The sequence below is a fragment of the Paenibacillus sp. NPDC055715 genome, assembly GCF_053617595.1.
Genome location: NZ_JBSHGA010000004.1, coordinates 57,672 through 173,014 on the forward strand (window position 1 = coordinate 57,672; position 115,343 = coordinate 173,014).

The following is a 115,343-nucleotide window of genomic DNA, read 5'->3' on the forward strand; positions in this document are numbered from 1 at the left end:
CCATAGCCAAATGGGTATCCATTTCGGCTTCCAGCATCTCCTGAATCGTCTCTGCAAACAGGTCTTTTAACGCATTCTTTGCATCCTGTGCAGTGACTAAATTGTTCTCTTGAATGAATTCCCGAAGTTGCTGTTTTGACCAGAGTCCCATAGTGTTCTCCCCAACCTTTCTCTTACTTCCATTTTAATGGGTTTGAGAGTTTACACAATATATTTTACAGACTCCTTAAAACTGCCAATAACAAATGTGTTGAACATTTCTATAGGTACCTGTTTGTTATCCATTTCATCCTCCTGCTGCAAGCTGGCAATAAGGTTAATAACCCGAAGCTTCTTGTCACGGGTTTTGACCAACGCTTCTTCCTGTTTCAAAATCTTATCCAGCTTGGAAGTAGTGACAGTCGTAATTTCCGTGACCTTCATACCTTCGGTTTCAACAGACAGATTGATTTGCTTGCCTGTCTTTGGGCTAGTATAAGGAACCTTGTCCTTGCGTTGGTGTAACTCCTGCTTGATCTTCTTTTCCTCATCCGTCAGACCAGCTTCAAGCTGCTTAACCCGGCGCATGTGCCGCCGCTCTTGAATGGACAGCATAATAAGCTGCTCGTTGAGCTGAACCAACGGGGAGGTGTCAATCTGATTGAATAGCTCCTGCTCGTCTTTCTCCAGGGCATCCAGAAATATGGTTTCATACATCCCTGTCTTGAGGGCCTTCTTGTTGCGGTATGGACCGCCCGGCCCTCCGCTATTTCCCACCGCGTTCTTATTCCTGGGCGGAGCGCCGCCCTGATTGCCAACAGCGTTTTTGTTCCCTTTCGGTGCTCCGCGTTTAGTAACGTTACTTTTCGCCTCAATGGTAACGTTACTATTCAGATCGTCGGCCCACTTGTCCTGTGACTTCCACTTGCGGACCTGTGTTTCCCCAATAGAAAGAGCGGCGGCGATGTCTTTTAAACGCATCGTCCCACCGCTCTCCAGCCACATCAGTCTGGCTTTGTCCCGTTCAGGGCTTCTCTCTCTAGGCATTCTACATTTCACCACCCCCATAGTTCAAGTCTCTGAATAATTAGACAAACTGATCGGATAAAAGACATAAACCTTAAACCTTTTACTGAATAAATTACTACTAAGCAACAATACTAAGGTGTCAGCTTTAATATTGTCATAGTTGTATTAATATTATTGTGCAACTGAGCAGGAGTTGCGTTAGCATTTACCAGCTGTATTGTAGTCGGAACTGTTGTAACGGTTATAATAACCTCAGCTGCGATAGGCCCTCCACCATTACCTGAGAAAGGTAATGGTGTTATAGGGGTTCCGTTAACAGTCAGATTGAAGTCCGCATTACCTTGGTTGTGAATAGAAAATGAGATGAAGTAGCTCCCCGTCTCGTTAATTGTTACCGTTGGAGATGGAGGAGTGAAAGTAAATGCACCACCAACATTCGCTAAAACCCCAGTAAAGGTAATTGGTGAGTTACCCGGAACTGTGTCAGTCCCCGTACCAGGATCTGCTCGGAAAACACTTAAGAAGTCTGATATCCCGAAGCCAGCAGGCCCTGCTGGCCCCGTTGCTCCTGCGGGCCCTACTGCTCCTGCCGGTCCCGTTGCTCCTACTGGCCCTGCGGGTCCGGGAATTCCTTGAAAACCTTGTAGCCCTTGCTGACCTTGAGCACCTGGAACTCCCTGTGGACCTGGCAGTCCCTGCGGTCCTTGAGGTCCTTGAGGTCCTTGGATTCCTTTAACAATAACCTTCGGCAAAACTTTGATTTTTTTAACTATACATCTTCTAAATTTTCTCCGATGCATTTTCTTTTGCCAACAATAATGTCGAAACATAGTTAATGATCACCTCCAAAGTCTAGTCAAAGTAGCTTATTGTGCAATTAACCAAAAAGATTGGGCTGTTGACTTCATCTAGGGAAAATAGGCATAGGCCTGACCCTATCGTGTTAGAATTATTACAGCTCATCCTTCTGAAGCTTAATATCCAACTCAATCAGCCGATCCAGATCCTGAACCGTCTGCATTTTTATATTTCCAGCTTACAGGTCTTTGACCCACTGGGCGATTCCTGCTTTGACAATCTTCCGGTATTGCGCCTTGGATTCGAGGATACCCTCGATGATTTCTATTTCTCGCTGTAGTAGTGCGTCTTGGTGTTCGTTGTCTGTTCCCATTGTCGTATCCCTCGGCTTTCCTATATACTGGAATGCGAGATAGCGGATGTCTGCAAAATGCCACGCGTGGCGGGCCGCTATCTCAACCGGGGGATACCCTGGATTGATAGAGGGACGTTAGCGCGTCCCTCTTTTAATTTGCATCAAACCATTGGGAATTGATCTGCTCTGCGATCCGCTGTATCATCACAGGCGGAACGCTCATACCGCATACATATTGAACATTAGCATCCATAAAATCGTAGTCGCTAGGAAAAGTCTGCATCCGTATAGCGTCTGTGTCAGTGATATGCTGCGGCACAGCATCCAGATCAGACAGCTTCCAATTCCATGTTGGGCGGCTCATGACTCACTGGCTCCTTTCTCTGTGCGGTCAAACACAAAGCCACAGCGCGAGCATTTACACTCAAAATTCTCTTCGTCGAAGTCAGACGCGTCCAGTTCCTTGTTAGTGAAGTCTCCAAGCTGATCTTCTGGAGGTTCGGCAAAGTCTTTCATTAGTTCCTCGATCTCGTCTAAATCGAAACCGGATAGAGATATATCTACTCCGCTTTCCACCAGGTCATCAAGCAATCGATAAAGGGCTTGATCGTCCCAGCTCCCACTGACCTTATTAAGCGCCAGATTGAGAAGCTTTTCCTGCTGGTCGTCCAGATCGACAACGGAAACGGCCAACTCCCTATGCCCTAGCTCATTGGTCATGATCTTGTATCGCTGGTGACCGCCCACCATGTTCCCGGTGCGTTCGTTCCAGATGATCGGATCGATGTAGCCGAATGTTTCAATGGACTGCTTTAGCTTTTCGTATTCAGCATCGCACGGTTGCAGATCGATGCGAGGGTTGTATGCTGCTGCGTTGATTTGCTCTATCGGTAATACTCTGATTTCCACTTGTATGATCTCCTTATTTTCTAGTGTTCTTTAACTTGGTACTCCCATCAGATTACCTTTAAGCGTCAGTCCCTTGAAACAAGAAAAAACGAGCTAGTAGTAGCTCGTCATTGTTACTATTGATTTTAAATTGTTCGACCAATTACATTGTACTCATAAGAGTCGAATCCTCAGTAACCTGTGGCTGAGCCCTTTAAGCATTACAACCCCCAAGTACGGCTAACAATCACAAACAGTATAAATAGTACGAGAAATAACCCCGACACTGGTAAACATACCGCCATAACCAACTCCATCAGTCCCACTATTTGTATGGGGACGAGTTTTTCAAATTGATTAATATCGGTACTCTTTCTCATCTCCAGTATTTCCACTGTACCTATGGGCGTGAGGAATCCTACCGTTTACTGTTGTATACCCTTCAAAATGATGGTAATGCCCACCACCTGTCAAGTGAATGGCTGGTCCTGTAGTTCCTCTAATTAAATGCGTATGTTGATCGTTAAATGATGTTTCTGCATAATAATTATGAACATGCGGAACACCACTTGGAGCTGGTTCTGTTACTCCAACGTAATGGTGGTAGTGTCCCACATCAAGTGATGTATTCCCTTTAAAAGGATGTACGTGAACATTAACTGGTCTACCGTCCCACGAACTAATAAAAAGCTTATGCGAATGGTTAGAGTCGGAATCACGGGAATGAACAACAAAACCTGTTATTGGTATTTCCATCAGTAGCCACCTCTCTTTATCAACTGCCATATACTATGAAAGAGGTAGTGTAAATGTTCAAAAGGCTATTTGAGTTGAGTTGGTTTCCACTATTCGGGTAGCAGGGTAACAGGCTGTCAGAGCGTGTGTATGCCCTCTCTCTGCTCTCTGCTGCACTCCTTCCGACATTCGTCTGTATAAAAGAAAGAACGCTCAGAATAGCTCACATATTGTCATATGAGGACAAAAGAAAAAGCACCACAATGGGTGCTTTAACGTTACACAATTCCGAATGCAGATACTAAATTATCCTTAATGAATCTATGCTCGATATTGCTTGAATTCTTAAATTGATATTCAGCAATTCTAAGAATAAGCGTTAAGTCAAAAGCTTCAAATACTCGTACATTTTGTTGTGCCACTCTCATTACTTCACCAAGATCATGATAGGTAGCTACACCATCTCTTAGTTTAGTGTACACTTCAAGAATTACCTCTTTATCGCCCTCTAAAAGCATATCAAGTTTATTCAAATTCGACATTTATCTCTCCCCTTCCTATTTTTATTTAACTACATGGATGATTTTACCTCTCTTGTACAGTGTGGTCTACAGCAAAACTGTTTGACCCCGTCGTATCTCTCCCAAACACAACCTTTGCATTTTTTTGGCTGTTTTGGTGGGCCTTTCAATGGGAGCAAAATTCCTTTCTTCTGCTTCTTCTTCAAGACTAAAATCCTTTCAAAAGGCAATAAAAAAAGCCACCCAAATGAGTGACTTGTGTCTGCCTATGTATTTATAGCACCAAAGCAACACAGGCGCTTATTTAAAACCCGAAAAACGAAACAGTGATAAGACCTATTCCCGCAAGCGGGATGCAAAATGCTGCGCTGTTGCATAAAAGCATTTGTACTTAGTAACTAAAGAAGAAGAACAAGACCATTTTACTGATTACCGAAAATGGCCGTCAAAGAACAAAAACCGGACAATACGGGAAAATGAGCGATTAAGCCACAAGAAACTGGCTTTTGCTCACTTTCTCAATATTTCATGATTAGAGAGAAGTAACAAAAAAACACAAGCAAATATGCCTGTGCTTTTTTGTATCTTATCCTATTACTCTTGAATTTTTTTTGCAATTTCCATCAATTCGTCAAGAGTGGAATTGAAAGAAGAAACAGTATAGAAGTGGTCTTTCCCAATCAAATGAACAACCCTTCTTTCTTGCCCGTCAACATAAGCTACAGTATGATTGTTGATTTTAGTCAACTCAACTTTTTCCATATTATATGTTTTTTTCACATAATCAATAGTAGCCTGTTCATCCATTTGGGATTCTGCTTGAGTAACCATAATTTCAGTGCCGTCACTGCCACGATATGACTGTCTGATTACCAAACCATCCTCGCCTTTCAAAGCTGTTGTGTTCAATGGTTTCAAACTGTGTTTGTCAGCCGCTGCCGTTTTAAGCGAGGCTCCCTGCGCTAGATTAGGAATATGAATATCTTCTGCCGGTACATCAGATATATTTATGAGACCTTTGATATCAACTCCTGTCTCTTCTGGTGTTTCAGTCGGCGCTTGCACTGTTGAAGCATCAATCGCTTCTGCTTTCGTTTCAACCGGAATCTGTGCAGGCGTTTCTGATTCGGCAGCATATGAATTATATGCATATGCACCACCACCTATTACGAGTGCACCACCTAATGCTACAGCAACTAATTGTTTCTTCAATTTAAACCCCTCCTATTAATCGTAAAATACTGTGCCTTCAGTAATGGCCTTATTATTGGATTTGTACAAAACAGAGTATCTCAGACCTCTATTATTATCGTTTTTCCCATAAAACACGTAATACCTCGAACTGTCAGACGAAGATAAGGTGAAAGATCTTCCCGGAACTTCAATAGAAACATTATAGGTCATTCTATTCCAAGTCCCCGAACCAGCTGTTCCGTCTGCCGGCAGCCCTTTATTTCTTTGGAAATTTTGGAGCCCTGTTTTCACACCGCTTCCAAAGCTCCCATCAATCCTTCCCACGTCTCCCTTTTGTCCATAGGCCCATAAATTTGCTTGCAGCGCTCTCACATATCCCCCACTGTCACCTTGGCGCAATGTAGGGAAACCATTAAAACCATCGTAAGCATAACTGGCACTTGCTATGCTTGCAAGCCCGAGACTACCTACTAACGCCACAGATGCAACAGCTAGAGACATTACAGATTTCAGGTTTCTTTTCAACGCAATTACCTCCATTTTAAGAATTCTACGATTTTTAGCTTGGCTCATTTAACTCCTTGTTCTGATTAAGTAGATCGATCCCCTTCTTTCCAAGACAAGAGTGAACTTTATTAATCAGGCTGATTACGTAAGACTACTATGTATGTACTTTTGACTAATAAAGAATGTTCAAAAAACAGCTATTATAAATTAAATAGCTATTTTTTTACATTTGTCTGTATTCTCTTACATTATAAGTTTTCTATTGTAATTTTTAAACAAAAATTTTGGGCAATCCTACCAATATATCATGAGGCACGCTGCGGAATTGAACCGCGCAAGGGTTCTGACCAGACTGTTCATGTTTCCGCTGGTTAACTGGTACCTTGCCGCCTGCACGTGCCATGTAAAATGTGGGCGGGGGCCACTCTCCCCCGCATGAAATGACTTACCGTTTAACCGCAACCTACTTACTGTGCCGATCTACCGCCGTGTGTTACAGGTGCCCGTTAAGTGATTGCAAGGCTTCACCTTGTTTGCGGCCATATCTCTGGCCTTCCCTTGCGCGCACTGGTCAATGCCCTTGAGCAGTATGTCCTCTATCTGGAATTATTGAGCTATCAGCCTTCAGTATGCAGGCGTCACCCTACGTTGTAGCGTCTCTCTTCCGCCACCACATTCAAAACTACAGAAAAGTCAAAAAGGCCGACACATTGGCCGACCTGATCACCGTGGCTAGAAAGCTGCGGTGTGTTCCTTATTTGATTTTCCATGATACAAATTTACCACATAAAAAGTCTAACGAACGGCCATCATTCGCTCATAAATCATTCAATAAACAGTCACTATTATTTAAACGCTATAAATAGCTATTCTTACAAGGAAAAACAATCCACTATATCCCTCTATTTTACAAAACTATATAATACATGTTAGTATATTGATGAAAATACTAAATAAATGAAGAGATGATTGATTTTATGAAAAAATTCAAGCAATTGGGTATCGTATCATTATCAACTCTTTTGTTGTCATCGTTTGCACTTCCTGCTTTCGCCAATGCTCAAGCTACCAACAACGCAGAATCTTCTATAGCTTCGGAGACTAAGATAGACATGGAGAATGGAATTGTTGATGAAAGAATAGAACAAGAATTGAGACAAGTTGATTATGACGACCTTTTCAAAACTGTAGGTACTAATCTTGGTCTAGTCGATATTCAGAAGTCATCTGGAGAAGTAAGCACACAAGGTTGGAGAACAAAGGCCGCAAAAGAAGTTGCACTGAAATTAATCTCCAAGCTCAAGAATATTGGATCACGTGCTTATAATGAACAGATAAAAATTTATGTAGATAAGATACCATTTTTGACCGACGGCGCAAAAGAAACTTTGAAATATTATGTTGGCTATCAAATGTTAATGCAAGCTTTGGATATCATGGTAAATTTCTCAGGCACAGCAGAGGATGGTATTGCTTATGGCTTAAAATATGTTGGATTGCCTTAGTGGTTAGCCGAACCCGCATCCAGAGCTGTTGTCTTCTTCCTGTTGTAAAACCGAACAAAAGGGGGCCTAAACGTGTATATACTCGCATTGATTATACTTGTTACTACAGGTTTGGTATCCATAGCTGATATTCTGTTTGATATAAAAGATTCAGGTGAAGGAATCAGGCTGATGGTTAAAACTTCACAGGCTTTATTTTTCTTATCATCGTTGTTTTTTGTAATGAAAAGCGGTACCAAGAAAAAAGACTGAAATCATCAAACATAGAACAAGGGTGGAGTCATATATTTTACAGACTCTTGGCTGAGTTTCGCTCCCCGACTTTTCCTATGGAAACGAAGAAAAACAAATGATTAAACAATTTATATTTTGTCTTTTTGTGGCTTTGTAAAATAGATTGATCATTTATAACAAAGTTTGATAATTAATAATAAAGATTGATGAAATTGTTAATTTAAATAAGACTTGTATTTGAATAAGGGAGCTATTTTTAATTATTCGTAATCTAAAATAATCAAATTTTATTTACAGTAACAATAAAACAAAATTATTGACCGGGCGGTACAAAAAATAGTATTCTATTAATGTTATCTTTAAAATAAGAGGAGGATACGATTGAATAAACGCGGCAGACCCCGAGAGTTTGATTATTCCTCAATTGTAGACGTTGCAATGAAAACATTTTGGTTAAGAGGATATGAGGGGTGTTCTACACAAGATTTATGCAGTGATACAGGACTTGGAAAAGGAAGTTTATACAATACTTTCGGTAGTAAACATGAACTGTATAAACAAGTATTAGAACGCTACCATAAAATTGGGATTAGGGAACAAAAGAAATTGTTAGATACTCCAATTCCAGTTAAAGAACGATTAAGTAATTTTTTTGAATGGGCATTGAAAGAAGACTTTGAGAATATTGATCAAAAAGGATGTTTATTGATTAATGCCAGTGTAGAACGTGCTAAAAACGATTTAATGGTACAAGAAATTTTCTCGAAGCATGTTGAACTTCTTAAACAAGCTATTGAAACAGTGATGGAGGAAGGATTGCAAACAGGCGAAATTTCAAAGAAGCAATCAGCTGAGGAATTAGCTAGTCTGCTTTTAAGCAGTTATTACGGATTCCGTGTTCTTAATGTATCGATGCAAAATCGGATGTTAGCTGAACAAGTTATCAAAGGAACAATGGAGTCTATTTTTGGCGCTTAATGCGCTCTTTTTGCGCACTATTTTTGTACCGATTATTACAATAATGAATTAGGAGTGTTTTTATGCCATCGATTATTTATTTATTAGCTTTAGCAATCTTTTGTATGACTACATCAGAATTTATGGTTGCAGGTATGATGAATGAACTTGCTCTTGCATTCCAGGTTTCTGTATCATCTATTGGGTATTTAATTTCAGCTTATGCAGGAGCAATGGTAATAGGAGGCCCCATTTTAACTGCAATCCTCTTACGAATGCGCAGCAAACAAGCATTATTGTTTTTAATGTTCGTATTTTTAATTGGTCAATCGCTCGGAGCTATTGCTTGGAACTATGATATTATGATGATTTCACGTATTATAACTGGTATTGCTTCTGCTTCAGCTTTTGGAGTTGCGATTTCCTTTTCTGCGACATTGGTTCACTCTGATTCAAGGGGAAAAGCTGCATCAATTGTACTTGCAGGTTTAATGTTCGCAACTGTATTAGGTTTACCTATAACAACCGTTATTTCGCAATATTTGGGCTGGCGTATTAGTTTTGGGGCTGTTTCTGTTCTTGTGCTAGTATCAGGGATTATGATTCAACGGTTGTTACCATCATCTTCAAATAAAGAGCAATTAAATTGGAAAGACGAACTTCTGCGATTTAAGAATATTCATCTTTGGGCAGCGTACGTAACAAGTATGTTCATTATTGGTGGTACGTTTGCAGCATTTAGTTATTTCACTCCTATCTTTACAAATGTCACAGGCTTTTTAAGTGCAAGTATTCCATATTTACTTGCTCTCTATGGTAGTGCGACGGTAATTGGGAATATAATAATTGGCAAGTTCGCTGATAAATTTACAATGAAAATACTTATGGGTGGATTAATTATATTAATCATAGCGTTGTCTTTATTTGCTTTAAGTGCAGAGAATAAATACATTGCAGTTATTTCTACGATTTTTATTGGTTTAACTGGTGTAGCATTGAATCCAGCTATGGTTGCGAGGGTGATGAAAACAGCTAGTAATGGAATAATGATAAATACCGTTCATAGTTCTTTTATTACGCTAGGTATTGTTATTGGTTCGTCACTAGGTGGTCTTGGGATCAGTAAAGGATATGGTTTTGTATCTCCGCTATGGATTGGAGCTTGTTTAGCTATCCTTGGGGTAATTTCATTATTCCCATATTTACATAAAGGAAAGGCAGATTAATGGGTCACCATATATGCCCATCAACTTAAGAAATTGGTAGTTCCCCAAAACGAAGAAATTTTCGTTCTGGGGTATTATACTATCTTAACTTGATGGGCATGTGGCGAGACCCCCGTAAAAAAAACAAATCATGTAACCGATTTTTGGCCGAGATCAGTATGTTATTTATCCTTTACGTCATTGGAAAAAACTTTATTATCGTTCCTAGAGCCGAGGGATTTTAAGCTATAAAACAGGACTCAAGGGTGAGCTGAATCTCACGGATTGGTTAAACGTAATATATGTTCATATCGCTTTTGCCTGCATGGCTATGGCGGCGGGCTGATTAATTTTTCAAATCGGGTCTTTCTTAAAAGTCGCAAGCTCCATCATATCAACGGATATATTTATGTTGTGTCCGTGCTTGCCGTTGTGCTCACTACCGTGGCGATGATCCACATCAGAAAGAAACGGATTACCCGGCACCGAAACTGGATAATCCGTAACTGGATGATCCGAAACCACATTTCCAGAATACCTCTACTTGTTCCAACTTGTAAACAAGGACATTGAAGATCCTCCAACATACACTATTTTCGATCATACGATCCTAACTGTTGTTTAGAAAAAGGATAGGGAGAATCGCTGTTTTTCAACCATATATTCCCTTTTACGATGAAGATATATACAGCAAAAGCAAAGTAGATTGTCCCCTCGATCCAGTCTGTTTGGGTCGGTGTATTGTACTTGACAATATCGTGAATGTACCAAATTCCGATTGGAACATGCAGGAATACTGCCGTAAACAAGCCAGGATTATATAAGGTTTTTGCTTTTATATTCACAACAATACCGTGCCAGACTACCTGGAAGAAGCCCATAAAAACAGGTGCGAGTCCAAGCCATATCACGCGTGGAAACCATACGGGGAGTAAATAAAACACATAGGCAATCACTACATTAATAATCATGGCTGATTGGGTGTTTAAGGGGTAACGATCCGGGGTTTCACTTTTAAACATGACGTTGTTAAATAGACCGGCAAAATATCCAGGCCAGCGATACTCTTCAAATTGATGAAAAAGTATGGCTGCAAAGCTCAACCATAAAATTCCCGTTATATCCGAAAAGATGGCTCTGTTCAAGAGTAAACCAATACATACGATCACGCCGATGATAGCCCCTGCGTCATGCCAGTATTTTCTTAGAAGATTCATAGTATTCACTCCAGTCATTTATTATTTATCAAAATACCTTTCAAACAACAGGTTTAATTGTTCCTCGATTGAAGGCATTTCCACAACCGCTCCGGATTCAAGAATCGGGCTCATCAATGCGGGAAGAAAAATAGCCCCAAATATTTGCAGCATCATTGCTAACAATCGCTCTGGCCGTTGCTCACCTGTCAGCTCCTTGATCGTACTTTGCACTTTGGGGAATCCCATGATGTTTAAAAACCTTCCGTATTCCTGTTGGGATGTGAAGGGCGTGCTGCCCATAACAATGACTCGTGAGAGAAGCTCCGGATATTGCCGAATGACTTGTAAATAATCAAACAGAAATTGTTTCAGTCGATCTTGGGGCGGGATCGCTGTATTGTCCAAAATAGAAAAAGTGTGCTGAAAGCCACTTAATATTACTTCAATGGCTTCACTGAGCAGATTTTCCTTAGAGCCAAAATAATAATTAACTAGAGAAATATTGGTGGTCGACAGGTCGGCAATTTTCCTGATTGTAACCGCCTCAAAACCTTCCTTTTTAATGAATTCAAGCGCAGTGTGCAATATTTTTTCTTTGGTTAGCTGTTTTTTGTCTACGTGCTTCATACTTCTCCTCCTCTTACCTGGTCCAATCAGAGCGGATTGAATAGACCAGAATTATATAAGTTGAACATTATTTAAAACGTTGTTTAAATTTATGTTTGAACTCAGTTTAGCACTTTATATTTCGCAATACAAGCGCAGTTTGATATTTAGCATATACAAAAACCCGCAAACGAATGAGATCGCTTGCGGGTTGCTATAAATTGAGATTGAGAAAAGGATTAAATCGCCCAATTTCCTTTGCGGAACACAGCCTCTGTACTTCCGTCCTGCAGCTCGCCGTCAATATCCAGCTCAGCAGAGCCAATCATAAAGTCAACATGGGTCAGGCTGACATTGGCACCGTTCCGGAGCAGCTCTTCCCGGTCCATTTGTGTTCCTTTTTCGAGGTTAAACGGATATGCACTGCCGAGCGCCAAGTGACAGGAGGCATTTTCATCAATCCCTGTGTTGTAAAAGATGCGATTGAGATTGGAAATCGGTGAATCGTGCGGCACCAGCGCGACTTCACCCAAATAACTGGCTCCTTCATCCGTAGCCAGCAAATGAGTCAGATGTTGCTCGCCGGATTCCGCTGTATATTTGGTAACTTTGCCATCCTTAAAGGTAAATGTGATGCGATCCACCAGCTGTCCGTTCAAATTTAACGGCATCGTGCTGGTGACATAACCATTTACACCTGTACGTTTAGGCATTGTGAATACTTCTTCTGTCGGCATATTCGCCACAAAGTAGTCTCCACGCTCGTTTTCACCACCACCGCTGCGCCAAATATGTCCGTCGGCCAGTTCAATTTTCAAATCTGTTCCGGGCGCGCGGTAATGGAGGCTTTTATACTTTTTACGATTCAGCTTGTCTTGCAGCTGTTCGAGGTTTTCCAGATGCTTCTGCCAATTCTGGACGGGATCAGAGCCATCTACACGGTTCATCTGGAAAATCGTTTCCCACATGACACGAATGCGATCCTCTTCCGCCACATCGGCAAACACTTTATCGGCCCAAGCCTTCGTCGGTGCTTTGATCAGACACCAGCTGATTTTATGATTTCGGGTATACTGGGAAAAGCCTTCTCTTGATGTTACCGCCGCCTTCGTTGCACGCGATACCTTTTGCGGATCAATGTCTTGATACAGATCGGGGTTCGGCACCTTAATGGTTAGCGTGGCTCCACCCTCCTCGGCGAGTTTTTCCAGCATTTCTGCCTTCCAGGCAGGATAGTAATCAAAGCTGGCTTCGTCACCATGCTCAAAACGGCTGCGCGTAATCTGATCGTCTTCGAACTCCACCTGCACATATTTAGCTCCTGCTTCATAGGCTTTATTGACAATCAGGCGCGTAAATTCGACGGTTTCCAGTGGTGCAGTGACCCAAAATACCTGTCCGGGCTGGATGTTGACACCTACTCTTACGACCAGTTCTGCATATTGCTCCAGCAATGCTTCAAATGAACTCATTTTTTTCCCACGCTCCTGTTCCGCATTTCATAATATTTACGTTCTACAGTTACAGTACAGACTGCTTCTCCAGTTCACGCAGCTCCAGTTCACGCAGTTCCACTCTTCGTATTTTACCCGAGCTGGTTTTGGGAAGCTCCTGAATAAACTCTATTTTTCGTGGATACTTGTAAGGTGCTGTCCATGCTTTCACATGACGTTGCAGTTCCTTCACCAACTCAGGTGATCCTTCTACTCCGGCTTTGAGTACAACATAGGCTTTTACAATATGTCCCCGGATTTCGTCAGGACTGGCTACGGCAGCACACTCCTGTACAGAGTCATGCTTCATGAGAGCTTCTTCCACTTCGAAGGGACCGATGGTATAACCGGAGCTGATAATGATATCGTCACCGCGCCCTTCAAACCAGAAATATCCATCCTCGTCCTTGCGCGCCCGGTCTCCTGTAACAAAATAGTCTCCATGGACACTGACTGCTTTACGTTCTGGATCAAGATAATACGTATGGAATAATGCCGGCAGATCAGCACGTACTGCAATATCGCCCACTTGACCCGGAACCAGCGGAACACCGTCCTCGTCTACGATCTCAACCAGTCCCGGCGCAATGGATTTTCCCATTGAACCTGTACGCAAAGGCGCGTCCTTCAAATTACCGATAATCAAAGTGCTTTCCGTCTGGCCGTAACCGTCACGAATCGTAATATTGAACTGCTCCTGAAACTTGTTAATGACCTCCTGATTAAGAGGCTCTCCCGCAGAAACTGCGCTGCGCAATTGGGACAGATCATATTGATCCAGACCATCCGATTTCGCCATAATCCGGTATTCCGTTGGGGTGCAGCATAACACTTGAATTCCGTATTGCTGTAAGAATTGCAAATAGCGACCCGGACGAAAAGAACCATTATATACGAATCCGGTCGCTCCATTTCCCAATACGGATAGAAACGGACTCCAAATCCATTTTTGCCATCCTGGCGCGGCTGTAGCCCATACCGTATCTGAGGCTTGGATATCCAGCCAAGGAGATGTAATCCGCAGATGGGCATATCCCCAGCCGTGGCTATGTACGACGCCTTTGGGATTTCCCGTGGTACCGGAGGTATAGGCTAGAATTGCCATGTCATCCCGGTGCGTTTTCACAGCTTCAAAGATATCTTCCTGCCCTTCCATCAGCTCATGCAGCGCCAGCCAGCCGGGTTCAGCTACCGTGTCGTCGCCGGAAACCGCGATACGGTAATCCAGGGCAGGTAGATCCCCGTTTACTTTATCCACTTCACCTGTTACCCCGGTCCAGGCAATCACTCCGCGCGCTTCCGAATGGCGAAGCCGATACGCAATATCCTTGGCCCGAAGCATTTCGGAAGAAGGAATGACGGCAAGTCCCAGCTTCAAGCATGCCAGGTAAATCAGATACGAAATAATGCGACGTGGTACTACGACCAGAACCCTGTCTCCTTTGTTAAATCCCAATCCTGCGAGTCCTCCAGCCAGTCGATTAGCTTTTTTCAGCAGCTCTCCGTAGGTGATTTCCTCGTAGTCTCCTGTTTCGCTCAACCACTTGAGTGCTGTTTTGCTAGCGTCATGGTGCTCCATTTCCGAAGTCATATTGTAATATTCAGGCGCAAGCCATTGCTGATGATCTGTCAAATTGTACATCCCCTTTATACATAAGATGAGAGTCACGATCTAATCTTATTATAGCACGTCTTAGTACCAGGTTCTAATACCAGAATCATTTTTTTGGAAAAAATAAAGTCCGTAGAACGAACGACAAAAAGAAAGAGTCTAATTTCAGACTCTTTCTTTCTGCTGCTATAGGGGTACCGCCACATGCCCATCAAGCTAACAAAGTAAATTACTAGATACAAAATGATCCTTGTTTCAAAACTAATAAGTGATAGAAAAGTAGGCATGCTAAAGAAGCCTATTAAAACGCGATTTTTTCGCTAGGCAGCTTGTCTATGCTTCACCGTCGTTTTATACACAATCCCTAGAATATCAAAGACGGTCATCTTCTTATATCTATGACATTTACGACCGTTCTTTTTAAGCAGCTGATAAAGGCGATGCAGAATTTTCAAAAGTTCCTCTGTTCCAACGGCTATCGCTTGAAACAGTAATGGAAAATAGTCTTTAATCATATAAATCGCTTTGTATTCACTCAGCTCCTGCTTTTTCTTTTCAAGCAGAAGCTGTCGCATTTGAAACATCGTAGAAGAACAGAGGAGAATGCCGATGAGTTGTCCATATAAATGGCACTCTAGGCGTTCTCTTTTTATATTTTGACATTCATCAATTTCAAAGAATGACTTCCACGTTTTAAACAAAATCTCAATCTGCCAACGAAGTGAATACAATGAATGCACGTAGTTCGTCGGTACTTCTTCTAGCGACGTGTTCGTGATATATACATTCATGCCCATTAAACGTTTACTTTTATCCTTCATGACAATGCCTTTTTTCTTTTCACGTATCGCCTGGTTTTTCAGGCGTGTTTGCGTTTGATCATCGGTTAAACGATGGATAATGACACGTGCTGACAGCTTATGATTTTGGCCAATGTATGCCTCGGGGATTTCCATCGTTTCACCAGGGATTAGACTAGACATCATTTGTGTCATATCAAGCTGGATGTATTCTGTCTGCTTTTTTAGCGTACCATTGTTGAAGTATTCTGGTTCAGGGTTTTTGGTATAAATGCGTGTATTCAGCTTCAACCGAGAGATATAGTAAGCCTCTTTATCATGAATGGTTTGTAAGTCTCCTAAATCGAAGTAACCAAGATCACGTAAACACAAATCGCCTGCTTCTACGGTTTCAAGGCAAATGGTACCGTATGTTTTATCATTATTTTTTCCTGGTCCAAGCTGCACGTTAAGAAATTGACCACTAAGTAAATCATATTCCAATTGGATTTTCACGCCTGCCGTATTACTACTCCCACCTGAACCTTGATAGTCAGTGGCGAAATGATCAGGCAGTTGAAACACCGTCGCATGCGATGTGGTGGGACCCCATATAAAGTTTCTGGGACTGTTCACTTATGTGAGTTAGAAGTATGCCCAGAATTGGCGGTAAGTCTACTTGACCTTTATTTTATTGTCCAGTTAAGTGAGCCGATTCATTATAAGGATTTTTTTCTTAGGCTAGCAAAAAACCGTTTAAAATACTCTTCTAATGCCACTTCACCCAACTTAGGCTTAAAATTCAAATCCTGTCTTGATGTAGTAAGGTCATAGTGTCTATTTATTCCACCATAATATAATTCTACTTGACTTCTAAGTAGTGATGGCTGAGTATTCTTTTCCTTTGCTTCAAATTCAAGTTTATCAGCTAAATTTAACAACTGTTCTTTAGTATATTTTTGTGGTATCTCAAGATTAGGAATAAATTTTTTTGCAATTTTAATGATATCATCTGAAGTTACAGGCTCTTCATTAGCCAAGATATATCTTGTACCCCTTACACCTTTTTCCGCTGCAGCAATCATACCTTTCACAACATCAGTTACATCTATTGGCGTCATTTCACTTATATAGTTAACTTTCATCTTTCCTAAAAGAATACTATCGAAGGCCAGTATGGTTGGAGTTTTCTTTAAAAACTCTCCACCAATCATTGCACCAGGAAGAACGCTAACCATATCCAAATCATATTTTTCTGCCAGCTCCCAAGCTGTTCTTTCAGCTCGTGCTTTTGAATCAAAGTATGCATTTCCATGACTGTTTTCAAGCCATGTAGTTTCATCAATTTTACCCTTTAAATTTGTCTTGTCCAATGACAATGCTGCTACGGAGCTTACATATACTATTTTTTTTACATTTGCTTCTTTAGCAGCCTCCATTATATTTTGAGTTGCCTCAACATTTGGAATAATTATCTCTTTTTCAGGATCTTGTGCCCAATGTTTAAATACAGCAGCTACTTGATATAAGGTATTCACTCCATCAAGTGCTTTATGAAGTGAGTCTTTATCCCTCAAATCGGCGTAGACGATCTCACAATCAAGGCCTATAAATGGTTCTTTGTCATTTAAATCTCGTACACTTGCTCTAACAGTTTCTCCTCTTTTTAATAATTCCCTTACCAAGTTGTTACCCAAATGACCATTTGCACCTGTTACCAAGGAAATTTTCTTCATAAATAAATCCTCCTAAATCAGTGATTACACCAGTTATCATAATGCGATAATAGCCTGTTGTAATTGACATATGTAAATTGCAATAAAAAAACACCAAATACTTTTATTTGATGTTTCCTAAAAACGTTTATTCTATTTTCATACTTCTCTTAATTCTACTAAGTGAGCTTGCTCTAATTCCAATATAAGAAGCAATATATGATTGATTTATTCTACTTTCTAAAGAAGAATACTCTCTTTTAAACTCCATGTACCTTTCCAGTGCATCTTTCATAAGTAACGCCTGTTCTCGATTTAGCATACCAACAAGAATCTTCTGAATATAATTAGTGAATATAACCTTCATTTGATTAGTTTTCTTCATACCTTGGTCTATGGAATTATACGGAATAACTACGCAAATGCTGTCTTGCAGGCTTTCTACACTAAATCTAGCTTCTTCAACTCTTAATAAACCCTCTGCACAGGCAAATTCCGTTTCAGCTGCAAAACATTTTGTCACATCATTCCCTGCAGCATCTATATAATATCCTCTCATAATTCCTTTATGAATATAATACAGTGAAGAAACTCTTTGCCCCTGCCTTAAAACAATTGTACCCTTTGGTACCATCTTTATATCAGCTGTTGAATTAAATAAGTATTTTAAATCTTCTTCCAACTCCAGCTTCAAACCAGCTTCAATATAATCACTCGGCTTATTAAGCATAATTCATCACCTCTCTAAACATATAAGGCATATCCTTTATCCACAATTTACTATTATAGCATTTAACCATATCAAGCAACATAATAGATTTACTTAAAATTCAATACAATCAACGATTAGCACTTATTGGGGTAGCAACACACATCCATCAACTTAAGAAATTGGCTGTTACCCAAAACGAAAAAATGAATTTAATTTTCATAAATAACTATCAAGAGATAAAAATTTCGTTTTGGGGGTACTTCAAAATATTAGCTTGATGGGCATGGGGTACCGCCAGCATTTCGAAAAAAAAACACGCTAAGCAAATTTCGACATAAAAAGCTGAAACTATGACAAAGATGCACCAGCACGTAAGTGCTGATGCATCTTTGTCAACAACTTGGGAACTCATCCTTTAAACTAGTAATTCCGCCTACATTTAAAGATATGCACTCCCTTGTTTATTTACATTCACATCAAATTTAAAGAATAATTTAGGAAAGAAGTATCCTTTTGATAGCCATTCTTTTCATACAATTTTTACGCATTCGTATTATCGGGAGCGGTTTGAAGTTCTAATGATTTGGCATTAGATTGAATAGCATGCAATTTTGCTTTATCTAGAAGGGCTTGAGCTATTCCTTGTTTTCTTGCTTCCTCTTGCACATATAAATCATTTAAAATCCATGTTCTCTTCATAGAAACGGAAGAAAATGAGGGATATAACTGAGTAAAACCTAAACACCTTTCAGATCCTTTATTGTTGCTTGATATATATTCATAATTACCCCTCCTTAATTTATAACAATACCATTTCTTTACACTTATTCGTAATTACGTTGTTTCCTCATGTTGCTTTCTCTGAAAATCTTTTTTAGTCTAAATGACTGTTTCTTCTCTTTTATCTTAACTGTGTCAGGTTGAATGGTGGTTAACATGACACCCACCAAAATTATAATGCCTCCTATAATCGTCATTAGGGTGGGAGTTTCTCCTAACCATACCCAAGCGATAACGAAAGATAAAAGGGGAGTGAGGTAAAGAGAACTTGTAGATTCTGAAGCTCCTCTATGTGTGATAAGAAACCCTAATAGTATATAAGGCAAGACTGTAGGGAAGATGCCTAAGTATACAGCACTCCATGTTGCTTCCTGTGGAGCTTTTGCAACAGAATGCCATAGTCCAGGGAGGAAAATTAACATTAAGAGGGTACCTCCCCAAGTGGTATAGCAAGCAAGAGGCAGAAAACCATATTTCTTTAGATATGGCTTCTGTAGTACAAAGTACAGGCTTTCAGCAATGGAGGCCACCAAGATAAAGAGTGCGCTCTTCTGAAATGAAAAATCCCCTGAATTCCCCAAAGAGAGAAGGGTTACTCCTGAAAATGCGACTATTCCTCCAAACCATCTCCACAAATTTATGCGTTCTCGAAAGATGATCCAAGCTAAGATTGTTGTAAAAATAGGAGTTAACGAAACAAGCAAACTTGCAGTCCCAGCATTTACAAACTTCTCTCCATAGTTTAATGCCATATAGTATGCTGTAAACCCTAGCCCACCAAGTAATATAATAAATGGCATGTCCTTTACTGTCGGTAGTCTCATACGAGTGGCAATTGCAAAAAGTGCTAACACGAAGGATCCTATTAATAAGCGTAACAAAGAAAGGTCTTCTGGGCTATATCCTTGAAGAGCAATACGAATGCCAGGAAAAGCTGAAGCCCATAGCAATATGATGGATAAGTGAGAAATCAAGATAGCCATATTGGATATTTTCATTACTCTCCCCCCCTCCTTATAAAAAACCCAACCACTTTTATGTTTGCTGTTTACACTTTTCATCATAGTCTTTGCTTGATACAATGTCTTCAACCAGTGACAAGATAAAAACCCAACCACTTTAAAAAGGAGATATAGCTGAGATGGACCAATGTAATAAGGATAGAGAGGATAAGACACTCAAATACATACAAATCATGGAATACATAAAATCAAAGATTGCGACAGGTGAGTGGACAATTGGAAGTAAAATCTATAGTCAACGCAAATTGGCTACCGTTTTTAAGGTCAACCGCAGTACAGTTGTGACTGCACTTGAGGAACTTCAGGCAGAGGGACTTATTGAGGGGAAAATGGGCATGGGCAATATTGTGACAAATAACACCTGGTCATTGCTAACAAATGAACCGAAAAATTGGAATGACCAGGTTAATGTTGGAGTTCATAAACCTAGCCGAATAGTTGTGCAACAGATTAATGAGGCTGAGTCTAACTCTAATCTTATACAACTTAGTAAAGGAGAGTTATCATCTGATCTGTTTCCTCTAGTTCAGATGAAACAGAGTATAAAGGATTTGGCGAATGAAATAGGAACATTTGGTTATGAAGAACCAAAAGGATTCTTACCTTTACGCCAATCAGTCAGTGAGTACCTAAAATCTCAGGGGATCCAGGTGTCGCCTGACTCTATTCTCATCGTTTCAGGTGCTTTACAAGCTCTACACCTAATTTCTATAGGACTACTAAAGCCGAGATCTACTGTTTTACTTGAAAAGCCATCTTATCTTTACTCTTTACATGTATTTCAATCTGCAGGGATGTCTCTTGCTGGAGTACCTATAGATAATGAAGGCATGCTCACACAATCTATTCCAATTCAAAAGAAAAAGCATAAAAGAAGCATAATATACACTATTCCATCTTTTCATAATCCAACTGGATGTGTTATGTCGGATACTCGACGAAATGAGCTTTTAAGAATTAGTAAAGAAGAACGGATTCCTATCATTGAAGATGATATTTATAGAGAGTTATGGATTGATAAAGAACCTCCTTTAGCTTTAAAAGCAAAAGATTTACACGGTCAAGTTCTTTATCTAGGAAGCCTATCCAAGACGCTTACTCCAGGGTTGCGAATTGGCTGGCTTGTGGGTCCACAATCTGTTATTAATCACTTAGCTGACATTAAAATGCAATCTGATTACGGATCAAGCTCTTTGTCTCAGCGGATTGCTACTAACTGGCTTAGTAATGGTTTTTATCAAGAACATGTAATTTCAGTGCGAAAGCAGTTGAAAACTCGCAGGGATGTATTGATAAGATGGCTTGAACAATATTTACTGCATTTAGCTACGTGGGAAGTCCCTCAAGGGGGACTCTTTATTTGGATTCGTATAAAAGGAGTAGTGTCTATGCGAACTCTGTATAGCCTTGCTTTAGCAAAAGGAGTCCTCTTAAATCCAGGACATATCTATGGACAAGATGAAGGGCAATACATACGTTTATCATACGCTTACGCTTCACTTAATGATTTAGAAAAGGGGGTGTATGAACTAAGTAAAATTATTCAGTCCCTCATCAAATAGGAATGAGTAAAGCTAACCAAACAGAACAACCAATGTCAGTATTAGAAAAGCATCTCTTACTTGTGTGATAGGCAGACTTTAAATTGGATGAACCTAAGGTTTTAACGCAACACAATTTATAGAAGGAGGTGAGATTATGAATGTAGTGGAACGATTTTCATTTTATCTGGAACAAGAAAGGAAGAGTCCAAATACCATCTGGCACTTGTCCGTTATCCTGGCTGGGCTTTATCTGAGTATGGGGATATTCCAAAACCAGTAATTCATTACATAGCGAAACAGTTACAACTGCCGCCTGAGTCTTTTGTGGACTATGCCCAACGTGAAAATACATTATGGGAGCATTTAGGAGAAATTCGAGAGGAGTATGGATATAGCAATTTCTCACCCCAACATCAGGATTACCTTCTACACCATTTAACAAAACATGCAATGGAAAATGGGAACACTCTTCATTTAATTGAAATAGCATTATCCTCTCTAAGACAATTCAAAGTTATATTACCTGCTATGTATGTAATTGAAAATGTAGTTTGGGAAGCTCGACAACAAGCGGATCAACAAGTTTATCGTATTTTACACGACACTCTAACACAGGAACAAAAACATAAAATAGAGTCCTTACTTATACCGACTGAAAATGGAATATCGCCTTTAGCGTGGCTAAAGGAGTTTCCGGGTCAGTCTTCTCCCGAAGCCTTTCTAAAAATTGTAGAACGACTAGAACGCATACGTGACATTAACTTGAGCATAGATACAACAGAAATTCATCCTAACCGTCTACGGCAGTTAGCCAAGGTTGGGGCGAGTTATGAACCTTATGCGTTTAGGAGATTTGATGAAGTAAGGAGATATAGCATCCTTGTTGCTTTTCTTTTGGAAATTACACAAGATCTAATTGATCAAGCAATTGAAGTCCATGATCGTCAGATGAAGGAATGGATGCTTTCACAGCATTAGATAGCGTAATGCCTTGGAATAAGATTGTAGAATCAGTTGAAGAAGCTAAGCAGTTATCTAGACCTGCTAACTATGATTATCTAGACCTATTGGAAACTCGTTACTCTTATTTAAGAAAATACACTCCCACACTATTGCGAGCACTTAAATTTGGGGCAACTAAGTCTGCTGAGCCTGTTTTACAAGCATTAGAAACCATCCATGAGTTAAATGAAGCTGGAAAGAGAAAAGTACCAACAAGCGCTACTCTGAGCTTTGTTTCAAATCGTTGGCAAAAGCATGTATATGACGAAGATGGTAATATTAATCGGCATTATTATGAACTTGCAGCACTAACGGAGCGAAGAAACCACATTCGATCAGGAGATATATTTGTTGGTGGAAGCAGGCAACATAAAGCATTTGATGATTACCTTCTACCTCAAGATGATTGGAAAAACACAACTGGTGTTCAAGATTACCTTGCGGTCCCACTTAAAGTTGAGGAGTATTTAATGGAACGTATAAACTCACTTAATAAGCGATTGGACTGGTTAACTCGAAACAGCCATGACTTAGAGGGAGTTGATATAACAAAAGGTAAATTCTACGTTCACCGGCTTGATAAAGATACACCTGAGGAAGCAAAAACCTATAGTTCTCGTCTGTATAGTCTGTTACCTAGAGTAAAGCTGACAGACTTATTACTGGAAGTGGCAAGTTGGACAGGGTTTCATGAACAATTTATTCATGCCTCTAGTAACAAATCTCCTGATGAGGAAGAGAAAAACATCTTATTAGCAACCATTATGGCAATGGGAACAAATATAGGTCTAACTAAGATGGCCGAAGCTACTCCGGGTGTAGGCGTTTCCTCTCTGCATGCCGATGCAAATCCTCATTACGGTACAGGAAAAGGCGCTACAATTTATCGATTTGTTAGTGATCAATTCTCATCTTTTTACACCAAAGTGATTAACACCAATGCTCGTGATGCTGTTCATGTTATTGATGGTTTGCTACATCATGAAACAGATCTTAACATTGAAGAGCATTATACAGATACTGCTGGATATACTGATCAAGTATTCGGTTTAACTCATATACTAGGGTTTCGTTTTGCTCCTCGCCTTCGTGACTTGGCTGATACTAAATTGTTTACTGTTAATGGAATACATGAGTATCCAGATGTACAAGCACTTCTTAGAGGGAAAATAGATATAAAGGTTATTCAAGAGAACTATGATGATGTATTACGCTTAGCGTATTCTGTACGGATTGGTAAAGTTTCTGGGGCTTTAATTATGGGGAAATTAGGCTCTTATGCAAGACAAAATAAGCTTGCAAAAGCACTTCGAGAAATGGGGAGAATAGAAAAAACGATATTTACTCTAGATTACATTTCCAGTAAGACGTTGAGAAGGCGTATACAAAGGGGATTGAATAAAGGCGAAGCTGTAAATGCACTTGCCAGAGCTATCTTCTTTGGAAAACACGGTGAGTTCAGGGAACGTGCTCTCCAAGATCAATTGCAAAGAGCAAGTGCACTCAACATCATAATTAATGCTATTAGTGTCTGGAATACAGTTTATTTAGAGGAAGCTATAAAGGAGCTCAAGAAAAGAGGAGATTTCAGAGAAGATTTAATGCCCCACGTGTCTCCATTAGGTTGGGAGCATATGAATTTTCTAGGAGAATACCATTTTGATGTGGCTTATGCTTCAAGTTTGCGTAACTTACGTCCATTAAATAAAAAAGATCCGGTTTATCCTTAGCAGGGTAAAGTCCGGGTCTTTTTTGTCGAAATTTGCTTAGCGTGGTTTTTTTCCAAAATGCTGGCGGTACCCCCTATAGAGCTTTTACAACTGGAGCTCCACTACTGTAGATGCGGCTTCTTGTCCGTTCACAAGCAGTATAATACGGTGTGCACCCGGATAATGGCGGCGGGTCGTCAGGTCTGCAAAACGGTGTGTCCGCGTACCTGAAAGACGGGTTCCTCCGGGAACGGTTTTGTCGGAAAGCAGAAATAGTTTACGTGAGGCTTGTCCTCTCGCCTTCACAAAGTCGATGCCGTATTCGATGCGGACTCGCACCGGGTCACCTTCCCGAAGTTGCAGCCCATAGCTCAGCTCACAGCTATCCCCGAGCTTTAACACAGACGGATCGGCGGTAAAAGACGCTTCCGTGACTAACGGTGATCCGTTCGTTTCTTCGGCATAGCCGAACAGTGCCATCACCTCGGGGCTGGACTTGCGAATCAGGGTCCGGCAGCCGTGACGTACAATCCAGTCGGTGTCGGGATGCGTGCCTTTCCATCGCCTAGCTGTTGCAATGACCGCTTCGGGATGGTCCTTAGCGATGTCGTTCAGGTTGTTGGCTACACTTTTACGTACATACAGTGAGGGATCGGCTTTCAACAGTTCCAGCACGGCCAATACTGGAGCGGGATCGCGCTTAAATATGGGCAACGCCTGCCCCCACGGCAGTCGTGGACGACAGCCTTCACTGGCAAGACGGCGGACGTGCTCGCTCGGATGAACCGCCCAGACCGCCATCTGGCGCATCATCCGTTCCGGTTCACGCAGTAGGAAGGGTCTCACGGCAAACTCCGCAGATGACTTCCGGGTGAAGCGTTCCAGTGCCTCCATGGAAAGCGTCCAATGCTCCTCCCCCTGTCCATACACCTCCACAAAGTCCGGGAAAAATAAGTACGGAAAACCGCTGCAATGCTCGTCTATGGCAAAAAGGACAGCCAAGGCTTCTTCATAACGACTTGGCAAGAACGTCCCCAATGTTAGTGAAATCCGCCGCATCCGGGCTTTTAGCTCCAGCTCATTCCATGTCTCGTCCATGACTTGATGGATAAATCCTTGGGTATCAAACGAGCTATGAGCAGTTTGTACTCTTTCACCGAAAAGGCGAAGAAAATCCTCTGTGTATATATTTTTTAAAGGTTCAGCCATCTTGTATCTCCTTTTGTATCCGAATGTAAATGACAGATTCATACCTTCGTCTATGATAACCATAAACGGCACTCCAACACCAGCACCAAAATGATCTGCCTCAACATCTCAACATGGCGAAGCCAGACATACTAAAAATGCCAGGCCCTGTGATGAGGACCTGACATTTTGCATGCTCTGGCTTATGAATTGTGGGAAGGGGCTACTCTTCCAATCTCCTCTGAAGGAATCTCAAACTGGCGAATATCCTTAACCAGAAACATAATCAATCCGCACGGGGTAATAATTTGAATCAAGGACGTTTGCAGTACATTGATGATGCCTGTAAAAATGCCTAATAACAGGGCTTCCAGCAGCTTCATCCCATCTCCGGCACAATGGAAAACACGTAGATTGCCAGCCCCATGGATACCCAGGAAACCGCGATGGTGATGCCGTTCTTTTTCAATACACTGACCAGAAAGGAAGCGACAAAAATACCGATAAAACAGGCCACATACAGCAGGACGATAGAATAAATGCTGTCCGCAATATTGGCAAAAGTACGAGAAGCAAAGAAACGGATAAAACGACTATCCTTAAACAATGGATTCACATCTTCATCTCTCATTACTGCGAAATGGTCAAAGCGTTAAGAGCCTGTCACTAGCAGCTTGGAAGATTTGATGGATATACTGTTCGTTCTCTTCATACGGAATGGTAAGTGAGATTTTCAGAATACCCCCTACATGCTCTGACTCAAAGAAAATAACCTTGTTGACATTAGCCTGTGTGCCTTCGGTATGCAGATTGTCGAGCAATTCTGCATCCTCTCGACACTCACCCAAATAGTTGAATACGATAGGCAGCTGTTCAAGTCCCTTTTTCAAAATGTTACTGGATACCGGGTAAGCTTTTTCCATTTCAGCATTGAAGATCAGATTGAAAAAGTTCAAATGATAGCGTGCAGCAAAGTCCAGGTGGGTGTGGATACTCTTTTCATAGGATTCAGTGTCATCTTCCTGCAGTACAACGGGTATATGATCAATACACTCGCCTACGGTACCAAAATAGTTTTGGTCGCCATATTGCCTTCCATAATTAGTAAACCAAAGCGGAACATCAGAGAGTTGGAAATAGCTGCTGAAAAAACGTACAGCCATTTGAAGTGAAATATCCCATATATTAATAGCTCCGTGCTGCTCTGAAATATCGCTTACATTCAGCTCCCAACGATATCTAGTAGTGTCCGCATAGTTGCGTTCTTCGGTCAGCGCATGAATACGATCATTGTTCTCACCAAACGTCTGGAGTTTGAATTGCTCGCTGATTTCCTGATCCCTAATTCCTTGAGGGCCTTGACGGATATGTTTTACATAATCCCGGTATTGCACCTCTTCTGTCGCATGTTCCTGCTGCGGACGATGATATTCATCAAGGAGTTGTCTGCGCAGGATGTCACTGCTCGTAGCATCAAAGATGATGTGCGAGCATGGAAATAACAGCAGATGCTCCCGCAAATTTAAGCGAACCAGGACGATCCGGTACTGCAACGACTGTGTAAGTTCATACGGTTCTAAAAATAGGTTAGAAGCGATGGATGAAAGCAGCCTGCGTTGTGCTTGCACCGGACAACCCGAAAGATCAACAGCCGGTAAAGAAAGATGCTCTGGCGCTGGACGCAGCTCCCATTCCCATGTTCCGGACGACTGAACAAGTACGCTTCTCAGCAATTCATGGCGTTGAAGAAGCCGCTGAACCGCTACAGTTAAGCGTCCGGTGTCCAAGTAGCTATCTAACTGCACAGCCATACCCGAACCTGCAAAATGCCGCAAATGGTACTGCTGAGCTGGTGCAAGCGGATAGCGCCCAATAGCATTCAGATTTAGTATATTGGTATTCCAGTCTGCATTTAACTCAGCGATGCTGGCAAGCCATACACCGGCCTGTTGTTTAAGTAAGGTTTCTTGTTCTTCGTTTGTCGGTATAGCTCCGAGAACTCTATCTGGTTCGTTGGTTCCCCAGCGGACGATATAATGCGGGTGCAGGTCTGGATGGATATGAGATTGGATAAATTCTGAGATTTCCTGAACTTGTTCTGCGTGAAAAGGCTCCACTTGCAGGAACAAATAGTTTTGCTTATCGGTGGGTACGGACTGAAGCAAGACCTGTACACCAAACGCTTCGGCAATAACCCGCTCAACCTCCTGAGCTTTCGCAATGAGCGTATCCGTGTTCACTCCACCCTCTTCACCACGTTGTAAAAGATCGGACAAGCTTCTTATCGTCTGATATTGAAGCAATTGATGTATATCTAGCGGAATGTTCGATTCCTGTACTTTGGATACCAGTTGAATGGCCTTTAATGAATGACCTCCAAGCTCGAAAAAGCCGTCGTCAATGCCGACCTTTTCAACGCCAAGCACTGTTTGCCAAAGGTTCGCCAACTGTTGTTCCACTTCATTTCTTGGAGCAACATATTCCATATCGGAACCACTGGTCATTTCTGGCTCAGGCAATGCTTGGCGGTCGATTTTACCGTTCGTCGTCAAAGGAAACGCCGGCAGAAACACATATTGGACAGGGATCATATAATCCGGCAACTGACCAGTCAAATGGGTCTTCATATCACTCATAGATAGCGGTACGTCGGTTGAGATATAAGCACAGAGCGTTTTTTGACCATCCTTCGTGCTTTTTACCGCTACATGTGCCTGCTGAACTGCATCATGTCTCATGAGCTGGGTTTCAATTTCCCCGGTTTCAATACGATATCCGCGGATTTTAACCTGCTGGTCTATCCGTCCGAGATACTCCAGATTGCCATCCGGTAGCCATCTGCCCAAATCACCTGTCCGATACATTCTTTCGCCCGGAATGAATGGATTAGGGACAAAATTTAGCTGGGTCAGATCATCCCTGTTCAGATAGCCACGCGCCAGACCATCGCCGCCAACACATATTTCTCCTTGAGCACCAATAGGCAGCAGCCTGCTCGAAGAGTCCATAATATAAACAGTTGAATTGCTAATTGGACGGCCAATAGGAATCCTGTTATATTCCTTATCTATCAGGAAATAAGTGGAAAATGTTGTGTTTTCCGTGGGCCCATAGCCGTTGATAACGTTCAGTCCCGGAGAATGTGCTCTAACCGTGTTAATGATCGCAGGTAAAAGCACATCCCCGCCCACCAGCAGGTGCTTTAGCGAAGCAAAGAGATCTGGTTTATGCTGAGCAAGTTGGTTAAACAAGGGCGATGTCAGCCACATCGTTGTAATACGATATCGGTCCAGCGCTTCACCAAGCTGAACAGCATCCAAGATTACGGATTCCGGTACAATGTACAAGCGCAATCCGTTCAGCAAAGCTCCCCAAATTTCAAAGGTACAGGCATCGAACACGAGAGCCCCGGTCAGTAAAATGCGTTCGTTCTCGGCAAATGGCATGTAATTGGTGTTCTTCACCAGCCGTATGACATTACGATGTTCAATCATGACACCCTTGGGGCGTCCGGTCGAACCGGATGTATACATGACATAGGCCAGATCGTCTGCCGTTGTCGATTGGGAAAAAATGAAGTCGTCGGATTCGTAGGAGCTGATGTCGGCTAGATCCAGAACAGTACCGGAAAAATCGAAAGTGTTCATCTGTTTTTCCTTGTCGGATAGGGTCAACAGAATTTCGCTACCGCTATCCTGAAGCATAAACATAATCCGTTCCTGCGGATAAGAAGGCTCCAGTGGCAAATAAGCTCCACCCGCCTTCAAGATACCAAGAATACCGATAATCATTTCTGGTGAACGTTCAGTCAATATGCCTACGATGGTATCCGGCGTAACACCCAGTTCCCGCAGCTTCGAGGCCAGTTGATTCGCTTTTATATTTAACTCGCGGTAGGTCAGCTCACGATTTTCAAATACAATGGCTACTGCATCCGGTGTTTTATCTGCCTGTTCTTCAAAGCTGTGATGTATGGTGTGGTCCGATGGATACGGTCTCCGTGTATCGTTAAAATCAAACAAGATCTGCTGTTTTTCCTCCGCTGTCAAAAGATCAATCTCCGAAACCCGGATATTTGGGTTCTGAATCACTTGCTCCATCATTTGGATGAGGTGAGCAGCCAATTGTTTAATCGCATTTTTGTTATACGTGAGCGCGTTATAGCTAAATTTGATTTCCAGCTCCCGGCCAGGCATGACGATTACATTCAAATCATAGTTGGTCTGTTCAATATCCTCTACTTCACCAACACGGAGGGCTTTAGGGTCTTTTTCCAAGCCCGTAAGCTCTTCCGAAACGGGAAAGTTTTCAAAAGCGACAATATGCCGGATCAGGTTTTGTTTTAGTACACTATGAGCTTGAATATCAGCCAAGGAAAAATAGGAATACCGATTGGACTCCATCAAGGAATCCTGTACGGACGCAAGCAAGTGGGAAAACCGCTGTTCAGCGGAGCTTTTAATACGTACGGGTATGGTATTAATGAATAATCCGACCATATTTTCAATACCGGGGATTTCATCAGGTCTGCCCGATACAACGGACCCGAAAATAACGTCCTTATTATTGTTGTACGTTTGTAGTACTAAGCCCCAAACGGTTTGAAATAAGGTACTGACGGTGACACGGTTTTGCTTGGCGATTTGTTCCATGCCTTGGGTCAGCTGCCTTCCCCATGTGCATATGAGTTGTTCTGCCTGAAACGAAGGATCGACGGATCGAGTATATCCGGGCACGACGGTTTCATTTTCAAAATCAGTCACATATTGTTTCCAGTAAGCTGCTGCTTCCTCTTTGTTTTGTCTTTCCAACCACTGAATAAAGCTGCTGAATGGATAGACAGGCTCTAATTTTAAAGGAGTATCGTCCCGAAGTGATGTGTAAATATCGAAAAAATCTCTGGCTACCGTCCGCATGCACCAGCCGTCCATAATAATATGATGAGAGATCCAGATGAGCTTGGAGGTATCCTCATCCCACTGTACAAGCGCTAATCGAATGAGAACCTCCTTCTCCAGATCAAAACCTCTCTGCCGCTCTTCCTGTAAAATGACTTGAAGTCGTCTGTGCTTTTCCGCATCCGGTAGACTACGCACATCTTCGGTATGGACAGGTGTAGCTGACCGTTCCTCTAGTACAATCTGAAGCGGGCGCTCCGTCTCCTTATACATGAACACCGTACGGAAAATATCATAGCGGTCCACTAGCTTTTGTAAGCTTCGGCTGATTAGGTTGGTATCCATAGCTTCATGAATGGTAATGATCGTTTGTTCGAAATAAGCCTCTGACTTTTCATCAAGTATGGAATGAAATAGCATTCCCTCCTGCATCGGGGATAACGGATAGAGGTCTTTAATTTTCACTTGGCTCAAAAAAATTCACCTCATTTCAATTGGTTTAACAGCTTATCTGTCAAGCGATTTGCAATATTTTCAAACTGGCCCTGAGACAATTGCCCATATGTAAAATCCGTCGGGCTTTGTTCTGCTGTATCCTTGGCGCAGCAATGGCGAATAAGTTCGATCAGATGATTCTTAAAGCTGGCTGTAAGTCGCTCCACCGTCGATGCTTCATATTCATGTGCGTTGTATTCGAATACAATGCGGAGTCTTTCGTCAGCCACCGCACCATGAATATCAAAGCTGGGCGCTTTTTCAGTCAGAGGGCTAATTTCAGTACCAGCAAACGTGGATAGTGTTGAGGTGCGCCATGTCGTACCTTCTCTGGCTTCTCCGTCAAAGCTAAAGCTGATCTCAGGTGGCTTGGCAGAAAAAAGAGTTGCTCTATCCTGCTGCTCCCTGTCAGTCAAGTATCGTAAAATGCCATATCCGACACCCTTGTTGGGTACACGTCGCAAATTGTCTTTAACCAGCTTAATCTGGTAGGCCAAATCTTCGGGCTTGCTCACGTCTACTACATACGGATACACGGACGTAAACCTGCCTACTGTGCGGGAAACGTCTACGTCTTTAATCACTTCCGTTCTGCTATGACTTTCCACCTGAACTGCAATTTCTGCATGTCCACCCCATTCACGGAAAGCCAACCCTAGCGCCGTCAGTAAAATATCATTTGTTTCTGTATTGTAGGCATGGTGCGCGTGTTTCAGCAGGTTCTCGGTTTCTTCTCGGCTGAATGTTACTTCCGATTGGCGACCCTCACGGTTCAGGCTAACTAGCACCTCATGATCTTTTGGCAGCGAAAGTATTTCACGAGCTTCTACCGCATTCCAATAGCTGATTTCCTGACGCGCCAGTGCATTTTGTGCATACTTGGACAGGCGTGCTGCCCATTCCTTATAGGAATCGGTCTTAGCGGGAAGCTGTAGCTTTTCACCGTTAGCTAACTGTTGGTAGGTTGTTTCCAAGTCTTCCAGCAGGATTCTCCACGACATCCCGTCTACGACAAGATGATGAATGACGATTAACAAATGATCGGCTTCCTGTAGCCGGAATAAAGCCAAACGCACAAGCGGGCCGTTGCGCAAATCAAAGTGGCTATGTAACGCGTCAGCGAGCTGCGCGATTTCTTCCTCAGGCTGGTCAGCATGTGATAAATCGTAGCTTTCCAATGTGAAGCGTTCACCTTCAGCTGTGCCTCTGTTATAGGCGACAGGTTCTTTTTCACGCTCATCAAAGGTGATGCGCAAGGCATCATGATGCGTGGTCAGCTTGTCCACGGCGCTTCGCAGCCAGGTTTCGTTCCATCTTTCGGCGTTCTGGAGCATGACTGCCTGATTGTAATGATGACGTTCTGTTCGATGATGCTCAAAAAATTCCCATTGGCTCGGTGTCAGTTCCACTGCACCTTGTACTGCCCCCTGCGGGATGGTTCGGGTTACTTCTTTAATATAAGGAACGATCAGAGCAATCTGCGGATAACGGAACAAATCTTTTATGTCCATTTTGAGGCCCCTCGCATTCAATCGGGCCGCAATTTGTAGTGCTTTGATCGAATCCCCGCCAAGCTCGAAAAAGTTGCTTCGCAAACCAATCGGCTTAACGCCAATGACTTCCTCCCAGATGGAAGCGAGTATTTGCTCCAGTTCGCTCTGCGGCGCTTCATACTCGACGTCGGTCAACACAAAATCTTCGGGTTCTGGAAGCGCGCGTCGATCAATTTTACCGTTATGGGTCAAAGGCAATTGATCCAGCACGATCATATGTGCAGGTACCATATAGCCAGGCAACTGTTTCGCAAGCTCTGTCTGCAGGAAGGATTTGTCATTTGTGCCTGCCACGTAGGCGCACAAATACTTTTGTCCGGTCTTGTCCGTTTTATCCGTGACCACCGCTTGGCGTACCTCATCCAATTGGAGTAGGGCCGACTCGATTTCACCCGGCTCGATCCGGTAACCGCGAATTTTTACCTGAAAGTCAACCCGGCCGATGAAATCAATGTTGCCATCCGGCAGCCAGCGCGCCAGATCTCCGGTGCGGTACAGACGCTCTCCACTCACAAAAGGATTGGGTACAAATTTTTCCGCTGTCAGGTCAGGGCGGTTCAGATAACCTCGAGCTACGGAAGCGCCGCCAATACACAATTCCCCGGCTACGCCAATGGGGAGCGGGCGCAAAGCCTCATCCACGATATATACTCTATGGTTCGGCAACGCCTTTCCAATCGGAACAATACCGGATGGAGACAGGCGTTCCGCCGTTTCTTCATAAAAGCTGGAATCAATAGTCGCTTCGGTCACACCGTAGCAATTCATAATGCGAATACGGTCACCGAAGCGTGTAAGCAGTGTGCGGTAGTTGTCTACACTACAACTGTCTGAGCCCGTCGTAACCAGCTTCATCGCACTGATATCTATGCCTTGTTCATACACATACTCCATGAGTAGCGTCATTAGCGCTGGCGGGGCATCAAATATGGTGATTTGATGTTCTTCGAGAGTCTTCGCCAGAGCTACAGGATCGCTGCGTACATGCTGAGGACAAATAACCATAGTGCCCCCGTTGATAAATGTCCGAGCCAGATCTCCAGCAAATACATCAAACGACAGGCTGGCGATTTGTAACAGTTTGACCTTAAATTCATCCATCCGATAGGCATCTCTATACCCCATCGTTGTATTGACATAGTGACGATGCTCAATCATGACTCCTTTGGCATTGCCCGTCGTTCCTGATGTATAGATAACGTAGGCCAAAGCCTCAGGGTCATGTATAGATTTGAATAGGAGCTCTGATTCGTCAGGGTTGATCGGAAATTCTGTCAGCAGTATAGGCAAGTCCAGCACTTCACCCGCAAAATCCACACCTTCCAGTAGTTCAGTCAGGGAAGACTGCGTGAGCATAATAGTAGCCCCGCTGTCCTGAAGCATGAAAGCAATTCTCTCCTTCGGGTAGGTCGGGTCGACAGGTACGTAGGCAGCTCCCGCCTTCATAATTCCTAACACAGCGATAATCATGTCTGCTGAACGCTCAAGCATCACGGCGACGAGATGTTCGCGTTGGACCCCACGGCTTTGTAGAGCTTGAGCAAGCAGATTGGCCTTCTCATTCAGCTCATGATAGGTCAGTGCGGTATCTTCGTAGATGACAGCGGTCTGTTCCGGGATACGTTCTGCCTGCGCCTCGAATATTCCATGAAACGTTCCGGCAGGATAATCGGTAACCGGCCCGCTCCATACATGGGTGAGCTCCGCCTCTTCTGTAGCGGTCAGCAGACGAATGTCCCGCAGCTGGATTTCTGGTGTGCGTGCAATCTGAACGAGTGTATGCTCCAAATGTCCGGCTAACCGTGTCATCACTTCATCGTTGTAAACATAGTTGTTGTAGGACAGCATGAAGCTCAGCGCTGTTCCATCCTCCACTTCGATGTTGAAGTGGTAAGGTGTTTCTTCGGACAGCTGGGCGTCCTCTACGACGAATCCAAGCCGTTCCTTCAGATTAGGCCGGCCAACCATATCCTCCAGCGGGTAGTTTTCAAATACAACAAAATGATCCATGAGTTGCTGCTTGAGCGCTGACTGGGACTGTATTTCAGCGAGTGAAAAATAGTCATATGCCCGTGATTGAACCGCGCTGCGCTGCACTTCACGAAGCAGACCTGAGAATGGCTGATCTGCATCCCATTTGATTCGTACCGGTATGGTGTTAATGAAAAGTCCCAACATCTGTTCAACACCTTCAAGCTCCGGCGGTCGACCGGAAACAACGGTGCCGAAGACGACGTCTTCACTTTGGTTGTATCCTCCAAGCACGACTCCCCATGCAGCCAGAAACAGACTGCTAAGGGTCGTTCCGTTGCGTTCAGCCACCGTCCGCAATTGACGGGTTGTTTCATCCGTGAGTGTTATTTTATGCTCATGCAGCAAGTACCCGGTTTCTGTCTGGAGCGGATGGGCTACAGGCAGGGTTGGCAGCACGGCTGGCTGATCATAGCCGTTCAGGACGGACCGCCAGTATTCCTTCGCTGCCTCCTTATCCTGCTTATCCAGCCAGCGAGCATAGCCAGTATAGGGCTGCGGTGTTGGCAGTTGTACGGTCTTACCCGCTTTCAGTGCTTCATAAGCCGCGAACAGCTCGTCTATAACGATGCCAAGGCACCAGCCGTCCATAATAATATGATGAAAGCTTAAAAGTAGCGTATATGCATTCGTTTGGGTTTGAAGCACAGCCAGACGAATGAGCAAATCCTTGCTCAGATCGTAACGATGGTTCCGGTCTGCGTCTGCGTAGCTGCGAATGGCTTCAGCTTGCTCTGCCTCGGGAATATTCGTCAGATTCTCGTAACGAAGCGTTGGATTTCGCTCCTTAAACACGATGAGCCGCGAGCGGGAGGCACTTTTATGATAAATATTCGAACGAAGCGTTTCGTGACGCTGTACCAGGGTCTGGAAGCTCTTTTGCAGAGCCTCCAGGTTCAGTTCACCCCGGATGGTCATTCGTACTTGCTCATAGTACGCCTGTGATTCTGGCTCCATCACCGTATGAAAGAGCATCCCCTCCTGCAAAGGCGTTAAATTAGCCACTTTTTCGATTTCAAGGCTTTTACTCATCGTATTTCCCCCTCGGGCGAATAATTAAAGGTTTTCATAAAAATGCTTCATGTCTTCGAACTCTTCCAGATCCAGATCATCTGCCCCTACGTCTGTTGGTGTCAGTTCCTGACCGGACTGATCCAGACAATGACGGATGGCATTCAACAGGTGAGTTTCGAAGCGAGAGAGAAGGTGTTTGATCGTGCGCTCTTCATATGCATTCCTGTCATAGGATATACGGATACTTAATTTTCCGTCTTCCAAGCGGCTATCCATATAAAAAGCATAAGATGAACCACTATCCGCATCCTTGATACTTGGTGCAATTTCAGCTTCCAGCGGAGATGTTGAAAAATAAACCGATTCCGGGTGTAGGGAATCTATATAACGGAAACCGATTTCCGGATGACGAGAGCATTTAGAATCCGTTGGATTGCTGCCTTCGGTCAGATATCTCAATACACCGTAGCCCAATCCCTGATTTGGAACCTGTCGAACCGTTTCCTTCACACGCTTGAGCAACAGCGATAGTTCATCCGCAGAATTGATGTCCAGTACAACTGGATACACGGACGTAAACTGCCCTACCGTTCTGGAGATATCCAGCGAATTTGTTTCACCAGGCTCTCGGCCAGGGTTCTCCAAGTAGAGTGCAATCCGTTCATGTCCTGACCATTCGGATACGGTCTGACCCAGCACGGACAGCAGCACTTCATCCGGCACGGTATTGTAGGCATGATTGACCTGTGTCATCAGATCCTGAGTTTCGTCTGCTGATAATTGCAGATGGAGCTGATTCGTTTGCCGTTCCGTTCCCGAGTCCGTAAGGGCTTCATGGTCTTTGGGAAGCATTCCCCATTCGGACAACTCTATCTTTTTCCAATAGTCCTGCTCCTTGAGCAGCTCTTTGCTATTCGCATAATTCTCAAGATGTTCGGCCCATGTTTGGTAAGCGTTGGTTTTGTGCGGTAAGACAATCGTTTCCCCGTTCAGAGCTTGTCCGTAGCCTGTTGCCAGATCTTCGAGCATAATACTCCATGAAATGGCGTCAGCCACCATCAAGTCTACAGCAAGGAAAAGATGATCTCCGCTATCCAGACGGAAAAGTCCTGCCCGAACTCGTGGTCCTTCAAACAGCCGCAGGCTGCTTTGAATACGTTGGCATTCAGTTTCCAATTGGCTCCGTGCTTCGCTTTCTGTTCCCGTAAGCGACAGTACCTCCAGCGTGATTAACTCCTCATTCAGTCCTTTGTGAGCTTGCGTAACCGACCCGTCAGCCTGTTGCAATAAGCCAAGGCGTAGAGCATCGTGGTGCTCCACGATTTTCTTCAATGCGGCTCGCAATGGCTGCTCATCAAAGCCCGACTTTGCTAACAACAGTACCGATGTTGCGGCAGGAAGTGCCTCGGATGGGTTCCGTTCGATCCAATCGATTAGATGTCGTTGTATCGGGGTCAGTGGCGCCTCTCCATCTACCGGGCCTTGCTCAATCGGACGGGACAGTGTTTCCGCATAGCCGCTCAGGATTTCAATGGACGGATGCTCCAGTACGTGTCGGATATCCAGTGAATACCCGTAAAGACGCATGCGCGCGATGACCTGAACTGCTTTGATGGAATCGCCTCCGAGCAGGAAAAAGTTATCCTGAATGCCCACCTGATCGCGTCCCAAAACGTCTTGCCATACGGCGGCCAAAGCTTCTTCGACATCATTTCGTGGCGCTACATAGGCAATATCCGGTCGTAATAGCTTGTCAGGCTCCGGCAACGCGTTTCGGTCGGTTTTTCCATTTGGAGTCAACGGTATACGATCCAGAAACACAAAGTGAGACGGAACCGAGTAATAAGGAAGCAACTTGGCGGCATGCTCATGAATTGTGGCTAAGTTTGGCGTTTCTTCTGTATGCAGTACAATGTAGGCACACAGTACGGATTCATGATCTTTGCTTTGATTTACAGTGACCACAGCCTCTTGAATTGCAGAATGGCTAATCAAAGCATTTTCAACCTCACCCAGCTCGATCCGGAATCCACGTACTTTCACCTGATGGTCGATTCGGCCGATAAACTCCAAATTTCCATCCGCTTTCCAGCGGGCGAGATCGCCTGTTCTGTACATTTGTGTTCCTGTTGAAAATGGATTATCTACAAATTTGTCCGCCGTCAGTTCCGTGCGATTCCAATAGCCGCGGGCCAATCCTTCCCCTGCAATGCATAGCTCGCCTGGTACACCAATAGGTTGTAATCTGCCCTGCGCATCCATGACATAAATTTGCGTATTCGCGATGGGGCGTCCAATGTCAATCTGTTTGGCATTTGTAAGTTCCTGCACTGCCGACCAAACCGTCGTTTCCGTAGGTCCGTACATGTTATAAATACGGGGACCATTCAATTTCTGCAATGCCTCCAGCAGCTTGGGCGGAAGCGCTTCTCCCCCAACCATAATTTCCTGTACACCTTGCAGCGCACGGGAACCTTCCTCATGACCCAGCAGCATTTGCAGCCGGGATGGCGTCATTTGCAGCATGTCAATGTGATGTGCAGTAATCAGCTCGCCAAGTGTCTGAGGATCGACCTGATGATGGCGGTCGCCTAGCACGACGGTCATTCCGCCCAGCAGCGGAAGAATCGTTTCCAATACGAAAATATCGAACGAAATGGTGGTTAGCGATAAAATCGTTTTGTCCGCTGCAAAGTCGATCACTTCACGCATTCCTGTAATAAAATTCAGCACCGAGCGATGCTGGAGCATCACTCCTTTCGGATTTCCCGTTGAGCCAGAAGTATAGATGACATAAGCCAGATGCTCTGGCTGAGCATTGGCTTCCAGATTGGTCTTTTCTCCTTGATATACTTCCTCATCTTCAATAAACAGGGTGTTGGCGCTGTAATGGTGTTCTCCTACCAAATCACGACTGGTCAGGAGTACGGCGGCCTCACTGTCACTCAGCATATATTCAATACGGGCTGACGGATATTCAGGGTCGATCGGCACATAAGCGCCACCCGCTTTTAGCACGGCCAGCAAACCAATGATCATTTCCGCCGAACGCTGCACCATCAGACCGACTAGCTTATCGGGTCCTACACCTTGTTCTTGAAGTATCCGTGCCAGTGAGTTAGCGCGTTCGTTCAACTCCCGGTAGGTCAGACGCTGATTTCCGAACACCAATGCTATATGATTCGGCGTCTGTACGACCTGCTTTTCAAACTGTCCGTGGAGTGTCTCATTGTACGGGAAAGGTACGACGGTATCGTTAAATCCGGTTAGCAGCAATTGCTTCTCTTCATCAGATACGATCGTAATATCGGCCAACCGCACCCTGACATCCTGTGTCACCATTTCCAAAATTCGTACAAAATGCTCTGCCAGCCGTCGGATGGTCTCTGGTTTAAACAGCTTCGTGCCATACTCCAAAGTGAAGGACAAACGTTCTTTTTCTTCGGTCACATGCAATGAAAAATCCACCTTGGATATGCCCACGTTGAATTCTTCCGGCTTAAAACGAATGCCTCCTGTTTCCAAAACATCTGTGCCGACATTTTGCAAACTGAACATCGTATCGAACACCGGGTTTCGACTTACGTCGCGTACCAGTTCCAGCTTGTCCACAAGCTCATCAAACGGGTATTCCTGATGCTCCAGTGCCAGCAACGAGTTTTGCTTAACCTCCTGCAAAAAGGATTGGAACGTTAAAGAAGATTGCGGCTGATTGCGAAGAACCAGCGTATTGACGAACATGCCAATCATTGCTTGCGTATCCACATGCCGTCTTCCGGCAACAGGTGTACCCACGATAATGTCCTCTTGGCCAGAATATTTGCCCAGCAGGACATTATAAGCTGCCAAAAGTATCATAAAGATCGTAGATTCGGTGTCTTGGGCCAATGTGTAGAGTGTGTTAGTAAGTTTGGATTCCAATGTGACGGTCAAGCTGTCACCTTCAAAGCTTTGTGCTTGCGGACGTGAAAAGTCCGTAGGCATATTCAGTACAGGAAGCTCGCCACTCAAGGTCTGGAGCCAATATGATTCATGCGCTTGCCATGCGTCGTCAGTGATCTGCTGCTTCTGCCAAGCAACAAAGTCTTTGTAATGAAGCTGAATGTTCGCAAGCTGTCTGCCCTGATACCGTTGAATGATTTCATCCAGCAGCACGGCCATGGAGAAACCATCGGACACGATGTGATGCATATCCACTAGCAGTATGAAGCCACCTTCGATAAATTCGTACAGTTCGGCGCGGAATAAAGGAGCTGTTCCCAGATGAAAAGGCTGGATAAACAAGGCCCGAGCCTGTTTTGCTTCTTCCTTGGAAATACGGGTATACGGGATGTCGAATGGAATCGTATCCCGAACTTTTTGTACCACTTCCCCATCTTCCAGATCGAAATACGTCCGAAAGGATTCATGCCGCAAAACAACTTCCTTAACGGCTTCAATAAAGCGGGGAACCTCCAGATCTCCCTCTATGAAAAGCTGACCGGGTACATGATAGGCCGTTCCGCCTCCCAGTTGATCCAGCACGTACATTCTCTTTTGGGAAGAAGATACCGGATAGAAGGCTTGCGATTTCACAGATACAATCGGTTCATAGGTCTGCTTTGTTCCACCCGCAATATATGTAGCCAGCTCAGCAATCGTTTGCAGCTCAAAAATGTGGCTGAGTGGAATGTGTACACCCAATTCCTTATTGACTCTCGACAGAATGACCGTCGCTTTTAGCGAATCACCGCCCAGTTGAAAAAAGTTATCGTCATAGCTGATATCCATTACATTCAAAACGTCCATCCAAATGTTCACGAGTTGATCTTCTATGCCGTGGTTCTCAGAAGCGGCGTCTGTTTTAGCGAATACGCTTGCTTGTCTCGGCTCTGGTAGAGCCTGTAGATCAGGCTGACCATCCGGCAGAATAGGAATATGATCCATATGAATCCAAAAACGGGGCTGCGTATAATCTGGAAGAATTTCGATTACAGCCTTTTTCAGTGCGTCTTCTTCCCAAGGCTTCGATGCGTTTGCGACCACATAGGCGGTTATATATATAACTTTTCCAGCTTCGCCCGTTTGTGGTGTAATGACGCAGGACTCCAATTGGAAAATGTGCAGCAGGTGTTTCTCCAGCTGCTCCAGATTAACCTGATGTCCGCGAATGTGGATGGTCCGATTCAAATTTCCAATATGCCGCAGCTTGCCACCATTTTCCACGTAAGCCCATTCCCGGGTCGTTCCCAACAGACCTGCTACTGAGGCTTGATACACCTCTCCTGCTGTCCCGACAGGTGCCAGATGCTTGTAAGCGTCAAGGACGCAAAGATAGTTTCCGTAGGAATCGGTATTTGCTGCCCATACAGCTCGAAGTTGTTCGTTCTCCGACGCACGGAGTAAAGACAGCGCTGAAACGTGAGCCCCTTCTTCCTCTACAATGGAATGCAGCAAATTCAGGAAATATCCTGACCAGGCTTCGATGATATTTTGCTGAAAAAGATCCGAATTGTAGTCGAAATCAAGACGTAATTGCTTCTGCGCCTCTGTCACGTTCAAAAACAACTCGTATTTGCTGAATGATACCTCATTCTCAACAAGTTCTGCTGCCAGTCCATGGAATTGAAAACGCGGAATTGGTCGATCCATATTGAATACAGCGTTAATGACAGGCAAATGCCTCAGCCCCAGCTGAGCGAGTCCGGCAAAGCTGTACTTTTGGAAGCTGTCCAGTTCATTCATGCGCTTTTTGACCGTTTGGGCATGCTCCGTAAAAGTAGCATCAGGACGCACTTCGCTGATCATCGGAAGTAAGTTGACACAGTTGCCGATCAGGGAGAAGGCGTCCATATGGGATTGTCCTGCGGTGGGAACCCCCACCGTTACTTCCCGCTGCCCTGTCAGGCGATGCAGAAAAATCTGAAAGGCCGATAACAGCGTTATAAAAAGACTGTTGCCAAGCTTTATGCTGGCGGATCTCAATTGTTTGACGAGCTGCGCTTCGAGAATTATGGTATGTCTGCTTCCTCTGGAAGACGGAAGCTGTAGTCCCCTCACCGGAGATGGCAGCTGGAGAACGGGCCGCTGTTTATCCAGTACCTCCGACCAAAAAGCAAGGGCCTCTTCTTTCCCTGCTTTCAATTGATCCTGCTGCCAAACAACGTAATTCCGAAAAGGTACTGGATCGGGAAGATTATAGTCAGCATGTCGGACAAGCGCAGAATAGATCTGTTCCAGTTCCTGAATGAATACACCAATCGACCAACCATCCGCGATAAAATGATGGAACGTAAAGACACTCAGATGCTCCTCATCTGATATTTTCAGCAGATGAATCCGGAATAACGGCTCGCCTGACGTCATGTTAAACGGGATTTCGCTGTCCTTGATCATCCATGCCCGGATATATTGCTCCTGTTCATCCGGGGGGTGACTGGTAAAATCATGAAGCGGGACTTCCACTTTCATCCCAGAAGCGATCACTTGAGTTTCCCCATCGCCGCTCATAAAGGTATGTAACGCTTCATGACGGTTTACGATGGTCTGGACAGCCTGGTTGAACGCCTCCTGCTGAAGTGGACCACGAAACCGCAACAAGGCGGTTTCGTGTAAAGATTGAGAGTCACTTCGTTCTGAAACAGAGGCGAACCAAAGCTGCTTTTGATCCGGAGTCAGCGCAATTACGGTTTCTGGAACACCCACTGCTTCAGCTTCTGGAGGTACAGTTACAGGTACAGGTTGCTTGCCCGGTCCCGGGCCGTTTCCATTCGGGGGCGGGTCCGGTAAAAAGCCCCCTTTACGCAGCTCGTTCACGCTATCCTTGACCGCTTGCACAATTCGCGCAATATCTTCCTCGGTATGGGCCGTGGACAAGAAGCAGTTTCGTCCTTCCCAGATATAGATGCCTTTGTCCAGCATGTGATAAAAGAACAATTCCAGATCGCCTTTGAGCACGAAGCGGAACAGGGAGCCAAAGTTAACCACTTTCATAGGTACATGTTCGTCAGTGAAATAGCTGTTCAGCTCGGCTGCTAACGCCGAGGTGCGGATGTTCAGGCCATTTTGCAGCTGCTCGCCGTTGTTCTCCAAATGATCCAGCACCGCTAAGGATGCAGCCATTGCCAGCGGATGATGGCAGAAGGTTCCTGCGACAAAGGTCCGCTGCTGCTCATGCTGTGGATAGGAATCGTCCCCGAAGCTCCACGTACCTCCATCGATCCCGTTCATAAAGGCGGCTTTTCCGGCTACGATGCCGATCGGCAGCCCACCGCCAATGATTTTACCGTAAGTCACAAGGTCAGCTTGCACCCCAAACCAAGCTTGGGCCCCTCCCGGCTGAATCCGGAAGCCAGTTATAACCTCATCAAAAATGAAGGCAGTACCCGACTGCTCCGTCATCTGGCGAATTTCCTGCAAAAAGGCTTGAGGCTGAAAATCGGGTCGGCGGCTTTGTACCGGCTCCACTACAACCGCGGCCAGCTCATGCGCATGGGTGCGGATATAATCCAGGGAATCGTCCGCTCCATAATGAAGCACGACGATATCGTCCACCATATGCTGCAAGATACCTGGAGCCAGAGGTGTCGAATGCTCCTTGTCGTCACCTGCGCTCCCCAGTGCGAGCACCCCGTCGAATGTACCGTGATACGAGCCAGCAAAAATGACAACTTTAGCTCGTCCCGTGGCAGCACGTGCCAAACGGAGCGCGACCATGACGGCCTCCGTGCCAGAATTGTACAGCGCAATCCGTTCCACACCCGTCATCTTGCAAATTTTCTCGGCAACTTGCCCGGCCATGTTGGACATCGGGCCGACACACATGCCGTTTTTCAGTTCTTCCTCAATTTTTTCTCGGATAAAGGCCGGATTGTGCCCAAACAGATTCACGCCAAAGCCCATCGTCAAATCGACATATTCATTGCCGTCCAGATCCCAAATTTTTGATCCGTCTGCACGTTGAGAAACGATTTGGTACACCATTTCCTTCAAAACAGGCCGGAAACCAGCCACATTACGGTTATTGGCGTATACGGAGCGATACTGCTGGGTGTACTGTTTGGTGCTACGCGTACGGGCCGTGTAGCGTTCAATCAGCTCTTGCAGATGTTGTTCCTGACGGAGCGAAAGCAATTCACGCGCTTTTACATCCAGCTTTTTATAAGGCGTATACGGCTTGGCTTCATTGCTTGTCTGCTTGGGAACAGCCTTTACGGATGGAGCCAGTGCTAATGCAGCCGCAACTTCCTGCTTGGATTCGGTACAGATGATCTGCGCGTTTTCTCTACTTGCCGATGGCAAAACGCCCGTTTCCGGGCTAAATGGCTCGGAAGCTATTACGGATGCAGATGGCTGATGCCGGAGAACATCAAGCTGCTGTGACATTAGATGTAGCTGTTGCTCCAAAATTCGTTCCACACCCGCAGGAGCTGTAGCGATGGGGAAGCTTTGAGACCGTGTTTGCCCAGCTGTATCTATAGCATAAACGGATGCGGCAGCCGGAACAGCGGATTCATGAGACGGTTGGGTTAACAGGGAAGCTGCATGATCAACCTGATTCAGAGTTGTTTTCGGACGATTTTCCACAGACAAAACCGTGGTTTCAGCAGAAGTGGAAATGCTCACCCGCTCGGCTACGTAGCTGGCTAACAGCTCCAGCGTGGTCAACGATTCGAAAAATTCGTTCATCGGAACGTCCAGTCCGAAGGTATCCTTGATACTGTGGCGAACTTGGGACAAATTAATGGAATCCAGCCCAATCTCCAGAAAATGTGCTTGTGGCTCCAGTTCCTCCAGACTGAGCTGGGACACGTTCCCGATCATTTTCGCTAACTTTTGAAGGATAGATGATTTGTGCTGATCGGTAACCGATACCGACGCTAAATACTCGTTCCCCATAATTCCAGACTCCTTTACTGTTGAGTTTTCATGAATGGGTGCGTTCTGTTCCGTTCGAACCTGTTCGGGCACGTTAATCCAGCATCTTTTACGCTCGAATGGATACGTAGGCAGAGAAACCTTTTTGTAGTGCTTACCTGCATATAGGGCATTCCAATCGAACTGAGCTCCTTGCACGTACTTGGCAGCCAGTTGCTCCAGTGATTGCAACGTGTCCAGGCTTTCAGTGACCGTTTCTGCGCCACCTGTGCTATCCGCTTTCCCGGTGTATATGCCTTCGAGGGCTCTGCCTTGTTCGTGCAACTGAAGCACCTTCGCCTTCAGCGCATCCGCTCCTGCGGCAATCACCGCAATCCGGTGATTCAGGTGACTTCTACCTGTGTTAGCCGTATAACATACATCCTGCATCACGAGTTCTTCCGCACGTCCAAACCGTTCTGCGTACCGCCCGACCAGCTCGCGCAAAGCGGATTCACTTCGCGCTGACAGAGTCAGCAGCAGCGGTGATGATTCGTTGTTGCTGACCGTTGAGGATGTATCTGATTCCGTCTTTGCTATATATTCCTCCAGCACCACATGGCAGTTTGTCCCGCTGAATCCAAAGGAACTTAGCCCGCTTCTTCTCGGGAAGCCGTCCGTCTTCCATTCCCTCAGCTTCGTATTGGCATATACCGGAGATTCCTCGAAATGGATCTTCTGGTTTGGCGTGCGAAAATGAACGAGCGGCGCAATCTGCCGATGCTTCATGGACAGTACAGATTTGATCAAGCCCGCAATCCCGGCGGCTTCGTATAAATGGCCGATATTCGTTTTGACTGTGCTAATCGCGACAAACTGCTTGCGCTGTGTATGCTTGCGGAAAGCCTTGGTAATGCCGTCAATCTCGACCGGATCGCCCAGCTTGGTCCCGGTGCCATGTGCTTCGATGTAGCTCACCGTCTCAGGATCAATCCGTGCATCACGCCACGCCTGCGAAATCACTTCCGCCTGAGCCAGCGCATTCGGTGCAGAAATACCAATCGTGCTGCCGTCCTGATTAATGGCACTTCCCTTGATCACAGCCAAAATGTTGTCACCGTCTTGTTCCGCTTTGCGCAGCGGCTTCAGGAAAACGGCTCCAACGCCTTCACCCCAGCCCGTTCCGTCCGACTGGTCGTCGAAGGCGCGTGCCCGATCATCGGAAGATTCCATGCCAATGCCCGCTTTCAGCGGCAGCAAAATCGTCTTTACTCCACCTGCCAGTGCCATATCGCAGTCTCCGCTGAGGATGGACTTGCAGGCCAGATGCACTGCCACAAGTGAGGAAGAGCATGCTGTATCAATCGTAAGCGCCGGGCCTTTTAGATCGAGCAAATAGGCAATCCGGCTGGAAATAATGGACGATAAATTCCCAATGGCAAAGTTCGGCAGCGCGCCCGGTTCCACCTCGGACAACAAACGCTCGTATTCGAAGCTGGTTTTGGAAAAGCCAACATACACCCCGACCTTTTGGCCTGCCAGTTGCTTACCGCCATACCCCGCATCCTCAATCGTGCTCCAGGCGGTTTGTAGAAATAACCGTTGATTCGGGTCCATTAGCGAGGCTTCCCGTGGAGTCAGCTTAAAGAAGGAGTAATCGAACTTGTCTACTTCGTCCAGATATCCACCTTCTGCGATTTGCATATTCCGTCCTTCCGTATTCAGACGGGAAATGAAAGCTTCGGCGTCTTTCCTTCTTTCGTCGCTGTACGGGCCGATATTGTCTGCACCTGATGCGACATTCGCCCAAAACTGCTCCAGTGTTTCCGCTTGAGGAAACTTGCCGGACATGCCAATGATGGCAATATCCCGGTCATTCGCTTCCTCCTTGGCCTCAGGCTGTGCTGTTGCAGCCACGTCGCTGCTTAGGCCCTGACTGGAGATATACGCAGCCAGCTTGGCGATGGTCGGATAGGAAAAGAAGTCCGTCACCTCAATATGAATCCCTAATTGATCCTCCAACTGGTCCACAATTTGAACAAGCTGCAAGGAAGTCACTCCGATATCAAAGTAGCTGTCGTCCGTTCCGATCGACTTTACATTTAAAATATCCTGGCAGATTCCAATCAGCTTCTGTTCTATTTCTCCCTGAGGCAAGACTGCACGCACAGCAGCTTGCAAGGTTTGAGTGACTTCGGCCAGAGTTGTCAGTATTTCATCGAATTCGCCCTGCTCGTAACTTTGGGCTAATTTGAAGCGCTGAACCTTGCCACTGGTTGTTTTAGGAATACGCCGGATCGGAACCACATCCTGAATCTGCCAACCTCCCCGGTAGTTCAGATGGCTTTTCAGTTTTTGGACAATCGGCACAAATTGCTCTATCTTTTTTGTGTGCATGACAAAGGCAACAATACGATCCTGCCTGGTTTGCGCATCATGTATACCGCACACAGCTACTTTCCCGAGTTCCACGCCATCCAGTTCTTCGGCAATCCTCTCGATGTCATGCGGATAGACATTCTGTCCGTTCACGAAAATGATATCCTTGGCTCTACCGGTAATAACGAGGCGACCATTTCTCATAAACCCCAGATCTCCGGTGATAAGCCAACCATCCTCTGTTTGGACCTTCGCGGTAGCCTCGGGATTGTTGTAGTATCCAGCTGTCACATTTTTGCCGCGGATTTGCGTGTGTCCAATCACTCCATCTTCGAGCACCTGATTTTGTTCATCGCAAATGCGGACAGAGGTACTTGCCACCGGATACCCCAAATCCACAAAAGTAAGACACCGCTTGTCGGACTTGTCTACTTCTTCTATGGGTTCACCTACGTTTAACTGCTGCCGATTCAAATGAATCGGAATAAAGGTATCTTTGTCCAGAGGGGGAGCAGAAACACCCACGCACGCCTCTGCCAATCCGTAGACAGGGAGCATCGCATTTTTATTCAAACCGTGAACACTCATTGCATCCATAAACACATGGCAAAGCTCCACGGATATTGGCTCCGCTCCATTTAAAATCATACGTACACTTGACAGGTCCCAGTTAGCTGCTGTTTCGGGTTTATACTGATCGAGAAAAAATTTATATCCGAAATTGGGAGAGCTTATTTGAGTCACCTTATGCTCCGATACTTTTTTTAACCATAAAGACGGGCGTCGGATAAAAAGTGCCGTCGGCATAATGAACTGCTTGGCATTAGCAATCACACAGGTTAAATGAAAGGCGATCAATCCCAGATCATGCGTAAGCGGCATCCAGCCCAAATAAGCATCCTTGGAGTTCATGCTCGTTATATTTACGATATCTCGAATATTGTAAACCAGATTTTCATGCGTCAGCATGACCCCTTTGGGATCACCTGTAGAACCTGAGGAAAATTGGATAAGAGCCAAATCCTCCGGTTTGGATGCATGAACTATACCTTTACTCTGACTGGAATAATCGAATGCATGGCTTGAAAAAGTCGCTTTATTAACAGACTCAAAGGATTCCAACAGTTCGTGCTGATGCGAGTATTTTTCCAGCTGCTCCAATACCTTGTCATCCGCAATCATATAAGGGCGGGATAGAGTATCCCAGATTTTAAACAATTTCATTTTATGCTCATCATTATTCCCTATGCTTACAGGAACAGGAACGATTCCACCGAGTAGGCAACCCCAAAATACATTTACAAAGGTATGATTGTCGTCGATCTGCATAATCAGCTCATCACCAGGTTGTATCCCTTTTTCCTGTAATACATGAAGTACCTGTGATGCTTGCTCCAGAAGTTTACTGTAGGACACATTTTCCTCTTGTTTATCACCGGAAATAAAGGTGATTCCGTTCTCATCCCGGCTTGCGCGGTCTTGCATGATTTCAATTAAAGTTTGAAACTGCTCCATCCTGATCCCTCCTCAATTGCTCTAGCATTACTTTCTGCTCTCCTTCGGGAACCTGTTTGGTTTGCAACACCAGGCGAATACACTCCAGTATTTCCTGTCTTTGCTCAGAAGCAGGAGGTAGACTGCTGCCTGATTCTGAGTTTCGCAGTAATTCTTCCAGTCTCCGAACAGGTAAAATAACACCCTTTCGATACTCATCTTCATTCCAATTGGCATTAGGGGTAGACACCGCCAGTGACAGGGAACAGGCAACCCAATCACGGATCGAGAAACGGCGTTCCAGTTCAACTCGATCCAAGTCTCTGTCCAGGGACAGCACTTCGATGGTAGTGTTTATTTCCTTCGCCAAATTTTTCAGCACCGTTCGCGGACCTAACTCGATGCACCGCTTCACACCATGATTCGCCATATACTGCATGGTTTGAATCCATCGAACCGGGTGAGTCATTTGCAAAATCAATCCTTGAAGGATGCTGTCAACATCGGGGTATGGCTGAGCGGTCACATTGGAGATCACGGGCCACTGCGCTTCATTTAAAGTGTATTTTTGCAGCTCTGCAGTCAGTCTGTCCGCAGCATGCTGCATAAGCGGACTATGGAAAGGACCACTGACCTGCAAGCGGTTAATTTGGGCTCCCCGCTGTTCTAACTCGCCAGCTACCACAGCTACCGACGTATGATGACCAGAGACGACGTACTGAGTAGGCGAATTGTAACAAGCAATGACAGCAGGCTGATCAACCGTGGAGTACAGACGACAGAATTCTTCCACGGCGCTCAACTCAGCTCCGCGAACGGCAATCATGCTGCCCAGTCCAGCCACCGCGGCTTCTTCCATGAAGCGTCCCCGCTCTTGTACCAGTCGTAAAGCGTCGCCAAAAGATAGAACACCGCTACTTACCAGAGCTGAATATTCACCCAGGCTATGACCTGCTGAAAATTCAGGGATAATCCCGATTTCGTGCATATAACGCCGGAATGCAATGACGCTGATCGTAAGAAGTGCGGGCTGAGTATAGAATGTTCTGGATAGCTGGGTAAGCGGACCTGCCATGCATAAAGCTTTCAAATCATATCCCAAAATATCAGCAGCCTCTTCGAACAAGCGATCCGCTTCTGTAAAGCCGCTATGCCATGTCGCTCCCATTCCTACATACTGAGACCCTTGTCCCGAAAAAAACAAAGCCATGCGATTCATATCAAACCCCTTTCTTCCCTACAAAGATGTAGCAAAACAATAAAAGCTTTTACGATTCAGGTGTTAATGTACATATATATGGAGACATCGAGACATCGAGACATCGAGATATCGAGATGTAGAGATGTCTAGATAGATGCAGCAAAAAGCAACAAAACGGATTGCCAAAAAAACAGTAATCGACTTGTAAAAATAAATTGGTTATAGAGTTTCCATTCGTGATGTGATTGAGATCAAAAGTAAGGTGTGTGACTAGAATTAGAAGTGTAAAAAATCTTGGAGTTTGCTGGAACTTAAGGCTTGGAACCTAAAATTTCAGCATCATAGATGAATGTGATGAGAAACTGCTGAGGTCATACAGGATGTTTTTCCATAAGTAATAACTAAATGTGAAATATTTTATTTATATAATAAATATGGACTCGAAAAATGTCAATATATTTTCAAATTCCTTTAATAAGAAAAAATTGCGATATATGAATGTTTTTATGTTATTATAAACAAAGAAGTAAATTAAAGCATGACATTATAATGTATAAGTATATTATACATACATTAATACAATTAAGTTTGTGAGATTTTAATGATATAAAAGCCACGTTACTCTTTAGTTGAACACAATAGGTAATTTTTCAAAATTCTTTTTTAGAATGCTGCTTGATTGCGGGTAAGCTGATTTCATTTCTTCCTTAAAAATCAAATTAAAGAAATTCAAATGGTGATTTACGGCAACATCCAAGGGTTTTCGAATAACGTTTTCATAGGATATCTCCTCTTCCTTCTGGAGCAAAACAGGAATGAGGTAGATTCTGCATAGTTACACTCCCGGGTTCTTGCATGGATTCGACTATTATTGTTGTCAAACGTTTGGAGCTTAAATTGCTCCACAATCTGCGGATCGCTGAGCCCTTGCGGACCTTGGCGAATATGATCGAGATCATCGTGATAATGGAATGTTTTAACTGTCTGACTCTGCTATGTATGATCGTATTCCTCCAAAAGCTGGTTATGCAGAACGACACTGCTCGTAGCATCAAAAATGATGTGTGAGCATGGCAGCAGCGAATATTCCCGCAAATTCAAGCGAACCAGCATAATTCGGTAGTGCAAAGATTGAGTCTGCTCATATGGTTCAAATAAAGATTCGACATGATGGATGGAGAAGCTGCTGTTGTGTCTGTACCGGATAGACTGAAAGATCCACACAAGGCAATGAAATATGTTCCGGTGTTGGCCGTATGATAGATGCCCGGAGATTCGGACACAACGACAAGCGGTTGATCCCGTAGCTCCCAGCCGTCGCAATAGGGGCAATTAAACAAGCTTTTTCCGTATAGTGGATAAAAGCCTTCGATCTCGGGAAAGATCTCCTTTACGCCCGTCGCCAAAATCAGTTTTCGCGCTTGAACGCGCAGGCCTGACGAATCAAGCACCTCAAATCCGGCGGGTCCTCCGCCAATAATAGCACAATCGTAAATCATGATACTCATCTCCTATAAATAGATATTAAAGACTTGTTATATCTATAACATCCTCGAATTTGCTAATGTGTCAAGCTGCACTCGAAAAAAAAACGCAAAAAAAGCCCGAAAACCGGGCTTTTCTAATTTCTCGTCTCATAACATGCCAGCCATATCCTTAGCATTCAGACGAAATGTGCATGTTGCTTTATTCCGCAGGGGCTACAAAGGTGCGCTTGGCAAACTCACTGTCCAGCATGTAAAAGGCATTGCTGTCCCTTTCAATCCGTTTGAGCTTCTGGATTACACTGTCGAACAGAGCTTCCTCTTCGACTTGCTCATCAATAAACCATTTCAGGAAATGGATCGTCGCATGCTCACGCCCGTCCAGAGCCAAGTCAGCCAAATGATAAAATTTCTGCGTATTTTGCTGCTCGTGCTTGTAGCCATGCTCAAATACGTCCAACATAGAATCGTAGCTATTTTTAGGCTCCGGTAATGCTGCCAAAGTAGCTCGCCCTCTGCGGTCATTAATATATCTGTATAACTTCATCGCATGAAAACGTTCCTCTTCAGCTTGTACCAGGAAGAAGTTTGCGAACCCATCCAAACTTTCGCTGGAGCAATAAGCAGCCATCGCCAGATATACGTGAGCGGAGTAAAACTCAAAATTCATTTGCTCATTCAGAGCCTGTGCCAAATTGTCTTTCATGTCTCAGGTCACCTCGGTCATATATGTAATGATGTAGCCATCTTAGTGTACCACAAGAGTGTCGGCGGGAATATACAATATCGGAGAAATATCATCGGGAAACGGGAGCAATACAATGTGAGTCCCCCCCTTGCATTGCTCCAGCTCAGTGTAACCTGAGCATCGCCGGCACTTGCTTTCACATCTGTCGGAGCTTTGGGAGCTGTCGGCTCGGTTGTTCCACTATTGTTGATGAGACGGTCAGATTCCGCATAAGCTGTCGCCATATCGACTTGGGACCAGAAACGGTGATACGTAAATTCCGGAGCGCCTTTGTCCAGTTTTTTTCATCTGATTATTCCAAGAGGTCGTGTATTTGTCCTTGAGATAAGACCATTGCGGATCTTTGGTGATGTTAGGCCGGATATCGGTATAGCTGGAATACGTACCATTGCCGCCCTTGGACGGATCAGATGCGGTAGCGTCTGCGCCAGGAATGGTGTTGCCTTGCCCCGTTTTACACTCCAGCCGTTCGGGATATACACTTCTTTCATAAAATAACGATAATAAACCTCACGTGCCTCCTTCGTGGTAATGCCTACGCCGTCATTGTAGCCCCAAGCAGCATCCAGTAAAGCTTTGGACAGATCCTTGTATACTGGAGCCCCCGAGTAAGCCAAACCATAAAAGGTACTCGTGCCCGACGGATACGCCTTATAGGCACCATCCCAGCTATTCGGGGTAGTACCAGCGAAGCTGACACCACCCGCAAAGTATATGTAATTAAATAGTAAATTCATTGAATCAGCGTGCATGGCCAACATTTCTTTGAACGATTGAGGAAATGGAACAATGCGATCCTTGCTCTCCTTGCCCTTGTTAATCCGGATCTGACAGTAATGAAAGTCTATATCGGAAAGTTTGATATTGTAGGCTGGGCCTTCGAAGATCCTCTGTCACAGTTCGCTGCCGATACTGGGTCAATACTTTAAGAGGGATTTCACGAAACAGATCATCCGGAAGTTCTAGATTTTGAAACGTTCGCAGCTTGCTTACTTCTCTTAACACACTTTCGACACCTGGTTTGCCCGGATCGGCTTTCAGCTCTTGAAAAGAAAGAAGTCCCTCGTCATTGCTTGAACCGCCCTGCTCTTCATCCAGAAATGCGATATTATCAAGTAAATACATCCAAATTTTAACTTCAATCAATTCAAACGGCGCTACCGGACGCATCGGCTTACCTGTTTCGTATGAGGAAGCTTGTCCGCAAACGGTACCGGGGAACTGGAAATATCAGTCCATAGACTCTGTCGAAATCGTCTCGCATCCGTTGAATAATGCGAAATTTTGAAAACAATTGTTCAAGGCTGTTCGCAACTGCTTTGTTGGCTGTATGCCGTTCTCGTACCAGATGTTTTTAACAACGAGCGTCCCGGCTTTTCGCTCCGCGATGACCTCGGCTCGTCCGATGAGGCTTTCTCCGTATAATAGAGGCAGTACATAATAGCCGAATTTCCGTTTGATTGCGGGCTTGTAAATCTCCCAGGTGTAATCGAAGCCAAACAATTCGTTGATCAGCTTTCTGTCCCATATCAAATTGTCCAGCGGGGCAATCAGCTCGCAGCGAAATTTCAGCTCCGGATTTTGCAGGACGGCTTCAATAAGCGGCAAGTCCTCCGCGCGGCAGTACAGCGTATCCTTCAATTGCTCTACGGCAATAGCAACAATGCGAGCTTCGTCCAACAACTGGCGGAAAACCTCGTTGCGCTGCTCCGCTTTCAATCCCCAAATGTTTAGCCAGGCATCGGATGCGCGATTCCATAAAAGGCCAACAGCGCCGATCCGGCGCAGTACCCGCCACTTGTGATGCTCAAGCTCGCCCTTCAGCGGCTCCGACGCATTCAGCAGATTTGGCTGTATGTACTTCCCGGCAATATCGTAATATTTACGTATTCCTTTTTTATGATGGATAATCAACTCGCCTGTCGAGTACATCTGTTCCAGCACCGAACGGGATGTATTCTTTCCGCTGCTCCAGTGGATGACCGATTGCCACGAGAAATTTCCATCCAATTTTAGATCATCCGAACTTAGAGCACCGTGATTTTGGATGTGAACCCGCACTTGTTCTGTCAATACTTCCATTTCGGGATAACGCTTGGCATGTTGTCGGGCGGCCTGCCTGTACCGCTCAAAATACGGCCAGTCCTCGACAGGGATAATAGCCAAATTCTTGTCGGGATAATCGATCAGGAATCTATCCTTATACAGCAACTCGTCGAGCATGTTCTTGGTAAATCCTTTGATTCGAGATTGTAGCACCAATTCGGCGTTTTTTCCGCAAACATCGATGGGATCGTATTGAATACAGCCGACCTGCCGCACAAAACCCAATACTCCCTGCTTTTCAGTAAATTGATATTCACCTAACAGCCCGTGCTTCAATAACAGAAATTGCCGTGCCTGGCGGTTCGTCAATTCGATCATGTACGCATCGACTCCTTAACGAAACAAACGGGAGCCGCTTGCACATGATGATGGATGGCTAGGTTGCTTTTCTCAATAAAGTTATTATTTGCTTCTTGCCATAATGACGGTATCCATTTGGGAGCTTCATTAGCAACCCCCTTTCCTAATACCGAAAATTGCTCTTTTTCAACGATTTCAACCACACCTATTCCCCCTATCCGTGGAAAACACAAAAAACAAACACATGTTCCCATAACATTTTACCATTGTCTAGAGAATAAAAACAAGAGGTATTGAAAAATAACCGCTCGCTAGTGTAGCCTTCCACGCTTGAACCCCACTAGAAATTCATGTACATATACAACGGCGCTATTGGACTTGTCCGGTTGCCATCTTCGTCCGATATTGCTTTTCGGGAAGCATACTTCGTCCGTATCGTCTTGAAGCTGAACCCCAAGCCCGTATATAGCTTATGAATCTGATCGTTCTCGCTGTGCAGCACCATCGCCTTGCCTTTGATTGTTGCCAGCCGACGAGCAAGATCACGATGATCCTTGAGAGAGAAGCCGTCCTCGTAATAATCGGTTCCGTCATAGTAAAGCGGATCAGCCAAAATTAGTGCTTCCGTATTGTCGCTGTACACTTTGATCACTTTGCTAAAATCCCAGTTTAGCAGTTCGACCAATTGGAGTCGGTTGGAAACTGAATAGAAGCACTCACACTCCTTGTAGTAAAACTTGCCGAAGTTTGACCCGTCGGAAGCATTGGTTCGAAAACCCGTACTGCTCTTATGGATTAGCAACAGCCGTCATGTGAACCCTCCCAGGAATAAGTTTGTTGCATGTTACCTTGGTTGGATATATTTCTCAAGTTTAGATTTTATAGATTCGTAAATAAAAATGCTCCCTTATACGCTAAGGAGAGCATCTTTTCGTTAGTGCATTTCTTTTGTTGGTCCCATCACAGACGGTACTTGTAAGCCTGCTTGACGTAATAGTACCATCATTTGGCCGCGGTGATGTGTTTGGTGGTCAATTAAGAAGCGTAATAATTCGCCTTTTGTTGTAAGACTCGCAATGCCTGTTTCTGTTAGCATGTCCTCATCGGATAGCTTGGCTACCTCTTCCTTGACCGCCTCTGCTGCTTTTTCGTAAGCTGCTACAATTTCTCTTGCTGTCGCTGGAACTGATTCATCTTGACCAATCATTGGTACAGTTAAACCTGCTAAATGACTAAAATAACCGGTTGTTTCTACTAAATGCCAGCCTAACCAACCTAGTGTACTGTGCCCTTCCAAAATACTTTGTCCTAATTTGTCATCTGTTACGGCTTGTAATACTTGCAATGTCCCTTTTACAGCCACTGCCCATTCCTTTGAAAAATCATCCACTTGTCGATACATCCAAACTCCTCCTCTATCATTCACGTCTCTTTTATCATACAAAATATTTGCTCAAAAGAAAAGAAAAAAACAAACATATGTTCTTGTTGAAAAATGCAGACGAAATATGTAGTGCGGGGTTTCTTGAACGTTGAATTTGACAGATAATCAATTGAAAAGGTTATCTCTAAAATGCAAATAAGCAAAATTACATTTTAAATGGGAACACCAAACAAGAGAAAATTTTATTTTTGTTAGGTGTTTTTTAGGAAGGCAATACCATAAGAAATAATTTCGTCTGGCGATCGTCCGGTACTGCACACAGTGTCCGATGAACACATTCAAGCGGCGCTTAATGATCTATCCAGAGCTGAGGTCTAACCCGCATTGAAATGGCATGAACGCCGCGAATCTCTCAAGATATGAATCACAATCTAAATTTACAGCGATCAGGGCCGACGATCCGATAATTGTGAAGGGTATAGGTGTGATCTTCATGTCCAAAGACCATGGTTCACTTATGTGTACCCATGGTCTTCATGCTAATTATTTACATTTACTTTACCCCTGGTGTCAGCTTCGCTGGGACTACCCCTACTATGAATTTCTTAACATCTATTGGCTGGAATTGCTTAATAAAAGCGGGTATCATCTCATGAACGCGCACCGGATTTTGATGTTAGTCTTGTCTCTGCTCAATGCTCAAAAGGTCGTACAATAGACTTGACATAGGAACGGGCGAGTCCACTTGTTGTGCCATTTTTTTGAAGATACCTACATCCTTCAATGGGATCTTGTTCTGTGTGAACAGATGCGCTTCTTTGTCGACAACCATCTGGCCATATCTTTTATAGATAGGAGCGTTAAACAGCGTTTGGGTTAGCATATCAATCACGGCTTTGGGATCGCCCCCGTTTTTCTCGACCATCGCGAGGGCTTCTCTAATTGTGTACACGGCAGAAGCTATCATGAAGTTTCCAGCGAGCTTAACTTGGTTTGCTGCGCCGACTTTCTCACCGAAGTCGAAAATATTCGATCCTCCCATCGCCTCCAGAATCGGTCGAATGCGTTCCTTGGCCTTTTGCGGTCCTGCCATGGGGATGGAGAGTTGACGGGCGACTGCTGCCTGTGGCACTCCGAAGATCGGCGCGTCCACCAGGATACTGCCATGCTCTGCGTGAAGAGCTGCAAGCTTCCTTGATGTGTCAGGCGATATCGTACTCATCGAGATGTGAACACCGCCTGTTCCAAGCTTCTCTAAGAAGCCTTCGTTCATGACGACGCTTTCGACAGATGCATCACCCCATAAAATAGTTGCAACAATTCCCCCGCTCGTTACTGTCTCAACCGGCCGGGACGCCAGCTGTGCGCCCTGAGCAACTAGTGAGGCAGCTTTACTCGCAGTTCGGTTGTACACCGTGAGAGCATATCCGGAATTAAGGAGATTGGTAGCTATAGGTAAGCCTAAATTGCCAAGTCCGATGAATCCGATATTTTCATTCATAATATTTGACCCTCCTACAAAAAGTTTGTAATCAAAGATGACGCTAACGTCATCTTTGGAGTAAAAAAAATTAATGCTACTCTCTTTCCTCGAACCAGCGCTCGAAGCGTTCGATGTTGGCCTGTAAATCAGCGCGGAATTGCTGTAACCCACCGATCTTCTGATCAGCCTCTGCCAGATGCTGCCGCAGGATAGAGAGGACTTTCTGCTTAGGTTGTACTCCACTAGGGTCAATGAAATAGAGATCAATAACGTCTCTTATTTCTTCCAGGCTGAGCCCAAGCTTCTTTAATTGGTCAATTTTCCGGAGGCGGGCCACCGTCTCTTCTGTGTAGTAGCGCTGGCTGTTGCCTTCTCGCTCACCAGGAGGGATCAGTCCTATACTCTCGTAATATCGAACGGTGCGGTGAGTTACCCCGGCTCGTTCGGTTAAATCACCTATGCGCATGCGGTCTTTCATTGCTCACCTCAAAACTTTACGTTAACGTCATGTTTATAGAATATCATCATACAGTGGTCTTGTAAAGGGCGTACAAATGGCCTGTACATCCGCATTTTGCTGTTGGTGCCCAATTAAACGAAAGTTTGAAGATATGCTTTAAATATTTTAAGTCTTTGGTTTAACGCATCTGCTTGGATTTCGTTTTGCGCCGCGCTTACGCGACTTGGCTGATTCCAAGCTCTACGCTATTGGGAACCCTTCCGATTTTACTAAATTGGAGAACTTGCTGCGCGGACAGTTTAATACAAAGATCATTCAGGAAAACTACGATAATGTTCTACGGCTGGCTCACTCCATCCGGGAAGGCACCGTTTCAGCATCACTCATTATGGGGAAAATCGGTTCCTATTCACGACAAAACAGCTTGGCAACCGCGCTACGGGAAATGGAGCGTATTGAGAAAACGATCTTCATCATCCTGGATCACCTTTCGAGCGAGGCGCTGCGGCGAAAAATCCATCGGGGGTTGAACAAAGGGGAAGCCATGAGCGCATTGGCCAGAGCAATCTTCTTCGGGAAACATGGCGATTGGTTAAACGTAATGTATGTTCATATCGCTTTTGCCTGCATGGCTATGGCGGCGGGCTGATCACTTTTGCATCTATCCTCTCCATTATCAAATTTGGCTTTACACAAGCTTTTGTTCAGAAAAACGACAGCACAAAAAGACAGGGCCCTTACCTCACTTTCCCATCTAAAAGGTGGAGGACACGCTGTCCATTAGCTCCAAATGCTTCACATTGGCCCTGGCAAAAATATACCACACCCGCCGCCAATTGAGAGTCGAAAAAATCAATAAGTTTAGGGTTTAGCAATGAAATTTGACGAAATCACATGAAATCGGTACGATTTTACAGGGAGGCGTTACAACATGAAAATTTTACTGGTGCTTGGTTGTACGATGATGTTTTTAGCCGTAGCTCTAGGAGCGTTCGGGGCACATGCTTTGAAAAAAAGACTTTCCGCAGACATGATGAGCATATTCCAGACAGGTATCCAATATCATATCGCTCACGGACTGGGCTTGGTTCTGCTCGGAGCAGTTGCAGGAAATCTGGTCCATTCTTCTCTGATCGTTACCGCAGGCTGGGTTATGCTCGCAGGCATTCTCCTGTTCTCCGGCAGTCTGTATGCTCTTAGCTTGTCCGGCGTGAAAAAGCTCGGAGCGATTACCCCGATTGGCGGGGTCGCTTTTTTAGCAAGCTGGGTGCTTGTGATTGTGGCGGTAGTGCAAGGTTAAACAAAGCTAAAGAAGAGAGACTTGGAAAAGTAGATGCTTCCAAGTCTCCCAAACAATTCTCGAAGTATGAAAGAATACTATTATTACGACTGTACTTCTTGCTCCTCCTGAGCCGCTAAGCGATGTCCCTCAATGTAGCGTTTGGATTCAGCCATCTGGGATGACGGTATTTCTCCGCCGCCATCCTCATTACGTCCGACTTCAGCAGCCATCATTGGTGCTCCTATCAGGCTCGCATATCGGATCAGCTCTTTAAAGTGCCCTACATTTTCACGCAGCAGTTCCTCATCCTGTTCAAAAAAAGGCAAATAGCACCCAAGAACCGATATGGATAATCTGTGCTTGCGGAATTCCTTCGCGATAGACAGCGTCCATTCCCGAGCTGAACTTGCCCGGTTTGTTAAAGTCCACATCACTGATCGCTCTCCACGGAGCCAGTTGAACATGGGTGAAGCCTGCTTCGCCTACCTTTGCAGCCAACTCGCGATAAGGCAACTTGGCCAAACAATTGCGCCAATACGCCTACAGTCACTTCAAATCACCTCTTTTTTTAATATGGCGTCCTGCTTGCCACAGCACTGCGTTCCAAGGTCTCATTAATGATTTGCGTAATTCGTTCCACCTCGTCATGAATAAAAAAGTGCCCTCCATCAAAGGTGAAAATTTGAAAATTCTGATCTGTATGCTGCCCCCACGCCTCTGCATCTTGCAAGGTCATCGTGTTATCGGCCAGTCCTGTCAAGGCTGTGACCGAACAATTCAAAGGTACGGCTTGGTCCGTGTACTTATACGTCTCAACGGCTTTGAAATCCGCTCTTAGCACCGGGATAAAATAGTCGTATAATTCGCGATTGTCAAAAATGACCTCCGAAAGCTGACCATACCGCTGCAAATGCGTCCTGAACTGCTCTGCGGTCAAATCATGGGTCCACGGGAAATCTCTCGGGACATGCGGTGCCCGTCCACCAGATACGAACAGATGAGCAGGCTTGCCATAACCGCCAGTCACCAGTTTATAGTACAGCTCGAATGCGATCATCGTTCCCATGCTGTGACCATAGATGGCGTAAGGATCGCCGGGGGCTATCTCTTGACCGATCTTGAGCAATAAATCTTCGCTCATTTCCTCAATGCTGTCCTTTAACGGCTCTCCGGAACGAATACCTCTGCCCGCCAGCTCCAGCGGAACAAGCTTAATCTGCGGAAGCAGCAGCCTTTTCCATTTGAAGCTGACTGATGCCGATCCGCCTGCATATGGAATGAAAAACAATGTGATGGGTGCCATTCTTGTAACCTCCTGTCATGCTGAGTCCTAACTCATTCATTTTAGCATATAAAGGTATATTTACCCATTTTATTTTTTTGCAAATTCAAGAAAAAAGTCCGGAAATTAAGCATCTTTTGCATCAGGCAGGAAACCGCTTCTTTTAGGAAGAACAGCTTCTTGTTTGAATATAATAATGTATTTTGCCTATGTCATCCACACCTCTCAATGACGATATGACCCATTTTCAGCGCAACCTGAACACGTGCGAGGCCTATTGGAACAATCTGCTGTCCAAGGTCTTTATCATCAGTACCAGCCTTTAACCAAAAAAGGAAACCACGAGTCGGCGGCGGCTTCAACGATGATCCGTTGTGGCTAATTGTCGGCACTGCTGCGTATATTAAAGAAACCGTAGACTTCGCCATATTAGACGAACAGGTGCCCTTCGATGGGAATGAAGAGCATACCGCTAACCTGTTTGAGTATTTGAAGCGATCCTTTTATCATGTGGTTAACAATCTCAGCCATCGCCTGGGACTAATTCACAATCACTCGCGTCTTTCGCGGCGATACCTACGTGATTCAAATCACGAATCCACAACAAATATCCAAGGGTGTAGCTACAGTCACGAAAGATGAGACTGTCCTCACGGGCAATGTTCTGCCGGTTGCAGGAGATGGTGCTAACCACCGGGTTAAATTGTTATTGGGCTGACAAGTACATTGCCAAGTACATTGGCACCTAAATCGACCCTAAAAAATTAGCTTCAACTTCATCACATAGTATCTTATAATACGAGAATGGCTAAAGATATATTAAGTGTGGTGACATCATGACCAAGGCAAATCGACTTACACAAACCATGGATTGCAAGATGAAGCAAGCCCGCTGGGTACACAAAATGTTATTACTGTACTGGATGATTATTGCCGCACATTTTATCACCCAGTTGGGCTGCTATTTGTTTCTTGATTACCACGCTTCGCCTTATGAATTTTACGTTAAAACCCTTATTGTTCCGACACTGATCATGAGTGGCTCCAATTTGCTTGCAGAAATAGTTCATTTTAAATGTAATAGGTATTCTTTCGCGATTCTGTTTATAGCGAGCACGGTCATTTGCTGGACGATCATTCGACTAAACTACGATATCCGAATTATTACCGCGTTGTGTTTGTTGCCTATTTTCTCATCCATCCTGTTTTTCAATCGTCGCTTAATATGGATCTCCTTTGTCTTGCAAGTTGTGGTTTTTTTTCTTTTGTTGGCAGTGGATAGTTCATTCCGTACTTATTTGTCGGGCTTTGATATCGTGGCAATCCCTTCCTTTTTGATTATGTCTACTTTTATGGCTCTCATTATTCAGGCAAGCGGTCGCGATCTGTTAGTGGATTTGCACAAAACACAGCGCGCCCAGCAAGAGTTGATGATCAGTAACGCGATTATAAGCAAAATGTCGATGACCGACGGGTTAACCAAATTGTACAATTATTTGTCCTTTCAGAACTTCTATGAAAAAGCACTCGAATATGCTGAGCAAGGCGCCATTATCCATCTTGCGTTAGTGGATATTGATAATTTCAAGAAAATTAATGATAATTATGGGCACCAGTTCGGAGATAAAATTTTGGAGGGTATTTCGCAAATCATTACAGAGCAGATTACAGCTGATGATATTGCGGCCCGCTATGGTGGTGAGGAATTTGCCATCCTGATGTTCGAGCATACCTTTGAAGAAGCTTATCAAATCGCCGAAAACATCCGGCACGAAGTGGAAAAGATGACCTTTTACGAAAAAAAGCGAAATATTTCCGTAACCGTAAGCATTGGGCTGAAAAGCTATACAGAAGAAATGAACAAAGACACGTTCTTTCAGGAAGCGGACGACTATCTATATCAAGCCAAGCGTTCTGGCAAGAATAAGATAGTTTCGCTCAATCATCTTGCCTAATTCAACAGAGCATATTCACAGGGGGATTTCTCCGGCACTCGCTTGCCGGAGATTTATTTTTTTAAAAGACAAATCATTTGACAAAACTATAAGCTGAAACTATAATAATTACAAGTCATAACGTAATTTACTTACATAAAATAAGTTGAAGGAGATGTTTTTCGTATGTCAACACTTGTTATTGTAACCCACCCTAATCTTGCGGAGTCCCGCGTTAACAAAAGATGGGCCCATGAGCTCAAAAAGCAATCGGGTGTAACCGTTCATAACTTGTATGAAGTATACCCGGATGAGAAAATCAATGTAGCTCAAGAGCAGGAAATGCTGGAGCAGCATGACCGTATCGTACTGCAATTTCCTTTTTACTGGTATAGCACCCCTTCCCTGCTGAAAAAATGGGAAGATGCGGTGCTGACTTATGGTTGGGCATTTGGAAGCGAAGGTGGCAAGCTGCAAGGCAAAGAGTTATTGATTGCTCTGTCTGCCGCTGGTGTAGAGGAAAACTATCAACAGGACGGACGGAACAAATACACGATCGAGGAGCTGTTGAGACCTCTCGAAGCTACAAGCCACATGATTGGTGTCAAATTGCTTCCTTATTTCGTGCAATATGGTGCTGGGGCTCTGACCGATGAGGAGCTTGAGCAATCCGCGCAAAGATACGCGCAAACCGTTACTTCTTAAGTTATTGCAAATAGCCCCTTGGTTGGAGCTGCCACCTGCCGTGACGCAGAACGTGCCAGTTTATCGACCAAGGGGCTTTTTTAAGTTTAATTTTCAAATCAAGAATGATAACGAACTGCGTTCTGATTGCACGGAAGCGACCTTCCTCCTGCTATTCAGCACGAAACCTAATGTATAGACCACAGCCCCCAAGTCATAAGCGGCGGCAAAGCCCCCCATATGCTCGATCATCCAGCCTGGCAGCGCCGGCCCCAGCATCTGCTCTACTGCATAAAATATAGAAATAAACCCGATGGCAGAGAGAACATATTTGGACGGAACCTGCTGTGAAGCTTTGGCCTAGATCAAGCTGACCAGCCCTCCGATGCTCAAACCCCAAATGATAGATGAAATCGCAAAACCCCACACGTCAAGCGTACCCGGATTGCAGCCGTATTTTTCGGAACGCCTCTGCAAAGTAGCTTGGATTGGAATAACCCACCGCACAAGAAACTTCCGTCACAGTATTTCCTCCGAATTGCAGTAAATGAAGTGCCTGATCCAGCCGTTGTTCGCGCAGATCTCCAAAGACGGTTGTTCCGTACATTTCCTTGTAGCCCATTTTCAATTTGTAGCCACTCATACCGATCATGCGTGAAAGCTGCAAGAGAGACGGCAACTGGATTCATGCAAGCCTGAAAAGCGCGAAACGAATGAGGTCCGAGTAAATCCTGAACAGCGTTTCACTCCAATATTGTTCATTGATAATTATTCTCATCATTAGTGATTTGACAAAGAACCTCCTGCCGCTTGAAAATAGCAGCGATGGAGGTTCCCGTCGATCTGTTAAAATATGAAGATTTACAAAGTAACCAATGTGCTGGACACCTGAACCATGCTTTCTTTAATAATATTGCAACCTTCACGCAGGTTTTCCAAGCTGATCGTTAACGCTGGCATAATTTTAATTACCGTATCGTTACTCCCAGCCCGCTCAATAATGAGCCCCCTACTAAAGCAGAGAGTCGATACCTCCTTGGCGAACGCTTCTCCCAGATGGGATACATCAATTCCCCAGATTAGGCCCAAGCCACGAATTTTAATGAGAGGATCAATGGTTTGAATATGTTCACGCAAAAATTGCTGGACAAAAGCCTCTTTTTCCTTCACCTGTGCTTCCAGCCCTACCGTATCCCTGAACTCCAGCGCTGCCTTTGCAGCGACAAAAGCAAGCTGATTTCCACGGAAGGTGCCATTGTGCTCACCAGGACTCCATATATCCAATTCCGGCTTGAGCAGCAACAGGGACATAGGCAGTCCGTATCCGCTGATTGACTTGGACAAAACAACCATATCAGGAACGATACCCGCCCGCTCAAACGAGAAGAACGAACCAATCCGGCCGCAGCCAACCTGTATATCGTCAATAATCAGCAAAATATCATGATCATCGCACAGCTGCCGTAAATCACGCAGCCATTCGGTATCTGCAATGTTAATACCGCCCTCAGCCTGTACTGTTTCCAAAATAATGGCCGCTGGCTTTTCCACCCCAGAATGGGTATCCGTTAAAAGCTGCTCCATATATAAAATGGTATCCATGCCGTTAAACGTACTGTTAAAAGGGATGAAGGTAACGTTATTCAAGGATACACCGGCGCTCTCTCGCATGGAGTTGTTACTGGTAACAGACAAACCGCCTAGCGACATGCCGTGAAACGCGCCCATAAAAGCAAAAACTCCATTTCTTTTCTTCACCTTGCGTGCAAGCTTCAATGCGGCCTCCACCGCATTAGTACCAGTCGGACCGCAAAATTGCAGTTTATAATTCAAGTCCTTGGGCTGGAGAATACGCTCGGAGAAAGACTCAATAAACTCCTGTTTGGCCGTAGTATACATATCCAAACCATGCATAATCCGGTCTGAGGTTAAATAATCCAAAATCCGGTTTTTCATAAAATCATTATTGTGCCCGTAGTTCAAAGCTCCTGCTCCGGCAAAAAAGTCGATATATCCCTCTCCTGCCTCTGTGTACATCACATCGTTCTTCGCTTTGTTGAAAACAACCGGAAAACTTCTACAATAGGATCTTACATTGGACTCCAGTGCTTCGAATGTGTTCATAATCTCTCGTCCTCCCGCTGACCTAATTTGAAAAAATACAAGCATGGAAAGCAAAAAAAGTGTAAATATGTAATCTAAAATGAGAAGACAATCTAACTCGCAATGGGGTAGCCACACCAAAGAATCATGAGTACGCTCACGAGAACGATAACTATTGAAAGTAAATTAAATTCCAGAAGATTAAGTGGTGGGGTTTTCTAAGGGGTCTATCAGTAGATGTCACTCCTATGTAATAAAATACCATAACTTTTTTTGAAGTCAATGCATGTTTTTTATTTTTTTTGTTGAATTTTTGTAATCGAGGGTTCGAAATTTAAGTTATTTTGTTAATTTTCCACGAAAAATGTCGAAATAGAGCTGAAAACCTCAAAAATAGTACATTTCCATATCAAAAAGATATGAATTCGTTCTATTGGGATATTGGTTTGACCCAGTCCCCCTGTAATTGTGCATGGTTGTATGCGATAGTAAAAGGATGTTATTGGGAAAACGCAAAAAGCACAGGACAGGTTCCTTATGCCATAGGGCTTAAAGACCTGTCCTGTGCTTACATTGTACTATAAATTTCATGCATAGCAAGTTTGCTTAGTATTTAAATTGACTAATCATTGCTTTCAAATCAACGGCCATACTTGAAAGCAGCTGTGCAGAAGAAGATATTTCCTCCATGGATGCCATCTGCTCCTGAGAGGAAGCTGCGACTTCCTCAGATGTGGCAGCATTGCCGGTTGCAATCGTGGCAAGCTCATTAGCTGTCGCTGCAATTTCCTGAACACTGGCTGATATCTGCTGTGCTATGGCAGCTACTTCTTCCACTTGAGGCGTCGTCTCGCGAATGCCTTCCATTGCCTGATTCAGCTTAACGACGGTAGCTTTTGAAATTTGTAATCCGTCTTGTACCTCAGTTGAAACTTTGCCCATGGTCTCGGCCGTAGATTCCGTTTGATTCTGAATTTCGGCAATTAATGTTGAAATCCGTTTGGCGGACTGCTGTGACTGCTCTGCAAGCTTGCGTACCTCATCAGCAACGACGGCAAAACCTTTACCATGGTCGCCTGCTCTAGCCGCTTCAATGGCCGCATTCAAGGCCAGCAGATTGGTTTGACTGGAAATATCACTAATCACATTTGTAATTTCACCAATTTCATGAGAACGGACTAACAGCGCTTGAATCATCTGGTTAGATTGCTCTACCGATTCGTGAATGGAATGCATTTGCTCCCCTGTCTGCTCGACGGATTTCCGCCCTTCCTCGGCTTGTAGGGTGGATTGTCGGGCCAAATCAGCTACCGTGACAGAACGATCGGCAATTTGAGTGACTCCCAGTACAATTTCATCAAGGGCTGCTGAATTATTTTCCAAACCAATGGTCTGCTTCTCCGCACCACTAGCGATTTCTTGGACGGCCATGGTCACCTGCTCACTGGCTGCGCTCGTTTGTTCAGCACTGATCGTCAGCTCATTCGATGATCGGGCTACATGATCCGCACTGTTTCCTACATTTTGAATGACAGAGTGTAAGTTTTGCTGCATGTTTCGGAAGGCGAGTCCCAGTTCTCCGATTTCATCATGAGTGGATACTTGGATTTCTTGTGTCAGATCGCCTTTGCTCACACTCACAGCCTGCTCCTTCAGTTTCAAGATAGGCTTGATGATCGAGCGAATCAGGAAAAAGACAATGAGAATACCGAACACCAGACATCCGGCTATCGTGAATAGCGTACGAATCAGAATCGGACGTACCGCATCATCCACCTCGGATAAAAATAAAGTACCGCCAATCTTCCAGCCTGTCAGCTTGTTGGTTGCAAAATTCATGTACTTGGTTTGACCTTCAAACTCATACTCGTATTCACCAGCATCTGACTTAAATATTGGTGATTCAATATCGGAGATTTTGGTACCTGGTGCGATGGTAGGATGCACAATATATGTACGATTGCTGTCTAAAAGTATCCCATACCCTGCATGTCCTACCTTGATTTTGTTCAGTGTATCTTTAATCGTGCTGATCTTCAGGTCAATACCAATAACCCCTGATCCATCTGTTGTGGCTCTGGATACGGTTACAGTCATTTGATGCGTTCCTGCCGAGAGATAAGGCGCACTAATAGCCGCCGTGTTCTTATTACCTATGGCTTTCTCGTACCAGGGTCTGGTTCTGGGATCATAGGTATCCAATAATTGCTGCGGCGGATAGGTCGCAAATTTACCATCTTTCGTGCCATAGTAAATATAGTCCGTCTCAGGATGGAGCGCTGAGTATTGCTTGAAAAATTGCTCCAATACGACCGTTTGATCCTTCGTTTCCAAAAGAGTGCCTGCAAGCATTTTGGCGAAATAATCTGCGTCATGTGTTTTGGGTTTTATGGTGCTATCAATAGCAAAATTGGTACGGTTAATCGCTTGCTGAGCACTACCTTGAATCTGACTTCTAATCTGCTGACTGGCACTCGTAAATGACAATGCCCCGACAATAACAGACGGTATGATCAGAAAAGCAATAAAAGCAACCATCAACTTCGTTTTAAAGTTTTTACTGAATACCCTTCCTACGAGCCATTCTATCTTTCCCCAAAATTTGTTCATTGCTTAACCTCTCTCCGTTTCATCTTCTGAATTTCCTGCTTCCTGTGAACCGCCTCGCTCTGCCCCCAACATACTCTTTTCCCCGATCATCTTCTGCCAAAAAATGCTTGGACACTAAAATAGGCATAAATCCGATCATTCTAGGTATATATACCTATATTTCAATGACAACGAGATTAATTGGAATCGGTTATATAATATAATATACCTAAAAATTCTTAAATATAATACACTGAATTTATTGATAAAATGTTATTTTAAAGTGTGTTTTACTTATAAATATACATAAATAATCCCCTTGGGGGAGGCACAACATAGGTCTTTTCTCTCGAAAAACACTATGTGTTCGCTACCCCCGAGGGGATCATAACCACTTTTATTCAGTTCAATCCAGCAAGGCTTTCAACTCTTCAAGGCTTGTGACAGGCGCTTGACAGGCAAAATGTTCACACACATATACCGCTGGTTTGCCATCCACAAGAGTGTAATCACGGATATATGGAACCGTCTCTGCAATCTCTGGCTGTCCTTCATCCTTTAAAATAATCACTGTATGGGGTCTGAATCCAACTCGAACCGCCCGAATGAACTGTACGGTCTGCGGATCATCCCTATGGCCCACAATCACAATCTCCTTCGTCGTACCCGTTGCATACAACAACGAACTGAGCAACGCCGAATAGCCTGTGGGGTAATGAGTAACCATACCGCCGAAAGCCTTGAATTGCTTCGCTGCGTAGCCCTCCAATCGGGATTCACCCGTCAGCCGTGCCAATCGCATAAAATTATGAGCCGCAATACTGTTACCCGACGGAATGGCCCCGTCATAAATTTCTTTGGGCTTGGCGATCAACTGCTCGCTATCTGACCCGTAAAAGAATAATCCGTCCCGTTCCTTATCCCAGAACAAATCGATCATATCCTGATTGAGCGCCAGCGCCCTTTGCAAATATTGTACATCAAAGGTCGCCTGGTACAGCTCAATCAAGCCCCACACATAAAAAGCATAGTCATCTACATAGCCGGGATAAGCTGCATCCCCGTCCCGATAACGTGCCAGGAGCCGTCCGTCTTCCCGTCTCAGATGATTCCATAAGAACGACTCTGCCTTCTGGGCCTGCTCTGTATATCTGGTATCTCCAAAAGCCTGCCCCCCCTTCGCCAAAGCAGCAATCATCAACCCGTTCCACGAGGTCAAAATCTTGTCATCCTTGTGAGGATGAACCCGTTCTTCCCTGGCAGCAAACAGCTTGGCTCGCAACTCACTGACCCGATGCTCCAATTCCTGTTCGGTCAAGTCATGCTTGATCCCGTAGGCTTCCAGATTGATATCAATCAGGTTCGGGATGTTATGTCCTTCGAAATTGCCGTAAGGTGTAATCCCGTACAAATCGTTAAAAAAGATGGTATCCTTATCGCCCAGTACAGCCCTTACCTCAGATTCGTCCCAGACATAGAATTTACCCTCTTCTCCTTCGGAATCCGCATCCTCCGCCGAATAAAAACCCCCTCCTGCATCTGTCATGTCCCTTGCGATATATGTAAAGATTTGTTCCGTAATCCGTCGGTACAGCTCCTTGCCCGTCACCTGCCAAGCCTCTGTATAAGCAATGGCCAGCAGAGCGTTGTCATACAGCATTTTTTCAAAATGCGGCACCAGCCACTTCTCATCCACTGAGTACCGCGAGAATCCCATGCCAACATGGTCGTAGATTCCACCCCGATACATCGCATTCAGCGTCTTCTCTGCCATTTCCAGTGCCTGTTGACTTCCCGTATGCTGTACATATCGTAGCAAAAAAGATAAGTTATGCGGAGAAGGGAACTTGGGTGCTTCTCCGAAGCCGCCATATTCCTTATCGAAGGTGTGGCTGTATTGATGGAAAGCTTTATTCAAGCTCTGTTCATCCAGTTCACCGCGATAACCCGCAAGCATGTCCTGCCGCTCATGCTCGGTAAGCACCTGCTCACTCAGCTCCACCAGCTCTTCAGGCTGTTCTTTCCACCGGGTACCCACCTTGTCCAGCAGCTCCACCAGACCGACACGGCCAAACTTTTGCTCCTTGGGCAAATACGTACCCGCAAAAAAAGGTTTCTGATCCGGCGTCATCAAAATCGTCAGCGGCCAACCTCCATGCCCGGTCATCGTCTGACAGATGGACATATAAATATGATCCACATCCGGGCGTTCCTCTCGATCCACCTTAATGGATACATAATCCCGGTTTAATATCTCCGCAACCTCTTCATCCTCGAATGATTCTCTTTCCATTACATGACACCAATGACAAGTTCTTAAATTATACCTATGTTAGCCCGAAGGCTAACTATAGCCTATACTTAAAAATACAGGCTTGCCCTCTCTTGTAGCTTTAGAAAAGGCTTCAGGACTCCATGAGAGCCAGTTTACAGGGTTATGGGCATGTTGTAATAGGTACGGACTTCTTTCGCTTATAAGGCTGTTTGTATGCTTGTGCTTAACTGTTTCATCACGCATCGCAAATCACTCCATCCATAAAAATTAGGGAGTCAATTAAGACTCCCTTATAGTTTACCCAATTTTATAAAATTCCTCCGCTTATCGGGTATATCGCTAGGAAGGAAAGCTCAATCTCTTGGAAAACGCCGCACTGCTGCTGTGTTGGAAAGAGGGGGAAGGTTTTGACCCCAAACCCATGAAGGCTTGTCTAAGCACGGATGTTTCACTGACAAATGAAGAAATTCTAAGCTACTACAGCAAACGTTGGGTGATTGAAACGTACTTTCGAACCTGGTAGTGATCCGCTAAGGCCATTGACCGTTACTTGACCCTACTGATGTTTGCTCCGATGTGCTGCATCTATGATGGCAAAGGAAGCTTGATCAATGGGTTACATCACTACCGCTTACAGAAAAAACAGGACATGATTGAATATCTACGACCAAGCTCAATTCGGGGCTACATTAGCCCAATAAAAACGCAACTCAGAGCGGCATAGGGATACTGTCAGCTTTTTCAGCTTCCAAATTATCGAAGTGATTATTGGCAAGTACAGTTACTAGAGAGGAATGACAAGGCCATTTTATTGATTATCGAAAATGGTCGTCAAAGAACAAGAACCGGACAATATCGCAACATGTATCACAAAAGGATGCACCCATTGTTGTATGCTTCGGGTTCGAGTTGAGGTCGTTGCAAAGCATACATATTCCTGATTTCGGGCTTTCTTCATGAATATCACCCCAAACAAAAAAAAAGCGAGCCTCATTGGCTCGCTTTTCCAGCAATTATATCTAAAAATTCTTATTAGTACTAGTCCGAACTCCGAGCTTTCCAGACATGGAACCAGAACCACTACTTAAACTAACATAAAATTTCCCTGAAGACCATGCCCTGCTTGAATTTAATACTTTATCGAATGTTTTACCAGGTTTTACTGTTCCACTGTACTTTTCCGCACCAGATACACTTCCCTGATTCACAGTAAAAGTTATAGTAGTGTTTCCTGTGTTTCTTATATATAATCTTACATATCCATATCCTCCTTTAATGTCAAAATCAGCAGAATCATTAAATCCAGCTACTGGACGATCGACAATTTGTCCATCAGTAGCTTGTGGAGTAATGACATGATCCCCTGTTGTTGGTGTAGTCACACCAGTCGATGTGTTTGCAGATTTGGAAACTGCTGCTGAGTTAGTTGTAGCCAGTGCAACATCGGTCGTAGTTGCTGCAGAAGCAGTTAATGGAACTGCAAGAGCTAAAGACAAAACGGATAATACAGAAGCTTTTTTGATGTTTTTCATGTTCAAAAACCCTCTTCCTTTTAATTTTTTGTACCTGCGTACTTTATCAATCAAATTGATTATGTAAAAAATCTATTTATGCCTTCCTGATCAATAAAGTTTTTTACAGGTAGTTGTATTAAGTTGCATTATAAGTATTTTATTGTAATTTTTCAACAAAAATTTCGGACAATCCTACCCATCTATCATGAGGCACGTTGCGGAATTGAACCGCGCAAGGGTTCTGACCAGACTGTTCATGTTTCCGCTGGTTAACTGGTACCTTGCAGGAATCGCTGAGCTATCAGCCTTTAGTGTCCAAGTGTCATCCTACGTTGTAGCGTCTCTCTTCCGCCACCACATTCAAAACAACAGAAGAAATCAAAAAGGCCGGCACATTGGCCGACCTCATTACCGAAGCATTAGCGCCTCGATTCCTCTTATTTGATTTTCCATGATACAAATTTATCACATGAAAAGTCCAGTAACGGGCTATAAACCAGCCATTTTCCGTTCATTAAATAATCATTGATATAGAAAAATTTTCTATTTCCTCTCCAGTATTATTTTCCGATACATTCCATTAAATAAAACAGACAAATTTTCTTTTATGTATATTTGATTCATATGCGGTTCCAGGATAGAGTTTAAATTCCGACCAATATCCGTTCCTAATACAGCTATGATTGGACGAAGTAATCTTATACCTATAGAAGGTTTTTTTCCTTCGGGCATAAATTTATCAAAAATTAGGATTGTTCCCTTTTCCTTTGTAACACGAATAATTTCACTAATACACTGATGTTCATCTGGAACAACGGAAAGAATAAGATTGGCAACAACCAGGTCGAATGAACCATTAGGGAATAATAAATGCTGAGCATCCATTTCTAAAAATTCAATGTTTTTCTGCCCGTCTACTTTATCAATAGCTCTAGCTAGCATTGCGGAGGATATATCTATCGCTGTTATTTCTAAGTCTTGCCCTTTTAAGAACTCCAAATCTGCCCCAGTACCAACGCCGACAAACAAAACTTTTTGTCTTTTACTCAAAGAAAGATTGTCGAATACTCTTTTCCTTGCGTTGAAAAAAATACCCGAATTAAAAAAACGATCGTATAACGGAGCGCCTACTTTATAAATTAATTTGTTCCATTTATTGTTCATGTCTTCCTCCAACATTCAAATAATTATTTGACTGTTATCAGTATAATTATAGAATAACATTCAAACAATAGTTAATTGCTTAAACGAAGTGAAAATAACGAAAGATAAAGACGTAACTGGAATGAAGTAAGTACCGAGATAGCCGTAGACAATCCAGATTTTCTTCATCAGTTTGCATTTCATTACAAGAACAAGCAAACCACTCAAGAAATAAGATAATTTTAAGTAAGGTTATTGACAGACCAGAAAAAGTACTTAAAAGTGACGCAAATAGTTACCCTTGAGAATGGAAGACAAGCGTCAGGCCCCCCTTTTAAGTTTCAGCCCAAACCATAATCAATCATCACAGACAAAATTTATACTTCTTCTCCCTACCTCATTCCCCCAAATATCGTCCAATCCAACCTAATCTATGCAAAATTATGGCGCAGTGTAATGAATTTCACATCTTTCCGGGGCAACCTGTTCTACCATAGAGGGGTGATACGCCGTGCTGGGCAGACCACTTTGGGCGGAACGGGTGGGTTCTGTTGCAAATTAGCTACACAGGATGTCCGGCATGCGCGGCAAGTACGCCTTTATTTTGATTCGAAGCGGAGTGTCCATATGTTGAATACCGAATGGGAATACCGTGAGCGCATAAGGAAGCTAGCCGTATGCATTGTTAAGCATTACCGGGGAAAAGGACCGGATAACGTCAAAGTTTCACTGGATTCGCCGCTTCAGATTACGGTAGAAATTCGAGGCACCTTGTCCAACCTGTCCGAAATTCTCGTTCATGAAGGGGCTGAGGACAAGGTCAGGGAATATTGGAATGTCCTTCGTCCTTATCTGGAAAAGGAGTTTATGAACGAAGCCGAAAAAACGCTTGGCAGTCCCTTCACTTACACTTGGGAGATCTGCCCCTCCGTCCATGGAGACGGACATATTATCATTACTCTTGAACTACAACACATACACCGGTTGGATTAGCGGGAAGGAGATTGTCTCCTCGCTCGCGGATAAGCCAGTACAGGATGCAGCGTAAAGCGGCATTTTTGTATTGGCTTTTTTCATGTTACGAGTTTCATCTATTTCATATAAAAAGAGGTGCTGCACACATGGCAGACAAGGTATTAACGGTATGTCCCTACTGCGGAAGTGGTTGCCAGCTTAATTTACTGGTAGACAAGGGACAGGTAATTGGCGCAGAGCCGGCTAATGGTCGTACAAATGAAGGAACACTGTGTCTGAAAGGACACTATGGATGGGATTTTCTGAATGACCCGCAGATTCTGACTGCACGCTTGCGCAAGCCCATGATTCGCAAAAATGGCATCATGGAGGAAGTGGAGTGGGAGGAAGCCATTCAATATACTGCCGAACGGCTGTCAGCAATTAAGGAAAAATACGGACCCGACTCCATTATGGGGACAGGCTCCGCACGCGGACCGGGAAACGAAGCTAATTATGTCATGCAAAAGTTCATGCGGGCGGTCATTGGTACGAACAATATTGACCATTGTGCTCGTGTATGCCACGGCCCTTCTGTGGCAGGTTTGACATACTCACTCGGGGATGGGGCCATGTCCAACTCTATTCCTGAAATTGAACATTCGGATCTCCTTTTCGTGTTTGGATATAATGCACCTGAAACGCATCCGATCGTCGCAAGACGCATTGTAGCTGCCAAGCAAAGAGGTGCCAAAATTATTGTATGCGATCCGCGCATGACTGAAACCGCACGTATTTCAGATATGTGGCTACCGCTAAAAGGCGGTTCGAACATGGCTTTGGTGAATGCTTTTGGTCATGTGCTTGTACATGAAGGACTGTATGACAAACGATATGTGGAAGCAAACACAGAAGGCTTTGCCGAATACGTAGAAAGCATTAAAAAATATACGCCCGAATATGCGGAAGGCATTACGGGGGTCAAGGCGGCTGACATTCGGACGGCTATGAGGGAATATGCAAAGGCCCCTACCGCTACGATCCTGTATGGGATGGGTGTATGCCAATTTTCACAGGCCGTTGACGTAGTAAAGGGGCTCGCTTCCCTTGCATTGTTAACCGGAAATCTGGGCAAGCCGAATGTGGGCATCGGACCTGTACGGGGACAAAACAATGTACAGGGCTCCTGCGACATGGGCGCATTGCCGAATGTGTATCCAGGCTACCAGGATGTAACGGACACCGCGGCTCGCAAAAAGTTCGAAAAAGCATGGGGTGTCGAGCTGCCGCGTAAAAAAGGATATCCCCTTACAGAGGTACCGCACCTCATCCTGAAGGAGAACAAGCTGAAAGCTTATTATATTTTCGGCGAGGACCCTGTACAAAGTGATCCGAACGCCGCAGAGTTACGTGAAGCGCTAGACCAATTGGAATTTGTCGTGGTGCAGGATATATTCATGAACAAAACGGCGCTGCACGCCGATGTCATCCTCCCTTCTACTGCCTGGGGTGAGCATGACGGTGTATATTCTTCGGCAGACCGGGGCTTTCAGCGCATCCGTAAGGCCGTCGAGCCGCAGGGTGATGTAAAGCCGGACTGGGCCATTATTAGCGAAGTTGCTACCGCCATGGGCTACCCTATGCCGTATGCAAACACAGAAGAAATTTGGGATGAAATGCGCAGCCTCTGCCCGTTATTCGCTGGTGCCAGCTACCGAAAAATGGAGGATCAAGGCGGCGTGCAATGGCCCTGTCCTACAGAGGATCATCCAGGTACACCGTATCTGTATAAGGGCAATCAATTTTCCACGCCTAGTGGCAAAGGCCGATTATTCGCCTGCGAATGGCGTCCGCCACAAGAACAGCCGGATGCAAAATACCCACTTGTCTTATCTACAGTTCGTGAGGTAGGCCATTACTCGGTGCGTACCATGACTGGCAATTGCCGTGCGCTACGCCAGTTGTCTGATGAGCCTGGCTTTATTCAGATTAGCCCGGAAGACGGAGCAGATCTGAACATTCTGGATGGCGAAATTGTTGCCATATCCTCCCGTCGTGGACGCATCATGGCAAGGGCACAAATCAGTGACCGCGTGCAACAAGGTGCGACCTACATGACCTATCACTGGTGGGTTGGAGCATGTAACGAGTTGACCGCCGATTTTCTGGACCCGGTATCTAAAACACCTGAATTAAAATACTGTGCCATCCGGCTGGAAAGGATTGCCGACCAAGCGCAGGCCGAACGTGATGTACATGAATCGTACCAACGGATTCGCAGACAAATGAACGTCCAGGAAGCCGTTTTAGCTGATAAGGTGACGAGATGAGCGGCACGCGGAACATGCTGCACAGTCCGGCAAATACCCGGTCAGCTTTGAGGAGTAGAATGGGAGCAGCCAATAGAACAAACGCTGTCGCTTCTTCCTTTGTGGTTGCAGATGCCGGACATTGCATCGGCTGCAAAGCGTGCGAGCTGGCCTGCTTCGCGGTCCACGGACAGAGTAACAACGTGGGCGCTTCTATTGGAACTGTCAACGTGCCGGTGGTACCCAAGGTGTATGTGGTGCGTAGCGGAAGCACATATGTGCCAATTCAATGTCGACATTGTGAAAATGCGCCCTGCGCACATGCCTGTCCAGTTCAGGCCATTCGACAGGAGAACGGTGTGGTCATGATTGACGAGGAGCTGTGCATCGGCTGTACCTCTTGTGTTTTGGCCTGTCCTTTCGGGGCCATTGAGGTATCTACCGTCTACCGGGAAGGACGAGTCATGACGCAACCCGGCTTAACCGACCGTGCCGATCACAAGGCTCTCCCCCGGACCGCCGCAGGCAAATGCGACCTGTGCGCAAACACAAACGGAGGACAGCCTGCCTGTGTAGAAGCCTGTCCCAATGATGTACTACGGCTGGCTATAGTCAAGTCGGATCCGCTTCCCGAGCGGCGGCGGGAAGTCTTCTTCCCGAGCCTGTAAGGCCAAAATCAGCCGCAGAAAGGTAGAAAAAAGATGTCCATAACAACTAACAATGCCTCTTCGGCTCCTTGTATGGAGACGACGGATAACACCAACCCCATTATTCATATTGATCCCAGTATGTGTACCGGGTGCAGACGCTGTGCAGGGGTTTGTCCAGTAGATGCCATAGAAGGACAGCCCGGAGAGCCGCAAACCGTGAATGCAGACCGCTGCGTGATCTGTGGCCAATGTGTACAAATATGCAGCGTATACGCATCCGATTGGGCAGATTCATCCCCACAGGAAGCCGCCAGCAGACGACAGGAACGTTTGCGTGAGCGCGATATGCCTGCTGACATCGGAGAACCGTTATTCGCTGCCTATTATAGCGGTAGCCTGAATAAGGTAACCGGCATGATGACGAAACCGGGACAGTTTCGGATCGTTCAATGTGCTCCAGCCATTCGTGTTTCAATCGCGGAGGAATTTGGTATGCCATTTGGTACGCTCACCCCAGGTAAAATGGCTGCGGCTCTACGCCGTCTTGGCTTTGATCGGGTATATGACACCAACTTTGGAGCTGATGTCACCATTATGGAGGAAGGCACCGAGCTGATTCGTCGTGTAACCGAAGGTGGGCCGCTACCGATGTTTACCTCCTGCTGTCCGGCATGGGTTCGGTTCGCCGAGATTGAATATCCCGATCTGTTGGACCATTTATCCAGTTGCAAATCCCCTATGCAAATGCTAGGATCGCTGGTCAAAACCTATGGTGCCCAACTGGACGAGGTGGAACCTGCGAACATTTATAGCGTTGCGATCATGCCTTGTACCTGCAAGCAATTCGAATGTGATCGTCCTGAAATGGAATCCAACGGCTACCGTGACGTGGATGAGGTACTGACAACGCGTGAACTGGCATACTGGATCAAGCAGCGCGGCATTGATTTTATGAATCTGCCTGATGAAGAGTTCGATTCACCGTTAGGACAATATTCAGGAGCGGGCACTATTTTTGGTGTGACCGGAGGCGTTATGGAAGCTGCCATCCGTACAGGCTACGAGCTGCTGACGAATGAAAAGCTATCGAAACTCCAACTGGATTTTGTACGCGGTGAGGAAGGCATTCGAGTCGCTGAGGTTCAGGTGGGAGAGTTGCAACTCAAGGTGGCGGTCGTCGCGGGGTTGCAACATGCCCATCGACTGCTGAATCGTGTGCAAGCGGGCGAATGTGATTATCATTTTATTGAGGTAATGGGCTGTCCTGCCGGATGTATTAGCGGAGGCGGTCAACCCAAGCTCATGCTGGAAAAACACCGGATTGAAGCTTACCGTGCACGCAAATCCTCTATTTATGGACATGATGCGGGGCTTCAGGTGCGAAAATCGCATGAAAATCCTCACATTATTAAGCTGTACGATGAATTTTTAGGTGAGCCACTTGGTCATGTATCGCATCATCTGCTGCACACGACCTTCCAAAAGCGCGGACCAGGTAAGCAAAGCCGTAGCTGTTATGCTCCCGCTAAAGAGAATACAGGTAACTCCATTCATTAGCACGTTAAGTTAAAAGGGTGAACCATGGCGGCATCCTGCCTCTCCATGCTTAATAAGAGGCTACTGAGTCCTATCCGTGTTCATCCTGTGCTCATCATGTTCTGCACCAACAAACACTGCATTTTTAAAAATTTTCATACTTTATCCATTTTTGTCGTAAGTTAGAGAGGAGTCGAGTTGTATGAACCGTTTTGTTTTAGCTGATCCGAATCAGTGTATCGGTTGTCGTACCTGTGAAATCGCATGTGTCATCGCACATTCAGCAGGTAACCCTTTTATCTCGCCGGATGATGAGTTTCATTTTCACCCACGTCTGAAGGTCATCAAATCTATTGGGGTCACTGCCCCTGTCCAATGCCGTCACTGTGAGGATGCCCCCTGCGCCAACGCTTGTCCGAATGGCTCGATTACGAACGCGGACGGCTGTATTCTCATTAACAGCGAGAGCTGTATCGGTTGTAAAACCTGTATGATCGCCTGCCCTTACGGTGCTATTACCATGGTACCCGAATATCGGGACGGGCAGCCTGTAGTTCAGGATGGACTGTACACGAATGTGTCAGGACGTTTGCAGCCCAAAGAGCGAATGATTGCCAGCAAATGTGATCTGTGTGAAGGCATAGAGGGTGGTCCCGCCTGCATTGGAAAATGCCCAACACGTGCCCTCAAGCTGGTTGAGCCGGATCTGGTTCAGGCTCGTGTTGAGGAAAAACGAGCTGCGAGCGCACGCCAGTTACTGCATATGACGCGCATTCCCACAACGGGTCTATGACATGACCGAAGCCTTTCCTCTGCAAAAGGATACGCGAACCGAGCGGGATGCGCTAGGGGAAATGGAGATCCCCGCCAATGCCTGTTACGGCATTCATACCGCTCGCGCATTGAGCAATTGTGCCATCCCTATACAGTAACCAAGCCCGGGATTCCGGGGCAGGAAGAAGGAATTCACGATGGGAATGAATGATACCCCCCGTAGTAACAGACCGCATATCGCCCTGCTCGGTCGCCGCAACGCTGGCAAATCCAGCATTCTGAATACCCTGACCGGCCAGCCCGCCGCCGTGGTATCTCCCGTAGGAGGAACGACCACAGACCCAGTCTTCAAGCCGATGGAGCTGCTGCCTGCTGGCCCCATTGTTCTGGTGGATACCGCCGGACTGGACGATGAGGGTGAGATCGGGGCGCTGCGCCGCAACAAAACGCTAGAAATATTAAATAGCACGGATCTGGCGCTGCTAATCATCGACGCTACTGTTGGGGTTAGCGCATTTGAACATGGGCTAATCGAAAAGCTACGTGCCAAGAAGATTCCCGTCATTGGTGTATTAAACAAAACAGATATCCTTGCAGATACAGAGAAAATAACCGCAACGCTAGGGGCTGAACTGGATTTATCCCTGATTCCTTTCAGTGCCTCTAACCTATGGGGAGACGCGGAACTGAAAAAGGCCATCATGGATGCCCTTCCCCAAAACGAGGATCGTTTCCGTATCGTCGGTGATCTGCTGTCGCCCGGCGATTTTGTCGTGCTGGTCGTTCCAATCGACAAAGCTGCGCCAAAAGGCCGACTGATTCTGCCACAGCAGCAGACGATCCGCGATACGTTAGAGAACGATGCCATCGCCGTAGTGACCAAAGAACATGAGCTGCGACTGACGTTGGAGCGACTGGGGCGCAAGCCCCGCTTGGTCATTACCGATTCACAGGCTTTTATGAAGGTAGCAGCTGATACTCCCAAGGATGTACCCCTGACCTCCTTTTCCATCCTGTTCGCCCGCCATAAAGGTGACCTTGACGAACTCGTACGAGGCGCAAGAGCCATTGACCGTCTCAAGGATGGTGACCGCGTACTCATTGCTGAAGCCTGCACGCACCAATGTCAGTCTGACGATATCGGTCGTGTGAAAATACCCCGTTGGCTCCGTCAAACGATAGGCAAACGTCTCATCATCGAGCACGCATCCGGTTCCAGCTTTCCTGCCGATCTGAGCGAATATGCCCTGGTTATTCACTGTGGGGCATGCATGCTCAATCGACGTACCATGCTTCACCGGATGGCAGAAACGGAAGCCGCCGGGGTACCCATAGTGAACTATGGTATTTTCATCGCCTATGTTCAGGGAGTCTTCCCTCGTGCCATCGAATGCTTCCCATCCGCTATGCTGGCATGGGAGCAAGCCGTTGGTGCTGGCAGCCATTCCTGAATCAAACGGATCATTAAAGCAACAGATTACGCTCCATACACTCAAAAGAAAATAAAGTTTTAGACTCGGTTAATTGTAGTAACGTAAATAGAGGATGGTTAGTTCAATATATGAGCTAATCTCCTCTATTTTTTGTTTAAAAGAATTATTAACTATGGCTTAAAAAATTAATATAAATTGTTTAATATATTGAGGATAAATGCTTTCGTTGGGAGTGGCGCTGTGAGAGTACAAGAAGTAATTCTTAATGATAATAAAAAGAGATATTTGTTGTTGGATGAGGTAGGTGTTCCAGTTGTTCCTGTGATGAAGTATTTAAAATACCTGGATCAGACAGGTATTTAGAGGTGGTCATAGTAAATATAAGGGATTCCTACATCATGTCAATGAAGGAAAACCGACGAATAAGAACGTTTTAAAGCTGAAAGAACCTAGAAGAAAACCTAGGGCTTTGCATAAGGAGGAGGTCGAACACATCTACGAGTCCACAACGAACATTCGTGATCGATTGTTGATTCAGCTGTTGTTTGAAACGGGACTACGTATCGGGGAAGCATTATCACTCTTCATGGAAGACTTCGTATTCGATCACAAGTATGGTCATCGAATACGTTTAACGGACCGCGGTGAATTGGAGAATGGAGCTAAACTCAAGACGGGTGAACGGGAATTGTTTGTTTCGCAGGGACTCATGGATTTATACGACTACTACCTATACAACGTGATTGATGATCTTGAAATCGATACGAATTTCGTATTTGTTAAACTACGGGGAAACCGAGTGGGACAACCGATGAATGACCGTGATGTACGCGCCTTATTTAAAGTGCTGCGTAAGAAAACGGGGATGCATATTCACCCTCACTTGCTGCGGCACACGCATGCAACAATATTCTACCGTCAAACGAAAGACATCAAACAAGTGCAAGAACGATTAGGCCACGCCAATATTCAAACAACTATGAACATGTATGTCCATCCATCGGAAGAAGATATTCGTGAGAATTGGGAAAAAGCTCAGCATGCATTTCAGCTTGGCAATATACAACCAGAGGAGATAACTGACAGTGGTGTTACAGAATAAAAGACAAGTCAATGCGATTAGGTTGCATTATAATCGGGTTGAACAAGAGATTTCCAGCTATCAAGAGAGGTTAGTTCATGATGATGGATCTGTGTCATTTCACAAAGTTGAGGACCCCTATTTCTTGACTGAAAATACTTGGACTGTAGAAATAATAGGTTCAATAGCTAATTTTCAGGATCAGCGAAACAAATATAATCGATCTAATAGAAATATTCGGTTCGAGTTCCATAACCCGTTTGTTAATCTTGAAATGAAGTATGTGGTGTTCCATAAATTATTTAATGATGAATGGTCTTTTTCAAGCTTATTTGGAACTAATTTCACTAACATAAACCGGCTCACAAGATTTCTTAATGAAAAACATCCTCGACTAGAATCTTTGCTAGATTTGAATATTGATAAGGCAGACCGGGAATGGTTGTTCTGGTTGGAGAATCAAAATATCCGTACAAAAACTATAAAGAAACATGAGGTGTACGGAGAACAAATAGTCAAATGTTCAATTACACACTTTTTAAGACATATGCACTTTACTATATCTCAACTAACTGATACTCGTGAGGAATGGGATAAAGATCGTTGGGACATCCGAACTTTGTATGCTACATATGGGATTAATTACAATAAGTCACAATCACAATATTTTGTTGACTTCTCGAAAATAAGAAACCCTTCAATGCGGAGTAATGTTAAAGGATATTTAAAGCAACGTCTTTTAAACAAAAACAATTTCACATGGTCTACTGCAGTAGTCTATATGTATGTTATTCCTGAGTTCTTAAACTTCATTTGCACCTTGGAGCCTTTATGGACTGGCTTGAAAGATCTACAAAGAAGCCATACTTTAAAATATATTGAATGGCTCCACCAAAGTGCAAACAAGCTTGAAAAACGTAATTCAAACCCTGAATCTTACATTAAATACAATCTATCTGCCGTTAGTAAGTTTTTAGATGACATTCAGCGTTATGAATATGACATTGCCCCGAAGACAGACCTAAACGTAAAAAGAAACCCTACGATCAAATTGATTACATACCGGAGTATGTATTAGAACAACTTTTTGCTAACTTGAATCATTTGCATCCAGAGGTCCAACCTTTGGTATGGATAGCATTCAAGACTGGTTTGCGTATCTCAGATGTATTGGGATTAACACAAGATTGTTTGTTAAGAATCAATGGAAAATACTACATTGAAACTGATATTGAAAAGACTTTTGTGAAGGGTCATCGTATTCCAATCGATGACGAATTAGCTAATATGTTAGCAGCTTTAATAAAAAAATCAATTGAGAACAGCAATGAGGACAACAATCCAGAAAGATACATCTTTATTCGATTTCGTGGTTCGAGAAAAGGCAAACCTTATTCCCAATTATGGGTTGGAGAGAAAATGAACTGCCTAGCAAGAAATGTGAACATCACTGATGAAAGCGGAAACGTATTCTACTTTAAAACTCATCAATTTCGTCACACCTATGCTATCAAGATGCTCAATGGCGGAGCAGATATATTAATCGTTCAGGAGTTATTGGCGCATGCTTCTCCTGAGATGACAATGCGCTATGCCAAACTTCTGGATAATACTAAGCGCAAAGCCTTTGAAACAGTTGTCAAACAAGGCGTATTTAGCTTTGATATGAATGGGAAAATCCATGAGATCCATAAGGATGAGGAAATCCCATACGATATCCTGGAAACGCTCTGGCGTGATCAGAAGCTAAATGCGATCGATAATCCCTACGGCTCCTGTCGGGCCCGTGTAAATGGTAATTGTCCATACGCGGAAGACCCCCCCTGTTTAACTTGTAACGGAGGCAGCCCTTGTAAAGACTTAGCTGTAGGCCTCTCTGATATGGACGTACCTAAGTACGAAATTCATATTCAATCCACCTCAAAAATGATAGAAGTTGCCAAACAATACGGCCGCGACGAAATTGCGGAGAAAAACCAAAAGAACCTTGATCGTCTGACCAGCATCTATGAGACGATCAAGAAAGGCAACATCGTCTATGGGCGAATGGAGCGTATCAAAGAAAGCAAGGTGTAAAACATGTCTGATTACGATCGCAGAGCGCATTTAAAGCAGGTTCATGAGGCTCGCAAAACAAAGACCATACAAAGAGTGGACGAGTCGATTAGACGGCTTGTAAAAGCCAAAGAGGGCATCAATTTTAATAGTGTAGCAACTGATTCTGGCTTAAGCAAAGCAACCCTCTATAACAATCCTGAGATACGTATGCGCATTGAATCGCTTCGTCAGCAGCAAGCTCAAGTGCCGACACCAAAACAAATTAAGCGAGAAATGGATGAAAACAACAAGGACGCCATCATTGCGTCGTTAAAACGAAAGATGAAGAAGCTCGAAGAAGAAAATAAAAAGTTGCGAGAACAACTTAAGTTTTCCTATGCGGAGGTCTATCAAAAGATTTGAGGGAATGTCTGTTACCTTATTCAGCTAACGGGCAGATTTGCTCAATCATCGGGCATTAGCGGACTATATTTATGGGGAGCGATGGTGCGGCTAATCCGAGTCGTTATGCAAAAGAAGATAATAATTGGTTGAATCTATCGCGCTCCTCTAAAAAAGCGCAATGGCCGCTGTATTGGAACGGAACTAGCTTCGAATTTTTGATCAGCTTATTTGTTTCCTCAGCTTGGGTAAACGGAACGACTTTATCATGAATTCCGTGAATAATTAATGTGGGTACATTGATCTGACCGAGATCATTGTAAACATTTTCATCTCTAAGCGTGACCATAATGGCGGAAGTCGCCCAATTTGCCGCTTGTAATCCCATTAAAACGAACCAATCGGATTTCGGTTCGGAAATATACTGAAAGAAAAAAATTCCTGTTTGGTCTTGCAGCATTTGCGGTCGGTCATGATTTGTATCTTCGATGATTTTATTTGTAAATTCTTTTGGAACGCTAGATGGAGAGGCAGCGTCGATCAGGACGAGTTTAGATATCCCATACCCTTTGTAACGAGCCATATAACGAATCGAGATCGCGCCTCCTGTAGAGTGTCCTGCCAGTGTTATGTTTCTTAACTGTAACGTCTCGATGACCATGCGGACATCATCTGCTAATCTATCGAAACTGTAACCGCTAAAAGGTTTATCCGAATTGCCATATCCCCTCCAGTCCATTCCGATACAACGATATCCAAGCGTTGGAAGGAAGTTGAACTGATATTCGAACTGGTTATGGTTTAGCGGCCATCCATGAATAAAAAGTATCGTTTTATTTCCCTTCGGATTGATGTCCTCTATAAATACGTTGACGCCCGGTTCGACAGTTACAAAGTATCCCAAGTATATCGCCTCATTTTTTTAAAATGTACTTCCCCATTAAGATATTCGCCCTAGGCAAGGTGAATGCCTAATTTCGGCGTCAAATTGGGTTTAGATAGTACGTAGAGATTTCTGAGGAATAGCTTGAGTGAAACAATTTCTTCAGATCATTGAGCTAACGGGAAACGATAGCTCAATTAGTACTTTGTAAAGGTAGCCGGCTTTGTGTCGGTTACCTTTTCTCAACTAACGGGCAGATTAGTCTAATGGATTTTGGGAAAAATACCCCAAAAGAATGGGGGTTAAAGTAATGAAGAAATTGATACTTTTACTGTTGCTTATCTGTGTAGTAACGAATGGAATAGATTACAATATTGTCCTGGCATCAGAAAAAACGACTACAATTAGGGGTACCGCCAAGGGTACCGCCAACAACTCGGAAATTTTGTACGCTAAGCATGCACAGAATTAGGTTTATTAATAAAAAAAGAGGATATAGAAGTTCCACTATTTGAAAGGACAGTCATTCATGCCATTGAATCTGTTAACAGGGGCATTAAGAATGATTCTATATAAAAAATATTTTAGAAATCTACTGTAACCATTTAGTTTAAGGAATTTTAACTCCCAGCGATCACACCAATAGATAAATATATAAGGCGTTAAATATCGAATAAAAGTCAATGTATGATTCCAGTAGTGATACTTCAGCCATCCTATTTTATACATTGAGAGTGCAAAGAAAAATGTTAACTGAGCATGGATACGATATACAAACAAGAATAAACAATCATAAATTTGGCATATTAGATTAGAAAGTGATCGCAAATATTTTTCCTAAAAGGAGGTAATAAAATGACAATAATACCTAATTTCCCTGAAGAACTTGCAGATTTGCATCACGCTTGGCACGACCCAAGTGCTCACCCTGGTTTGCCGACACGAAGAATTTTACCTCCAAACCCTGGCGCAGGTTTAGAATTTCTTCAATTTCACCGCGATTTCATAGTTAGATTTCATCAGTGGTACGATTCTCAACCATTTGCCGATCAAAATGCAGTTGCCCCGTGGACGTCAATTCCACCAGAGTTAAAGGTAGCCAGAGCAGGATGGAACTCTCGATGGGAAGTCGCTGAAAGGAGAATCCTAACTAATAATCCACCATTTGCATCAGCTGACGAACTTGGATTATTTATTGAATTAGGTATACATAATCAATTTCTTCACAGTGCAACATCGATTGTATACAATGAACCAATTGTTGGGACCTTTCATTCACCAGTAAGCACGCTGTTTTACAAAATCCATGGGCTCGTAGGTCTTTGGTGGGCTTCTTGGGAGGAGTCCCATGCTTTGAGAGCTCGTCCCGACAGTTTCATAGCAACCGCACGCCAGACAGACAACCAGATCGACTTATTCGTCGCAGACAAGCAGGGACGCGTAAACGTAATGTGGGTAGTAGATACGGGCCCTTGGCAAGGGCCTGTTCGCCTAACTGGGCCTGATTTCGTCTATCCTGGTACGAAATTCGCGACCGCACGCCAGACAGACAAGCAAATTGATTTATTTTTCGTGGACAATCAGGGACGCGTAAACGTAATGTGGGTAGTAGATACAGGCCCTTGGCAGGGACCTGTTGCCCTAACCGGTCCAAACTTCGCGGTGCCTGGTGGGAGTCTAGCGACTGCACGCCAAACAGACGAGCAGCTTGATCTATTTTTCGTGGACAGTCAGGGACGTGTGAACGTGATGTGGGTAGTTGGAACAGACCCTTGGCAAGGACCTATTCCCCTAACCGGTCCGAACTTCGCTCCACATAGTGCAAGATTCGCGACTGCACGCCAGACAGACGAGCAAATTGATTTATTTTTCGTGGACAATCAGGGACGCGTAAACGTGATGTGGGTAGTTGGAACAGACCCTTGGCAAGGACCTGTTCCCCTAACCGGTCCGGATTTCACCCTACCTGGTGTAGGTGCAGAAATAGTAACCGCACATCAAACAGACGAGCAGATTGACCTATTCGTCGTAGACAAGCAGGGACGCGTAAACGTAATGTGGGTAGTTGGAACAGGCTCTTGGCAAGGACCTGTTCCCCTAACCGGACCGGATTCCGTTTGGGAGCTTACGGGATTAGCAACTGCACGTCAGACGGACAACCAAATTGACCTGTTCTTTGTAGATAATCAAGGACGTGTGAACGTGATGTGGGTAGTTGGAACAGACCCTTGGCAAGGACCTGTTGCCCTAACCGGTCCGAATTTCGCTTTTCGTGGTGCGACCCCAGCGACTGCACGCCAGACAGACGAGCAGATTGACCTATTCGTCGTAGACAAGCAGGGGCGTGTAAACGTCATGTGGGTGGTAGATACCGGCCCTTGGCAAGGGCCTATTAGCTTGGGGTAGGACCGAGATACGTGTAAATTAATTTGAAAAAACTTCCGATAACACTGATTAAAAAGGATACAAAAAGTTAACTTCTGAGTAAGTAGCGGGAATCCTTTTTTCACCCGTCGGATTGTGATAATTACGGTTAGATGATTAAGCTAACGGGAACGATAGCTAAACATAAAGGGTTCCACATATTAGTCATGTATAATATGTGGAACCCTTTATTATATCTGACTTTCCTAAAATTAGGTCTTGATAAACTGAGAAAATAAAGTTGTAGACTGACGAATGCCTTTCCGGATGTGGATTGGCCCAGTGATCCGCAGGCCTGGCGGCCATCAACTGCAGGGCGATCACCAGTCAATACTCAGTCTACTACTTTATTTTCTCCGAACAGTGTCGGTTTGCGGTACGGACCCCTTCTCCTGGATATTCAGTCTAAAACTTATTTCTCAAAGGCTGACGATTCCTCAGCTACAAAACCTTGTAGAATCAACAATTCCAGTCTAGAACTATATTTTCTTCATACATTTATAAAGCAAAAAAGGCCCCGCCGACCAATTAAGGTTAGCGGGGCCTTTGCCGATACTTTCAGACTGCACGCTCGGTACTTCCGATCTGTGTAAAATTGTAAGCATTACGAATAAACTCAATATAGTCAAAGAGTGTTAACCTGTCAACACGAAAAACGGACGCTGTCCTTGAAGAGACGGCATCCGTGTGAATATAAGAAGCGCTTTAGATCGAAAAGCTCGTTTTCTTCAGTTCTTCCGTGCTGAACAGAATATCGTAATCCTTGATGCCTTCCCGCCGAACAAATTGCTCCGCAACTTTCCGAACAGACGCTTCATCGGGTCCATGAATCATAGCGTATAAATTATACGGCCAATCGGGATGCGCCCGGCGCTTGTAGCAGTGGCTGACTTCCGAATAACCGGCCAGCCTTTTTCCTGCCTCAGGTATATGCTCCTCAGGAAGTACGCAGATGAACAGGCCATTTGCTGAAAATCCCGCTTCCCTATGCTTTAGAACGGCTCCGATTCGTTTGAGTGCTCCTCCTGCCTGCAGCGCCTGCAAGCGCAGAAACACCTCTTCCAAGCTGCAACCTGTCTTATTGGCAATCTCGGTATACGGTTCGGGTGACAACGGAAGATCTCCCTGCAGTTCGCGGATCAGCTGCAAATCCGTTATTTCTATTTTGCATGGTTCCTGTTTGGAAGTTGCGCCTCCATTCAAGTTCGAGTTGGGTGTAATGGCTGATGCATCAGCCTTTTCCTCCATATTCAGGAAGACCTTTAGTTTGAATAATTGCTCGGAGGGGAACTCATATAGCAGCGGCCCGCCCGCCGCTTCACGGATCGTTTCAAGAATAGCCCCCCGTTCTTCCTCGGTCCGGGAAGTCAGCGTGAACCACATATTGAGCCTGCTGCGCCGGCGGTAGTTATGGGTTACGCCTCTATACCTGTTGACGACAGCAGCGGTCTGGTAAAAAAGCTCCTCCCTGACTGCCATCGCATACAGACAGCCTCTAAATCCCAGTCCCGCCGGATTAAACACCCCGCCGATCCGCCGGATGAATCCCTCTTTCTTCAGCCTTTCAAGCCTTTGAAGCACATCTTCCTGGCGTAATTCCAGTTCCTCCGCAATGGCATTCCAAGGGCGTCTGACCAGAGGGAGCCCGATTTGCAGCCGATTCAGCAGCTTCCGGTCGTTCGAATCCAGGTCCACTTTTCCACCTCCCCAGCTTACAGCGCCGCCGATCTTTTGTAACACCACGGCTCTTCGGCCATGAAATTGCCGCCGCTGTAATAGTACGATCTCGCCCGGCAGCCGCCACAAATGCCCACATCGGGACAGGAGCCGCATTCTCCTTCATATTTCTCGAAATCCCTTAAATCCCGGAACACCGGATTATCCCGCCATATTTCATCAAAAGGCTGCTCGCGAACATTCCCCACCTTGACCGGCAGGTACGGACAAATATGCACCTCGCCACTCGGCAGCACCGAACAATAGGAGACCCCGGCCAGACAACCGCGCGTGTACCGCATTTCCAGCCCCATGCTCTTGGCAAGCGGCATGAACTGGGGAGCGCATGTCGGTTTGATTTCAAGGGATGTTGATTTCTGTTTGGACAGAACACTGCGCAGAACCGAGTAATACCGTTCCCGCTTCAGCCCGTCTTCTTCGATATGGACGGCCCGTCCGGTCGGGACGAGAAAGAACGGGTGCAGAGAGGATACATGAAGCTCCTCGGCAAGCTGGGCAACCTGCACGAAATCATCCATATTGCCCTCGGTCAGCGTCATGTTAATCTGCACTCTCAGCCCGGCTTCCCGGGCATAACGGATGCCCTCCAATGCTTGCTGCCAGCCTTCCGGCGCATTCCTGAACCGGTTGTGATACTCAGGCGTGGCGCTGTCTATGCTGATCGCAATGCCCCCCAGCCCCGCTTTTTTCAGCTCCGCAGCTTTGGCGGCGGTCAGAAGCGTGCCGTTGCTGCCAAGTGCGGGACGAAGGCCAATAGACGAGGCATACGCGATCAATTCGCAGAGATCTTCACGGATCAAGGGCTCGCCGCCGCTGAATATGAGAAGCTTGAATCCGGCCTGCTTGATCTGATCAATGAGCCGGATGCCTTCCTCCGTGGTTAGCTGGTCTTCTACAGACGATGCCGGCCCGGAGTCGCGATAGCAGTGTTCGCAGTATAAATTGCATTTCTTGGTCACATTCCAGGAAACGAGCATGCGTATTCAGCCTTCCTTTCCAGTGTTATACGATTCCAATTTCGCGGTCACTTAAATAACAGGATGGGTCCTCCGCCCAGAAATCACCGCTTACCGAAGCCCGGGCCCGGAAATTCCCGTTACAGATATCCAGCCAATTGCATTCTCTGCAGCGTCCCTTTAGCAGCGGTTTACGGTCGCGCAGGCCGGCCATTAGCGGATGAGCGGCATCACGCCAAATCTCGCTGAATTTCTGCTTGCGGATATTGCCGATTTCGATATCTCTCGTGAACTGATCGGGATAGACGTTGCCGTGCCAATCCACGCAGCCGATGGCTATTCCGGAACGGTTGCCGCCGTTTCTCTGAAGCAAGCCAAGCAGTTCAGCCGCGCGCTCCGGGTCGTGCTCCATCATCCGCTGGTATAAGTAAACTCCATCCGCATGATTATCAACGGTGAGCAATTCCACCGGTTTGCCTTTGCCATGCAGGTCCATCGTTTTAGCCATTATCCGGTCAAGAGCATGCCGGGATTGTTCATGGGTAACATCCTCTTGCTGCAGGGCGCTCCCGCGGCCGGAATAGACGAGATGGTAGAAGCAGGCCCGAGGAATATTTTCCCGCTCGATCAAATCAAGGACTCCATCCAGGTCTTCATATGTATGTCTGCTGATCGTGAACCGGACCCCTACCTTCTGGCCGATGGCCAAGCAGTTTCGGATACCCTGAAGCGCCTGTTCAAAGGCTCCTTTTCGCCCGCGAAATTCATCATGGCGCTCTTCCAGCCCATCCAGGCTTACACCGACATATTTAACCCCTGCTTCTTTTAGCATCTTCGCTTTGTCCATGGTAATCAATGTGCCATTGGTCGATACTACCGGCCGAAGCCCTTTGCTTGACGCATAAGAAATCAGCTCATAAATATCTTTGCGGATCAGAGGCTCTCCACCGGAAAAAAGCAGTACCGGCACCTGGAAGGCGGCCAGATTATCAATAAACACCTTAGCTTCCTCCGTCGACATTTCATCGGGATCATGGGCAGGACAGGCATTCGCATAACAATGTTTACAGGTTAAGTTGCAAGCCCGTGTCGAATTCCATACGACGACAGGCCCTCTGCCCGTGGAAACGCCATGCGGTTTGTGTCCCGGCTTAATGGTATAACGAAGGTCATCGCCTTCTCCCTTCATACCGGTAAGCAGTTTCGTTACATTAATCATTTCCGCTCCCTCATCTCCCTATAATTAGATACCAGTTCTCTTTATCTTAAAATAACTTGTGAGAATAAGGATATGCGCTATTATCTTGCTCTTGCGCCGCATTAATGCTTGGCTCTGCGATAAGAAGAAACGCCTGACGGCGTCTTATTAGAGCTTAAGCTTCCGAAGTAGCGATACGAGTATCGCTTTTAGGTACGTTTCTCGTAAAAATATAAGACCAAACGATAGGCGCGAAGCCTAAAAAGTCTTATATTTCAAGAAAAAACCCGCAATGCTTCGGGTATCAAAAAGGTCGTGGCCGAAATGATTTTTTCTTACCGTTAGCCAGTTCTATGATCATAACGACAAGAACGAGCAATGTAATGAGCTAACTTTCCCGGGTCATGTACACACCGTCCATCATACTAAAGAAACAGCTGTAAAGTTGCAGAGAAATCCTCCGCAATGGACGCACCTATTCCAATAGTCTAATACTTTATTTTCTTCGGACATTTTATTTACCCAATTCCAAAGAGAAGATCGATATTCTAAAAATACAAATCCCGCTCGCCCGCTTCCAAGCGTTCCAGCTTTTCCAGTGTCAAACGACGTGTCGACTCGCGTGGGATACGCTCCAAATTTTCACGCAGGGCGGCAGCTCCCAGCTCACGTGCCTCTTCATCCCCATAGTCCAGCAGGTATTCCTGAAAGGTCAGCAGCGAGTTGGGTTGGCATACGTTGTGAATCTGGCCTGATTTGACCAGCTCCATAAACCGATCACCTGTACGGCCTTCACGGTAGCAGGCTGTGCAGTAGCTCGGCATGTATCCGCCACGACACAGACTTTTGATGATTTCCATCGGCGAGCGATGATCCCCAACCTCGAACTGGGGTTTATCATTCGTCTCTTGTCTCGCATATGCTCCTACACCAGTAGCAGAACCTGCACTGATTTGCGATACGCCCAAGCCAATGACACGGTCCCTGAATTCCGGCTCCTCACGCGTAGACAGGATCATCCCTGCATAAGGTACAGCCAGCCGAAGAACCGCTACAATTTTCATAAAATCCTCGTCATTCACCAAATAAGGATAGCGTTCCGGGTCCACATTTTCAGCCGGACGAAGTCGGGGAACGGAAACGGTATGAGGGCCGCAGCCAAACACTTCCTCCAGATGCTCAGCGTGCTTAAGCATGGCTATCGTCTCAAAACGGAAATCGTATAAACCGTACAGCACACCGATGCTCACATCGTCTATCCCTGCCCGCATAGCGCGGTCCATGGCAGTCGTGTGCCAGTCATAATTCCGTTTTGGCCCTTGAAGATGATATTTGCGGTAGCTTTCGCGATGATACGTTTCCTGGAATAAAATATACGTTCCGATCCCAACCTCCGCAAGCTTCCGATAATCCTCCTCCGTCGTTGCGGCAATATTGACATTAATCCGCCGGATACTCCCATTGTCTACATTTACATCGTAAATCTGACGGATACAATCGACGATATAATCAATAGAACAATGGAGCGGATCTTCCCCCGCTTCCAGTGCGAGTCGCTTATGCCCCATTTCCTGAAGCACTCTGACCTCTTCGACCAGTTCCTCCGGGGTCAAACGGCTGCGGGTAAAGCTGTCATTGGTATGCTTATAGCCGCAGTATTCGCAGTTATTGACGCAGTGGTTACTTACATATAGAGGGGCAAACAGCACAATCCGATTGCCGTAAATCTGCTCTTTCACCGCTCGTGAGGATCTAAACATTTCCTCCAGCAGTTCAGGATCATCCACATGCAAAAGAGCCGCCGCTTCAGTCGCGCTCAACCCCCGGCAAGCCCTTCCTTTCTCCAAAATGTCTAAAATACGATTTCGATCCGTTGCTTCCTGTTTTCCCTGCTCCACCGCTTCCATAATCTCTGCCTCATTAATAAAATCAGCCGACACTTTCTCCCGTACTTCACTCACATAGATCCTTCTCCCTTATGGTGAGGATTTCGCGAAATCCTATGGTTAACTACTATAAAAGTTAGATCAGCTTCATCATTTTCTCATGAGCTGTCGTTGTACCCTCAAACTATCGCCCCGCCCCATATCGACTTCAAATCCCGCTCCACGGATGCGCAGCTCCAGGCAATGTCGACATTGGGCAGATTCATCGCCCAAGCATATTTTATTTTCGTAAATGGCATACTTCGGCCTCACCGCGAGTGGCGACAAATTAGGCATAACTACATTCGCCCCTGCCTGAAGCGCCTTCTCCCGGCCTTGAGGATGAATCGTTCCCATCGCCGTGGATGCTGGAATAAGCGCATCTGGAACGACCAACCGGGACAACGAAACGATATCCAGCGCCTTTTCCATGCTTCCCTGGCTGGCATCCCGGAGTGGCGTGTTGCTATGCGGTAAAAACGGTCCAATCCCGATCATATCCGGCGATAGACTGTGCAGATAGACCAAATCGTCTGCCAGATCACTGTTCGTTTGTCCAGGCAACCCTACCATACATCCAGCCCCGATCTGAAATCCGATCCGCTTCAAAGCCAGCAGACGACTGCGCCTGCTTTCTATCGTCATCGTCGGATGCAGCTTGGCGTACAAACTCGGTGAAGCCGTCTCATGCCGCAGCAAAAAGCGGTCCGCCCCCGCCTCGTATAATAGCGTATAGGTTTCGTCATCCCTTTCACCAATGGACAGCGTAACGGCCACATCGGTAAAACGGCTTTTGATCTCCCGAATCAGTTTCGCCAGCCGTGCTGCCGTGAACCAGTAATCTTCGCCGCTTTGCAGCACAAAGGTTCGATATCCCAGCTCATACCCCTCCGCGCAACAGGACAAAATTTCTTCCGGTCGCAAACGATAGCGCTCCGCCTGTTTATTTGAAACCCGCAGCCCGCAATACATGCAGTCCTGACGACATATGCTGGAGAACTCAATTAATCCACGTAAAAAAACACCTTTGCCGTAACGTTCCATTTTGATGCGAGCTGCCAATTTTCGTAACTGTGCCCGCACCGCCGATTCTTCCTCCAAACATGCCAGCAGCTCCGTCATTTCCGTATGCGTCCATTCCTTGCCGTCAGCCAGACGCAGTAATAATTCGTCCGTGACTCATCCCTTCTTCCCTCGTCCATCTGGACTCCACGTCGTCAGCGGCTTGTACCGTACATGTATTATTCTAGCAACATCAGCGGGAATAGAACGTGATTTCCTTCACAAAGAGTCCTATTTTCCGAATATCAACTCCAGCATCTGCCGCAAAAAATACATACTTTACCGCAACAAAAAAAGCTGTTTTCTTCTTTAGTGGAAGAAGCCTTTGTCGTTTTTGGACAACACATTAATCGCTTTGGTTGTCATTTCGGCCAAACCAGGTTCCTTGGATGCATCACGATCCAGGTTATACGCGAGAGCTTCAGGAAAGAAGCTGCTTGGGATTGGGATTTCAATTAAAATATTGTATAATCAGTCTATGATGTAATAGGTAAATCTTATAAGATAACAATGATAAAAGGGGTGCAAAACTCGATGGAATTGAGACAACTTCAATACACCCTGCAAATTGCAGCGGAAAAAAACTTCTCACGTGCAGCGGAAAAACTGCACATTGCTCAGCCTTCCCTGAGCCAGCAATTGTCCAAACTGGAGAAAGAACTTGGGGTACTGTTATTTCAACGCAATACAAGCACGGTGGAATTAACGCATGCAGGAGCAAACTTTGTGGAAAAAGCGAAAAAGATTGTCGACGCAGTCGAGCAGCTCCGGCAGGAAATGGACGATATTTCTCAGCTGCGCAAAGGGAAAGTTGTCGTCGGCAGTATGCCTATTACGGGTTCCCATTTGCTGCCGCATGTGCTGCCTGTGTTTAAGAAAGCTCATCCGGACATTGAAATTGTTTTGGTCGAGGATTCATCCATGAATCTGGAGAAAAAAACAGCCAGCGGTGATACCGACCTCAGCCTGCTTTCTCTCCCGTTAGTAGAACCGACACTTACCTATGTGTCCATCGGTGAAGAATGGATTGATCTTGCTGTTCCCCCGGGTCACCCGCTGTCTCTGCGCAAAAACGGCGACCAGCCACAGCCTGTGCATCTGGAAGAACTGAAAGACGAACCGTTTGTCGTCCTGAAAAAAGGGCAAGGCTTCCGCAAGCTGACGATGGACTTGTGCCATCAAGCGGGCTTTGAGCCGAATGTAGTGTTTGAAAGCACCAATATGGAAACCCTCCAATCGCTCGTAGCAACAGGGATGGGGGTGACACTCGTGCCTCGTTTTATCGCCCGGGCCGCCAGCAGCGAATTTGTTCCGGCATTGCTGCCACTGGCTAAACCGACGCCAAGCCGTGCCCTGGTCATTGCATATCGGAATGGGCGTTATTTATCCAAAGCCGCTGAGGCTTTTATTGAAACCTTCCGTGAAACGGTCAAACAACTTTCGAAAAAGTAGTCTCACGTTCAGCACTTTCGCATACGCTTGCTCGCCCGTTTTGGCAATTTCCATGGGGTTTACCCCCAGACGATCAGCCAGAATATTCGCAAAATGTGCGGGTGTTACCAGCCGGCACCAGTTCCTTAAGGGACAGGTTTTTCTTTCCACACAATAATTCAATGCGTCCCTTGAGCATGGGCGTTTCCTTTCTATACGAAAGGGAATGCGGATTTATCGGTCATACAGCGAGGGACGACGATCCTCGAACACCGGGATACGCCCTCGCACGTCCTGCACCAAGGCTGACTCAATCGTTCCTGTGATGATGCTCTCCTGCTCTCCACCCTCGGCAATGATTTCTCCCCACGGATCAATCATGAGGGAATGCCCGAAGAAATCCATATCTCCGCTGCGACCTACCCGGTTACAGGCGATGACGTACATTTGATTTTCAATGGCCCGTGCAGTCAGCAACGTGCGCCAGTGATGAAGACGGGGATGTGGCCATTCCGCAGGTACGATCAGCAGATTTGCGCCAGACAGGGCCAGACTGCGCGCTAGCTCGGGAAAACGAATGTCGTAACAGATCGAAGCCCCCGCCTGAATCCCTCCATCCAGCGTGAATAAAACCTTTTCCTGACCAGACTTCAAATATTTTTCTTCATCCATAAGACGGAACAAATGAATTTTGGAATACGAAGCAACCTCTGCGCCTGTCCGGTCAAAAACGAGCATGGTATTGTACACATGACCGTCGCTTTTTTTCTCCGCAATCGACCCGGCTACCACGTTCACCTGATGAGTGGCAGCGAATGACGATATCCATTCCCGAGTTTCCGATCCTTCCTGATCCGCCAGCTCATGAATGCGATCCAGCGCATACCCCGTGTTCCACATTTCCGGTAGTACAATCAGGTCCGGCTTCAATTTGGCTGTCACCGCTTGTTCCATTAACGTATGAATATGACTGCGGTTTTCCGGTGGATTCCCTAGCTCAATATGAGCTTGTATGAGTGCAACACTGAACGGCTGAGCTTCATGATACGTCAAAATCGTTCATCCTCCCTGTGAACCGGAGCTTCCGGTGAGCGCTTGTCCGGCATTTTCTCTTATCATAGCCAGATCAGCCTCTACCACGCAACCGCATAAGTTCAATCCCCTCTATACAACTTGGTTAAATCGTGATAAATTAATCCTCAAAACTATCCCAAAAGGTCGCGTGAGAAGATGAGTAATTTCCCCATCCCCTCCGCTGATGTGATGAAGCAGTTACCGACTCAATTTTTTGCCACACTCGTACAAAATGTAAACCGTGAAATTGCGGCAGCGCATGATGTCATTAATCTTGGACGGCATTGTGGTGGCCAGTGATTTTGCCTAGGGTGCTAAGGACGTGGGAATTGAGTTCTATACCTTGTCCAAAACATACAATATGGCGGGCTGGCGCGTCGGTTTGGCGCTCGTCAATGCTGAAATCATCTCGATAATTAATCTACTACAGGATCATATTTATGTAAGCCTGTTTGGCAGCATTCAAGCAGCGGCGGCCACCGCTCTGACGTCCTAACAAGACTGCGTGGGCAAGCTGGTTGCACGCTATGAATTGCGTCGCAACGCTTTTTATGATGCGCTTGGACAAATTGGCTGGCAGGCGACGCGCCCAAGCGGCTCCTTATTTAGTTGGTTGCCTGTACCGCAGGGCTATACTTCGGCTTCTTTTGCCGATCTGCTGCTGCGGGAAGCCAAGGTGGCTGTCGCTCCAGGGATCGGCTTCGGCAGCGGCGGCGAAGGATTTGTACGGGCGGGTCTGCTAAGCTCGGAAGCTCGACTGACCGAGGTGGCTGAACGAATCGGCAAGCTAAGCCTGTTTGGTTAAGCCGTATTTTCCATCTACAACTTCTTTGCCAAACCCGGCCATTTCGTGGTATTCTGTATCCAATATCATTTAGTTACCTATATCACTTAGCGCGTTGAAGGGACTATTAAGAGAGACCCGTCCTGTTCAGAGAGTAAATTCCGATTGGCTGCAAGAATTTACCTGGACCCTCTCCCAACTCCTATCCCAGAGCGCCCTGCGCAGTCAGGCGGTTCCTGCCGTTAACAGGTTTCAAGTGGGATGATCATGAATCATCAATAAAGGTGGTACCGCGGAAGCACAAACTTTCGTCCTTTGCATACAAAGGATGAAAGTTTTTTTGTATCTTAAAAAGAGTACACATTAAGGAAGTGGACGTCTTGTCAACACGAATCGTCATTAAAATCGGAAGCAGCTCCTTAACCGGAGTCGAGGGAGGCTTGAATCGAGAAGCCATTGCTTATTTTGCCCGCGAAATCGCCGGACTTCGTTCGAAAGGCCATGAAGTGCTGCTGGTCACATCAGGTGCAGTCGCCGCCGGGTTTCGGGAGATTGGGTACCCGTTTCGCCCTAAGCTACTGCATGAGAAACAAGCGGCGGCAGCCGTAGGTCAGGCGCTGCTTATGCAAGCCTATCAACAGGCTTTTAGAGATTATGGCTTGGTGAGCGCACAGATTCTGCTGACACGCAGTGACTTTTTGATCCGCAAACGGATGAACAATGCTGGAATGACCGTGGAAGAATTGCTGCGGCAGCAGGTCATTCCGATTTTTAACGAAAATGATACGGTGTCGATTGACGAATTGAAATTCGGTGATAACGATATGCTGTCTGCGCTGGTCGCCAATTTGATCAAAGCACAGCATTTGATCATTGTCACAGATACTGATGGCGTATATACGGCAGACCCGCGCAAGCATCCGAACGCTGTACGTTTTGAACACATCGACGAGATTACCGAGGAAATTTATGCATTTGCTGGAGGTTCCGGGTCAGCTGTAGGGACTGGCGGTATGCGATCCAAGATCGAAGCAGCCAAAGTCGCCACGCGCGGCGGTGTGCCTGTGTTTGTAGGACGCGTCAACGCAGACGGCGATTTGGATGCAGCCGTGGAGGGACACGGACCAGGGACATATTTTGACACCCATCTCTCTTCCCTCCCGATGAAAAAACAATGGCTTGGCTTCATGTCGACGCCGCTCGGCACGGTGCATGTAGACCAAGGAGCCGAGGAAGCACTGGTGAATGGCGGTCATAGCCTGCTTCCCGTTGGCGTACGGCGCGTGGAAGGCAGCTTTCATGCCGGAGATGTCGTTGAGGTACTGGGGCCGGAAAATAAGGTATTGGGGCGCGGCATCGTCAATTATGACGATGGGCAGCTTCGAAGCGTACAAGGATTACCAAGCGGCGAGGTTGTGGGCAAGATCGGCCCCATTCACCGGCTTGAGGTGATTCACAGGGATGAATGGATTACATTATAAATACGGGGAGGCCGTAACATGAGTGAATTAACAACGAACACAGCCACAACAGATGAAAGCCAGTTCAGTGAAGTACGCGCCAAAGCGACTCTGGCCAAAAAAAGCGCCGGGGTCATGAACCGACTGACGACAGCACAAAAAAATGAAGCGCTGCTCGCCATGGCTGAAGCACTAGTACATCATACGGAAGAGCTGATTGCAGCGAACAAAAACGACTTGGAGCGTGGACGGGAACTGGGAACGTCGGAATCGCTGCTCGACCGCCTCAAGCTGACCGAGGACCGTATCGGGGCCATCGCCGAAGGCTTACGCCAAATTGTGGAGCTGCCTGATCCGGTCGGTGACACGCTGGAGCATATCGAGCGTCCAAACGGTTTGCGTATTGAGAAAATACGTGTGCCGCTGGGTGTCATCGGCATCATCTATGAAGCGCGTCCTAATGTGACGGTGGATGCTGCGGGCCTGTGTCTGAAAACAGGAAATTCGGTTGTGCTGCGCGGTGGCTCGGCTGCTCTGTTCTCCAACCGCAAAATCATTGAAGTTCTCCAACAGGCGTTGGACACAACTGCCGTACCGCGCGATGCGCTTCAGCTCATTGAAGATTCAGACCGCGCCTCTGTCAATGAAATGCTCACGCTGAACGGTTTGCTGGATGTGATCATTCCACGCGGCGGGCGCTCGCTTATTCAAAATGTTGTTCAGAATTCCACTGTGCCTGTCATTGAAACCGGAGCTGGTGTGTGCCACACCTATTTGGACGCTACGGCAGATACACAGATGGCTGAGGCCATTACGCTGAACGCCAAGGTGCAAAGGCCGTCCGTATGTAACTCGATGGAAACACTGCTCGTCCACTCGGATTATGCACAGGTACATCTGACGAGTTTGGCAGAACGTTTTCGTGAGACCGGGGTCGAGCTGCGCGGCTGCGCACGGACACGGGAACTGGCTCCCTGGGCTGTTCCAGCCACGGAAGAGGATTATGGCACCGAGTATAATGATTACATTATGAACATCAAGGTAGTAGACAATTTGGACGAAGTGCTGGAGCATATTGCCCGGTACGGTACGATGCACTCGGAGTGTATTGTGACCGCAGATGAAGCCCATGCCGAACGTTTTCTGCAAGAAGTGGACGCGGCAGCCGTGTATCACAATGCCTCCACTCGCTTCACGGATGGCTTTGAGTTTGGATTTGGTGCCGAGATCGGGATCAGTACGCAAAAATTACATGCCCGTGGTCCAATGGGACTGCCTGCGCTGACTTCAACCAAATATCGTGTGTACGGTACTGGACAAATCAGGGAATAATATCATTTATCAATCCGTATCCTTGGAGGTTATGAAACCATGTGTGAATCACAAACAAAGGCTTTAATTCAAGAGCAAATTACGTTTTTCGGAGCAGGCTCGATGGCAGAGGCTATTATTCGGGGAATGATGGCCCGTTCCGTTGTCAAACATGGTGGTATTACCGTCATCAATCGTAGCAATCTGGCTCGCCTGGAGGAACTTCAACAGCAATATGGGGTGTTGTACCAAACCGAGGATGCCGCCAAAATCGAGCTGCTGCGCCGTTCTCCGGTGATTGTGCTTGCCATGAAGCCCAAGGATGCTGCACAAGCCCTTGGACAGCTCGGCCCGCTCCTTTCAGATGGACAGCTGATCATTTCGGTGATCGCCGGACTGTCCATTCGTACAATGCAAACGTTGCTCGGTCGCAAGCAGCCCATCGCTCGGACGATGCCAAACACATCCAGCTCGATTGGATTGGGAGCCACAGGCATCAGCTTTTCCAAGGAGATTAGTGAAGACCAGCGTAAAAACGTGCTTACGATATTCGAATCTGTGGGTACGGTGACGGTTATAGGAGAAGAAAAAATGGATATTTTGACCGGGATTTCCGGAAGCGGCCCTGCCTATGTCTACTACTTGATGGAAGCCATGATTGCTGGGGGAATCCGTGGTGGCTTGACTCCTGAGCAAGCGCACGAACTGACGGTGCAAACCGCACTTGGAGCAGCACGCATGGTACAACAAACCGGGGAGGAGCCTTCTGCTCTTCGCCACAAAATCATGTCACCCAACGGCTCCACGGTAGCTGCGTTGGAAACGCTGGACAAAGGCGATTTCTACGAAACGGTCATTGCGGCGGTACAGCGTTGCGCTGAACGTTCCCGTGAGATGGGAGCTGTACTAAAAGAGGGAATTGAATAAGCTATTGCTTAGTGACCTAAGCCTAGCGCCGAAACGCTGATTCATTGCGAAATTTACCGCCTGACAGGATGCGGAGCCGTTTTCCATGTGCATACTGTTTTCAACCATCTCATTTCCGAATATTACGGGGAACAAGGCTCTGTACCTGTGCAAGGCATTGAACTCATTAAGGCTTTAACATTTGGGAGGAAAATGCTGCGATTGATATTTCCGTGCTGTCGAATTACGCGGATATTGCTTCATTGCCAAACTGGTGCCGGGCGTGCTGAATGATCAGATGTCGGTAATTTTGCTACGTAACCACGGCATTTATGCGTGGGGGCGTGATGTGTTTGAGGCTAAAAATCATCTGGAGGCGTTTGGATTTCTGTTTGAAGCGACGTACGCTCCCTCCTGCTGAGACCTTAATTATGAAGAACAACTTGCTACATGCACGCCTGCTTTAATCAGAAAGTGCAAATTGAATACAGAGAACGTAAGCGGGGGGCGTTCTCTTTTTTTAAATGCAAAGGCAGCCTTGGACGTGTAATATGTCCCGGACTGCCTTTGTATCCTTATAGAATCAACCCAATTATCTAAGCGGGATAGAGTCTCCAGTTATTTATTAAGTAACCATTGCTCACAAGTATCCGCCCGTAGCTGTAACTCATTAAAAAGCACGCCAGCATGGTAGCGGTCGCAGACAACCACATCCTATCACAATCCTGGCATATTATTTTGCACTGCTATTAAATAAACTCTGGTCATTTCACGTCATTATAGCACGCTGCGAGAAAGGATGCTCCTCAGGCTTTGTGCAGCCTCACGGGGGGCTTCTGCCCATGAGATGGCTGATATGACCGCTATGCCGTCCGCTCCAGCCTTTAGGACGCTGGCTGCGTTGTCCGCTGTAATGCCGCCAATGCCTACCAGCGGAAGGCTTGCACCACCTGCACGCAGCCTACGGACCAGCTCCGGTCCCTGCACCGGATGTGCATCCGGCTTAGAAAGAGTCGGGAACATCGGCCCTGCGCCCGCATAATCAGCGCCAACACGTACCGCCTGCTCCGCTTCTGTGAGGCTGTGTACCGATACGCCGATGATTTTGTCGCCCATTCGGGAGCGTACGCGGTCTGCAGGCTCGTCATCTTGTCCGAGATGGACGCCGTCTGCATCCACAGCCAGGGCAAGCTCGACATCATCATTGACGAGAAATGGAACGTCATACTGATGACACAGCCGCCGGGCGGCTTGAGCAAATTCGTGCAAGCGACTTCCCGTTAGACAGTACGCACCTTTTTCACGCAATTGAAAAAGGCTCACACCTCCCTGCAACGCTTCCTCCAAAACCATCAGCGGATCACGGCCGCAATTCATACTGCCCATGACCAAATAAAGACGCAGATGCTCCCGCATACGCCCTATATCAACTCTTGGCATCGCTTCGTTCCTCCCTTATTGCTCTGCTCCACACAGACGCTCTTTCCCCTGTCCGGCGTGCGTTCCATGCCCAATGGTTCGTCGGCCCATGCCCACTGCCGATACCCAAGCCCTGCTCAATCGCCGCCTGTATAAAAGCCTTGGCCGTCTGCGCCGCCTCGGTTACATTTCGTCCTGTCGCCAGTCCAGCCGCCAGCGCTGCCGAAAAGGTACAGCCCGTTCCATGGGTATGCGGGGTATGAATTCTTGGTCCGTCCAGTTCGGTAAAATCGCGCCCGTCGAACAACAAATCCACAGACCGTTCCGCTTCCGTGCTGTGCCCTCCCTTGATGATCACGTAGCTGGTCCCCAAGTCAGCCAGCATTCGAGCCGCTTCCTTCGCATCCTCACGACTGGAGAGGGTTAAGCCTGTCAACGCCTCTGTTTCCGGAAAGTTTGGGGTGACTACCTTCGCCAACGGCAACAAATACGATTTTAGCGTTTCCACTGCCTCGTCATGAAGTAGAGAAGCTCCGCCCTTAGCGATCATTACCGGGTCTACGACAACATTAAGCCATCTGAACTGGCGAATTTGCGCGGCCACCTGACGAATGACCTCAGCCCCCACGAGCATACCCGTTTTAACGGCATCGGGCGGTAAATCCGTACCTATGGACTGTAATTGAGCCTCTACCATGGGAACAGGGACAGGATAAACAGCTTGTACACCACGTGTATTTTGAGCAGTAACTCCTGTCAGGACAGACATGCCGTACACGCCCAGCTCTTGAAAGGTTTTTAAATCTGCCTGTATGCCCGCGCCCCCTCCGCTGTCCGAGCCTGCAATGGTCAAAGCTTTGTACACCGTATGGGTCATAGCTGCGCCCCCCTGTCAATCTCTTGCCGCTTCCGTTTCTGCTGCGGATTCTGAATCTGATTTTCTGTATAAAGTAAAATGAATTTCAATATCAAGCGAACCCTGCTCCTTTGATGACAGGAGCCTGCGCTTCTTTCCAGCCGAGAGATATGGTTTTCAGCATGCACATGCTCAAGGGTATGAAACAACAAAAAACACTATGCAAAAGCAGAGTGTTCCTACACTAAGGTCCCTGCGCTGGCATTATCCAACAGGTTCATACGGTCTACGACAGAATAGTCGTACTCTCAGCTTGCTTCCGCAGGCTCCCGAGCTATTTTTTTATAATCGTAACCCTTTATGCCGTAAAAAGCAACGGCCCCTATTTGGGGGCGCCCCAGCGTAAATTGCTCTCCGAGCTTTGCATAATCATTGCCGGCCAAACGACTCACCGGACGCAGCTCCTTGGCGATTACTCGGGCCCCAGCAAAACAAAAACGATAGACTACCACGTCAATGCCTGATCCAATATGCCCGCTCCGCAAAACTTGGGGGCAAACGTCACTCCTCCCAACCTTCCATACCTACCGGGGCGTTTGGTGTTTTGGATAAGCTGCTTTTGTTGGATGATGTACAAAATATGCCTGTGGAGCCTCTTGTATCACCATGAGAATGATGGACTCCCTTAAAGGGGGCCTCACTCTTTAAAAGCTCAGTATCCATGATTCTCTCTATATCAATGACTCTCTCCCCCTTCCCAGTACTATAGACGCCGGAGAATTTCCTCCCCCTGCATATGTCGAAAAAACATTTAAAAAAAGACACACCCTCCTGTTGGAGTAGCGTGTCCTCAGCACTAAAGCTGCTGTATGCTAGAATATTTTACTTACATACGTTTAGCTTTTTAGTTACTTTAACCAAGTATATAGTCCTTACCTGCTGCCTGAAAACTTCAGTCTATCGCTTTAGCTGCGTCCGCCACCACGGAAACGCTGAGCGTATTCCTTTGCATCTTGTGCATTACGGACACGGTTGCGGCTCCACTCCAGCAAAATGCGGTCAATATACCGGAAATGCACCTTCCCTGCAAACACCGCTTCCTTCAAAGCCAGCAAAATCAGCTCCTCGAGATAACGATCCTGATCCACCCAACTGGTGATTGTCTCGTATTCCATCGGTGACAACGGTCTACCGAATTCCTTCTCGAAAATCGTAAACAAATTCCGTTCCTCTGAAGGCGGAGATTCCGATATCCCATTCAGCACATCCGGTTTTCCGGCAAACAAAATATCATCGTCATCGTTCTGCTCCGTGCGCTCGGGTATCATACATTCCGCCAGCTTACGGTACAGCCCCGTTAGATTGTAGCGTTCGAATTGCACGGATGAGCTGCGGTCTTCCACAGTATCAATCCGCAGAAAACCTTCCTTCATCAGCTTGCTAAAATAAAGCCCGATTTCGTTCGCTGTGCATCCGATACGGGCCTGCAATTGCTCCCAAGTTGGAAATTCATTGCGCTCGGCTTGTTTAAAAGCAACCAACTGCATAAGCAGAAGCATCTCTCCGTCCGTCAACCGAAGCGTCCGGTAATGCTTGAGCAGGGCATAGGGAATCTGGACCATTCCAGCTTCCATAGCAAAGGCTACTCCCTCCGCCCACTCTGCCGCTGATGTCTTGTCGAATGATCCGGTCATCGGTTACGGATACAGACGATACAGCATACGTGGGAACGGAATCGTTTCACGTACATGATCGAGTCCACAAATCCATGCTACCGTACGCTCCAGTCCCAGTCCAAAGCCGGAATGCGGAACGGTGCCGTAGGTGCGCAGATCCATATACCATTGGTAAGCTTCACGCGCCAAGTTATGCTCGTTAAAACGTTCTTCCATCAAGGCCGGATCATCAATCCGTTGGGAACCCCCGATAATTTCGCCGTAGCCTTCAGGAGCGATCATATCGGCGCACAGTACAACCTCTGGGCGAGTTGGATCAGGCTTCATATAAAATGCCTTAATGTGAGTCGGCCAATGCGTAATGAATACTGGCTTGTTATATCTCTCTGCAATAGCCGTTTCATGCGGAGCGCCAAAGTCCTCGCCCCAAGGGATATCGAATCCTTCTCCTTGAAGGAAAGCAATCGCCTCATCATACGTAATGCGCGGGAATTCTCCCTGAATTTGCTCCAGCTTCGAAACATCGCGTCCGATCGTTTCAAGCTCTTTTGCACAATTTTTCAGCACTGATTGTACGATATGACCCATAAACTGCTCCTGTACACGCAAAGATTCCTCATGATCTACAAAAGCCATCTCCGGCTCGATCATCCAAAACTCAATCAGGTGACGACGTGTTTTGGACTTTTCCGCACGGAAAGTTGGACCAAACGAGTATACTTTGCCAAGCGCCATTGCTGCCGCTTCCATATACAACTGTCCGCTTTGTGTCAGAAAAGCATCCTCGTCAAAATATTTGATATGAAACAACTCTGTTGTGCCTTCTGCGGAAGAAGGAGTCAAAATCGGCGGGTCCACCTTTGTGAAGCCATTGCCGTTAAAAAATTCCTGTACCGCACGGATAATTTCCGCCCGTACGATCAGAACCGCGCGTTGCTTGGCGGAGCGCAACCACAGGTGACGGTGATCCATCAGGAAATCTACACCGTGTTCTTTAGGCGTGATCGGGTAGTTTTCTGTCAAATGAATGATTTCAATGCCCGTTATCGTCAATTCAAAACCGGATTGGCTACGCGGTTCTTCGCGCACAACTCCGGTAACATACAGGGAGCTTTCTTGGGTCAAGGACTTGGCATCATTCCAAACGTCCTCGGACACCTCGCTTTTCACGATAACCCCTTGAATATATCCAGTACCATCGCGCAGTTGCAGGAACTGGATTTTACCGCTAGATCGTTTATTATTTACCCAAGCACCGATTGTAACCGTTTCCCCTACATGGCGGCCCACTAGGGAAATCGTACTTTTATTCGTCATGACGTCTCTCTCCTCTTAACGGAAAATCAAACAGCCTTCCCCCACTGGGTCAGGCTGTTTGCTCACGCTGTTTGATGCATACGGAACCTATTTAAGTAAGCCCGTATGCATAAAGTTTAAACTTCGGGTCGAACTACTGAACCAGACGGAACGTGTCGCGGGCAATAACCAGCTCTTCGTTCGTCGGAACGATCAATACATCAACCTTAGAATTTGCTGTTGTAATCCGGCGAGGTTCGCCAGAACGAATAGCGTTCAACGCTTCATCCAGCTCGATACCGAGGAATGTCAGTTGCTCCAAGACTCTCTGACGCAGAACGTCGGAGTTTTCGCCTACACCTGCCGTAAATACGATCACGTCTACCCCGTTCATTGCCGCGGCATACGAACCAATGTATTTACGCAGACGATATTCATACATTTCAAATGCCAATGTAGAATTAGCTTCGCCTTTTTTCATACCTTCCTCGATTTCACGCATATCACTGCTGATACCGGAAATAGCCAAAAGTCCACTGTGCTTGTTCAGCATGGAGTTGACATCATTGACCGTCAATTCTTCTTTGTTCATCACATAAGGTACGATTGCCGGGTCCAAATCCCCGCTACGTGTCCCCATCATAAGCCCTTCCAGTGGAGTCATACCCATGGAAGTATCTACAGACAAACCGCCTTGAACCGCTGTTACACTACCGCCGTTACCGATGTGACAAGTAATGATTTTCAGCTCTTCTAAAGGACGACCGACGAATTTAGCAGCTTCCTTGCTTACATAATCATGGGAAGTACCATGGGCACCGTAACGACGAACCTTATATTTATTGTACAATACTCTTGGAATAGCGTACATATAAGCTTTTTCAGGCATCGTTTGGTGGAACGAGGTATCAAATACTACAGTCTGCGGCACATCGGGCATATTCGCTTCTGCGGCTCTAATCCCCATCATTGAAGGGGGGTTATGCAGTGGCGCAAGGTCAAACAGGCGACGGATTTCACTTTTGGCTTCTGGCGTAATCAGAGCTGACTGCTTGAAGATTTCGCCTCCATGAACCACACGGTGGCCCACAGCCTGAATTTCGCGAGTATTGGAGATTACACCATGTTCAGCATCGGTAAGTGCGTTTAGCACTTTACGGACGGCTGTAGTGTGCTCCAAAATTTCGCTAACCTCAGTGTATTCTTCTTTATTGGTTGGCTTATGCGTCAGGATGGATGAATCCATACCGATGCGCTCTACCAATCCTTTTGCCAGAACGGACTCGTCCGTCATATCATACAACTGGTATTTAAGGGAAGAACTTCCTGCATTGATTACGAGAATTTTCATACCTGCTCACCATCCTTGTCGTACTTGAAGAAGCCTTCGCCCGACTTCACTCCCAGATTACCTGCACGCACCATTTTCTTCAGGACGATGGACGGACGATATTTCAATTCGCCGAATTCACGGAACATGCGCTCCAGAGCAGCCAAAACGGAATCCAGACCAAAGCGGTCAGCCATTTCCAAAGGGCCATTTTGGAAGCTGTAGCCGATTCGCATAGCATCGTCGATATCTTTAGCAGAAGCAACACCCTCTTGAAGCACGTGAGCTGCTTCATTGATTAGCAGGCAGATGATACGGCTTGTTACGAAGCCTGGGGATTCATAAATCATAACCCCTTTTTTCTCCACTACTTCTTCAACGAACATTTTCGTGTTTTCGAACGTATCGTCCGAAGTTTTCAAGCCACGAATAATTTCCACAAGATCAATGCGGGATACTGGATAGATAAAGTGCATGCCAATAACACGCTCAGGATACTTGGTCGAGCTAGCAAGCTCGGTCAGGCTCAGCGTGGACGTATTACTTGCAAGAATAATGTTGTTTGGACACACATGATCCAGCTCTTGGAAAACAGCTTTCTTCTCGTCCAGATTTTCTGTAATGGTCTCAATGACCATGTCACAGCTTCCAAGCTCCGCCAAATGGGATACTTTCTCAATGCGAGATAAAATCAATTTTTTCTCTGTTTTTGTAATAGCCCATTTTTCCAGTTGCTTGTCCAGACTCGTTTCAATCATATTGTAAGCGTAGTCTAATTTCTCTGGTGTCTGCTCTACTAACAGCACGTCAATTCCTTTGGACGCGAGCATTTCAGAAATACCCTGTCCCATAGTGCCGCCGCCGATGACGCCGATTTTTTTAAATTGCATGGTTCTTTACTCCACCCTTTCTTGATCACTCTCATATATTGTATCATTCTTTGTCGAAAAATACATGTTTATGTCCCAAAAGATAATAATATATTAGCACGGATTAAAAGTAAAAAAAATAACCAGCATAAAAAATTATGCTGGTAATAAAGCATTTTCACTAAATTGACATCTAAATTGATCCCCGGACAGGGTTTCTTCCTTCATAAGGATGTCAAGAGAGTTGTCGAACACTGGACGATGCTTTTCGAGCAAATCCAAAGTACGGTTATGCAGGTCGTCCATAATCTCACCATTTTCCCGCATGAGCTCTTCTTTCGTTACCATTTCCATGTTCATAATGCCGAGTGAAGTCAAACCGGAAGTCATCATCGTATGAACAATGTTCAGCGCCTGCTCAAAATCGTTACTAGAGCCTGTACTGCGACCGCCATAGTACATCTCTTCCGCCGTAGCCCCTGCGAGCGAGATCATGATCTGCTCCTCCAGGAACTGCTTGGTATACAAATAATGCTCTTGCTGTGGATTGTGCCGCACATAGCCGAGCGCTTTCCCACGCGGGCTGAGCGCTACCTGGCTGACACTGCCCGGACGAACGATTTCAGCCATAATAGCATGTCCTAGTTCATGAATCGCTACACGTTTTTTCTCTTCCAGCGTTGATTCACGATCCGTTTTCTCACCCATCATCACCTTGTCAATCGCCATCGACAGATGCTTTTGCGCAATCATTTCCTGTTCCTGTCTCATCGCATAGATTGCCGCTTCGTTCATGACACTTTCCAGCTGTGCACCGGAAAACCCGTAGGATTCCTCAGCAATTTTGTCCAGATTCGCATCTTCCTGAATCGGTTTGTTTTTAGCATGGATTTTAAGAATATGAAGACGGCCCTTCTTGTCAGGCAAGTCCACTTGAATATGACGGTCAAAACGCCCTGGACGCGTTAAGGCGCTGTCCAGCATTTCTTTACGGTTTGTTGCCGCAATGATCAAAATGCGCGGAGTATCTGCCGAATAAATGCCATCCATTTCTGTCAGCAACTGATTCAAAGTCTGATCATATTCACGTTGCTGTCCACCCTCACGCTTACCGCCAATCACGTCGATCTCGTCAATAAAAACAATCGCATTTTCCTTCTTTTCCTTGGCTGCACGAGTACGGGCCTCCCGAAACAACTCACGGACACGACCTGCACCAACACCCACGTACATTTCAACAAATTCACTACCTGAGGCGGCAACAAATACAGAATTGGTATAGTGTGCCGCTGCCTTCGCCATCAGCGTTTTTCCTGTTCCCGGAGGGCCTGTAAGCAAAACGCCTTTTAATGGACGGATACCAAACTTGGAAATTTCATCATGCCGATTCAAAAAATCCAGCGCTTCGCGCAGCTCCTGCTTCGCGCTTTCTTGCCCGCCGATTTCCTCAAAAGTCAGTTTGTCCGGGCCATTCTTTTTACGTTTACGTTCTTGCCCAGCTCCTACAGCCAAGCCTCCACGTGCATGCATGAGCATTAACAAGCCGCTGAGCATCACGCCTGCAATAAGAAGGGGGACAATATTCACCCCGATAAAAACGAGAAATATAATGGTTACCGGCACAATGCCGATTAGTACTTCCTTGATCCATCTAGGCATTAGGCCATACCCCCATTTGCTGAGATTGACGTGGCAAAACGATAAACTTGGTCGCTTTACCTTCACTGAGTCGGATATAGACGTTGTTAGAATCCATATCGGTATCGGCCTTGATACCGGCTTTTTTCTTTTTCATCTGCTCGACGGTAGATGGAATTTGGGTGTATTTTTTATTTTCCATCGCTTCCGCTACCGGAAACATCGCCTCAGACCACCACTGGTTCAACGCTGGATTGGAATGATCGGCAATGTCCAGCTTAACTGTACGGCTGCCGATGATGGACTGTCCTTTTTGCTTAACTACATTGACCAGTCCGGCCACATCTGCCTGCGGTTTGAGATCCAGATTCAAAACAACCTGATCCGGTTTAATATCTATTTGAGCGCTTGTCACGCCGGGATATTGAGAAACCAGTTTTTCCAGAGGACTTTGCATTGTAACCTGACGGTAAATGAACCATCCTCCAAACAGCAGCGATGCTGCTAGAACCGCCGCAACAACGATAGGAACTGCACGCAATTTCAAATAACATCCTCCTCTCAAAATGTAAAACCCAGCAGAAACGGAATGAATGTCAACAAATAAAACAGACTGCATGATCTACAGTGATCCGCAAGTCTTTTTCTATCATTTTTGTCTATCACTTATAAAATATAGTATATCATAACGTATATCTAATATCGAAGGCAATGTGTGGGTGAGTTGTGGTTGGGCAAAATGTTTGGTTATGGTGGTGGGAGATGCTCCGTGAATAATTTGATCTTACGATCGCTGTTGCCAGCCATAAAGATGAATTTGCTTTAGGAGAGTGGTTAGTTTCTTAGGAAAATAAAGTATGAGACTGAATATGCAAAGTCCACGCGGCTTTTCATATTACAAAACCGCCAGAATTCGATTACCACTGATAAAAAAGCTTACACATTCATCAATTCAATTCTGTCCGTTGATTCAATGATCACAGCGGGAACAATATAACCTTGTCAAGCCGATATCTACGATAATTTAACTACCGAATTGTTTTCGTAAAAACAAGGATAGAATTGGGTTGAAGCGGCTCTTCTTCTTCAATAGGATCATATCTATACCAAAACTCACTGAGGGACATACGCTAGACTAGAACCAAATAGTCCCATTTTGGAGGAGGCAGGATCATGATTCAGGCCGTCAACTATATTAAACCACTTATTGGATGGAGTTTGCCTCACTTGATGGAATGCAGCGATGGTCATTTATATGTAGTCAAACTGTCAAGCAATCCTCAGGGAGTTCGGGCTCTTGCGAATGAGATGATATCCTGCTGGATAGCAAAGCGATTAAATCTCCCTGTTCCCGATAGTCACGTTATCTACATTCACGACACTTTAAGGATTCAATACTTAAACCTAGGGTACAATCTAGGACATGGTCCTCATTTTGGTAGTCGATATGTTCCTGATTGTACGAACCAACCTACAGATGTAGAACTTGCCGGTTGTATTAACATTACTCAGGCCGCTGATATGATTGCATTTGACTACTGGTTGGATAACAATGACCGTTTTTTGTGGCAAGAATCTGGCCAAAATATCTTGGTCTCTAGGGGGGAGTTTCCAAAACTGTGGATGATTGATAATGCCAATATATTCAGTGGACCAAACTGGACGGTGCAGTCGATGTTAAATTCAGTTTCTACGCATCGCATGTTTTGGGGATCTTTGTATGCTAAATTTGTTCCCTTTTTGGATGGTCCCAATCCATTTGGAAAAGCAATGGCTAATATCACAGCACTACCTATAGGCGATCTGCTTGAAGTTATGGCTGTAATGCCAATTGAATGGGGGGTTACTCATGAGGAAATCGCAGCAGTCTCGTATGCTTTAAATAGCCGCAATAGGAATCTCCCCTATTGGCTGAGTCTCCTGCAAGCTAATTTTCCAGTGTGGAAAAGTCATTTCGGAGGGGTGTGATAAAGTATGACAGTCTTCAATATCCAGGTGTACCCTGGCGTTCATCGGCCTGATTCTCCCTATGAGGTACAGTGGTGCAATCCGGCAGGCTTACCCTTTCTTGGGGCAGGCGCACAAGGTGCAGTTTTTCAGCTATCGACAACTACTTGTGTCAAGGTTTATGCTAATGAGTTCGATACTCAGCAGGAGGCTGACTCCCTCCTTAGGGCCTCCTCCGCATCGTTTGTTCCCCAAGTTTACGAGGTCGGTCAAAACTATATCATAATGGAATTTATTCGAGGACAAGGCATTAAAGCGTTTCTTTCTGTCCAGCAATCATTTCCTTCTTTTCTTGCTAAAGGATTGTTAACGATACTTTATGAAATGAAACGAGTTGGATTTACTAGGATTGATACTGCATTGCGCCATGTATACGTTACGCCCGAGGAACAGATCAAGGTGATTGACCATGTGAATTCGTATAAGACAGTCCAACCATATCCGGCAAGAATGCTAAATAGTCTTGCGAATATAGGTTATTTAGCCCCTTTTATTCACTATGTCAAGAGGGAAGACCCAGCGATATACACTGAGTGGAATCAAGCATCTATTATTCCTTAGGATCGAATTGACAATTCAGGACTTATCTTCAGTATTTAAGATGAAAGATTATTTCCAAGCCGAATTTTTATACCGTCCTTGAAGTTTTTATTCCAACACTTTATTTTTCAGTCTAAGTCTTTATTTCCACATAACAGTTAGTTAAGTAGGTAAGAAAAGGCGCTTCGCTGGCTTACAGCCAAGCTCGCGGGGTTGCTAGTTAAAAAGACGCAAATACGAACTTCATCGTATTTACGTCTTTTTTATTTATTTTGATTTTTTAGTCTATTACAGGAACATCATCCCGCCGTCGACCAGAGGAGATTGTCCTGTCATGTAATCGGAATCCGGGCCTGCCAGGAAGGATACAAAGGCGGATACGTCTTCCGGTGTAGAGAGACGGCCAAGAGCAATTTTACTGCCGAATTCTTTGGTTGCATCGCCTGTAGCTTCGCCTTTAGATGCCGTAGCCGCAAAAACCTGATCCCGGTTGGAAACATCGACTTTAAGCGCAAGCGAGCGCCCTCCTGCTTTTGTGATCTCACCAGCAACACTTTGGGCCGTTTCTTCATTCAAATCCACGACTGCCACTGCGAAGCCATCTTGACTGAGGCGTAAAGCAATAGCCCGTCCAATCCCTTGACCTCCACCCGTTACTAATGCAACTTTCCCATCCACTTTACCCATGTTCATGAATCTCCTTTTTGTATAAGTAGTCATGATAACATAGCCACAAAATTATGGGTTACGTTAGTCTGCACCTACAATTAAACCATTTTAAGGAGAAAATTATTATAATCTATGTAATAGACTTCATATTTAACCTGTTTAAAGGAAATTCAAGTAATATAAGCTGAGCTTGAAAGATACATGTGGAGCCACTGCGCAGGCGGATGGTGCTTCCTATCGCTTCCGCCTACTCCGTTTTTATGCACATCTATGATAAACAATACTCAAACAAAAAAATAAACAGACGTAAATACGAAAATAATCGCATTTGCGTCTGTTTAGTCTCACATTCAATTCGAACCGCACATTCTTTCAGGAATACAGTCATTCGAGAATTGCTTATTGAATAGCGATCTAAGTAAAAAATCAGTTCTCTAATTCTTACAAAACTGAAATAGGCTTGGGGTGCTAATTCAAGAGACAAGCGCAGCGGCGTCCGTGCCCCCTACCCCCACCTCCCATGAAAAGAGTGGTTTTTGGAGTGGCATTATGGCGGTTAGCCAGCGAAGTGGGCCATTTGAATCTGAAGAAGCGAAGCGTTCGCCTTTGCTATGGGATTCTTACCTTGAAATGTTTCATATAATCAAAGAATCCCGTAGCAACAGCGATCGTAAGATCAAATGGACTACGCAGCGTTCTGGCGCTCCTAACACTCTCAAACCACCATCAACCACTCCCCACACCAGCTCAGTTATTGGGCAAAGTATACTTTACCCCCACCGATCCCCCATCCGAGAAGCGATAAAAGGTATAGTAATGATGACTGCCGTCGTCGTAAAACAGCTGCCACACATATTGACCGTTAAATACACTTGGCTGAAGACTCACAATATCTACACCCGGAAGCTGCTGCTGGATCATCGCCGTCATTTTTTGCTCGTCGACTCCGTTTTTCAGTAGCTCGGTATGAACACCGCTAGTATCTGCGACAGGTACATTCGGTTGCCCCTCTACTTTTTGAAAAGGGACCCACACTATTATGTTTTCATTCTGAGCGTTTTTCCCCTGAACTACCCAATATACTTGATTCCACACAGACTTCCACGTCTGCGTCGTACTAACCAGACCACCCGATTGCTTGGCCTTTACGATAGCGGCATTTCTCTCAGTCACCTGGTCTTGAGTAACGTAGGAATAATACCAGAAAATGCTGACCAGGATCAGTATGACGGCCAGAATAGCGACGGCTATCCATTTTTTCTTATTTTTCAAACCTGTGCTTCCTCTCTAAGGGGATGTGACACCTGAATTAGCGCGACAGCAGCCCTTCAAAGGCGGCTTGTGCCTCATGCTTGATACGTTCCTCATCCATAGTCAGGCACTCACCGTTTTTCACAACCTGACGACCGTCTACCCATACATGAGCCACGTCTTTGGCGCTTGCAGAGTATACGGCATGAGATATGAGATCCGTACGCGGCAAGAAATGCGCCTGATTCAGATCGAGCGCGATAAAGTCAGCCTTGTTGCCTGCTGCCAGCGCTCCTACCTCTTTCAAGCCAATCGACTTCGCTCCATACTCCGTTGCCAGGCGCAACGCCTCACCCGCAGGAACTGCGGTGGGGTCGCCCGATACTCCCTTGTGAATGAGCGCTGCCAGACGCATTTCTTCAAACATATCCAGGTTATTGTTACTAGCGGGACCGTCTGTTCCGAGAGAGACAGTAACGCCTGCACGCAGCAGGTCGGGCACTCTGGCCACACCACTTGCCAGCTTCAAGTTGCTGCCCGGATTATGTGAAACCGCTACACCACGTTCAGCCAGCAAAGCTATTTCTTCGTCATTCAAATGAACGCCATGGGCAACAAGCGATGGACGGGAGAAAAAGCCCAGCTTATCCAAATGTGCAACCGGACGTAAGCCGTAGTCGCGTACGTTTTGTTCTACTTCGGCAATGGTTTCGGACATATGCGTATGCAACGGTAAGTCCAGATCATGCGCTGCCTGTACGAATTTTTCGATAAACGCAGGCGGGCACGTATACGGCGCATGCGGAGACATCATGGTCGTAATGCGACCGTCTGCTTTTCCATGCCAATTACGCGCAAAGGTCACAGCCTCAGCCAGCTTGATCCGCTGCTCTTCCTCCGAACACAGTCCAATCGCTCCACGCATCAGACTGGCACGAATGCCAGACTCTTCAGCTACACGAGCTACCTCGTCCATATGATCGTACATGTCCAGGAAGGTTGTTGTACCGCCTTTCAACATTTCCAGCACGGACAAGGACGTACCCCAGTACACATCCTTAGACGTAAATTTTGCTTCCATAGGCCACATTTTTTCCTGAAGCCATACTTGAAGAGCCAAATCGTCCCCATACCCACGCAATAGAGACATCGCCGCATGGCCATGTGTATTGATTAGCCCAGGTAAAAACAGCAACCCGTTACCGTCAATCGCTTCTGTCTCTTCATCACCCGCAGGCAGAGTTTCGCCAATGTAAGTGATGCGGCTGTCCTCTACGATCATATAGCCGCGGATTACCCCGGTCTCTGTTCTATTCACGGCAAAAGAACCGTTTTTAATCATCCATTTATTATTTGCTGTCATGTTGCGTACCTTCCTTTCGGTCCTCTAAATAATAAGCGAGGCTTAACAAATCCGTTGTAAAGTCTGTGGCATGTACCCGGATGCTCGCAGGTGTCTTGAGAATGGTGGGTGCAAAATTCAAGATCGCTCCAATGCCATTCTTAATAAGCTTGTCAGCCACATG

Annotated in this window: 84 protein-coding genes and 18 pseudogenes (2 of these 102 cut by a window edge); 34 read left to right on the top strand and 68 right to left on the bottom strand. The window is 45.7% G+C overall.

What is annotated here, in order from left to right; all coding sequences use genetic code 11:
• The 10 genes and pseudogenes from ACWGOO_RS08745 to ACWGOO_RS08790 all read right to left on the bottom strand — a co-directional run.
• Nucleotides 1-151 (bottom strand): annotated as a pseudogene (locus tag ACWGOO_RS08745) (IS256 family transposase); it reaches 1,069 nt to the left of the window's first position.
• Nucleotides 152-201: 50 nt separating this feature from the next.
• Nucleotides 202-1,026: a phage terminase small subunit gene (terS, locus tag ACWGOO_RS08750; RefSeq protein WP_452482550.1), complete on the bottom strand. Its 825-nt coding sequence runs from the start codon at nucleotides 1,024-1,026 to the stop codon at nucleotides 202-204.
• A gap of 113 nt (nucleotides 1,027-1,139) precedes the next feature.
• A complete protein-coding gene (locus ACWGOO_RS08755; RefSeq protein ID WP_452482552.1) occupies nucleotides 1,140-1,838 on the bottom strand; it encodes a collagen-like protein in 699 nt (232 codons plus the stop codon).
• Nucleotides 1,839-1,960: 122 nt separating this feature from the next.
• Nucleotides 1,961-2,179 (bottom strand): annotated as a pseudogene (locus ACWGOO_RS08760) (hypothetical protein).
• A 133-nt stretch (nucleotides 2,180-2,312) separates the two neighbouring features.
• Nucleotides 2,313-2,477, bottom strand: a pseudogene (locus ACWGOO_RS08765) (DNA cytosine methyltransferase); the annotation flags it as partial.
• 44 nt (nucleotides 2,478-2,521) lie between these two features.
• Nucleotides 2,522-3,070, bottom strand: coding sequence for a ParB N-terminal domain-containing protein (locus tag ACWGOO_RS08770; RefSeq protein WP_452482554.1), 549 nt, complete (start codon nucleotides 3,068-3,070; stop codon nucleotides 2,522-2,524).
• 336 nt (nucleotides 3,071-3,406) lie between these two features.
• Entirely contained in the window at nucleotides 3,407-3,805 is a 399-nt protein-coding gene (locus ACWGOO_RS08775) for a YmaF family protein (protein ID WP_452482556.1), read from the bottom strand.
• Between the two features lie 257 nt (nucleotides 3,806-4,062).
• Complete coding sequence (locus ACWGOO_RS08780) at nucleotides 4,063-4,317, bottom strand: hypothetical protein (protein ID WP_452482558.1); 255 nt, start codon at nucleotides 4,315-4,317, stop codon at nucleotides 4,063-4,065.
• A 582-nt stretch (nucleotides 4,318-4,899) separates the two neighbouring features.
• The gene (locus tag ACWGOO_RS08785) at nucleotides 4,900-5,517 is read right to left on the bottom strand and encodes a DUF4367 domain-containing protein (RefSeq protein ID WP_452482560.1); all 618 of its coding nucleotides are present in this window, start codon (nucleotides 5,515-5,517) and stop codon (nucleotides 4,900-4,902) included.
• Between the two features lie 15 nt (nucleotides 5,518-5,532).
• The gene (locus ACWGOO_RS08790; RefSeq protein ID WP_452482562.1) at nucleotides 5,533-6,072 is read right to left on the bottom strand and encodes a peptidoglycan-binding domain-containing protein; all 540 of its coding nucleotides are present in this window, start codon (nucleotides 6,070-6,072) and stop codon (nucleotides 5,533-5,535) included.
• Nucleotides 6,073-6,983: 911 nt separating this feature from the next.
• Here ACWGOO_RS08790 and ACWGOO_RS08795 point away from each other — a divergent pair.
• From ACWGOO_RS08795 to ACWGOO_RS08810, 4 genes are all read left to right on the top strand, one after another.
• On the top strand, nucleotides 6,984-7,511 hold the full coding sequence (locus tag ACWGOO_RS08795) for a hypothetical protein (RefSeq protein WP_452482564.1): 528 nt from the start codon (nucleotides 6,984-6,986) through the stop codon (nucleotides 7,509-7,511).
• A 72-nt stretch (nucleotides 7,512-7,583) separates the two neighbouring features.
• Nucleotides 7,584-7,763 carry a hypothetical protein gene (locus tag ACWGOO_RS08800; RefSeq protein WP_452482566.1) on the top strand — a complete coding sequence of 60 codons (180 nt, stop codon included), beginning with the start codon at nucleotides 7,584-7,586 and terminating at the stop codon, nucleotides 7,761-7,763.
• A gap of 363 nt (nucleotides 7,764-8,126) precedes the next feature.
• Nucleotides 8,127-8,723, top strand: coding sequence for a TetR/AcrR family transcriptional regulator (locus tag ACWGOO_RS08805; protein WP_452482568.1), 597 nt, complete (start codon nucleotides 8,127-8,129; stop codon nucleotides 8,721-8,723).
• Nucleotides 8,724-8,785: 62 nt separating this feature from the next.
• Nucleotides 8,786-9,928: an MFS transporter gene (locus tag ACWGOO_RS08810; protein WP_452482570.1), complete on the top strand. Its 1,143-nt coding sequence runs from the start codon at nucleotides 8,786-8,788 to the stop codon at nucleotides 9,926-9,928.
• A gap of 333 nt (nucleotides 9,929-10,261) precedes the next feature.
• On the opposite strand, the gene ACWGOO_RS08815 is transcribed toward ACWGOO_RS08810, so the two are convergent.
• The 10 genes and pseudogenes from ACWGOO_RS08815 to ACWGOO_RS08860 form a co-directional block, all read right to left on the bottom strand.
• Nucleotides 10,262-10,432, bottom strand: coding sequence for a hypothetical protein (locus ACWGOO_RS08815; protein ID WP_452482572.1), 171 nt, complete (start codon nucleotides 10,430-10,432; stop codon nucleotides 10,262-10,264).
• A gap of 65 nt (nucleotides 10,433-10,497) precedes the next feature.
• Nucleotides 10,498-11,124 (bottom strand): HXXEE domain-containing protein, encoded by a 627-nt coding sequence (locus ACWGOO_RS08820; protein ID WP_452482574.1) that lies wholly within the window; start codon nucleotides 11,122-11,124, stop codon nucleotides 10,498-10,500.
• Between the two features lie 21 nt (nucleotides 11,125-11,145).
• Nucleotides 11,146-11,733, bottom strand: a complete 588-nt coding sequence (locus tag ACWGOO_RS08825; protein ID WP_452482576.1) for a TetR/AcrR family transcriptional regulator — start codon at nucleotides 11,731-11,733, stop codon at nucleotides 11,146-11,148.
• Nucleotides 11,734-11,951: 218 nt separating this feature from the next.
• Nucleotides 11,952-13,184, bottom strand: coding sequence for an aminopeptidase (locus ACWGOO_RS08830; protein WP_452482578.1), 1,233 nt, complete (start codon nucleotides 13,182-13,184; stop codon nucleotides 11,952-11,954).
• A 49-nt stretch (nucleotides 13,185-13,233) separates the two neighbouring features.
• Complete coding sequence (locus ACWGOO_RS08835) at nucleotides 13,234-14,838, bottom strand: acyl-CoA synthetase (RefSeq protein ID WP_452482580.1); 1,605 nt, start codon at nucleotides 14,836-14,838, stop codon at nucleotides 13,234-13,236.
• Nucleotides 14,839-15,137: 299 nt separating this feature from the next.
• Nucleotides 15,138-16,187 (bottom strand): annotated as a pseudogene (locus tag ACWGOO_RS08840) (IS4 family transposase); the annotation flags it as partial.
• Between the two features lie 128 nt (nucleotides 16,188-16,315).
• Entirely contained in the window at nucleotides 16,316-17,332 is a 1,017-nt protein-coding gene (locus tag ACWGOO_RS08845) for an NAD-dependent epimerase/dehydratase family protein (protein ID WP_452482582.1), read from the bottom strand.
• A gap of 127 nt (nucleotides 17,333-17,459) precedes the next feature.
• Nucleotides 17,460-18,041 carry a Crp/Fnr family transcriptional regulator gene (locus tag ACWGOO_RS08850; protein ID WP_229523310.1) on the bottom strand — a complete coding sequence of 194 codons (582 nt, stop codon included), beginning with the start codon at nucleotides 18,039-18,041 and terminating at the stop codon, nucleotides 17,460-17,462.
• 522 nt (nucleotides 18,042-18,563) lie between these two features.
• Nucleotides 18,564-18,851, bottom strand: coding sequence for a GNAT family N-acetyltransferase (locus tag ACWGOO_RS08855; RefSeq protein ID WP_452482995.1), 288 nt, complete (start codon nucleotides 18,849-18,851; stop codon nucleotides 18,564-18,566).
• A complete protein-coding gene (locus ACWGOO_RS08860) occupies nucleotides 18,848-19,801 on the bottom strand; it encodes a DMT family transporter (protein ID WP_452482584.1) in 954 nt (317 codons plus the stop codon). Before ACWGOO_RS08860 ends, ACWGOO_RS08855 begins: the two co-directional genes overlap by 4 nt.
• Nucleotides 19,802-19,944: 143 nt before the next feature.
• Between ACWGOO_RS08860 and pdxR the strand changes: the two genes are divergently transcribed.
• Nucleotides 19,945-21,387 (top strand): MocR-like pyridoxine biosynthesis transcription factor PdxR, encoded by a 1,443-nt coding sequence (gene pdxR, locus ACWGOO_RS08865; protein WP_452482586.1) that lies wholly within the window; start codon nucleotides 19,945-19,947, stop codon nucleotides 21,385-21,387.
• Between the two features lie 198 nt (nucleotides 21,388-21,585).
• Nucleotides 21,586-24,101 (top strand): annotated as a pseudogene (locus tag ACWGOO_RS08870) (Tn3 family transposase); the annotation flags it as partial.
• Between the two features lie 84 nt (nucleotides 24,102-24,185).
• On the opposite strand, the gene ACWGOO_RS08875 reads toward ACWGOO_RS08870, so the two are convergent.
• The 7 genes from ACWGOO_RS08875 to fabD form a co-directional block, all read right to left on the bottom strand.
• Complete coding sequence (locus ACWGOO_RS08875) at nucleotides 24,186-25,289, bottom strand: hypothetical protein (RefSeq protein ID WP_452482588.1); 1,104 nt, start codon at nucleotides 25,287-25,289, stop codon at nucleotides 24,186-24,188.
• Between the two features lie 182 nt (nucleotides 25,290-25,471).
• Nucleotides 25,472-25,651, bottom strand: coding sequence for a hypothetical protein (locus ACWGOO_RS08880; protein ID WP_452482590.1), 180 nt, complete (start codon nucleotides 25,649-25,651; stop codon nucleotides 25,472-25,474).
• Nucleotides 25,648-25,899 carry a hypothetical protein gene (locus ACWGOO_RS08885; protein WP_452482592.1) on the bottom strand — a complete coding sequence of 84 codons (252 nt, stop codon included), beginning with the start codon at nucleotides 25,897-25,899 and terminating at the stop codon, nucleotides 25,648-25,650. Before ACWGOO_RS08885 ends, ACWGOO_RS08880 begins: the two co-directional genes overlap by 4 nt.
• A 13-nt stretch (nucleotides 25,900-25,912) precedes the next feature.
• A complete protein-coding gene (locus ACWGOO_RS08890) occupies nucleotides 25,913-30,631 on the bottom strand; it encodes a non-ribosomal peptide synthetase (RefSeq protein ID WP_452482997.1) in 4,719 nt (1,572 codons plus the stop codon).
• Between the two features lie 20 nt (nucleotides 30,632-30,651).
• Entirely contained in the window at nucleotides 30,652-35,277 is a 4,626-nt protein-coding gene (locus ACWGOO_RS08895) for an amino acid adenylation domain-containing protein (protein WP_452482594.1), read from the bottom strand.
• Between the two features lie 24 nt (nucleotides 35,278-35,301).
• Complete coding sequence (locus ACWGOO_RS08900; RefSeq protein ID WP_452482596.1) at nucleotides 35,302-47,988, bottom strand: amino acid adenylation domain-containing protein; 12,687 nt, start codon at nucleotides 47,986-47,988, stop codon at nucleotides 35,302-35,304.
• Nucleotides 47,963-49,186, bottom strand: coding sequence for an ACP S-malonyltransferase (fabD, locus tag ACWGOO_RS08905; protein ID WP_452482598.1), 1,224 nt, complete (start codon nucleotides 49,184-49,186; stop codon nucleotides 47,963-47,965). Before fabD ends, ACWGOO_RS08900 begins: the two co-directional genes overlap by 26 nt.
• Before the next feature lie 837 nt (nucleotides 49,187-50,023).
• Here fabD and ACWGOO_RS08910 point away from each other — a divergent pair.
• Nucleotides 50,024-50,236, top strand: a complete 213-nt coding sequence (locus ACWGOO_RS08910) for a hypothetical protein (RefSeq protein WP_452482600.1) — start codon at nucleotides 50,024-50,026, stop codon at nucleotides 50,234-50,236.
• A 182-nt stretch (nucleotides 50,237-50,418) separates the two neighbouring features.
• Here the strand turns inward: ACWGOO_RS08910 and ACWGOO_RS08915 are convergent.
• The 11 genes and pseudogenes from ACWGOO_RS08915 to ACWGOO_RS08965 all read right to left on the bottom strand — a co-directional run.
• Nucleotides 50,419-50,631, bottom strand: a pseudogene (locus ACWGOO_RS08915) (NAD(P)/FAD-dependent oxidoreductase); the annotation flags it as partial.
• A 223-nt stretch (nucleotides 50,632-50,854) separates the two neighbouring features.
• Nucleotides 50,855-51,358 (bottom strand): ferritin, encoded by a 504-nt coding sequence (locus ACWGOO_RS08920; RefSeq protein WP_452482602.1) that lies wholly within the window; start codon nucleotides 51,356-51,358, stop codon nucleotides 50,855-50,857.
• A gap of 17 nt (nucleotides 51,359-51,375) precedes the next feature.
• Nucleotides 51,376-51,990: pseudogene (locus ACWGOO_RS08925) on the bottom strand (glycoside hydrolase family 48 protein); the annotation flags it as partial.
• Between the two features lie 6 nt (nucleotides 51,991-51,996).
• A pseudogene (locus ACWGOO_RS08930) lies at nucleotides 51,997-52,161 on the bottom strand (glycoside hydrolase family 48 protein); the annotation flags it as partial.
• 55 nt (nucleotides 52,162-52,216) lie between these two features.
• The gene (locus tag ACWGOO_RS08935) at nucleotides 52,217-52,546 is read right to left on the bottom strand and encodes a hypothetical protein (protein ID WP_452482604.1); all 330 of its coding nucleotides are present in this window, start codon (nucleotides 52,544-52,546) and stop codon (nucleotides 52,217-52,219) included.
• Between the two features lie 84 nt (nucleotides 52,547-52,630).
• Nucleotides 52,631-53,824 (bottom strand): winged helix-turn-helix domain-containing protein, encoded by a 1,194-nt coding sequence (locus ACWGOO_RS08940; protein ID WP_452482606.1) that lies wholly within the window; start codon nucleotides 53,822-53,824, stop codon nucleotides 52,631-52,633.
• Nucleotides 53,821-54,009: a hypothetical protein gene (locus ACWGOO_RS08945; protein WP_452482608.1), complete on the bottom strand. Its 189-nt coding sequence runs from the start codon at nucleotides 54,007-54,009 to the stop codon at nucleotides 53,821-53,823. Before ACWGOO_RS08945 ends, ACWGOO_RS08940 begins: the two co-directional genes overlap by 4 nt.
• Nucleotides 54,010-54,146: 137 nt before the next feature.
• The gene (locus tag ACWGOO_RS08950; protein WP_452482610.1) at nucleotides 54,147-54,458 is read right to left on the bottom strand and encodes a hypothetical protein; all 312 of its coding nucleotides are present in this window, start codon (nucleotides 54,456-54,458) and stop codon (nucleotides 54,147-54,149) included.
• 282 nt (nucleotides 54,459-54,740) lie between these two features.
• A complete protein-coding gene (locus tag ACWGOO_RS08955; RefSeq protein ID WP_452482612.1) occupies nucleotides 54,741-55,208 on the bottom strand; it encodes a DinB family protein in 468 nt (155 codons plus the stop codon).
• 658 nt (nucleotides 55,209-55,866) lie between these two features.
• Nucleotides 55,867-56,691, bottom strand: coding sequence for an NAD(P)-dependent oxidoreductase (locus tag ACWGOO_RS08960; protein WP_452482614.1), 825 nt, complete (start codon nucleotides 56,689-56,691; stop codon nucleotides 55,867-55,869).
• A gap of 76 nt (nucleotides 56,692-56,767) precedes the next feature.
• Nucleotides 56,768-57,151 carry a MerR family transcriptional regulator gene (locus ACWGOO_RS08965; RefSeq protein ID WP_452482616.1) on the bottom strand — a complete coding sequence of 128 codons (384 nt, stop codon included), beginning with the start codon at nucleotides 57,149-57,151 and terminating at the stop codon, nucleotides 56,768-56,770.
• A gap of 151 nt (nucleotides 57,152-57,302) precedes the next feature.
• Here ACWGOO_RS08965 and ACWGOO_RS08970 point away from each other — a divergent pair.
• Nucleotides 57,303-57,722: pseudogene (locus tag ACWGOO_RS08970) on the top strand (Tn3 family transposase); the annotation flags it as partial.
• A 342-nt stretch (nucleotides 57,723-58,064) separates the two neighbouring features.
• Nucleotides 58,065-58,433, top strand: coding sequence for a DUF423 domain-containing protein (locus ACWGOO_RS08975; protein ID WP_452482618.1), 369 nt, complete (start codon nucleotides 58,065-58,067; stop codon nucleotides 58,431-58,433).
• Between the two features lie 179 nt (nucleotides 58,434-58,612).
• Here ACWGOO_RS08975 and ACWGOO_RS08980 read toward each other — a convergent pair.
• Nucleotides 58,613-58,965: pseudogene (locus ACWGOO_RS08980) on the bottom strand (sugar phosphate isomerase/epimerase family protein); the annotation flags it as partial.
• Nucleotides 58,966-58,983: 18 nt separating this feature from the next.
• On the bottom strand, nucleotides 58,984-59,718 hold the full coding sequence (locus ACWGOO_RS08985) for a thioesterase II family protein (protein WP_452482620.1): 735 nt from the start codon (nucleotides 59,716-59,718) through the stop codon (nucleotides 58,984-58,986).
• Nucleotides 59,719-59,995: 277 nt separating this feature from the next.
• Here ACWGOO_RS08985 and ACWGOO_RS08990 point away from each other — a divergent pair.
• The 3 genes and pseudogenes from ACWGOO_RS08990 to ACWGOO_RS09000 form a co-directional block, all read left to right on the top strand.
• Nucleotides 59,996-60,243 (top strand): annotated as a pseudogene (locus ACWGOO_RS08990) (GH36-type glycosyl hydrolase domain-containing protein); the annotation flags it as partial.
• 290 nt (nucleotides 60,244-60,533) lie between these two features.
• Nucleotides 60,534-61,652, top strand: a complete 1,119-nt coding sequence (locus tag ACWGOO_RS08995; protein ID WP_452482622.1) for a GGDEF domain-containing protein — start codon at nucleotides 60,534-60,536, stop codon at nucleotides 61,650-61,652.
• Between the two features lie 165 nt (nucleotides 61,653-61,817).
• Entirely contained in the window at nucleotides 61,818-62,336 is a 519-nt protein-coding gene (locus ACWGOO_RS09000) for an NAD(P)H-dependent oxidoreductase (protein ID WP_452482624.1), read from the top strand.
• A 93-nt stretch (nucleotides 62,337-62,429) separates the two neighbouring features.
• Here ACWGOO_RS09000 and ACWGOO_RS09005 read toward each other — a convergent pair.
• The 5 genes and pseudogenes from ACWGOO_RS09005 to ACWGOO_RS09025 all read right to left on the bottom strand — a co-directional run.
• Nucleotides 62,430-62,639: pseudogene (locus ACWGOO_RS09005) on the bottom strand (MFS transporter); the annotation flags it as partial.
• A 36-nt stretch (nucleotides 62,640-62,675) separates the two neighbouring features.
• Nucleotides 62,676-62,991: pseudogene (locus ACWGOO_RS09010) on the bottom strand (helix-turn-helix transcriptional regulator); the annotation flags it as partial.
• 185 nt (nucleotides 62,992-63,176) lie between these two features.
• Nucleotides 63,177-64,439: a diaminobutyrate--2-oxoglutarate transaminase gene (gene ectB, locus ACWGOO_RS09015; protein WP_452482626.1), complete on the bottom strand. Its 1,263-nt coding sequence runs from the start codon at nucleotides 64,437-64,439 to the stop codon at nucleotides 63,177-63,179.
• 585 nt (nucleotides 64,440-65,024) lie between these two features.
• The gene (locus tag ACWGOO_RS09020; RefSeq protein ID WP_452482628.1) at nucleotides 65,025-67,028 is read right to left on the bottom strand and encodes a methyl-accepting chemotaxis protein; all 2,004 of its coding nucleotides are present in this window, start codon (nucleotides 67,026-67,028) and stop codon (nucleotides 65,025-65,027) included.
• A 385-nt stretch (nucleotides 67,029-67,413) separates the two neighbouring features.
• Nucleotides 67,414-69,525: pseudogene (locus ACWGOO_RS09025) on the bottom strand (thioredoxin domain-containing protein).
• 118 nt (nucleotides 69,526-69,643) lie between these two features.
• On the opposite strand from ACWGOO_RS09025, the gene ACWGOO_RS09030 reads away from it, so the two are divergent.
• Nucleotides 69,644-69,805, top strand: a complete 162-nt coding sequence (locus tag ACWGOO_RS09030; RefSeq protein ID WP_452482630.1) for a hypothetical protein — start codon at nucleotides 69,644-69,646, stop codon at nucleotides 69,803-69,805.
• A 496-nt stretch (nucleotides 69,806-70,301) separates the two neighbouring features.
• On the opposite strand, the gene ACWGOO_RS09035 is transcribed toward ACWGOO_RS09030, so the two are convergent.
• Together ACWGOO_RS09035 and ACWGOO_RS09040 are read right to left on the bottom strand one after the other, a co-directional pair.
• Complete coding sequence (locus tag ACWGOO_RS09035; RefSeq protein ID WP_452482632.1) at nucleotides 70,302-70,814, bottom strand: hypothetical protein; 513 nt, start codon at nucleotides 70,812-70,814, stop codon at nucleotides 70,302-70,304.
• 525 nt (nucleotides 70,815-71,339) lie between these two features.
• The gene (locus tag ACWGOO_RS09040; RefSeq protein WP_452482634.1) at nucleotides 71,340-71,960 is read right to left on the bottom strand and encodes a class I SAM-dependent methyltransferase; all 621 of its coding nucleotides are present in this window, start codon (nucleotides 71,958-71,960) and stop codon (nucleotides 71,340-71,342) included.
• Nucleotides 71,961-72,566: 606 nt separating this feature from the next.
• Here ACWGOO_RS09040 and ACWGOO_RS09045 point away from each other — a divergent pair.
• The 12 genes from ACWGOO_RS09045 (at nucleotide 72,567) to ACWGOO_RS09100 (ending at nucleotide 83,136) form a co-directional block, all read left to right on the top strand.
• The gene (locus ACWGOO_RS09045) at nucleotides 72,567-72,932 is read left to right on the top strand and encodes a DUF2294 domain-containing protein (protein ID WP_452482636.1); all 366 of its coding nucleotides are present in this window, start codon (nucleotides 72,567-72,569) and stop codon (nucleotides 72,930-72,932) included.
• Between the two features lie 128 nt (nucleotides 72,933-73,060).
• Nucleotides 73,061-75,223, top strand: coding sequence for a formate dehydrogenase subunit alpha (gene fdhF / locus ACWGOO_RS09050; protein ID WP_452482638.1), 2,163 nt, complete (start codon nucleotides 73,061-73,063; stop codon nucleotides 75,221-75,223).
• On the top strand, nucleotides 75,220-75,870 hold the full coding sequence (locus ACWGOO_RS09055; protein ID WP_452482640.1) for a 4Fe-4S dicluster domain-containing protein: 651 nt from the start codon (nucleotides 75,220-75,222) through the stop codon (nucleotides 75,868-75,870). Before fdhF ends, ACWGOO_RS09055 begins: the two co-directional genes overlap by 4 nt.
• A 33-nt stretch (nucleotides 75,871-75,903) precedes the next feature.
• Nucleotides 75,904-77,409 (top strand): [FeFe] hydrogenase, group A, encoded by a 1,506-nt coding sequence (locus ACWGOO_RS09060; protein WP_452482642.1) that lies wholly within the window; start codon nucleotides 75,904-75,906, stop codon nucleotides 77,407-77,409.
• Nucleotides 77,410-77,590: 181 nt separating this feature from the next.
• On the top strand, nucleotides 77,591-78,181 hold the full coding sequence (locus tag ACWGOO_RS09065; RefSeq protein WP_452482644.1) for a 4Fe-4S dicluster domain-containing protein: 591 nt from the start codon (nucleotides 77,591-77,593) through the stop codon (nucleotides 78,179-78,181).
• A 1-nt stretch (nucleotide 78,182) separates the two neighbouring features.
• Nucleotides 78,183-78,320 (top strand): hypothetical protein, encoded by a 138-nt coding sequence (locus ACWGOO_RS09070; protein WP_452482646.1) that lies wholly within the window; start codon nucleotides 78,183-78,185, stop codon nucleotides 78,318-78,320.
• A 39-nt stretch (nucleotides 78,321-78,359) separates the two neighbouring features.
• Nucleotides 78,360-79,613 (top strand): [FeFe] hydrogenase H-cluster maturation GTPase HydF, encoded by a 1,254-nt coding sequence (gene hydF, locus ACWGOO_RS09075; RefSeq protein WP_452482648.1) that lies wholly within the window; start codon nucleotides 78,360-78,362, stop codon nucleotides 79,611-79,613.
• Between the two features lie 222 nt (nucleotides 79,614-79,835).
• Nucleotides 79,836-79,958: a hypothetical protein gene (locus tag ACWGOO_RS09080; protein WP_452482650.1), complete on the top strand. Its 123-nt coding sequence runs from the start codon at nucleotides 79,836-79,838 to the stop codon at nucleotides 79,956-79,958.
• A gap of 106 nt (nucleotides 79,959-80,064) precedes the next feature.
• Nucleotides 80,065-80,697 carry a tyrosine-type recombinase/integrase gene (locus tag ACWGOO_RS09085; RefSeq protein ID WP_452482652.1) on the top strand — a complete coding sequence of 211 codons (633 nt, stop codon included), beginning with the start codon at nucleotides 80,065-80,067 and terminating at the stop codon, nucleotides 80,695-80,697.
• On the top strand, nucleotides 80,681-81,754 hold the full coding sequence (locus tag ACWGOO_RS09090) for a hypothetical protein (protein ID WP_452482654.1): 1,074 nt from the start codon (nucleotides 80,681-80,683) through the stop codon (nucleotides 81,752-81,754). Before ACWGOO_RS09085 ends, ACWGOO_RS09090 begins: the two co-directional genes overlap by 17 nt.
• Nucleotides 81,755-81,771: 17 nt before the next feature.
• Nucleotides 81,772-82,752 carry a tyrosine-type recombinase/integrase gene (locus ACWGOO_RS09095; RefSeq protein WP_452482656.1) on the top strand — a complete coding sequence of 327 codons (981 nt, stop codon included), beginning with the start codon at nucleotides 81,772-81,774 and terminating at the stop codon, nucleotides 82,750-82,752.
• Between the two features lie 3 nt (nucleotides 82,753-82,755).
• The gene (locus ACWGOO_RS09100) at nucleotides 82,756-83,136 is read left to right on the top strand and encodes a DUF6262 family protein (RefSeq protein WP_452482658.1); all 381 of its coding nucleotides are present in this window, start codon (nucleotides 82,756-82,758) and stop codon (nucleotides 83,134-83,136) included.
• A 103-nt stretch (nucleotides 83,137-83,239) separates the two neighbouring features.
• Here ACWGOO_RS09100 and ACWGOO_RS09105 read toward each other — a convergent pair whose 3' ends face one another.
• Nucleotides 83,240-84,019 (bottom strand): alpha/beta fold hydrolase, encoded by a 780-nt coding sequence (locus tag ACWGOO_RS09105; RefSeq protein WP_025683378.1) that lies wholly within the window; start codon nucleotides 84,017-84,019, stop codon nucleotides 83,240-83,242.
• 1,332 nt (nucleotides 84,020-85,351) lie between these two features.
• Between ACWGOO_RS09105 and ACWGOO_RS09110 the strand changes: the two genes are divergently transcribed.
• Complete coding sequence (locus tag ACWGOO_RS09110) at nucleotides 85,352-86,404, top strand: hypothetical protein (RefSeq protein ID WP_452482660.1); 1,053 nt, start codon at nucleotides 85,352-85,354, stop codon at nucleotides 86,402-86,404.
• Between the two features lie 723 nt (nucleotides 86,405-87,127).
• On the opposite strand, the gene ahbB is transcribed toward ACWGOO_RS09110, so the two are convergent.
• The 6 genes and pseudogenes from ahbB to ACWGOO_RS09140 all read right to left on the bottom strand — a co-directional run.
• Entirely contained in the window at nucleotides 87,128-88,165 is a 1,038-nt protein-coding gene (ahbB, locus tag ACWGOO_RS09115) for a siroheme decarboxylase subunit beta (RefSeq protein ID WP_452482662.1), read from the bottom strand.
• Nucleotides 88,135-89,118: a radical SAM protein gene (locus ACWGOO_RS09120; protein WP_452482664.1), complete on the bottom strand. Its 984-nt coding sequence runs from the start codon at nucleotides 89,116-89,118 to the stop codon at nucleotides 88,135-88,137. Before ACWGOO_RS09120 ends, ahbB begins: the two co-directional genes overlap by 31 nt.
• Before the next feature lie 43 nt (nucleotides 89,119-89,161).
• Entirely contained in the window at nucleotides 89,162-90,334 is a 1,173-nt protein-coding gene (locus tag ACWGOO_RS09125; RefSeq protein ID WP_452482666.1) for a radical SAM protein, read from the bottom strand.
• A 527-nt stretch (nucleotides 90,335-90,861) separates the two neighbouring features.
• Complete coding sequence (gene hydG / locus ACWGOO_RS09130) at nucleotides 90,862-92,274, bottom strand: [FeFe] hydrogenase H-cluster radical SAM maturase HydG (protein WP_452482668.1); 1,413 nt, start codon at nucleotides 92,272-92,274, stop codon at nucleotides 90,862-90,864.
• Between the two features lie 75 nt (nucleotides 92,275-92,349).
• Nucleotides 92,350-93,393: a [FeFe] hydrogenase H-cluster radical SAM maturase HydE gene (gene hydE / locus ACWGOO_RS09135; RefSeq protein WP_452482999.1), complete on the bottom strand. Its 1,044-nt coding sequence runs from the start codon at nucleotides 93,391-93,393 to the stop codon at nucleotides 92,350-92,352.
• A gap of 222 nt (nucleotides 93,394-93,615) precedes the next feature.
• Nucleotides 93,616-93,735: pseudogene (locus ACWGOO_RS09140) on the bottom strand (alkaline phosphatase); the annotation flags it as partial.
• Nucleotides 93,736-93,834: 99 nt separating this feature from the next.
• On the opposite strand from ACWGOO_RS09140, the gene ACWGOO_RS09145 reads away from it, so the two are divergent.
• The gene (locus tag ACWGOO_RS09145) at nucleotides 93,835-94,752 is read left to right on the top strand and encodes a LysR family transcriptional regulator (protein ID WP_452482670.1); all 918 of its coding nucleotides are present in this window, start codon (nucleotides 93,835-93,837) and stop codon (nucleotides 94,750-94,752) included.
• 213 nt (nucleotides 94,753-94,965) lie between these two features.
• On the opposite strand, the gene ACWGOO_RS09150 is transcribed toward ACWGOO_RS09145, so the two are convergent.
• Nucleotides 94,966-95,784, bottom strand: a complete 819-nt coding sequence (locus ACWGOO_RS09150) for a carbon-nitrogen family hydrolase (protein WP_452482672.1) — start codon at nucleotides 95,782-95,784, stop codon at nucleotides 94,966-94,968.
• A 331-nt stretch (nucleotides 95,785-96,115) separates the two neighbouring features.
• Between ACWGOO_RS09150 and ACWGOO_RS09155 the strand changes: the two are divergent.
• The 5 genes and pseudogenes from ACWGOO_RS09155 to ACWGOO_RS09175 form a co-directional block, all read left to right on the top strand.
• Nucleotides 96,116-96,610, top strand: a pseudogene (locus tag ACWGOO_RS09155) (aminotransferase class I/II-fold pyridoxal phosphate-dependent enzyme); the annotation flags it as partial.
• Between the two features lie 359 nt (nucleotides 96,611-96,969).
• Nucleotides 96,970-98,070, top strand: coding sequence for a glutamate 5-kinase (proB, locus tag ACWGOO_RS09160; protein ID WP_452482674.1), 1,101 nt, complete (start codon nucleotides 96,970-96,972; stop codon nucleotides 98,068-98,070).
• 18 nt (nucleotides 98,071-98,088) lie between these two features.
• The gene (locus ACWGOO_RS09165) at nucleotides 98,089-99,381 is read left to right on the top strand and encodes a glutamate-5-semialdehyde dehydrogenase (protein WP_354452836.1); all 1,293 of its coding nucleotides are present in this window, start codon (nucleotides 98,089-98,091) and stop codon (nucleotides 99,379-99,381) included.
• A gap of 39 nt (nucleotides 99,382-99,420) precedes the next feature.
• Nucleotides 99,421-100,287, top strand: coding sequence for a pyrroline-5-carboxylate reductase (gene proC, locus ACWGOO_RS09170; RefSeq protein ID WP_452482677.1), 867 nt, complete (start codon nucleotides 99,421-99,423; stop codon nucleotides 100,285-100,287).
• Nucleotides 100,288-100,305: 18 nt separating this feature from the next.
• Nucleotides 100,306-100,687: pseudogene (locus ACWGOO_RS09175) on the top strand (class II aldolase/adducin family protein); the annotation flags it as partial.
• Between the two features lie 356 nt (nucleotides 100,688-101,043).
• On the opposite strand, the gene thiE reads toward ACWGOO_RS09175, so the two are convergent.
• From thiE to ACWGOO_RS09220, 9 genes and pseudogenes are all read right to left on the bottom strand, one after another.
• A complete protein-coding gene (thiE, locus tag ACWGOO_RS09180; protein ID WP_452482679.1) occupies nucleotides 101,044-101,706 on the bottom strand; it encodes a thiamine phosphate synthase in 663 nt (220 codons plus the stop codon).
• Nucleotides 101,693-102,562 carry a bifunctional hydroxymethylpyrimidine kinase/phosphomethylpyrimidine kinase gene (gene thiD / locus ACWGOO_RS09185; protein WP_452482681.1) on the bottom strand — a complete coding sequence of 290 codons (870 nt, stop codon included), beginning with the start codon at nucleotides 102,560-102,562 and terminating at the stop codon, nucleotides 101,693-101,695. Before thiD ends, thiE begins: the two co-directional genes overlap by 14 nt.
• 368 nt (nucleotides 102,563-102,930) lie before the next feature.
• Nucleotides 102,931-103,014 (bottom strand): annotated as a pseudogene (locus ACWGOO_RS09190) (flavin reductase family protein); the annotation flags it as partial.
• Nucleotides 103,015-103,506: 492 nt separating this feature from the next.
• A complete protein-coding gene (locus tag ACWGOO_RS09195; RefSeq protein WP_452482683.1) occupies nucleotides 103,507-104,235 on the bottom strand; it encodes a DnaD domain protein in 729 nt (242 codons plus the stop codon).
• Between the two features lie 3 nt (nucleotides 104,236-104,238).
• Entirely contained in the window at nucleotides 104,239-105,534 is a 1,296-nt protein-coding gene (gene asnS / locus ACWGOO_RS09200) for an asparagine--tRNA ligase (RefSeq protein WP_452482685.1), read from the bottom strand.
• A 133-nt stretch (nucleotides 105,535-105,667) separates the two neighbouring features.
• Entirely contained in the window at nucleotides 105,668-106,864 is a 1,197-nt protein-coding gene (locus ACWGOO_RS09205; protein ID WP_452482687.1) for an acetate/propionate family kinase, read from the bottom strand.
• The gene (locus tag ACWGOO_RS09210; RefSeq protein WP_452482689.1) at nucleotides 106,861-107,733 is read right to left on the bottom strand and encodes a 3-hydroxyacyl-CoA dehydrogenase family protein; all 873 of its coding nucleotides are present in this window, start codon (nucleotides 107,731-107,733) and stop codon (nucleotides 106,861-106,863) included. The genes ACWGOO_RS09205 and ACWGOO_RS09210 overlap by 4 nt, the downstream gene beginning before the upstream one ends.
• 135 nt (nucleotides 107,734-107,868) lie before the next feature.
• Nucleotides 107,869-109,371 carry an AAA family ATPase gene (locus tag ACWGOO_RS09215; protein WP_452482691.1) on the bottom strand — a complete coding sequence of 501 codons (1,503 nt, stop codon included), beginning with the start codon at nucleotides 109,369-109,371 and terminating at the stop codon, nucleotides 107,869-107,871.
• Nucleotides 109,364-109,897, bottom strand: coding sequence for a hypothetical protein (locus tag ACWGOO_RS09220; RefSeq protein WP_452482693.1), 534 nt, complete (start codon nucleotides 109,895-109,897; stop codon nucleotides 109,364-109,366). Before ACWGOO_RS09220 ends, ACWGOO_RS09215 begins: the two co-directional genes overlap by 8 nt.
• Nucleotides 109,898-110,523: 626 nt before the next feature.
• On the opposite strand from ACWGOO_RS09220, the gene ACWGOO_RS09225 reads away from it, so the two are divergent.
• Nucleotides 110,524-111,318, top strand: coding sequence for a HipA family kinase (locus ACWGOO_RS09225; protein ID WP_452482695.1), 795 nt, complete (start codon nucleotides 110,524-110,526; stop codon nucleotides 111,316-111,318).
• A gap of 6 nt (nucleotides 111,319-111,324) precedes the next feature.
• The gene (locus tag ACWGOO_RS09230; RefSeq protein WP_452482697.1) at nucleotides 111,325-111,918 is read left to right on the top strand and encodes a serine/threonine protein kinase; all 594 of its coding nucleotides are present in this window, start codon (nucleotides 111,325-111,327) and stop codon (nucleotides 111,916-111,918) included.
• 267 nt (nucleotides 111,919-112,185) lie between these two features.
• Here ACWGOO_RS09230 and ACWGOO_RS09235 read toward each other — a convergent pair whose 3' ends face one another.
• The 4 genes from ACWGOO_RS09235 to ACWGOO_RS09250 all read right to left on the bottom strand — a co-directional run.
• Nucleotides 112,186-112,584 carry an SDR family oxidoreductase gene (locus ACWGOO_RS09235; protein WP_452482699.1) on the bottom strand — a complete coding sequence of 133 codons (399 nt, stop codon included), beginning with the start codon at nucleotides 112,582-112,584 and terminating at the stop codon, nucleotides 112,186-112,188.
• A 729-nt stretch (nucleotides 112,585-113,313) separates the two neighbouring features.
• Nucleotides 113,314-113,838: a cell wall elongation regulator TseB-like domain-containing protein gene (locus ACWGOO_RS09240; protein ID WP_452482701.1), complete on the bottom strand. Its 525-nt coding sequence runs from the start codon at nucleotides 113,836-113,838 to the stop codon at nucleotides 113,314-113,316.
• 37 nt (nucleotides 113,839-113,875) lie between these two features.
• Nucleotides 113,876-115,180 (bottom strand): amidohydrolase, encoded by a 1,305-nt coding sequence (locus ACWGOO_RS09245; protein WP_452482703.1) that lies wholly within the window; start codon nucleotides 115,178-115,180, stop codon nucleotides 113,876-113,878.
• Nucleotides 115,167-115,343, bottom strand: the final stretch of a protein-coding gene (locus ACWGOO_RS09250) for a redox-sensing transcriptional repressor Rex (RefSeq protein ID WP_452482705.1). The gene runs 477 nt beyond the window's last position; the window shows 177 of its 654 coding nt (coding positions 478-654); its start codon lies beyond the right edge, outside the window; the stop codon is at nucleotides 115,167-115,169. Before ACWGOO_RS09250 ends, ACWGOO_RS09245 begins: the two co-directional genes overlap by 14 nt.

Bases quoted from the DNA above. Each gene is read 5' to 3' on its own strand.
- terS (WP_452482550.1), bottom strand. From the start codon at position 1,026: ATGCCTAGAGAGAGAAGCCCTGAACGGGACAAAGCCAGACTGATGTGG.
- ACWGOO_RS08755 (WP_452482552.1), bottom strand. From the start codon at position 1,838: ATGTTTCGACATTATTGTTGGCAAAAGAAAATGCATCGGAGAAAATTT.
- ACWGOO_RS08775 (WP_452482556.1), bottom strand. From the start codon at position 3,805: ATGGAAATACCAATAACAGGTTTTGTTGTTCATTCCCGTGATTCCGAC.
- ACWGOO_RS08790 (WP_452482562.1), bottom strand. From the start codon at position 6,072: ATGAGCCAAGCTAAAAATCGTAGAATTCTTAAAATGGAGGTAATTGCG.
- ACWGOO_RS08795 (WP_452482564.1), top strand. From the start codon at position 6,984: ATGAAAAAATTCAAGCAATTGGGTATCGTATCATTATCAACTCTTTTG.
- ACWGOO_RS08810 (WP_452482570.1), top strand. From the start codon at position 8,786: ATGCCATCGATTATTTATTTATTAGCTTTAGCAATCTTTTGTATGACT.
- ACWGOO_RS08820 (WP_452482574.1), bottom strand. From the start codon at position 11,124: ATGAATCTTCTAAGAAAATACTGGCATGACGCAGGGGCTATCATCGGC.
- ACWGOO_RS08825 (WP_452482576.1), bottom strand. From the start codon at position 11,733: ATGAAGCACGTAGACAAAAAACAGCTAACCAAAGAAAAAATATTGCAC.
- ACWGOO_RS08830 (WP_452482578.1), bottom strand. From the start codon at position 13,184: ATGAGTTCATTTGAAGCATTGCTGGAGCAATATGCAGAACTGGTCGTA.
- ACWGOO_RS08845 (WP_452482582.1), bottom strand. From the start codon at position 17,332: ATGAAGAAAATTTCCTTGGTAACAGGTGCAAATGGTCATTTGGGTAAC.
- ACWGOO_RS08850 (WP_229523310.1), bottom strand. From the start codon at position 18,041: ATGCTTAATAAGCCGAGTGATTATATTGAAGCTGGTTTGAAGCTGGAG.
- ACWGOO_RS08860 (WP_452482584.1), bottom strand. From the start codon at position 19,801: ATGAAAATATCCAATATGGCTATCTTGATTTCTCACTTATCCATCATA.
- pdxR (WP_452482586.1), top strand. From the start codon at position 19,945: ATGGACCAATGTAATAAGGATAGAGAGGATAAGACACTCAAATACATA.
- ACWGOO_RS08875 (WP_452482588.1), bottom strand. From the start codon at position 25,289: ATGGCTGAACCTTTAAAAAATATATACACAGAGGATTTTCTTCGCCTT.
- ACWGOO_RS08880 (WP_452482590.1), bottom strand. From the start codon at position 25,651: ATGAAGCTGCTGGAAGCCCTGTTATTAGGCATTTTTACAGGCATCATC.
- ACWGOO_RS08885 (WP_452482592.1), bottom strand. From the start codon at position 25,899: ATGAGAGATGAAGATGTGAATCCATTGTTTAAGGATAGTCGTTTTATC.
- ACWGOO_RS08895 (WP_452482594.1), bottom strand. From the start codon at position 35,277: ATGAGTAAAAGCCTTGAAATCGAAAAAGTGGCTAATTTAACGCCTTTG.
- ACWGOO_RS08900 (WP_452482596.1), bottom strand. From the start codon at position 47,988: ATGGAGCAGTTTCAAACTTTAATTGAAATCATGCAAGACCGCGCAAGC.
- fabD (WP_452482598.1), bottom strand. From the start codon at position 49,186: ATGAATCGCATGGCTTTGTTTTTTTCGGGACAAGGGTCTCAGTATGTA.
- ACWGOO_RS08910 (WP_452482600.1), top strand. From the start codon at position 50,024: ATGGATTCGACTATTATTGTTGTCAAACGTTTGGAGCTTAAATTGCTC.
- ACWGOO_RS08920 (WP_452482602.1), bottom strand. From the start codon at position 51,358: ATGAAAGACAATTTGGCACAGGCTCTGAATGAGCAAATGAATTTTGAG.
- ACWGOO_RS08940 (WP_452482606.1), bottom strand. From the start codon at position 53,824: ATGATCGAATTGACGAACCGCCAGGCACGGCAATTTCTGTTATTGAAG.
- ACWGOO_RS08955 (WP_452482612.1), bottom strand. From the start codon at position 55,208: ATGTATCGACAAGTGGATGATTTTTCAAAGGAATGGGCAGTGGCTGTA.
- ACWGOO_RS08960 (WP_452482614.1), bottom strand. From the start codon at position 56,691: ATGAATGAAAATATCGGATTCATCGGACTTGGCAATTTAGGCTTACCT.
- ACWGOO_RS08965 (WP_452482616.1), bottom strand. From the start codon at position 57,151: ATGAAAGACCGCATGCGCATAGGTGATTTAACCGAACGAGCCGGGGTA.
- ACWGOO_RS08975 (WP_452482618.1), top strand. From the start codon at position 58,065: ATGAAAATTTTACTGGTGCTTGGTTGTACGATGATGTTTTTAGCCGTA.
- ACWGOO_RS08985 (WP_452482620.1), bottom strand. From the start codon at position 59,718: ATGGCACCCATCACATTGTTTTTCATTCCATATGCAGGCGGATCGGCA.
- ACWGOO_RS08995 (WP_452482622.1), top strand. From the start codon at position 60,534: ATGACCAAGGCAAATCGACTTACACAAACCATGGATTGCAAGATGAAG.
- ACWGOO_RS09000 (WP_452482624.1), top strand. From the start codon at position 61,818: ATGTCAACACTTGTTATTGTAACCCACCCTAATCTTGCGGAGTCCCGC.
- ectB (WP_452482626.1), bottom strand. From the start codon at position 64,439: ATGAACACATTCGAAGCACTGGAGTCCAATGTAAGATCCTATTGTAGA.
- ACWGOO_RS09020 (WP_452482628.1), bottom strand. From the start codon at position 67,028: ATGAACAAATTTTGGGGAAAGATAGAATGGCTCGTAGGAAGGGTATTC.
- ACWGOO_RS09035 (WP_452482632.1), bottom strand. From the start codon at position 70,814: ATGAAAAACATCAAAAAAGCTTCTGTATTATCCGTTTTGTCTTTAGCT.
- ACWGOO_RS09040 (WP_452482634.1), bottom strand. From the start codon at position 71,960: ATGAACAATAAATGGAACAAATTAATTTATAAAGTAGGCGCTCCGTTA.
- ACWGOO_RS09045 (WP_452482636.1), top strand. From the start codon at position 72,567: ATGTTGAATACCGAATGGGAATACCGTGAGCGCATAAGGAAGCTAGCC.
- fdhF (WP_452482638.1), top strand. From the start codon at position 73,061: ATGGCAGACAAGGTATTAACGGTATGTCCCTACTGCGGAAGTGGTTGC.
- ACWGOO_RS09055 (WP_452482640.1), top strand. From the start codon at position 75,220: ATGAGCGGCACGCGGAACATGCTGCACAGTCCGGCAAATACCCGGTCA.
- ACWGOO_RS09060 (WP_452482642.1), top strand. From the start codon at position 75,904: ATGTCCATAACAACTAACAATGCCTCTTCGGCTCCTTGTATGGAGACG.
- ACWGOO_RS09065 (WP_452482644.1), top strand. From the start codon at position 77,591: ATGAACCGTTTTGTTTTAGCTGATCCGAATCAGTGTATCGGTTGTCGT.
- ACWGOO_RS09070 (WP_452482646.1), top strand. From the start codon at position 78,183: ATGACCGAAGCCTTTCCTCTGCAAAAGGATACGCGAACCGAGCGGGAT.
- hydF (WP_452482648.1), top strand. From the start codon at position 78,360: ATGGGAATGAATGATACCCCCCGTAGTAACAGACCGCATATCGCCCTG.
- ACWGOO_RS09100 (WP_452482658.1), top strand. From the start codon at position 82,756: ATGTCTGATTACGATCGCAGAGCGCATTTAAAGCAGGTTCATGAGGCT.
- ACWGOO_RS09125 (WP_452482666.1), bottom strand. From the start codon at position 90,334: ATGATTAATGTAACGAAACTGCTTACCGGTATGAAGGGAGAAGGCGAT.
- ACWGOO_RS09145 (WP_452482670.1), top strand. From the start codon at position 93,835: ATGGAATTGAGACAACTTCAATACACCCTGCAAATTGCAGCGGAAAAA.
- ACWGOO_RS09165 (WP_354452836.1), top strand. From the start codon at position 98,089: ATGAGTGAATTAACAACGAACACAGCCACAACAGATGAAAGCCAGTTC.
- proC (WP_452482677.1), top strand. From the start codon at position 99,421: ATGTGTGAATCACAAACAAAGGCTTTAATTCAAGAGCAAATTACGTTT.
- thiE (WP_452482679.1), bottom strand. From the start codon at position 101,706: ATGCCAAGAGTTGATATAGGGCGTATGCGGGAGCATCTGCGTCTTTAT.
- thiD (WP_452482681.1), bottom strand. From the start codon at position 102,562: ATGACCCATACGGTGTACAAAGCTTTGACCATTGCAGGCTCGGACAGC.
- ACWGOO_RS09195 (WP_452482683.1), bottom strand. From the start codon at position 104,235: ATGACCGGATCATTCGACAAGACATCAGCGGCAGAGTGGGCGGAGGGA.
- asnS (WP_452482685.1), bottom strand. From the start codon at position 105,534: ATGACGAATAAAAGTACGATTTCCCTAGTGGGCCGCCATGTAGGGGAA.
- ACWGOO_RS09205 (WP_452482687.1), bottom strand. From the start codon at position 106,864: ATGAAAATTCTCGTAATCAATGCAGGAAGTTCTTCCCTTAAATACCAG.
- ACWGOO_RS09210 (WP_452482689.1), bottom strand. From the start codon at position 107,733: ATGCAATTTAAAAAAATCGGCGTCATCGGCGGCGGCACTATGGGACAG.
- ACWGOO_RS09215 (WP_452482691.1), bottom strand. From the start codon at position 109,371: ATGCCTAGATGGATCAAGGAAGTACTAATCGGCATTGTGCCGGTAACC.
- ACWGOO_RS09225 (WP_452482695.1), top strand. From the start codon at position 110,524: ATGATTCAGGCCGTCAACTATATTAAACCACTTATTGGATGGAGTTTG.
- ACWGOO_RS09230 (WP_452482697.1), top strand. From the start codon at position 111,325: ATGACAGTCTTCAATATCCAGGTGTACCCTGGCGTTCATCGGCCTGAT.
- ACWGOO_RS09235 (WP_452482699.1), bottom strand. From the start codon at position 112,584: ATGGGTAAAGTGGATGGGAAAGTTGCATTAGTAACGGGTGGAGGTCAA.
- ACWGOO_RS09245 (WP_452482703.1), bottom strand. From the start codon at position 115,180: ATGACAGCAAATAATAAATGGATGATTAAAAACGGTTCTTTTGCCGTG.